We start from the raw sequence: 95,245 nt of genomic DNA, 5'->3' as shown, positions 1-95,245 counted from the left end.
CGCCGGCCGCTTCGCGGTCCTGGACACCGGGGCCCGTCGAGAAAAAACTTGGCTGGCTATCGGGGCGGCGGCCCGGGTGTGGCGCAGCGGATTCACTCCTGCGTCGGATGGTGTTGGTGGGGAGTGAGGGGTGGCCCTTCGGGCCACTTACCATCCACAGGAAGGACGCCGTTCGCTCACCGCGAAAAGCGTGTCTGAACAGGGAAAATAGATAGTCAGCAGGGCGCGCGAGGCGTAGAATCAGACCCATCACAACACACCTCTGGGAGGAGGGCAGGCGATGAGTCTCGGCCGCGACATCAACCACTGGGGAACCAACCCGGGCGACGCGATCGACGCTGCCCTGACCGCCATCGAAACCGCCCTCCAAGAACTCCTCTCGAGCGACCCCGCCTATTGGCGCACCAGTCAGAAGAAGGACCTGCTCGAACGGCTGGAGAAACTCCAAGCGATGCAGGCCGCCCTGAAACTGCGGGCCCTCGCATCTGCCGGTGACATCGCGGAGGAGACCGGGGCGAAGGATGTCTCGGGGTGGCTGCAGACCGAGTTGCTGGTCGACAAGGGGGTGGCCCGTTCCCAGATCAAACTCGCCACCAGTGTCGCCAAGTACGACCTCGTGGCTGCCGGCCTGGCCGAGGGGGTGGTGTCCCAAGACAAAGCGAGGGTGATCACCCGCGCGCTCGATGCGGTCGAGGCCGACCCCGCCGCCAGTGGTGAGCACCTGACCCTGGCGGAGAAGCTGCTGGTCGACTATGCCACCTGGATGACCGCCAACGAGCTCAAGAACGCCGGACGCCGCATCCTGGCCGAGATCGACCCCGCCCGGTTCGAAGAAGCCGAGGCCAAAGCCCTCCAGCGCGAAGAAGAACACGCCGCACGGCGCACCTTCTTCTCCGCTCGCGACAACGGTGACGGCACCATCGACCTCCACGCCAGGGTCTCCCGCGCCGTCGGCATCCGGTTGCGCACCATCTTGGACTCGTTGGCGCAGCCCCGGAAGCTGTCCGCGGAGAACAAGGGCCGCAAAGCCCCCTACGACCGGCTCCTGGGCCAGGCCTTCGCCCGCGTGATCGAGACCTACGACGTCGACCTGTTGCCGCGCCATGGCGGTCACGGCACGACGGTGTTCATCACGATGAGTGTGGAGGACCTCCGCAAGGACCTCGGCACCGCAGCGTTGGGGTTCGACGACGAGAAGATCACCGCGGCCGAGGCCCGCCGGATGGCGTGCAACGCCGACCTCGTTCCGGTCGTCCTCGGCACCGACTCCGAGATCCTCGACCTCGGCCGCACCGCCCGCCTCGCCCACCCGATCCAACACCGAGCCCTCCGGTTACGCGACAAGGGCTGCCAAGCCGAAGACTGCGACGCCCCCGCCGCCTGGACCGAAGCGCATCACCTGAAACCGTGGTCCGAAGGCGGCCAAACCAACCTCGCCAACATGGTCCTGCTGTGTCCCAGCGACCATCACCGCATCCACGACGCCGACTACACCTATGAGCGGCTCCCCGACGGGCAGATCCGGTTCACCCGGCGCACCCGAACCGGCTGACCCGGTCGGGCCGGTACCGCCGCGCCTGCATGCCTCCGAGCCCGTCACACGACCATCGCTGGGCTGTGCCTGCGCCTGTCGGGTTGTGCCGCTCAGCCGGGTGGCCTACCCGTGGCCTGTAGGTATCGCGGACGGGGCTGATCAAACTCGTGGCGCCTGCTGGTGCCGCCTGCTGGTGCCGCCTGCTGGTGCCGCGGTGTGCCCAGCACTGCCTGCCGGTGCGCGGCGTGCCGCTGCCGACTGTTGGGTCCTGCCCACGATCCTGCGCCACCTGACCGGGTCCCGTCTGCCCATGCGGGCTGGTGATCCCTGCCGGCCTGCCCTGTTGGCTGATGATCCTGTCCCCGGCCTGCGCAGACAGCCCGTTCGGGGTTGCTTGGCCAGCAGGGGTTGAGGCAGCCTCGGCTCCCGCGCCAGGGTCACCGCGGCCCGCCCACGGCCCAGCTTGTGAAGCCTTCACAAGGTGTCATCGTCTTGTAAAAGCACATGCACACGCCAGGCCGCCAGGACTCCTCGACCCACGACTCCCAGGCCCGTACAAAACCCGAAAAACTCTGCGCCAAACCCCGCCGCCGACCCGATAACCAGCCAAAATTCTCGACGGCTCCCGGTGTCCAGGACCGCGAACGGCCGGCGAAGCCGGCGGCCGCAGGCCGTCCTTGACTCCGGGAACCGGCGAGAACACCCTCCGTAACGGGTCGGCGGCCACCAGCCCAACGAGACACCCCAACCCCGAAAAGACACCCTTCTCCAACCCAGCCAACGATCCAGCCCGAAAAGCCGCCAGAAGCACCGCCAAGCGCTATCGCACACCCTCCTCGCCCGCGGCGATAGTGCATGGGCAACCCGCACCGACCGTGGCACCATCGAGACATGGCCGTACCGGACGTGCTGCGTCCCTACGTCACGTCATTGATCGCCTATGACGTGGACTTCGGGGTGCCGGGGATGCACCGGGGGATGCCGTCGACCGAGGTGACGTTCGTGCTGCCGGTCGACGATCCACTGGTGACCTCGTGGGGGAGCGGGAGCGAGCCGGTGACGGCGTGGTCGCTGGTCTCGGGGCTGCACACCCGTCCGGCGGCGATCCATCATCAGGGCTACCAGCGGGGTGTACAGCTGGGGCTGACGACCGCGGGGGTGCGGGCGCTGTTCGGGATGCCGGCGGCGGCGTGGCGTGGCGAGCTCCTGGCCCTCGACGAGGTCGCGGCACCCGGAGGCGTACGTCATCTTCCTGAGCAGCTGGCCGAGGCCGACCCGCGCACGTGGGAGCGAGTGGTGGTCGCCGGCCTGGTCGCCGCGCTGGCGCGGCACGGCGAACCCGGGCCCAGGGCGGAGGTGGGTCGTGCGCTCGCGCTGCTGACCGGGGGAGCGGGGGTGCAGGAGGTGGCCGACGACGTCGGTTACAGCCGCCGGCGGATCAGCGACCTGGTGCGCGCGGAGACCGGGGTGGCGCCGAAGCAGTTCCAGCGACTGGCCCGATTCGACCGCTCCCGCGGTCTCGTCGGCCGGATGCCGCTGGCCCGGGCGGCGACGGCCTGTGGCTACGCCGACCAGGCGCACCTGACCCGCGAGTGGCAGGAGTTCGCCGGGTGTACGCCGACGACCTGGCTGCGGGAGGAGTTCCCATTCGTTCAAGACCTGGCCGACGCTTCGGCGGTTGACTCGGGTGCATGAGCACTGAGCAGAAGTTCGACGTAGCGAAGATCAAGTACTGGCAGTCGATGGCGTTCCAGGACGCCGAGGCGATGATGACGTGGCTGAGCGCAATCGGCTTCGTCGAGCACTCCACCTACCGCGAGGGCGGCATCGTGGTCCACGCCGAGTGGCTCTGGCCGGCCGGGGGAGGGCTGATGTTCGGGCAGGTACGCGAGGACGACGCCATCAAGTCGACCGGAGGCTCCTCGGCGTACCTGATCGACGAGGACCCCGACGCCGTCTTCGACAAGGCGGTCGCCGCCGGCGCCACCGTGGACCGGCCGATGATCGACCAGGACTACGGCGGCAGGGGCGGCACCGTCCTCGATCCGGAGGGCAACTCCTGGTCCTTCGGCAGCTACCAACCCTCCTGATCGCCAGGCGATATCGCACACCCTGGTCGCCGGCCGCGATAGCGCACCACAGCCGCTGAGACGAGGAGGCTCGAGCCATACCGACCCTTTAGCCTTGGAGGCATGACACAGACCGGGGGAGCAGGGGAAGGGCTGTCGACTCTGACCGGCCCGGTCGAGATCGTCGGAGTGGGGCTGCTCGGCACCTCGGTCGCCCTCGCCTGCGCCGCCGCCGGCCTCGACGTACTGCTGAGCGACTCGGTCGCCAGCCACGTACGCACCGCGACCGGCCTCGGCGCCGGCCGCCGCCGCAAGCCCGGCGACACGCCGCAGCTGGTGGTCGTCGCCGTCCCGCCGGCGCACCTCGGTGAGGTCATCACCCGAGCTCTCGCCGACAGCCCCGACGCCGTCGTGACCGACGTCGGCAGCGTGAAGGCGTCGCCGCTGGCCTACGTGCGCGAGCACGGCCCCGCGGACGTACACCGCTACGTCGGCGGTCACCCGATGGCCGGCAGTGAGCGCTCCGGGCCGCTGGCCGCGACCGCGGCACTGTTCGAAGGCCGGCCCTGGGCGGTGACCCCGCATGCCGAGGCCGACCCCGAGGCGACCCGGCTCGTCGGCGAGCTCGCCACGCTGTGCGGCGCGGTGCCGCTCACCCTCAGCCCCGAGGACCACGACCAGGCGGTCGCCCGCACCTCGCACGTGCCGCACCTGATGGCCGCGCTGGTGGCCGGCCGCCTCGCGGTGGCACCGGAGGGCCATCTCGGCCTCAGCGGCCAAGGGGTACGCGACGTGACCCGCGTGGCCGCCGGTGACCCGGGCCTCTACGGCCAGATCGTGGCCGGCAACGCCCGCGCGGTGACCGACCTGCTGACCGAGGTGCGCGCCCAGCTCGACGAGATGATCGCGGCGGTCGGCACCGGCGACGCGGCCGCCCTGGACGTACTCCTCAAGGAGGGGCAGGCCGGCACCCGCGCCATCCCCGGCAAGCACGGCCGGCCGCAGACCGCGCAGGCGAGCGTCTACGTCACGGTGCCCGACGAGCCCGGCAACCTGGCCCGGCTCTTCGCCGATGCGGGGGAGAGCGGTGTCAACATCGAGGACGTACGCATCGACCACGACCCCGGCCGCCCGGTCGGTGTCATGGAGCTGATCGTGGCCGCCGACGCCGCCGACCGGATGCAGGCGGTTCTGGAGTCCCGGGGTTGGGTCGCTCACCGGTAGGCTCCCGCCCGTGAGCAGCAGCAATCCCACCACTGGCCCCGCACGCATCGTCATCGCCGTCGACGGCACCTCCGGCTCCGGAAAGTCGAGCACCTCGCGCGGTGTCGCAGACCGCCTGGGCATGCGCTTCCTCGACACCGGTGCGATGTACCGCGCGATGACCTGGTGGATGCTCAGCAACGACGTCGACGTGCACGACGCGGACGCGGTCGCCGCCGCGGCCGGCAAGCCGGTGATCGCCTCGGGCACCGACCCGCTCGCCCCGACGATCGCCCTCGACGGGGCCGACGTCTCGGTCGAGATCCGCAGCGACCGGGTCAACGCGGCGGTCTCCCCGGTCGCCACCGTCCCCGAGGTCCGCGCCCGCCTGATCGCGCTCCAGCAGCAGGAGATCCGCGATGCGCTCGCCGCCGGCTCCGGCATCGTGGTCGAGGGCCGTGACATCGGCACCGCGGTCTGGCCCGAGGCCGACCTGAAGCTGTACGTCACCGCCGACCCCGCCGCCCGCGCCGCGCGCCGCGCCGCGGAGGAGGGCGGCACCGACGCGGAGGCCGTTCGCGCATCGCTGGAGAACCGCGACAAGATCGACTCCACCAAGGGAGGTGCGGCGGTGCCGGAGGGCGCCACCCACCTCGACACGACGCCCTACACGCTGGAGGAGGTCATCCAGCAGGTGATCGAGCTGGCGCAGAAGGCGGGGGAGTGAGAGACCTTCCACACACGGATGGAGTCGAGCACCCCACCCGCTGGCCGCTCTATCACCTCAACGTCTACGCCCGGTGGCTCATCCGGCGCCGGTTCGACGTCCGGCTGCACGAGACCGCCAACATCCCCGTGACCGGGCCGGTCGTGTTCGCCTCCAACCACATCGGGATCATCGACGGCCCGCTGCTGGCGATCTTCACGCCGCGTCCGGTGCACGCGCTGACCAAGCTGGAGATGTTCGAACACTGGTTCCTCGGGCCGTTCCTCCGCTGGGCCGGCCAGATCCCGCTCTACCGGTTCGGCAGCGACCCGGCGGCGGTGAAGACTGCACTGCGGGTGCTGCGCGAGGGCAACGCGATGGGGATCTATCCCGAAGGCACCCGGGGCGCCGGCAACCTGGCCCACTTCAACCGCGGGGCCGCCTATCTGGCCCTGGCCTCGGGTGCTCCGGTGGTGCCGGTGACGATGCTCGGCAGCCGTGATCCGGGTGGCGGGGTTTCCTCGCTACCGCACAAAGGTGCTCGGATCGACATCGTCTATGGCGAGCCTTTCCACGTGGAGCGCGTAGGCTGGCCGCGTACCAGGGAACAAGTCGGGCATGTCTCGGGTTTGCTCCAGAAGCACATGCAGGTCCAACAGGACCATGCCTTGGCGTTGACCGGTCGCGAACTGCCCGGTCCGCTACCTACCGAGGAGAACGATGACTGACCCCGACGTGTCGTACGAAGACGTGCGAGACGAGCTCAACGAGACCGACGAGACCCCGACCGGCCCGCTGCCGGTGCTGGCGGTCGTCGGCCGCCCGAACGTCGGGAAGTCGACCCTCGTCAACCGGATCATCGGCCGCCGCGAGGCGGTCGTCCAGGACGTACCCGGCGTGACCCGTGACCGGGTCTCCTACGACGCCGACTGGAACGGCAAGGCGTTCACGCTGGTCGACACCGGCGGCTGGGACCCCGACGCCCAGGGCCTGGCCGAGCGGATCGCGGCCCAGGCCGAGATCGCGGTCTCCCTGGCCGACGCGGTCCTCTTCGTGGTCGACGCGACCGTCGGCATCACCGACGCCGACGAGGCCGTCGTACGCATCCTGCGCAAGTCCGGCAAGCCGGTCGTCCTGGCCGCCAACAAGGTCGACGACCTGCGCACCGAGGCCGAGGCGGCCGCGCTGTGGAACCTCGGGCTCGGCGAGCCGTGGCCGGTCTCCGCGCTGCACGGTCGCGGCTCGGGCGACATGCTCGATGCGATCCTCGCGGTGCTCCCCGACCCGCCGCCGCTCCCCGAGGGCACCGAGATCGGTGGCCCGCGCCGGATCGCGCTGGTCGGCAAGCCCAACGTCGGCAAGTCGAGCCTGCTCAACAAGCTGGCCAAGGAGGAGCGGGCGGTCGTCGACAACGTCGCCGGCACCACCGTCGACCCGGTCGACGAGCTGATCGAGCTCGGCGGCCGCGAGTGGCGTTTCATCGACACCGCCGGGATCCGCAAGCGGGTCAAGGAGGCCTCGGGTCACGAGTACTACGCCTCCCTGCGCACCACGACGGCCATCGACCGTGCCGAGGTGGCCGTGCTCGTCCTCGACGGCGGGGAGAAGATCTCCGAACAGGACATCCGCATCCTGCAGACCGTCCGCGAGGCCGGCCGCGCGCTGGTGATCGCGTTCAACAAGTGGGACCTCGTCGACGAGGAGCGTCGCTGGCAGCTCGACCGCGAGATCGAGCGCGATCTGGTCCAGGTGCAGTGGGCCCCGCGGATCAACGTCACCGCCCGCACCGGCTGGCACGTCGACCGCCTGGTCCCGGCGCTCGACAAGGCCCTGGAGGGCTGGGAGACGCGGATCGGCACCGGCGCGCTCAACTCCTTCCTCGGTCGCCTCGTCGCCGAGCACCCGCACCCGGTCCGGTCCGGCAAGCAGCCGAAGATCCTCTTCGGCACCCAGCCCTCGACCGCGCCGCCGACGTTCGTGCTGTTCACCAGCGGCAAGCTCGAGGCCTCCTACGAGCGCTTCATCGAGCGCCGTCTGCGCGAGGAGTTCGGCTTCGCCGGCACCCCGATCGTGCTCCAGCAGCGGGTCCGGGAGAAGCGCAAGCGCTAGACCGAGTCCGGGGTGGGCGGCTGGTGGCCGTCCACCCCGGCCTGTACCCAGCCGTTGTTGGCGGCGTGCCAGCCGAGCTGCATCCGGGTCTCCACGCCGGCCAGGTCGAGCAGCGCCCGCACCCGGCGCTGGACGGTACGCAGCGACGTACCGAGCTGTTTGGCGACGGCCTGGTCGGTGAGCCCGGCGAGCAGCAGACCGAGGACCTGCGCGTCCTCGTCGTCGACCTGGTGGGCGACGTCGCCGGTGAGCCCTGAGGTGCCCACCAGCATCGGGGTCGCCTGGTCCCAGACGTTCTCGAAGAGCGCGATCAGCGCGTCGAGCAGGGTGCTCTCCCGGACCAGCAGCGCACCGACGACGTCGCCGGAGGAGGTCAGCGGCATCAGGGCGAGCCGCCGGTCGACGATGATCAGCTTGAGCGGCACCTGGTCGGCGAAGCGGACCTCCTCGCCCGCATCGGTCGCCTCGATCGCCTCGTCGACCGTCACGTCGTGGCTCTCGAGCATGCTGCGCTCCACGACGACGCGATAGAGCACGCCGCGCGCGACGGCCTTGTTCTCGGCCGAGTTCTCCTGGCTGGAGGTCACGATCACCGGCGGGCGGACGAACGCGTCGACCCGCTCGCGGGCACCGAGCTGGACCTGCTCGAAACGGTGCCGGACGGCGTCCTCGCCGTGGATGACGTCGACCACGTCCGTGGGTCCGCGGCCGGCCGCGGCCACCCGGTAGGCCTCGTCGAGGCGGCTGAGCTCGATCTCGGCATGCCGCACCTCGTCCTGCTGGCGGGCGAGCAGTGCGCCGAGGGCGATCGCGGGCGGAGCGGCAGCGAAGCGCCGCTCGTCGCCGGTGATCCGAGCGGCCAGCCCGTACTCCTCGAGTCGGCGCAACAGCAGATGCGCCTCTCCCGGAGAGGTCCCGAAGGCGCTGAGAGCGGCCGCGAACTCGGCGGCGGTGGCAGAGGGCATGGTGATGAGCTCGCCGTAGGCGAGGGTCTCATCCGGGGTCAGACCGAGCACGTCGCCGAGCATGTCACTTCTGCGACAGGCAAGGGTCGTTCCACCGCTGACGGAGGCTCGCCATGCCGTAAAACCGCCACGCCATCGCTCTTGTCGCCTGTCGCGCCGCATTGACAAGGTCCATCTCCATGAGACCCCCAACCAGATCCGGCCGCCCGGCCGCCACCAGGGCCGTCGCGGCTGCAGCTGCCGCGACTGCCCTGGTCGCGACCATGGCCACCAGTGCGCACGCGACCCCAGGCACCAACCCCTCGCCTGAGGCCCCCCAGACCGACGCCGGCCGCACCACGGCCGGCACCGCTCCTCGTACGCCCGCTCTCGAGGACGGCCGGACCACGATCACCCTCGTGACCGGCGACGTCATCGACGTGACCGCGACCGACGACGGCGTCCTGACCCTCGGGCTCGACTCCGCCGCCGGCGCCATCGAGACCCAGCAGGTGGGCGACCACCTCTACGCGATCCCCACCGCCGCCAAGCCCTACCTGGCCGCGGGCACCCTTGACCGCCGGCTGTTCGACGTCACCGCGCTCCTCGAGATGCACTACGACGACGAGACGGTCGACGCCACTCCGCTGATCCTGGAGCAGGCCTCGACCCGCGCCAAGGCGGCGAAGCTGCCGGGGGCCGAGCGTACGCTCGACCTTCCCAGCATCGACGCCGACGCGGTCGCGGTGAGCAAGAAGAAGGCGCCCGAGTTCTGGTCGGCGGTGGCCAAGGGCGGCACGGCCACGCGCTCGGCGGGTACTGCCGGGAAGCTCGGCGGTGGTGTCGAGAAGATCTGGCTCGACGGCAAGGCCGAGACGACCCTGGACCACAGCACCGCGCAGATCGGGGCACCCGAGGCGTGGGCCGCGGGCTTCGAGGGCAAGGGCGCGACGGTCGCGGTCCTCGACACCGGCATCGACGCCACCCATCCGGACGTGGCCGACCAGATCGACGAGGCACGGTCCTTCGTCCCCGACGAGGAGGCGACCAACGACGTGCACGGTCACGGCACCCACGTCGCCTCCACCGTCCTGGGCACCGGCTCCGCCAGCGAGGGCCTCTACAAGGGCGTCGCTCCCGGCGCCGACCTGCTGGTCGGCAAGGTGCTCGACAACGGCGGCTACGGCCAGGACTCCTGGATCATCGCGGGCATGGAGTGGGGCGCGGCCAACGCCGACATCGTCTCCATGAGCCTCGGCGACTCCAGCCTCAACGACGGCACTGACCCGATGGCGCAGGCGCTCAACGCGCTGAGCGAGCAGACCGGCGCGCTGTTCGTCGTCGCGGCCGGCAACAGCTACGCCGAGGGCTCCCTCGGCAGCCCCGGCACCGCTGACGCCGCCCTCACCGTCGGCGCGGTCGACGACCAGGACGTACGCGCCGACTTCTCCAGCTACGGCCCGCGGGTCGGCGACCACGCGATCAAGCCCGACCTGACCGCGCCCGGCGTCGACATCGTCGCGGCCCGATCGCAGCAGTCCTCCGGCCAGGGCTGGTACCGGTCGATGAGCGGCACCTCGATGGCCACCCCGCACGTCGCGGGAGCCGCCGCGATCCTCAAGGGCGCCCACCCGGACCTCGCCGGTGAGCAGCTCAAGACGGCGCTGGTCTCCTCGGCCGCGGACATCGACGCACCGGCGTACGAGGTCGGCACCGGCCGTCTCGACGTGCCCGCGGCGCTCGACGGCGTCGACGGGTCCGGCGACGGGTTCCTCGGGTTCTACGGCTGGCCGCACGACGGCGACGAGCCCGCCAGCAGCACCGTGACCTACACCAACTCCACCGACGCCGAGGTGACGCTCGCCCTGAGCACCGATGTCACCGGGCCGGACGGCAAGGCGAGCGACCTCGTCTCGCTCTCCGCCGACCAGGTCGTGGTCCCGGCCGGCGGCAGCGCCGAGGTCACCATCACGGCCGACGCCGACGACGCCTCGCTCACCGGCAAGTACAGCGGTGCCGTCGTCGCCACCGATGCCTCCGGCGAGATCAGCGTGCGCACCGCGACCGCGCTGGTCAAGGAGGAGGAGCGCTACGGCCTCGACATCACCGCGCTCGACCGGTCCGGCGAGCCCGCCTCCGGCTACGTCGACTTCTACCGCTACGGCGACCAGTTCGTCAGCAGCCTGCCGATCGACCCGGCCACCGGCACGGTGGCGACCCAGCGCCTGCAGCCCGGGACGTACTCGGCCACGGCGTTCCTCGACGTCGCGGGCTCGAAGGGACCCGGCTCGACCGGTGTAGCCCTGGTCGGTGACCCGCAGGTCGTCGTCACCGACAAGGACCAGTCGCTCGTGCTCGACGCCCGCAGGGCCGACGAGCTCACCCTGAAGACACCGAAGGACAGCGACGTCGCCTACCGCCGGTTCCAGTTCTTCAACGACTCCGGCATCGGCGGTCTCTACGCGACCTTCGGCGCCACCTACGCCGTGCCGGTCGCTGTCGACTCCTTCTACGCCGAGGCCGGCGGCCCGGTCAAGAGTGCCGAGTTCGACTTCGCCGTACGCTGGCGGGCCACCGAGCCGGCTCTCGACGTGACGGCGCGGAGCTCGCGTCCGTTCGCCTTCGAGCCGACCTACCAGCTCGGCTCGGCCAGGCTCGACGGCCGCGTCTCCCTGAAGGCCGTCGCCGCAGGCAAGGGCACGAGCGCCGACTACGAGGGCCTCGACGCCAAGGGCCGTGCCGTCCTGGTGACCAGGGACGACGCCGTCACCGCCGAGGAGCGGGAGGCCGCCGCCCAGGCTGCCGGCGCCGCTCTGCTCGTGGTCGTCAACGACCGTCCGGGCCCGCTGGTCGACTACGTCACCCAGGGTGACCTGCCCGTCGTCTCGCTGCGGTCGGATCAGGGCGAGAAGCTCGTGGCCGCCGCCCGGAAGGGCACGGTGAGCCTGGAGGGCAAGGCCGTGGAGTTCCCGAGCTATCTCTACGACATCTCCAAGAGCTGGCCCGGCGAGATCCCGGCCGAGCTTGCGCTGGCCCCGACCACGCGACAGCTCGCCACGGTGGAGAGCCGCTACAACGACACCGAGCAGCGCCTCGCCGTCGACGACCGTGCCGACTGCCGCGACTACCAGTGGCCGCCGTGCCTCAGCGTCCGGGCGCTCCAGCCCACGGCGACGGACCGGACCGACTACGTCTCCACATACGACAACGTCACCTGGTACGAGAACGTCGACCACGAGAGCACCTGGGAGCAGCGCGGCGTACGTCAGGCCTACAAGCCCCGCAGCACCACCGTGCGCAACTGGTTCGCGCCGGTGACGGCGCCGCGCACGGGCGACGGCTACTGGGGCCCGCGACACAGCGGCGACTGGTTCGCGGTCAACGTCGCCCACGCCAGCGGGCCCGCCGGGATCACCGGTGGGTTCCCTTGGGGCGAGACCCCCGTCGAGGCGCGCCTCTACCGGGGCGACACGCTCATCCGAAAGAACATCGGTCAGGCGGTCCAGACGAGCGTCCCCGTGGCCGAGGGGCCGCAGACGTACCGGTTCGAGATCGACACCGACGCTGGCGACGGCAACGCCCACCGCTACTCGACCAGCACGCGTACGTCCTGGACCTTCGTCGCTGACCAGGCCGATCCGGTCCCGGACGGTGAGGCCGGTACGCCGCTGCCCTTGCTCCAGCTCGACTACGACGTGGACACGGCGCTGGACGGCACGGTGCGTGCCGGTGCCGAGGTCCCGTTCGCGGTGGTGCCCTACCCGGTGCCCGGTGCCGAACGGGCCGGCACGGTGAAGGGGGCCACGCTGGAGGTCAGCTACGACGGCGGCGCGACCTGGACCGCGGTGAAGCTGCGCAAGGACGGTGACCGCTGGGAGACGCGCCTGCGCATCCCCGCGCGCGGTGCCGACCTGGTCTCGCTCCGGGCCACCGCCCGCGACGACGCCGGCAACACGGTGACCCAGAAGGTCGTCTCGGCCTTCGGGGTCAAGCGCTAGCAGGAAAGAGTTCGGGCCCGCAGGTCACCGGTGGTGACCTGCGGGCCCGACGTACGTCTTCGGGAAGGGTTCAGGCGGCAGAGCCGTCCGCGGCCACCGAGGGGACCTTGACCTCGAGGCGCTCCAGCACACCCTCGTACAGCTTGGTCAGGGTGGCCACCTCCTCGGGGGTGAAGGCGTCGAACATGACGTGCCGGATCAGCTTCACGTGCTCGGGAGCGGCGGCCTCGATGGCCTCGAGCCCCGCCGGGGTCAGGTCGACGAAGGCGCCACGCCGGTCATCGAGGCACTCGCGACGCTCGACGAGCCCGCGCGCGGCCATCCGCATCACCTGGCGTGAGAGCCGGCTCTTCTCCCACTGGAGCTTGTCGCCGAGCTCGTACATCCGCAGCGAGCGGTCGGGGACGTCGGTCAGGTTGACCAGGACGTCGTAGTCGGCGAGGGAGAGACCGTTCTTGGCCTGGAGGTCGCGGTTCATCCGCGAGGTGAGCTGTGCGTTGACGGCGAGCCAGGCACGCCACGCGACCTGCTCGTCGTTGCTGAGCCACTTGACCTCATCCATGAGGTACACCTTACCGAGTCGTAGCTTGTGCTTTCAGCACCGGCGCCCACCAGCAGCAACTGTTGACGCAGAAACTAGACTGGGTCTGAGACGTCTTGGCATGAGGAGAGCACGATGAGCATCGACATGGACTTCATCACGAAGGACCGTGAGCGGATCAAGAAGGAGTACCTCTGCGAGGAGGGCGTCCGCCCCGCCAGCACGGCCCGCGGCATCCATCACGCCGCGCTGCTCTCCTCGGACGTACGCAGGTCGATCGACTTCTACCAGGGGCTCCTGGAGTTCCCGCTGACCGAGATCTTCGAGAACCGCGACTACGCCGGCTCCGACCACTTCTTCTTCGACGTCGGGGCGGGCAACCTGCTGGCCTTCTTCACCCTGCCCGGGCTCGACCTGGGGGAGTACGCCGAGGTGCTCGGCGGGCTGCACCACATCGCGATCTCGGTGACCACGGAGAAGTGGGACTACCTGCGCGCCAAGCTCGACGACGCCGGGATCGACTACCTGGTCGAGTCCAAGTCGTCGATCTACTTCCGGGGTCCCGACGGCGAGCGGCTCGAGCTCCTCGCCGACCCGCTGGGGGAGATGTACGGCACCAAGGTGCTCTGACACCTAGGTTCGGCCGGGAGGGGCGTCGACCCCGTCCCGGCCGCGCTCAGGGACGGTCGAACGGGTCCTCGGGCACCTCGAGTTCGAGCTGCTCGGCGTAGACCTGCTCCTCGGCCCGCCGGTCGGCCAGCCACGCGGTCAGCGCCACCACGACCAGCTGCGAGCGGGACTCCGCGGCCATCTCGTGGACCATGGCATCGAGCACGTCGACGTTCGTCGCCAGCAGGCGCAGGGGCATCGTGACGTACGGGTCCTCGAGCCGTTTCGGCTGCGGGACGGTGCGCAGGAAGGTGCCGTCGGAGACGGGCCTGGTCTTCTCGCGCAGCGCGGCCTGGTGGGCACGCAGGAGGACGGGGAGCCGGGGTCGGGTCGCCGCGACGGCGTCGAGCATGACGTCGACCAGCGAGCGCGGGACCTCCTGGCTGTAGGTCTTCCACTGCGCCGCCAGGGATGCCGGCACGGAGAGGCTGATCGCCTGCACCGGCATCCCTTGGCGCCGCCCGGCGCCCTCACGCTTCGACTTCGTGCGGTGGGCCGGGGTGCCCTTGCGTGAGATCGGGTCGAGCTTGGGGGTGGGGTCGGACGGGGCTGTGTTGGATGGGGCTGTGTTGGATGGGGAAGGGGTATCCGACACGGTGAGCTCCTGTGGTGGGTGTGATCCATGTGTCAGGAGTGATTGTGTCGGAAAGCACCGACAGTTTGCCGAGGGTGGGGGTCAGATCACCAGGCTCAGCGCCAGCACGAACACCAGGCCGGAGACCGACAGCACGGTCTCCATCAGCGACCAGGACTTGATCGTCTGGCCGACGTCGAGGCCGAAGTACTCCTTGACCAGCCAGAACCCGGCGTCGTTGACGTGGGAGAAGAAGACCGAGCCGGCGCCGACCGCGAGCACGACGAGCGAGACCTCGGCGGTGGGCATGTTGGCGACCAGGTCGACCACCAGCGACGACGCGGTGATCGTGGCGACGGTCGCGGAGCCGGTGGCGAGGCGGATGAGCACCGCCAGCACCCAGGCCAGGACGATCGCGGACACCCCGGAGCCCTGGGCCCAGTCGGCGAGCTGGGTGCCGATGCCGGTGTCGATCAGCGACTGCTTGAACCCGCCACCGGCGGCGACGATGAGCACGATGCCCGCGATCGGCGGCAGCGACATCTCGACCGTCTTGGAGATCTGGCGGCGGTCCATCCCGGACCCGCGGCCGAGCGTGAACATGGCGACGAGGACCGCGATGGTCAGCGCGACGAGCGGGTAGCCGATCACGTCGAAGATCTGCTGGACCTGGTTCTCGGGGTCGTTGATGACGATGTCGACGATCGCCTTGGCGAGCATCAGCACGAGCGGCAGCAGGACGCTGAACAGGGTGACGCCGAAGGACGGGCGGCGGATGTCGGTGGCTGTGGCAGCTCCCGGGCCGCCCACCGGGGTGGTGTCGTAGGTGTGCGGGGCGTCGACGACGACCCAGCGTCCCGCGAGCCGGCCGAACAGCGGTCCGCTGACGACGATGACCGGGATGGCGACCAGCACGCCGAGCGCGAGCGTCGTGCCGAGGTCGGCCCCGAGCGCGCCGATCGCGGCCAGCGGACCCGGGTGCGGCGGCACCAGGCCGTGCATCGCGGAGAGGCCCGCGAGGGTGGGGATACCGACGGTGATCAGCGAGACCTGGGCGCGACGGGCGACCAGGTAGATGACCGGCATCAGCAGCACCAGGCCGATCTCGAAGAACATCGGCAGGCCGATGATCGCGCCCACGAGCGCCATCGCCCACGGCAGCGTACGCACCGAGGACCTGCCCACGATCGTGTCGACGATCTGGTCGGCACCGCCGGAGTCGGCGAGGAGCTTGGCGAACATCGCGCCCAGCGCGATCAGCAGGCCGACGCTGGTGGCGGTCGCGCCGAACCCTTCGCCGAAGGAGGTGATCACGTCCATCACGTTGCGTCCCGCCAGCACACCGACCGCGATCCCGCCGAGCAGGAGCGCGAGGAAGGGGTGCAGCTTCACGTAGGTGATGAGGACGACGATCAGGGCGATCGAGGCCAGTGCGGCGGCGAGGAGTACGCCGCCGGAGGCGACCGGTGCGACCGGCTCTGGCGCGGCGAGGAGGATCATGCCGTCTCCTTGGAGATCAGGTTGGGGGTGAGGTTCGCGGTGGTGAGGTGCTCGGTGGTGAGGTACCGCTCGACGATCGCATCGATGTCCTGGCCGATGTCGATGGTCGTGCCCTGCTCGTCGGGAGCGAGGGGCTCGAGGGTCGCGAACTGCGAGCGCAGCAGCGACGGCGGCATGAAGTGGCCTGCGCGGGCGGCGAGGCGTGCCTCGACCACCTCCGGGGTGCCGCTGAGGTGGAGGAGCCGAAGGCCGCGCGCACGACGGTGGAGCAGGTCGCGGTAGCTGCGCTTGAGCGCCGAGCAGCTCAGCACGGCGCCGGTGCTCTGGTGCTCGGCCAGCCAGCCGCCGAGCGTCTCCAGCCAGGGCTGCCGGTCGTGATCGTCGAGCGGACGGCCGGCGGCCATCTTCGCGATGTTCTCCGGCGGGTGGAAGTCGTCGGCGTCGGCGAAGGGGAGCCCCAGGCGCTGGGCGATGGCCGCGCCGACGGTCGACTTGCCGGAGCCGGAGACTCCCATGACGACGAGGAGAGGGTTCTGTGTCACGCGTCACAGGGTGCATCAAAAGGCATCCGTTTGGCAAGCCGGGTCGATCTAACGGATTCTGATTGCGGTTGACCCTGAATATGCGACGATGCCGCAGTGACGACTTCCCGTGGCGATGCCGCACATCGCCTGCACCAGAGCGTCCGGGACGAGCTCGGACGCAAGATCGTCGCCGACGAGCTGCCGCCGGGGACCGTCCTCACGCTCGAGGGGATCCAGGCGACGTACGACGTCTCGCGCCCGGTCGCCCGCGAGGCCGTACGGGTTCTCCAGGCGATGGGCCTGGTCACGACCCGGCGACGTGTGGGCATCACCGTCCTCCCGCGGCAGGAGTGGAACGTCTTCGACCCGCTCGTCATCCGCTGGCGGCTCGACGGCGAAGGCCGGCGCGAGCAGCTGCTCTCGCTCTCCGAGCTGCGACGCGGGTTCGAGCCGATCGCGGCCAGGCTCGCTGCCGAGCGTGCCAAGCCTGAAGACCACGGCGAGCTCGCCCGAGCCGTGGCCGACATGGTCGTCCACGCCGCCGCCGGTGACCTGGAGGCCTACCTCGAGGCCGACACGACCTTCCATCGCGTCCTGCTCAACGCCTGCGGCAACGACATGCTCGCCGCCTTCGGAGACCTCGTCGCCGAGCTCCTCGCCGGACGTACGCATCACCACCTGATGCCCGACACGCCCAACCCGACCGCCATCGAGCTGCACGAGAAGGTCGCGCTCGCGGTGCGCCGCGGCGACCCGGCGGGAGCCGAAGAAGCCATGCGCGCCATCATCGACGAAGCCGCCGAAGCCCTCGCCTCCGCCGACGACCCGCCGGACGGGGATACCGATTGGTGAGCGCGCGACGGCGTGCGGTAATGTTCGGAGCGCTTCGAGGGGAGTCATCCACTCGCAGTTTCGGGCTGTGGCGCAGCTTGGTAGCGCACTTGACTGGGGGTCAAGGGGCCGCAGGTTCAAATCCTGTCAGCCCGACCGAAAGAACCGGCCCCGGCCAGCGGAGACGCTGAGCCGGGGCCGGTTCTTCTGTATGAGGAGGGCCTGGGCATTTCCGGGGGCGTTGCCGGATCTCGAGCAGCGATGTGCTCTCCCCGTGGTCGCCTCAGTCGTCGCGCGCGCAGCGGAACCCGACGTGCGACATACCGGTGTCCTCCGCCTGAGGTGAGCGGGCCGCTGGACGGAACCGCAGGCAGTACTCGGGGGAGCACAGGAAGGACCCACCCTTCAGCACCCGACGCGGCATCCGGGGGAAGCTCTCCTCTGCACTGGCGGTGGCCAGGAGGTTCCTTCGTTCGCCGGGATCGACCGGCGTCTGGGACGGGTCGAGGTGACCGAAGGTGTAGTAGTCGCTGGTCCACTCCCAGACGTTGCCGATCAGGTCGAACACCCCGTAGCCGTTGGCGGGGTACGACCCGACCGGCGCGGTGCCGCCGACGCCGCGGTTGTCGTAGGGAAAGTGCCCGAGCCAGGTGTTCGCCTGCGGCACGTCGCCTGGATACGGTTCCTCGCCCCACGCGAATCGTGTGCCGTCGACGCCGCCGCGTGCCGCGAACTCGAACTCGGCCTCGGTGGGCAGCCGCAGGCCGGCCCACTCGGCGTACGTCACCGCGTCCTCGTAGGCGACGTGCACGACCGGTTGCTGCATCCGATCGTCGATCGACGAGCCCGGCCCCAGGGGAGACCGCCACGAAGCCCCAGGTGTCCACCGCCACCAGCTCCGCCAGTCTCGCAGGTCGACCGGACCAGCGGTCGGGGTGAAGACCAGTGCGCCGGAGACGAGATCCGCAGGGTCGGCACCCGGGAACTCCGCCGGGTCGAGCTCTCGCTCTGCGACCGTCACGTAACCGGTGTCCTCGACGAAGTCCGCGTACTGCGCGTTCGTCACCTGATAGCGATCGACCCAGAAGGCGTCGACGGTGCGGGCGTGCACCGGCCTTTCATCGGGGTAGAACTCCTCCGACCCCATCCGGAAGGTTCCCGCGGCGATCCGCACCATCTCCCGCGCCGTCGTCACGTTCGCAGCCTATAGCCGGGTTCACCCGGAGTGGGTGAGCCGAGTGGGAAGGCGCCCGGGACAGGCTCGGCGCATGGCAGCTGATGAGTTCCAGATCCACCAGGACCGCACTCACCTCCCCGAGCCGGAGTGGAGGTTCCCGAACGCGCGGATCACGACGTACGCCGCGGACTCCGAGCCGGACTTCCCGCCGACGAAGGAGGCCCCTGAGGGCGCTCCGAACATTCTCCTGGTGCTGCTCGATGATGTCGGGTTCGGCTGGCCGAGCGTCAACGGCGGCCTGGTGCGGATGCCGACGGCCGAACGGGTCCACGCTCAGGGTCTGTTCTACAACCAGTTCCATACGACGGCGCTGTGTGCCCCGACCAGGGCTGCCATGCTCACCGGGCGTAACCACCACTCCGTGGCCGCCGGGGTGATCCAGGAGATGGCCACCGGCTACCCGGGCTACTCGGGCATCATCCCGAAGAGCTGTGCGACGGTCAGCGAGCTGTTGAAGCAGGCCGGGTACATGTGTGGCTGGTGGGGCAAGAACCACAATGTCCCCGACAACCAGACGAGCCCGGCCGGGCCGTTCGGCAACTGGCCGATCGGTCAGGGCTTCGACTACTTCTATGGCTTCATCTCCGGCGAGACAGACCAGTTCTATCCGTCGCTGATCCGCAACACCACCGCCGTCGAAGCACCGCAGCGCCCCGAGGAGGGCTACCAGCTGCAGCGGGACCTTGCGGACGACTGCATCGCGTGGCTGCGGGAGCAGAAGACGATCGCGCCGGATCGTCCGGTGCTCACCTACTTCTCGACCGGTGCCGCTCATGCCCCGCACCAACCACCGCTGGACTGGCGCGGTCGCAACGCGGGTCGCTTCGACATGGGCTGGGACGAATACCGGGTCCAGGTCCACGAGAACCAGCTCCGGATGGGCATCATCCCCGAGGGCACGCGGCTCACCGAGCGTCCGGACGAGATTCCCTCGTGGGACAGTCAGCCGGCCGAGCACCAGGCGTTGTTCAGCCGGCAGGCCGAGAACTTCGCCGACTTCCTCGAGCACACCGACTACGAGGTCGGCCGAGTCCTCGACGCGTACGAGGAGCTGGGGGAGCTCGAGAACACCATCGTGATCTACATCCTCGGCGACAACGGCTCTTCCGGGGAGGGCTCGCTCGTCGGCACCCCCAACGAGATCATGAGCCTCAACGGCCAGCAGCCCACGATGGAGGAGGCGCTGGGCTTCCTGGACACCTGGGGCATGCCCGGCACCTCGCCGCACTACGCCGCCGGCTGGGCGCACGCCGGCGACACGCCGTTCCAGTGGACCAAGCAGATCGCCTCCCACTTCGGCGGGACCCGCAACAGCATGATCGTGTCGTGGCCCGAGCGGATCGCCGCACGTGGCGAGGTCCGCTCCCAGTTCCACCACGTGATCGACGTGATGCCGACGCTCCTGGAGGTCATCGGCATCCGTGAGCCGGTCGAGGTCAACGGCGTCGCCCAGCGTCCGATCGAGGGCACGAGCTTCGCCTACACGTTCGCCGAGGCCGACGCACCGGGACGGCACGAGACGCAGTACTTCGAGATGATGGGCAACCGGGCGATGTACCACGACGGCTGGATCGCGTGCGTACGTCACGGCCGACTGCCCTGGGAGACGTCCGGGACGTTCTCCTGGGACGACGACGTCTGGGAGCTCTACAACATCCGCGACGACTTCAGCGAGGCCGTCGACCTCGCCGACCAGCACCCGAAGAAGGTCAAGGAGCTGCAGGACATGTTCCTGGCCGAGGCGGCCAGGTACAACATCCTGCCCCTCGACGACCGCTTCGCCGAGCGTCTCGACGTGACCCTGCGGCCCAGTTACTACTACGGACGCAAGAAGGTCACCCTCTACGCGGGCATGGTGCGACAGCCCGAGGGCTCCGGGCCGAAGTTCATCGGCGTGCCCATGCAGGTCACTGCCAAGATCACCGTCCCTGACGGTGGCGCCGAAGGCGTCATCTTCGCGCTCGGTGGCGACGCCGGCGGGTTCGCGCTCTTCGCCTGGGAGGGCAAGATCCGCTACCACTACAACTACTTCGGCCTGCAGCGCTACGACGCGATCTCGCCGGAGGCCCTCCCGCCCGGGGACCACACGGTCGTGTTCGACTTCGAGCCGGACGAGCCGAAGCCCGGAGTGCCGGCGTCGGTGACGCTGTTCATCGACGGCGCGCAGGTCGCCCGGACCAGGGTCGAGCGGCAGATCCCGCTGCGTACGGGCACCGAGTGCTTCGACGTCGGCTTGGACAGCCGCTCGCCGGTCTGCCCGGACTACCAGGACCGCGGGCAGTTCCCGTTCACCGGCACCATCGACTCGGTCACCTTCGACTTCGGCGACTTCGAGGAGCCCTCCGGCATGGACCGGCTCAAGCTGGCGACCAAGATGGACTGACGTCATGGCCACTGCGGGGCCGCTGAATCACCCGTCCAGGGTGATGAGAGACAGATCAGACGGCTCTAGCCTTCCAACTGATCCACGGCCGGAGGAGACGGAACCCAGGATGCGAATCTTGCGCGCACGCGTGTCCGAGCCGGCGACGTCATGACCGAGAGTCGGCAGAGCGGCAAGAGGCTCCTCGGGCGGGTCGCCGGCGCGGTGACGGAAAGGGTCGTCGACACCGTCGACCCCGATATCGTCCTGGAACACGTCGACATCAACGCGCTGCTCAGCCGGGTGGACCTCGACGCGCTCCTGGCGCGGGTCGACATGGATGCGTTGCTCGCGCGGGTCGATCTCAACGCGCTCCTCGCTGAGGTAGACCTCGACACCCTGCTGAGGAACGTGGACGTCGAGGCGCTCGTACGCCGCTCCGGCATCCCCGACATCGTTGCGGAGAGCACCTACTCGATGGCTGGATCCGCTCTCGACGTCGCCCGGCGACAGCTGGTGGGGCTCGACGTCATCGTCGACCGGATCGTGGACCGGCTGCTGCGACGGAGCGAGGATGACCGACTGGAAGGGCCGCTCAGCCTGGTCGCGGCCCGAGGAGAGTTGCCCGGCCCGGGAAAGGCAGGGCGATGACCCGCCGGGTGCGCCGCTCGGTGTCCGGACACTATGCGGGAGCGATCAGCAGGGCGGCGGCTGCTGCCATCGACGGCCTTCTCATCGCCGGCCTCTACACGCTTGGGGTCGCCGGGTTCGGCTTCCTGCTCGTGACGTTCACGTCCATGTCGCTCACCGACGACCGCTCCTCGCTCCTCGGATTCGCTGCCTTCGCGATCTGGGCCTTCTCCTATGTCTTCATCAGCCTCGCCATCACCGGCCGGACGATCGGGAAGGGGCTGGCGGGACTGCGCGTCGTACGCTCCGACGGCACCGCACCGGGGGTGCGTACCGTCTTCGTCAGGACGCTGGTGTTTCCCCTCAGCGTGATGTTCTTCGGGATCGGCCTGCTCCTGATCGTGGTGCAGCGTGAACACCGTGCTCTCCACGACTTGATCGCCAAGACCTGTGTTGTCTATGACTGGGGTGACCGGAGCGCGGAGATGCCGGGACCACTCTCGGACTTCCTCAACCGCGCCCAGTCGGACTCTCCGCAGCCCTGACGACGCCGACGGGGGCAGGGAACCGCGACCGGTCGTCCGATGCGGTCATAGCTCCAGGCTGACGAGGCGTTTCGTCGCTCGGGTCTGGGCGACGTACAGGTCTCGCGGGCCGGCGTCGCCGGCGGCTCGGATGCCTGCGGGGTCGACGATGACCACGGTGTCGAACTCCAGCCCACGAGCCTCGGGTGCGGCGACGATGGTCGTGCCGGCGCCAGGCGCATCGGCCTCCATCGCGATGGAACGCTCGGTGGTGGCGATGACGCCGATCAGCTCGTCCGGGTGCTCGGCGGCGATCTCGGTGATCAGGGTGCTCAGCGCGGAAGAGAGGCTCTCCTCGGTCACGTCGAGGATGCGCGGCTGATCTCCGTGCCGGATGGACCTGGAGAGCTGCTGGTCGGGGGCGATCTCGGCCAGCAGCGGCTCGGTGGCGAGCAGGATCTCCGTCGTCGTGCGGTAGTTGACGGACAGTCGGTGGTGAGCGAACCGGTCGTCGACGTACGGCTCCAGGGCCTCCTCCCACGACCGGAGGGTGGTCGACGGGCCCGCTTGCGCGAGATCGCCGACGACGGTCATCGATCGGCTAGGACAGCGGCGCATCAGGGCCCGCCACTCCATCTCGGAGAGCTGCTGGGCCTCGTCGACGACGATGTGTCCGTAGCTCGGCTCCGGGGCGCCGTCGACGAGGGCGCGCGCCTCGTCCAGGAGGGCCAGATCCGCGCTGCTCCACCGGTCGAGGCGGTCGGCGCCGAGGAGCGCGAGGTCGTCTGCCGCGACATCGGGAAGAACGGCGGCGAGTACGTTACGGCTGTTCAAGAGCTCGCGGACGAGGTCCTCAGCGTCGAGCCGGGGCCAGACCTGAGCGATGGCTCGATCGATGCTCGGGTCCTCGAGAAGATCCTCGCGGATGCTGTCCCAGTCGATGTCCAGGTCGTCTCCGGCCGCCTCGCTCCCGTCGGGCTGGAGCCCCGCGAACCTGTCCAGGTCGATGCCCAGGAGCGCCTCGAGCTCGTCCTCGAAGTCGGACATCTCCTTCGTGGTGCGCCGTTCCAGCTCGTTGACCAGGTCATCGACGACGTACTCGGTGAAGAGCTCGCGGGCGCGGTTGTGGCCGACGTCGTCCAGCAGGGCCTGGCGTCGAGCGGCGTCGACGACTGCCGGATCGAGCCGCACCATGTCGTGGGTGGTCTTCAGCTCCAGCGGTACGCCATGGGGCTGATGGTTGCGCACCAGGCGCGAGAGGCCGCCGGCGAGCGCCGAGCGTCCCTTGATCCGCGCGATGTGGTCCGGCTCGCCCCGTGTCGCCCCGATGCCCACCAGATCCCGCATGGTCGCCAGCTTCACGTCGTTCTCGCCGAGCGAGGGGAGCACCTCGGAGATGTAGGTGAGGAAGCGCTGGTTCGGTCCGAAGACGAGCACACCCCGGTCCGCGATCGCCGGGAACGCGTACAGCACGTACGCCGCGCGGTGCAGCGCGACGATGGTCTTGCCGGTGCCCGGGCCGCCGTCGACGACCATGACCCCGCGATGGGGAGACCGTACGATCTCGTCCTGCTCGGCCTGAAGTGTCGCCGCCGCCTCGTGCATCCGCCCGGTCCTGGCCGTGCTCAGCGCGGCGACGAGCGGGCTGTCGCCCACGACGTCGCCGGCAGTCGGCGGCGTACCGTCGAGGATCTCGTCGTTGACGTCGATGACCCGGCGCCCGTCGAGGCGCAGGTGTCGACGCCTGCGCACACCCATCGGGGCGGCCATCGTCGCGGCGTAGAACGGTCGCGCGGCCTCGGCCCGCCAGTCGATGAGCAGCGGTTCACCGGCCGCCGAGCGCAGTCCGATCCGGCCGATGTGCAGGGGCTCTCCGCCGGCGGAACGATCGATCCGCCCGAAGCACAGCGCGTGCTCCGCCGCACGCAGCTGCCGGACGCTCTCGGTCAGCTGGGCGACCTCGAGATCCCGGGCATATCGCTCGGCAGGCCCGTCGACGGGCGTCGCGATCGCCCGCTCCTGCGCTGCGCGCCTGATCCTCACCTCAGCCTCGAGAAGCGTGTGCATCGCGTCGACCGACCGCTGCTCCTCGCCGACCTGACCGACCCTGCCGAACTGTTCACCCACGTGCCCCCACCTTCCGTTGCCGGACGTCAACTATGGGTGGCAGTCCGGGTAAAGACAACGTTGATCTTTCGCCCGATCCGTGGCCTCTGACCCGGGTTCAGTAACCGGTTCCTCGCTTGACCTGCTCCCGCTCGGAGGGATGGGTGCCGCCCTTCTCGTCCAGGGTGGCGCAGGCGTCGGCGAGGTCGCGGGTGAGGCGCTCGACCTGCTCGCGGCTCATCGTCTCCTTGACCAGCGCGCGCATGATCTTCACGTTCTCCGCGTTGGGCGGCAGCGTGTACGCCGGCACCATCCACCCGCGCTCGGCGGAGAGCTGCCAGGCGATGTCGGACTCGTCGTAGGTCGTGCGGTCGCCGGCCAGTCGGAACGCCACGAGCGGGAGCTGTTCGAGGTCGTCGCCGATCACCTCGAACCGGCCGCTGTCGCGCAGGTTCTTCGCCAGGGCCTGGGCGTTCTGCTGCATCTGCTTCATCACGTACGTGTAGCCGTCGCGGCCCAGCCGGACGAAGTTGTAGTACTGCGCCAGCACCATCGCCGCACCGGTCGAGAAGTTCAGGGTGAAGGTCGCGTCGGTCTTGCCGAGGTAGTTCTCGTAGAACACCAGCTCCTCGGCGAGGTCGGCCTTCTCCCGGAACACCAGCCAGCCGATGCCGGGGTAGACCAGGCCGTACTTGTGGCCGGAGACGTTGATCGAGCGGACCTGCTCGAGGCGGAAGTCCCAGGAGGAGTCGGGGTAGAGGAACGGCCACACGAAGCCACCGCTGGCCGCGTCCACGTGCAGCGGGATGTCCAGACCCTTGTCCTTCTTGACGTCGAGCAGCAGCTGGTTGATCCCGACGATGTCGTCCATGTGGCCCGTGAACGTCGTGCCCAGCACACCGACGACCCCGATGGTGTTCTCGTCGAGATGTGGCGCCACGACCTCCGGGCCGATGGTGAACCGGTTCTCCTCGAGCGGGACGATCCGCGGCTCGACGTCGAAGTAGCGGCAGAACTTCTCCCACACGACGTGGACGTCGCCGCCGAACACCAGGTTGGGCCGGTCCACGGAGGCGTTCGCGGCCTCCCGGCGCTGCTTCCACTTCCACTTCAGGGACAGGGCGCCGAGCATGATCGCCTCCGACGAGCCCTGCGTGCGACAGCCGGTCGTCTCGCCGGGGGCGTGGTAGAGGTCTGCGAGCATCCGTACGCAGCGCTGCTCGATCTCGGCGGAGATCGGGTACTCCGCGTGGTCGATGAAGTTGCGGTGCAGGTTCTCGGCGATGATCCGCTGCGCCTCCGGCTCCATCCACGTGGTCACGAACGTCGCGAGGTTGCGTTGTGGGTCACCTTCCATGACCAGGTCCTCGCCGATCAGGCGCATCGCGTCGAGCGGGCGCATCCCGCTCTCGGGGAAGGCGGTCGAAGGGGCCGCCTCGGTCAGGAACCTGTTGCCGTAGAGCCTTTCGGCATCGGCCGCGCTGAGTCGTGTCATGGCTGAACCACCGTTCTTGTCGTCGTGGGTGTGTCGAATGCCTGGATGACGCCGCCGACCGCGAAGCACACCGCTCCGGCGAACGTCCCCCAGTTCACGAGCCCGGAATCGATCGCGCTCGAGGTCGCCGGGCGGACGAAGGCAGCGAGGCCGGCGAGGAAGAAGAGGACCGACCCGAGCTGATTGACCGCGACCACCCACCAGCCGACCAGATGGGTCAGCACTCGTACGTGCCCCGCGCCCACCTCGAGCATCGCCAGGTGACCGGAGACCAGGAAGCAGACGCACCCGGTGATGTCGGGGAGCCAGATCCATCCGTCGGACTGACGCGGAGTCAGTCCCGCGGCGAAGGCCGCCACCAGGCTGACGGCGAAGAACAGCGTTCCCGCGAACAGCACGAACGCGCTCAGCCAGCCGCGCCGGTGCAGCCGGGAGCCCCAGCCGTGCGTCCGCTCATCGGTGTCGGTGTGGTCGGCGTGGTCGGCGAGGAGGATCGAGACGTAGCCGCCCAGTGTGAAGAAGCAGCCTCCGACCAGGTAGGTGACGTTGACGGTGCGCACCGGGGCCGCGCCGAGCTGAGCCAGAGCCGCCCCCAGCGCGAACAACGAGCCACCGAGAACGAAGGCGACGGCGGCGACGAGGTTGAGCCGGGTCGACGGACGCGTCGGTGCGCGGTCCGTGGGCGCGGACGGCTGTCGGTTCACTGCCATGCCATCGCACCCCTCCTGTCCCTAGGCACCCTCATCCTCGGCGAGCCGGGTCGGGGTGCCCTCATCCGCTTCGGACGAGATCCACCGCATCGGCCGGCGGGAGACGCTGGTGGCTCAGACGACGCCGTGCTCGAAGGCGAAGGCCGTGGCGGCGGTGCGCGAGCGGACGTCGAGCTTGGTGAAGATGTTGGAGAGATGACGGGCGACGGTCTTCTCGCTGAGGACCAGATCGGCGGCGATCTGGGCGTTGCTGCGGCCGGAGGCGACCAGGCGGAGGACCTCGGCCTCCCGGGCGGTGAGACCGCCGGGCAGGGAGGGAGCCAGGAGGCGGTCGGCCTCGTCGGCGGCCGGGCGGGCGCCGATCTGGCGGAAGAGCGTACGTGCGGCCTCGAGCTCGCGACGGGACGACTCGGTGTCGCCCACGCCCGCCAGGGCGCGCCCGGTCAGCAGCCGGGCGCAGCCGCGCTCGTACGCGGCCTCGGCCCGGGCCCACAGCTGCTGGGCCTTGCGCAGGTAGGGGAGGGCACCGGCGGCGTCGCCGGTGGCCAGCTCGACCGCGCCGTGCGCGTGCGCGGCGGCGGCCTCGAGCCAGACGCAGCCGACGTGTCCGGCAAGCTGGTCGAGGTCGGCCGCGACGTCGCGGGCCCGGTCGACCTCGCCGGCGGCGAGCAGCACCTCGGTGGCCGCAGGCAGGAGCCGGCACCGCTGCACGGGGCCCTCCGTCTCCGCCAGCAGCCGGTCGACCGCGGCCAGCGCCGCCCCGCCCTGTCCGCGCGCCGACCAGAGCAGCGCGAGGCCGGGCTGCGGGTCGAACCCGCGGTCGGCCGCGCGCTCGTAGGCGGCGTCGGCCTCGGCGTACTCGCCGCGCAGCCGGAGCACCTCGCCCGCCTCGTACGCCGCCAGCCCGGCCGCGTCCGGTGCGTGCACCTCCTGGTAGCGGCGGGTCGCGTGCTCGAACTCCTCCAGAGCCTGCTGCCACTCGCCGTGCAGCCGCAGCAGCTGGCCACGGTGGACCGCGCACTGGCCGGTGAAGGCCAACAGCCCCGGCTGGGCCGAGCACCAGCGTTCGAGGGCAGCGGTCCACTCCGCCACCCGGCCGAAGTCGCTGATCTCCTGGCAGCCCTCGATCGCGGTGCAGTAGACGTGCCCGGCCACGACGGGGGAGAGCTCGCCCGCGATCACCCGGACCATCGCCTCCTCGAGCAGGGCGAGTCCCTCGGCGATCCGGCCGGAATAGAGCGCCATCCGCCCCTGGGCGCTGAGCCCCAGCGCGGTGAGGTCGGGTTCGCCGTGGCGCCGGCCGCGATCGGTCACCGCGTCGGCACGGTCGCCGGCCGTGGCGAGGTCGCCTGCCTCCAGCGCGCGGAACAGCCGCAGGAAGTCGACCCAGCCGAGCTCGACGCCGTCCTCGACGTCGGCGACCAGGCTCTCGGCCCGCGCTGTCCAGCCGCGGGCCAGCGCGCCCTCGCCGTGGACGTAGGCGGTCATCGTGATCCGGAACGCGCAGCGGACCGAGCGACCGAGGTCAGGGGCCTCCTGGCTCCGGCGGAAGGCGCGTTGCAGAGCGGCGACGGTCTCGTCGTGGTGGCCGGTCAGCTCGGCGGCGACGGCGAAGTCCTCGAGCTCCTCGGCCGAGAGGGTCTCCGGGTCGGCGACCGACCAGGCGGCGTACGCCGCGGCCCAGTCGCCGCGCGCGAAGTCGGACCGAGCGTGGGTCAGCTGGACGTCGGCCACGGCAGGCACCTCCACCGCCGAGCGTACTCGGATCAGGCGGCCAGCGAGTGGTGTGCGGACCGCCGCATCCGGGTGGTGACCCGGTCGGCGACGAGCGCGGCGTCACGGCCGGCGCCCGCCAGGAGCATGGAGCTGAAGGCGTACTGGAAGCTGAGGCCGCAGAAGAACAGCCCGTCGGCCTCCGGCACCACGCCGCGCATCTCCCGCGGCCAGCCGTCCTCGTCGAGCACCGGCAGGTGGATCCAGCCGAACGCCTGCCGGAAGCCGGTGGCCCACACGACGTTGGCGACCTCACGCGGCACGCCGTCGACCACAGGCAGGCCGTCGCGGACCTCCTCGACACGGGAGGTGACCCGCTCGACGCCACGCTCGGCCAGGTCCGAGCGCTTCACCCGCAGCATCGGCCCGCCGTGGCGCCGGATCTCGGGCATCTCCTTGCGGCCGATCGGCGTACGCCGGGTGAGGACGTGGCGCCACGCGAAGAGCAGCACCGGGAAGATCACGTGCATCACCGGCGACTCCAGGCGCGGCGGGATCTGGCCGCAGTCACGGCCGGCCAGGATCGTGGGTCTCGACTCGGCGACCTCGAAGGCGATGTCGCAGCCGGAGTGGCTGGCGCCCACGACGAGCACCGCGCCCTCACGCAGCTGCCCGGGGCGGCGGTACTCGCTGGAGTGGAGCTGCAGGATCGACGGTGACAGCTGGGCGGAGATCGCCGGGACGTTCGGCGTACGGCCGAAGGTGCCGGTCGCGACCACGACGTTGTCGCAGGTCCAGGTGCCCCGGTCCGTCGTCACGCGGAAGCCGTCACCGTCCCGCTCGAGGCCGGTGACCCGGGTCCCGAGCCGCACGGGCAGCTCGAACGTGCGGGCGTACGTCTCGAGGTAGTCGCCGACGTCGTCCTTGCCGGGGAACGACCATCGCTTCGCCGGGAACGAGAGCCCCGGCAGGGCGTCGTACTTGGCCGGTGAGTAGAGCCGGAGCGTGTCCCACTGGCGCCGCCAGTTGTCGCCGATCCGCGCGTTGGCGTCGAGGATGAGGAACGGGCGGCCTCGACGTCGCAGGTGATAACCGGTCGCCAGGCCCGCCTGGCCGGCGCCGATGATGATCGTCTCGATGTGTGTGGTGTCCATGCCCACGACGCTAGGTCCGCACCTCGCCGCTCCGCGTCGGGCGTACGGCGCATCCGGCTACGACGGGCGATGGGTCGATCTACCCACGTCACAGCACCAGCAGGAGCCCGAGCGCGGCCAGCAGGTCCCAGACCCAGCACATGCGGACGTACCAGGGTGGGATGCCGCGGAGCCCGAGGACGTGGCGGTCGTGATGGTGCAGCAGGTCCCAGATGCCGTGCAGCGCCCAGCCGAGCGCGAGCCACCGGCCGGAGACGGCGACCGCGAGCGTGATGCTCACGACCGCGGCTGCGAGGAACGCCCACTCCGTCAGTCGTTCGGTGCGGGTGCCCCACAGGAGCGAGAACGTCGGGTAGACGCCGTAGAGGCCCGCCACCGAGAGGCACCCGAGGACGAGTCCGACCTGCGGCTGGCCGGCGACGACCACGGTGATCACGGCGCCACCCACACCGGCGTACGTCGCGGCGCGGAGGGACATCAGGTTCTGGAACCTCGAGTCGGGTCGGGTGAGGTCGGCCGACGGGTTCATGGGAACAGGTTAGGGCCATCGATCCCGGTGCCCGGGCCGATCCCGGGGCCGCTGGCGGAGTTTCCCCCGGAAGGGGTGAGGACGCCTGCCGGGCGGGTGGCGAGGTTGGCACAATGTGGGAACTCGCCGGCCAGCTGGCCCCGGAGATGGTCGGCCTGTCGGTCACCCCGGCCGCCGTCATCGCCTGCCTGCTCCTCCTCGGGTCCCCGCACCCGTTCCGCAACGTCGCCGCGCTGGCGGCGCCGTTCCTGGTCGTCTACGGGTTGCTGTCGGCCAGCGCGGTCGTGGTGGCACGGGCCGCCGACACCGCCAGTGAGGACCCCTCGGCGATCCGCGGCTGGCTGAGCGTCGTCGTCGGCGTCGTCTTCCTGACCTTGGGCGCCGTGTCGTGGCTCCGGCCGCCGGCGAGCCGTCCCGCAGCGCGGGCGACCCACCGGGCGGCGGAGCCCGGCTGGGTCGTGCGGCTGCGTGATCCCTCCGTCGGCCTGGTGCTCGTCGCCGGTCTGCTGCTGGCGGTGGTGAACCCCAACGTGGCCATCCTGTTCTCCGGGCTGGGCATCGTCATGACGGCCGACGTGGGTCTCGGTGCGCAGGTGGGCGGTGTCGTGCTGCTGCTGGCCGCGAGCATGGTCGACTTCGTCGTCCCGATGCTCGTGTTCGTCCTCGCCGGGGAGCGTGGCCGCGGATGGCTCCGGTCGGCGACCAGCTGGCTCCTCGCCCACAGCCGCGTCATCGGGATCGTCGTGCTCCTCGCCTTCGGCGTGCTGTTCGTCGCGCGCGGGCTCGCCCAGATCACAGGGTGAGCAGACCGGCACGAAGCAACCTCACGGCCACTCGTTCGATGATATTTTTGGCGTCCAGCGAAGTCCTACTGAAGGGCAGTTGCATGTCGGTTCAGTTCGAAGTGCGCATCGATGGAATGACCTGTCACCGCTGTGTCGAGACCGTGACGAGCGCTCTCGGCGGCCTGGACGGCGTCGAGGGCGTCGAGGTCGACCTGAACCCGGGAGCCGTCTCGAGCGCCCGCGTCACCGCCGAGGGACCTGTCGAACCGAGGGTCGTCAGATCCACGCTCGCCAAGGCCGGATTCACGATCGCCCGCGAACCCTGACCGGTAGCGGAGTCGTCTGTGCTCGGCTCCCGTCAGCACTTTCCGGCCCTCACCGCCGAACCTGATCTCGTCTACCTGGACGCTGCGTCCGGCACTCCCTGCCCCGAGCCGGTCATCGCCCAGCTCACCGCCGAGCTGCGCGGACCGGCCGCCAACCCCGGCAGGGGAGGACATCCGTGGGCGCGGGACGCGCTGCGCCGCTTCGAGGAGGCCCGCACCACCGTCGCCGCGTTCCTCGGCGCCTCGTTCCCCGACGAGGTCGCCTTCACCCGCGGCGCCACCGGCGCGATGGCCTTCCTCGCCGACCGCTGGGGTCCCGCGGCGCTCGCGAACGGAGGGGACATCCTCTACTGCCCCGGCGACCACCTCTCGACGGTGCGGCCCTGGCTGCGGCTCGCCGAACGGATGCGGCACCAGGGCGTCCGGGCGGTGGCGTACCGCCGCGACCGGCTGGGTCGCATCGACCCCGACGACTTCGCCCGAGCAGCGAGCGACCGCACCAAGATCGTCGTCGCCACCGGCGTCCACAACCTCCACGGCACCCGGACCGACCTCGACGCGCTGGCGATCCCGCCGGGCGCCTCGGTCTGCCTCGACTGCTCCCAGAGCGCCGGCCGTCTGCCCCTGCACCTGGCCGGGTCCAGAGCCGATCTCGCCGTCGTCTCGGGCCACAAGATGTTCGGGCCTCCCGGCACCGGCACGGTCTACGTACGCCGGGATCAGCATCACCGGATCGCGGTCGACCGGGCGGCCGTGCGCAGCGGGCCGGCGCGACACGTGTCCCCGCTCACCGACGCCGCCGAGGAGGGCAGCCTCGACGGTGCCGGAGCTGCCGGCCTCGCGAGCGCGACGGCATTCCTCGACACGATCGGCCTCGACCGCGTCGGCGGACACCTCGCCACCCTCGCCGCCCGGTTCGCCGACGGCGCGTCCCGGATCGGCGGTGTCACCCTCCTCGGGCCACCGGTCGATGCGGGAGCGCCGCACAGCGGGATCAGCGCCTTCGCCCTCGACGGCCAGGCGGGCGCGGACGTGGCCTTCGCGCTCGAACGCCGCGGCGTCTACGTACGCGCGGGCGACCACTGTCTGGACGGTCCGCGAGAGGACGCGGTCCGGGTGAGCTTCCACCTGTACAACGACGAGAACGACGTCGACCGACTCCTGCAGGGCGTCGCCGCCGCTGCCGAAAGGGACTGACACGTGCAGAATGAAGGAATCAGGTACGACCGCGCCGCCGCCGCCCGCATCCTGGCCGAGGTGGCCGGTGCCGACTTCCTGACCGGCCCGGCACCGGTCACCGCGCCGGTGTCGGTGGACTACCGCATCGAGGAGCTCAGCCCGGAGCCCGGGGGACCGCTCACCACCGGACAGCGGCGCTACCTGGAGTCCTTCATGCGGCCGTGCCGGCCCGATCAGGTCGTCACCGCCACGCATCGCATCACCTGGCGCGACTCCCGCGGGATCGCGAACAGTGGCCACATCGGACCGGGCCCGCTCGGCCCGGTGCTGCCGATCGCGGCCCGGGAGGCCGTGATCGCCGTCGGTGACGCGCTCGCGGGCGCCGAGCCCGTCCTCGCGCGTGCGGACGCGCTCGGCGACGACGAGCTCGACATCCTCGCCGACACCACCACCGACCAGGAGCCCGCCGAGATCTTCCGCGTCGGCGCCGAGGCCGCCGGCCGTGCGCTCGTCCAGCACGGCATGCTCGCCGGACAGGTCGGCATCGAGGACCCGGTCGAGTTCGCCGAGGCGATGCACGCCTCGGGGCTCTACGGCACGGTGGCCTCGACCTGGTTCTGGGAGCTGCAGGCCTCCACCTACCGCAGGGGCATGATCCCGGTGAGCCTGGAAGGGGCCGGTGGCCGGCTGCGCTACACCGCCGACACCGTCGCGCTGCTCGCCGAGATGAAGCGCCGCACTATCGCCGATGCCCACGAGGTGATGGACCGGGCCCGCCAGGAGGGCCTCGGGGTGCGCGCCGCCATCCAACGCCACCACGTCGAGCTCGACGAGATCTCGCGGCAGTACGCCCTGCTGCCGACGGAGGAGCGGCCGGTCTGTCTCGGGCAGCGGGCGCACCAGGTCGAGGGGCAGCGCGTCCAGCCGCTCGCCGCCGTCGCCGAGGCGCTCACCGGCGCGTTCCGGTCCGCGGTCGGGTCGGTGCGGATCGCCGAGATCCCCGACTCCGCCGTGCGGGACGTACGGTTCGCCGCGGGAGAGCAGGAGTTCGGGGTCCCGGACATGACCTGCCGGCACTGCCGGGTGACGATCACGGCGGTCTTCGACGCCCAGGCCGCCGAGCTGATCGAGGTGGACCTGCACGGGAAGCGGGTGCGGGCCAGGTTCATCGACGCCGGGCAGCGCGACCGGGTCTTCGCCGACCTGCGCGACTGCGGCTACACGGTGGCCGAGGGGTGAGTCAACGCTTCCCGCTCCCGGCCGCCCGGCACCCGATCGCCGCCCGCTTCCTCGCCGACGCCGCCGCGGTGCACGAGGCGCTCGACCGGTTCGGGTCGCCGCTGCACGTGGTCTTTCCCCAGGTCATGGCAGAGAACACCGCTGCGCTCGCCGGCGTGCTGCGGCGCCACGGTGTGCCGTACGACATCTTCTACGCGCACAAGGTGAACGCCTCGGCCGCGCTCCTGTCCGGCGCAGCCGCCGCCGGGCTCGGTGCGGACGTGGCCTCCGCGACCGAGCTCGACCGGGCCCTGGCGGCGGGGTTCGCGCCGGACCGGATCGAGGCGACCGGCCCGAAGTCGCGGGCGTTCATCGAGCGGATCGCCGCGCTCGGGGTCACCGCCAACGCCGACGACCTGTGGGAGCTCGACCGGCTCGCCGCTGCCGCGCCGGCCGGCAGCGCCGTCCCGGTCCTGCTGCGGCTCTCCGGCTTCGCCTCGCCGGTGGTGCCGCCCTCCCGGTTCGGCATCGACCTCGGCGACGCGGATGCCGCCCTCGAGACCGTACGCCGCGCCCCCGGGCTCGAGCTGCGCGGTGTCGCCTTCCATCTCGACACCGCCGACCCGGCCGCCCGGGTGGACGCGCTGACCGAGTCGATGGCGGTCGTGTCCGCTGCGTACCGCAAGGGCCTGCGACCCTCGGTGATCGACATCGGCGGCGGGTTCCGGCAGCGCTTCATCGAGGAACCAGAGCCGTTCCAGCGGTTTGCGCAGGCGCTCGCCACCGCGCCCCCGGGAGAGCTGGTGTGGCCCGGTCACGACGTCGGACTCCGGCACGCTGGCGCGGCCGCGCACAAGTACGGCAACCACCGCCCCGCGACCGACGTCCTGGAGCGGTTCCTGGCCGCCGAGATCGAGCGGCGTCCGGTCGCCGAGGTCCTGCGCGAGTGCATGCTCACGCTGTGGATCGAACCCGGCAAGGCCTTGGTCGACCACGCCGGTCTGACCCTGGCCGAGGTGCTCTACCGCAAGCGCGCCGCCGGGCGCGACCTGGTCGTCCTCGACCTCTCCCGCAACCAGATCACCCCCGCGGACCAGGAGGTGCTGCTGGACCCGGTCCTCGTCGACGGACACGGCGATCCGCCGGCCGAGGGCGTGTTCCTCGCCGGGCGGCTGTGTCTGGAGTCGGACCTGGTGAGCCGCCGGAAGGTGTTCCTCGAGTCCGAGCCGAGCAGCGGCGACGTCCTCGCGTTCGTGAACACCGCCGCCTATCAGATGGACCTCTCGGCCTCCGCTGCCGCCGGGCACCCGCCGCCGCCGAAGGTCGCCGCGGTCCTGGACGGCGAGCGGTTCACCTTCGTCGCCGACGACACCCACGGGAGCTGACCATGCGTTACGACAGCGTGCTCGACATGATCGGTAACACCCCGCTGCTCCGGCTCGACCCGGCAGCGCACGGCGTCCCCGACGCGGAGATCCTCCTCAAGCTGGAGTCGGCCAACCCCTTCGGCTCGGTCAAGGACCGGGTCGCCTGGGCGCTGCTGCGCGACCACATCGGCGAGATCGCCGCGGAGCAGCGGGTCGTCCTGGAGGCATCGAGCGGCAACACCGCGAAGGCGCTCCAGATCATCGCCTCGATGCACGGGGTCGGGTTCCGTGCCTTCACCAACCGGGTCCGGGTGCGCGAGGTCCGCGAGATGCTGTCGCTGCTGGGTGCCGAGGTGACCGAGATGCCCGGCCTCTCCGAGTGCCCGGACCCGACCGCGCCCAACGACGTGTTCGGGGTGATCGGCGATCTCATGGCGAGTGAGCCCGGCCGCTACCACCACACCTCGCAGTACACCAACGAGGACAACCTGCGCGCCCACTACGAGGAGACCGGCCGCGAGATCTACCGCGATGTGGGTCCGGTCGACCTGCTCGTGGGCGGTCTCGGCACCACCGGGTCCACCCGAGGGGCCGCGACGTACCTGCGCGAGCGGAACCCGGAGACCGCCGTGGTCGGCGTCGTCGCGGCGGAGGGCGACTTCATCCCCGGCATCCGCTCGGCGGCGGAGATGTGGGAGGTCGGCCTGTTCGAACCCGGCTTCTACGACGCGATCGCCGCGGTCGACTCGGCCGACGCCATCTCCGCGAGCCTCGAGCTCGCGAGGCGGCACGGCGTGCTCGCCGGGCCCACCACCGGGGCTGCCTATGCCGCCGCCCGGGAACGGCTCCTGGCCGGCCCCGGGGGCCCGGTCACTGCGGTCATCATCGCGTGCGACCGCATGGAGCCGTACCTCTCCTACTACCGCCACCGCCGTCCCGACCTGTTCGGCGCGGCCGCTCCCGCTCCTGCGGCGGCGGCGCCGTCGGCGGCTCCTGAGGACCTCGATACGTGGACGGCCGCCGGCGAGCACGTGGTCGTGGTGGACGTACGCACCGCGCTGGCCTTCCAGGCGGGCCACATCCCTGGGGCGATCAACCTCCGCGACGACCTGCTGGAGCAGGTCATGGAGGCGGGGATGCCGTTCTCGGAAGCGTCCCGGGTGGTGTTCGTCTGCCCGACGGGGGACCGCTCGGCGCGATTCGCCGCTCGGGCCGCGGCGACGGGTCGTCGGGCCTACAACCTCGAGGGCGGCGTCCTCGGCTGGCGGGACAGCGGCCGGCCGCTCGCGGGCGTCTGACTCTCAGAAGTACGCCGCCGGGGCATCACGTGGGAAGGAGGGCGAGCATCGTGCCCATCCCGGCGGCCATCAGCCCGTGGCCGAGGGCGGGCAGACGGTGCTCGCGCACCGCCGTCGCCCGCAGGAGCCACCAGAGCACCCCGGCGAGACAGACGGCGACGAACACCGAGTTGACCGCGATCGCCCAGGCCGGGGTGTGCCCGGCGGCCGCAGGGGTGACCGCTGCCGCGCCGCCATGGCCCGCGTGCTCGTGGCCGCTCGGGGTGCGCATGCCGGCCATGAGCAACGGCATCGCGGCGAGCATCCAGATCATCGCGGCGTTGAGGGCGAGATGTCCGGCCAGGTCGGCGCGGTGGGCCCTGCCGCTCGCGCGTCTCAGACCGGGCAGCAGCGCCAGCGCCAGGACTGCGAAGAGCACGACCTGAGCCCAGACGGCGACACCCCAGAGGATCACCCAGATCATCGCGATCATCGCGGCGCTCATCGCCGCATGGTTGACGTGCAGGACGGCGTACGCATCCAGCAGCGGCCGTCCCGGAGGGCGGATTCGGTCGGGGCCGACGACGAGAGTCCAGACGCCCAGGGTTCCGGTGATCACGAATGCGCCGGTCAGAAGGAGGTCCCACGGCGGTCCGACCATACGATCAAACGTAGTGCCTCAGCGGGTCGAAGGTGGCCGGACTTTCGAGATGGGGCGGCCCGCGTCGGCGGCGATGTCGACCGAGCTACCTCGGTGAACATCCACGCCCCGGGTGATGCCTCGGTCAGGCGTCGAGGTCCTGCGCGACGAGCGCGGCGATGGTGTCGACGGCGGCCTGGTCGGGGCCGGTGACCTCGACCTTGTCGCCGTTGGCGGCGCCGAGCGTCATGATCAGCAGCGACGAGGCCGCGTCGACCGGCTCGCCGCCGGGGACGGCGAGGGTGATCTCGGCGCCGAGCTCGTCGACCTTCTCGGAGATGATCGCGGCGGGGCGGGCGTGCAGGCCGACGGCGGAGCCGACGGTGACGGTCTGGGTGGGCATGGCGTTCCTTCGGTTGATGGGTGTGCTGGTGCGGGATGCGCCGGCCGGCTTCAGCCGGCGGCGGGGGCCGGGACGGGAGCGCGGCCGACGGACTTGAGCGCGATCACCATGCCGGCACCGACGATCACGCCGGCGGCCAGTGCGATCAGGTAGCCGACCACGTTGGTGACCGCGAAGAGGACGAAGATGCCGCCGTGCGGTGCGCGGACGCCGACCTCGAAGAGCTGGGACAGGCCGCCGGTGACCGCGCTGCCGACCATGATCGCGGGGATTACGCGCATCGGGTCGCCTGCGGCGAAGGGGATGGCTCCCTCGGTGATGAACGAGGCGCCGAGCAGCCAGCCGGCCTTGCCGTTCTCGTGCTCCGCGGGAGTGAACAGCTGAGGACGTACGACGGTGGCCAGCGCCAGCGCGATCGGCGGGACCATCCCGGCGAGCATGACGGCGGCCATGATCCGCAGCTCGGGGGAGTCGGCGGCGAGCGAGGCGGCACCGACGCCGGTGGCGGCGAAGCTGTAGGCGACCTTGTTGAGCGGGCCGCCCATGTCGAAGGCCATCATCAGGCCGAGCACCGCGCCGAGGGCGACCGCGCTGGTGCCGTCCAGGGCGGCGAGGCCGTCGGTGAGCTGCTCCATCAGCCAGTTGATCGGCTTGCCGAGCACGATGATCATGATCAGACCGGCCAGGATCGAGGTCACCAGCGGGATCACCAGCACGGGCATCAGGCCGCGCGCCCAGCTGGGCACGCGCCACCCGCTGACCCAGTGGGCGATCACGCCGGCGAGCACACCGCCCGCGATCGCGCCGAGGAACCCGGTCGCCGGCGCCGCGACGCCGTCGGCGTTGACCACACCGAACAGGTTGGCGGCCAGCGCACCCATGATGAAGCCCGGCGCGATGCCGGGGCGGTCGGCGATGGCGTACGCGATGTAGCCCGCCAGCGCCGGGATGAACAGCATGAACGCGGTCTTGCCGATGACGAAGAACAGTGCGCCCAGGTAGACGGCGAGACCGCTGTCGAAGAGGGCGTGGTCGAGGCCGAGGGCCTGGGCGTCGGGGAGGTTCGTGATCGTGTTGTCGACCATGACCGTGCCGTAGACGTCGGTGATGTCGTAGCCGCCGAGCAGGAAGCTCAGCGCGATCAGCAGGCCGCCGGCGGCGACGAACGGGATCATGTAGGAGACGCCGGTCATCAGGATCCGGCGGGTACGCGCGCCCCAGCTCTCCGAGGCGGCCGAGGTGGACTCGGTCGAGTCGCTCCGGCCGGACTCCACGCGGGCTGCGTTCGGGTCCTCGGCGGCGGTCAGCGCCTCGGCGATCATCGCGTCGGCGTCGTCGATCGGACGCTTCACGCCGGAGGAGACCAGGGGCTTGCCGGCGAACCGGGCCCGATCACGCACGCCGACGTCGACGGCGAAGATGGCCGCATCGGCGTTCGCGATGGTCTCGGCGGGCAACGGCGTCGCGCCGGCCGAGCCCTGTGTCTCGACCGCGATCTCCACCCCGGCCCGCCTGGCCGCGGCCTGGAGCGCCTCGGCCGCCATGTAGGTGTGCGCGATGCCGGTGGGGCAGGCGGTCACCGCGACGAGCGAGCGCGTCTGCGCCGGCGTCGGCTCCGGAGCGGCCGCCGGAGCCGGAGCCGGGCTCTGGGCTGCGGCCGGCTGGTCGCCGACCGCGTCGAGGATGGTCCGGGCGGCCTCCTCGGCCGAGTCGGTCTCCCGCAGGGTCTGGCCGAACTCGGGACGGGCCAGAGCACGGGCCAGCTTGGTCAGGATGGTCAGGTGGGTGGCGTCGCCGCCCGCGGGTGCCCCGATCAGGAAGGCGAGGTCGGCCGGGCCGTCCTTGCCGCCGAAGTCGACCGGTGGCGAGAGCCGGGCGAAGGCCACCACAGGCTCGTCGACCCCGGACGTACGGCAGTGGGGGATCGCCAGGCCCCCGGGGAGACCGGTGGCGGAGACCTCCTCGCGGGCCAGCGCATCGGCGACGAGCGCGTCCAGGTCGGTGGCGCGGCCGGAGTCGGCCACCCGCTGGGCCAGGGCACGGATGACATCGTGCTTGTCGGTGCCGAGATCGGCGTCGAGAGCGACGAGCTCGGGGGCGATGAGTGCGGACATCAGAGTCCTCCGGTGATGGGGTCGAGGTCGCGAACCGGGACGAGGTCGGCGCGGACCTGGGGTGGGGTGGGGAGGGTGGTGCCGGGGAGGCCGGCGGCTGCACTGCCGTACGCGACGGCGAGCCCGAGACGTTCAGGGGCGGAGAGTCCGCGCAGGTCGGCGAGGAGATAGCCGAACAGGGAGCTGTCCCCGGCGCCGACCGTGCTGACGACGTCGGTGGGCGGCGGGGTGGCGTGCCAGGTGCCTTCCTCGGTCACCAGGACGGCACCGTCTCCGCCGAGGGTCGCGAGCACGGCGGAGACCCCGCGCTCGACCAGTGTCCGCGCCGCCGCCGCGGCGGCGGCCGGGTCGTCGAGCCGGTCGTCGAGCGGGCCGGCGCCGGTGATGGAGGCCAGCTCCTCGGCGTTGGGTTTGAGCAGGTCGGGTGCGCCGCCCGGGAGGCCGGCGGCGAGCGCCTCCAGGGGCGCCTCGCTGGTGTCGACCGCGATCCGGGCACCGGTGGAGCGGAGCGCGCTCACCACCTCGGCGTACCAGCCGGCCGGGGCGCCGGGCGGCAGCGATCCCGCGAGGACGACCCAGGTGGCCCGCTCGGCCTCCTGGACGAGCCGCGCCGCCAGGGCGTCCAGCAGCGCGGGGGTGGCGGTGGCGCCGGGGCCGTTGAGCTTGGTGGTGGTGCCGTCGGGCTCGGTGACGGTGGTGTTGATCCGCGGACGGCCCGCCGGGCCGACGGTGACGACGTCGAGCCCCGAGGCCCGCAGCTCGGTCACCAGCGGGTCGAGGTCGGGGCAGGGGAGGACCGCTCGGGTCGGCACCCCCGCGGCGTACGCGGCGCCGGAGATGTTCACGCCCTTGCCGCCGGGCTGCGAGCTGGTGCCCTCGGCGCGCAGCACCTCGCCGCGGCGCAGCGGGCTGGTGAGCATCACGGTGTGGTCGATGCTCGGGTTGGCGGTCAGGGTCACGATCATGCGATCACGACCTCCAGGCCGCTCTCGCGGAGCTCGTCGGCGACGTCGTCGTCGATGTCGCTGTCGGTGACGAGCACGTCGACGTTGCCCAGCGCGGCGAAGCGGAGCGTGGTCTCGACGCCGATCTTGCTGGAGTCGGTCAGGCACACGACCCGGCGCGCGGCGTTGACCAGCGCTCGCTTGGTCGCGGCCTCCTCGTGGTCGGGGGTGGAGAGGCCGTGGGCCAGCGACAGCCCGTTGGTGGCCACGAAGGTGACGTCGACCCGCAGCCGGCTCAGCGCGTCGACGGTCTCGGCACCGACCGCGGCCTGGGTGGCCGGGCGGACGCGACCGGGCAGCAGGTGGAGCTCGATCTGGGCGCTGCCGGCGAGCATCGCGGCCACCGGGACGGCGTGCGTGACGACCGTGAGCTGGTGGTCGCGCGGTAGCGCGTGGGCGAACCTGCTGGTCGTCGTGCCGGCGTCGATCGCGATGGTGCCGCCGGCGGCGGGCAGGAGGGCCAGGGCGGCCTGGGCGATGCGGTCCTTCTGTGCGGTGAAGGTCTGCTCCCGCTCGCCGAGCGCGGACTCGAGCACGGCCATGGCCTCCACCGGCACGGCCCCGCCGTGCACCCGGCGGACCAGGCCACGACGCTCCAAGGTGGAGAGGTCGCGGCGCACGGTCTCGGTGGTGACCTCGAACCGCTCGGCGATGTCGGCCACGGATATCCGCCCGCGCTCGGCGACGAGACGGGCCGTCGCGATCTGTCGCTCCTCGGCGTACATCCGGGCCTCCTTCAAAGATCGGTGTGGTTTCGAGTGGGTTTCGGACTTGTGAATGCCCACATATGTTGTTTTATGCCCGAATGTGTTGACTCGTCAAGGGGTTGGGGCAGATATTTGTGGTCATGGTCACGTCTCACTCATCTGTTCTCTCCGGCACCCCGGTGGTGCCCGGGATCGTGCTGGCGCCCGTCCACGTGGTGCGTACCGAGGTCGACCCGCTCGCGCTCGAGGCCCTCGAACGCCGCGGCTTCGACCAGCCCGAGGACGCCCTCGCGGCCTACGAGGCAGCCGCAACCGCCGTCGCCGACGGCTACGCGCGCCGCGCCGAGACCGCGTCGGGAGCGGCCGCCTCCGTGCTGAGCGCGAGCGCCGGCCTCGCGCGTGACAAAGGCCTGCGGGTCGCGGTGGAGAAGCACCTGCGCTCCGGAGAAGGCCTGGTCGCCTCCGTCGGGGCGGCGGTGGAGCAGTTCGCGACGCTGTTCAGCGGGATGGGCGGCCTGATGGCCGAGCGGGTCACCGACCTGCGCGACATCGAGCGCCGCGTCCTGGCCCACCTCGCCGGCGAGCCCGAGCCCGGTGTGGACGTGCCCGAAGGGACGAGCGTACTGGTCGCCGCCGACCTGGCGCCCTCCGACACCGCCGCCCTCGACCCGGCCCGGGTGGTCGCTCTCGTCACCGAGCGGGGCGGCCCGACCAGCCACACCGCGATCATCGCCCGCCAGCTCGGCATCCCGTGCCTGGTCGGCGTAGCCGGCGCGACCGCCATCGCGCCGGGGACCCCCGTGCTCGTCGACGGCCAGGCGGGGATCGTCGACCTGGAGCCGGGCCCGGACGCCGCCGCCCGCGCCGAGGCCGACCGCGCCCGACGCCAGGCGGTCGCCTCCTGGACCGGGCCGGGCCGCACCGCAGACGGCCACCCCGTGGCGCTGCTCGCCAACGTTGCCGACGGCTCCTCGGCCCGGGACGCGGCGGCCGGCCAGGTCGAGGGTGTCGGGCTCTTCCGCACCGAGCTCTGTTTCCTCGACCGGCGCGAGGAGCCCACCGTGGCCGAGCAGGCCGACGTCTACACGGAGGTGCTCGCGCCCTTCGCCGGCCGCGGCCATGTCGTCGTACGCACCTTGGACGCCGGTTCCGACAAGCCGATCGCCTTCGCGACCCATGAGGGCGAGGAGAACCCGGCCCTGGGCGTACGCGGCCTGCGGCTCGCCGCGGACAACCCCGGGCTGCTGGAGCGCCAGCTCGACGCCATCGCGATCGCCGCCGAGCGCACCGGTGCCGACACCTGGGTGATGGCGCCGATGGTCGCCACCGTCCAGGAGGCTGCCGACTTCGCCGCCCTGGTCCGCGACCGCGGCCTCACGCCCGGCGTCATGGTCGAGGTGCCGGCGGCCGCGCTGATGGCCCACCGGATGCTGGAGGTCGTCGACTTCCTCTCCATCGGCACCAATGACCTGACCCAGTACGCCATGGCCGCCGACCGCCTCGCCACCGACCTCGCCCACCTCACCGATCCCTGGCAGTCCGCGGTGCTGCAGCTCATCGCCATCACCGCCGAGGCGGGGCGTACGGCCGGCAAGCCCGTCGGTATCTGCGGCGAGGCCGCCGCCGACCCGCTGCTCGCCCCGGTGCTCGTGGGGCTGGGCATCACCTCGCTGTCGATGGCCCCTGCGGCCGTCCCTGCCGTCGGCGCCCGGCTCGGATCCGTGACCGCCGCGCTGTGCGACGAAGCCGCCGAGGCCGCGCTCGGCGCGCTGTCACCCGCGCAGGGCCGCGAGGCCGTCGCGACGCTCCTGGGCTGATCGGGCTCCGTGCACACTGGGCCCATGCCCGCGCGCTACGTGTTCGCCGAGACCTGGGAGCTCCCGTCACCACCCGAGGAGGTGCGCGACGTACTCGTCGACGTCGAGCACTATCCGCGGTGGTGGCCGCAGGTGCGCGCGGTGGCGAAGCTCAGCGACGACGACGCGCTGCTGGTGTGCCGCTCCGCGCTGCCCTACGACCTGGAGATCGTGCTGCACGCCGTGAGCCGTGATCTGCCCGCACTCGAGGTCGGCCTCGACGGCGACCTGGACGGATTCGCCCGGTGGACCCTGACACCCACCCCGAGCGGAAGCCGGATGGTGTTCGAGCAGGAGGTCGTCGTACGCGGCCTGCTCGGCCTGGCCTCGCTCCCGCTGCGACCGGTCCTGACCTGGAACCACCGGCAGATGATGCTCGGCTGCCGTCAGGGGCTGAGCATGCGGGTCAGCTGACCGCGACCTGTTCCGCGCGTCGGCGGATGTGACGCCCGAGGAGGACCAGCGCGCCGACCTCCAGGCAGATCGTGATCAGTCCGATGGTCGCGCTGGTGAGCGAGGTGGGCATCATGAACGCGGTGTGAGAGACGAGGATGCCGCCGGCGAGCCAGAGCCGGTGCCGGTCGTCCCAGTCGGCGGCGCCGCGCCAGCGTACGACCAGCCAGCCGGCCGCGATCGCGGTCGCCGCGCCGGCGAAGAGCCGGAACCCGGGAGCCATCGCGTCCCCGAAGAGGAGGACCGGGCCGAGACCGAGCGGCAGCAGCGTCGTCAGGAAAGCCGTGGTCAGGTAACCCGACACCAGACCGACCACCAGGGGGCGAGGCGCCGAGCGGTCCGGGTCGGTCCGGTCGCTGCCGTGGCGCCGGGGGAGGACCCGGAGGCCAACCCAGGCGAGCACCCCGATGAGCATCCCGTACGCAGCAGCCCATCCCCACGGCAGGTGGTAACCGGGGTCCTCCGTGCCGGCGATGACGACCCGGAGGCCGATCACGCCGAGGACCGCGAGAGTTCCGGTGACCACGAGCCCGCCGGCACGCAGATAGGCGCGTCCCCGGAGGCGTGGGAAGAGCATGTCGGTGATCATCACGGGCAGGAGGACGCTGAGCACGACGTGGACGCCGAGCTGTGACTCCCAGTAGGTCCAGTTGACGCCGAGGGTGCGCAGACCCCAGTCGGCGGCGCCGTACATGTCCGGGCTGGTCAGGGCCTGGAGACCCAGTCCGTCCTCGGCCAGCTCGTAGGCGAGGCCCAGCACCACCAGGCTGGGCCAACCGCCCCCGACGCGGATCGTCGCCTCCCGGATGAGGAGGACGCCGGCGCCGTACATCACCAGCAGGAGCGGCAGCAGGATCCAGACCGCTGGGACGGCGACCGCGGTGAAGGTCAGCTCGGCGCACAGCGTCGTCATCAGGACGAGCGTCCAGGCGGCCCGCAAGCGGCCGCGTACCGGCGCGGCGGTGGCCATGGCGGCGGAGGAGACGCTCATCGGGCGTCCCTTCCCGTCGTCATCGGCCGGTCGTGGGCCGGGGCGGCGTGGTCGGCGAGGGTGACCGTGTCGGCGACCTTCTCCAGGCCGCGGCCGACCAGCCGCCTGGGTAGGAACCGCATCGCGCGGATCGAGAGGTTGCGCAGCCACATCTGGGCGGGTGTGTCCGGCATCAGACCGCCGTCGCCCGAGGTGCGGGCGAAGTCTTGGGCACGGTCTACGAACCCGCGCATCCCCGTCTCGTAGGCGGGCAGTGCGATCCGGTGGTCACCGTCGGCCTTGGCCAGCTCACCGGCGAGCACGTAGGCACCGACCAGCGCGAGGCTGGTGCCGATGCCCGACATGGGTGAGGCGCAATAGGCGGCATCGCCCACCAGCGCGATCCGACCGTTTGACCAGGACTCCATCTGCACCTGCTCGACCCGGTCGAAATAGAAGTCCGGGCTGTTCCAGATCTGCGGCAGGAGACGAGGCACGGCCCACCCCGCCTCCTGGAACGTACGCACCACCATCTGCTTCTGGGCCTCGACGTCGCGCCGGTCGTAGGAGAACCCGCGACCCCGGAAGAAGAAGGCTGCCAGGGCACGGTCGGTGCCTGGCAGCGGCCGCATCCCGGCGGTGCGGCCGGGGCGGCCGCCGCGGCCCGGCATCGTGTACATCAGCTGCCAGTCGTTCTCCATCGCGGAGCTGACCGAGTAGAGGCACAGGTAGGAGTCGAGGTCGTGGACGTAGCGCTCCTCGGGCCCGAAGGTCATCCGACGCACGTCGGAGTGGACGCCGTCGGCGCCGACCACGAGGTCGAAGCGTCGGGTCCGTCCCTTCTCGAACGCGACGGTGACGCCGTCCACGTCCTGGGTGATCTCTGCGATCGCGTCGCCGAAGACGAACTCGACGCCGTCCTCGGTCGCCTCGTAGAGGATGCGGGCCAGGTCGGTGCGCAGCAGTGCCCACTCCGCGGCGGGTCCACCCGAGGGGCCGAAGACGTCGGGGTCGAAGCTGGCCCGGCGGCGACCGCGCTCATCGACGAAGGCCATCCCTCGGGCGGCAAGCAGAGCTTCACGGACCTGAGGTACGAGGCCGAGCTGCTCGATGACCTCGCGGGCGGTGCCGCGGATGTCGATCGCGTGACCACCCGTCCGTGGTCCGGGCGAGCGCTCCACGACCGTCGGTGTGAACCCGTAGCGACACAGCAGGTGGGCCAGGGTCGTCCCGGCGATCCCACCACCTGTCACGAGAACGTCGCGGTTCCTCATTCGTGCTCCTTCGTCTCAGCTGAATACGTCGTGTGCGTACACCGTATTCATCTGTAAAGTAGTGTCAGCAAGGGAAAACCACACGAAGTGCACTAGTTGGTGTTCGAAAGTGAACTAGCAGATTGTCCCGGACCCCTCTCTCCCGACCAGATCGGACGGCTGATGCCGACTTCGGAACCACGTGACCCGCCCTACCGTGTCATCGCCGCGGAGATCGGCTCCCGGATCGCCGCCGGCGAGCTCCGCGCCGGTGACCGGGTCCCGTCGATCCGGGCGATCGCTCGGCAGTGGGGCGTGGCGGTGGCGACCGCGACGAAGGTGATCGCCGCCCTGCGCGAGGCGGGGCTCGTGGAGACGACCGTGGGCTCGGGCACCGTGGTCAGCTCGCGGCCGGCGCGTCCACCCGGTCGACAGCCCGGGTCGGCGGAGCACGAGGTGCTGGGCACCCGCATCCTTCGTGCCGCTGTCGACATGGCCGATGGCGACGGCCTGCGGGCGTTGTCGATGCGCCGCCTGGCGAGCAGCCTGGACCTCGCACCGATGTCCCTCTACCGCTACGTCACGGGCAAGGACGACCTGCTGGGCCAGATGGCCGACCTCGTCTTCGGTGACCTCGCCCTGCCCGCGGACGGCCCCGAGGGCTGGCGTGCCAAGCTCGAGCTGGTCGCGCGCGAGCACTGGCAGCTGTGCCGGCGCCATCAGTGGCTGCCGCAGGTCGTCTCGTTCACCCGGCCCACCCTCGTCCCGAACATGATGGACCACACCGAGTGGACGATGCGGGCGCTGGACGAGCTCGAGCTCCCGATGGACGTACGTCTCCAGGAGGCGCTCACGCTGCACGGGCTGGTGGTCACCGTCGCCCTGTCCAGCGCTCGTGAGGCCGCGGCCGAGCGGAGGACCGGTCTGAGTCTGAGCCGCTGGTCGGAGAACCAACGAGCCCGGCGTCGCGAGGTGCTCACGAGCGACCGGTTCCCGCTGCTGGCGATGGTGTCAGAGGATGCAGCGCCGGACCTGGAGGCGTTGTTCGAGTACGGGCTGGCGCGTCACCTGGACGGGTTGGCGGTGATGACGACGGCCTGACCGGCGTCAGCGCAGGGCGGAGCCCTTCTGGTAGTCGGCCCAGGAGAGGTTCCAGTCGCCGAAGCCGTTGTCCCACTCCATCTTCCGGTCGGTGCCGGTGGTCTCGACGATGTCGCCGATGCGGGCCAGGCCATAGAGCCAGGCGGCGTTGTCGGTGGAGATGCCGGTGCAGCCGTGGGAGACGTTGGCGTAGCCCTGGGAGCCGGTCGACCACGGCGCGGCGTGGATGAACTCGCCGGAGTTGGTCAGGCGCATGGCGTACTCGACGTCGTCGAGGGAGTAGTAGTCGCTCGAGCCCTGGTCGGAGATGCCGATCGTCTCCGAGCGCATCTCCTTGACCCGGTGCTTCTCGGAGATGACCTTGATGCCCGAGCGGGTGGTGAAGCCGGGCTTGCCGGTGGTCGCCGGGATGATACGCAGCACCTTGCCGTTGCTGATGACCTTCATCCGGTGGGTGCGGGCGTTGACCCGGAAGACGTGCGCGTCGCCGACCTTGTAGGTGGCGCTGCGGCTGTGCTGGCCGTAGACGTCCCCGCCGGCGGAGGCGCCGTTGATGTCGAGGTCGACCTTGATGGTGGTGCCGGGCTTCCAGTAGTGCTGCGGCCGGTAGCGGGCCTCGGTGTCGGAGACCCAGTACCAGGAGCCGGTCTGGGCCGGGGTCGAGGTGACGTGCATGCGCTTCTCGAAGGAGGCGTGGTCCTTGACCGGGACGTCGAAGTAGACCGCGACCGGCATCCCGACACCGACCACGGACTTGTCGACCGGGACGATGGTGGCGAAGGTCTGCTGGGCCAGCGAGAGCGAGCGGGTGGTGAAGCTGCTGGTGACCTTGCCGGTCTCACCGGTGGCGGTGACCGTGTAGCGCAGCGCCGGATCGAGGAGATCGTTGGCGGTCCAGGTCCTCTTGTCCTCCGACAGCGAGCCGGGGACCGTGCGTCCGTCGGGCCTGGCGACCTTCACACCGGTGAACTCGCCCGAGGTCGCGGTGACCGTGACGGTGCTGTCGACGGCGACGTCCTTGGCTCCGTCGGCCGGGGAGATCGTGGCGGTGAGCGGCTTGGCCGACGGTGAGGCGCTCGGCTCGCCCTTGGCGGCCGAGTCCGGGGACCCGGGGACCTCGGCGCAGCCGGAGAGCACGAACAGGGCCACCGAGGCCACCACGAGAGTAAGAGGACGAACCCGCATGGGATAACTATGCGGTAAGCGACAACCGAATTATCGGCGTGTCTGCGCGTGTACTGAAGGTTGTGGTGTTGTCGGTGCTGCCACGTACGGTATCTGCCGATGAGTGACACTCGCGTCGAGGCGGCGTACGCCGGGGCTCTGGCCGCCTTCAAGAACCCGATGCTCGACCTCCTGCACGGCCGGTTCGCGCCGTTCGTGGTGGCGGTGCTCTCGGTGACGTTCACCTCCGAGCGCGCCGCGGTCCCGGTGGTGGACGCACAGGCCGAGATCGGCGACATGCTGGACCGGCTCCGGGCCACCGGCCACGCCGAGGGCGAGGGCGGCGAGGCGATTCTCCCGGTCGGGACGGCGCGCGAGCTGTGCCGCCAGTGGGTGCGCGCCGGGTGGCTGCTGCGCCAGATCGAGGGCGAGGACGAGGTCTACCGGCTCTCCGCGCACGCGGTCGGAGCCCTGGAGATCGCCGGCCGCGCGAGCGGGTCGAGGGCACGGGTCTCGGAATCGCGCGTGCGGACGCTGCTGGAGGCGGTCGAACGGCTCGCCCTGGACGCCGATCCGGACGTGCTGACCCGGGTGGCGCGGCTGACCGAGGAGATCGCCGAGCGGCGCGCCGAGATCGCCCGCTTGGACCGCACCGGCGTGGTCGACACCGTCGATGACGACACCCTGCTCGAGCAGGCCGAGAACATCCTCCACCTGACCCGCGAGCTCCCGGCCGACTTCGCGCGCGTGGTCGAGTCGATCCGGGCGATGCAGCGCGACGTGGTGACCGACCTGCGCCAGGACGTTCGCCCGGCCGGTGAGGTGCTGCGTGAGTACCTGCAGCGCGGCAAGGACGTGATGGCCTCCACGCCGGAGGGCAAGGCGTTCGCCGGCGCGCTGCGGATGGTCGGCGACCCGCGCCGCCTCGACGACCTGGCCACCAACCTGCGCACCGTGCTGCGGCACCGGTTCACGAAGGCGATGGGGCCGACCGAACGCGCCGAGCTGGCCGCCGTCGGGCGCCGGATCGAGACCGGTGTCGCCGAGGTGCTGGCCGCCCAGCAGACCGCCTCCCATGTGATCACCACCCAGGTGCGTACGCACGACCCGGCCCGCGACCGGCAGGTCGACGACCTGCTGCGCGACGTGATGGTCGGCTTCCAGGCCTGGATGCCGTCCTCGCGGCCCGCCGAGGCGATCGAGCCGCTGCGCCGGCTGCCCCTCGCCGACCTGGGCCACCTGCGCCAGTCGGTCAGCGAGCTGCGCCCGCCCGAGCCGCCGGCGCCGCTGGCCGACTGGGGCGACGTGGAGAGTGCCGTCGAGGACACCAAGGCCTGGGGCGGCCCGGGCTACCGGGCGATCGAGGCCCACCTGGACACCTGTGTGGCGGCCGCCGAGGGGCCGGTCGACCTGGCCGAGGTCTTCGCGGCCGCGCCGGCGGAGATCCGGCGCCCGGTCGACCTGCTCGGGCTGCTTGAGATCGCCCACCGGCGCGGGATGACCGAGACGGGGGAGATCGCCACCATCGAGGCGGTCCGGGCCGACGGGGTGCGGCGCAGGTTCGCCTTCGGCGGGGTGCGGCTCAACTCAGTGACGGCGGGATCGGGCGAAGGGGACGAGGATGAGTGACACCGTGACGGACGTGGCCTACGGCAGTGAGCCGGAGGGCTTCATCGAGCCGGTCTCGATGGAGGACGACCCGACCGAGCTCTTCATCGGCGACCGCGGCGTCCTCGACGCCGAGGTACGCCGGGTGCTGGTCCAGCTCCTGCGCCGCCGGTTCATCACGGCCGAGCGCAGCCCGCGGCAGTGGCGTACGTTGCTCGACCACCAGGCGGTGATCGAGTCGCGGCTCCACGACCTGTTCGTGCGGCTCGTCGTCGACCACGAGCGCGGGATCGCCTACAAGCGGCAGGTGCGCTCGGAGGAGCTGGACGTGCCCGTGCTCCTCAAGGACGACGCCTACTCGCGGGCCGAGACCCTCGTGCTGGTCCATCTCCGCACCGTCTTCCAGCGCGAGCGCGGCGCGGGCGAGAGCTCTGCGCGCGTGGATGCCGATGAGCTGGAGCAGACCGTGCTCACCTACTTCGACGTCGCCAGCGGCGACGCCGCCGCGCGCCGCGAGATCCGCCGGGCGGTCGAGCGGCTCGCCCGCGAGGGGCTGATCGAGGAGGAGTCCGAGGACCGCTTCCGGATCACTCCGCTCGTCGAGATCGTGCTGAGCGTCGAGAAGCTCGCCGAGCTCAAGACGTGGCTGAAGGAGCAGGAGACCGCGCAGTGAACATGATCGACAGCCTCTTCGGCCTCATCCCCGCCCGCTCGACCGGTCGACAGTGGGTGGCGAGCGAGCTGCAGCTGGTCAACTGGGGCGGCTACGACGGCGCCCACCGGGTGCGCTTCTCGCCGACCGCGACGCTGCTCACCGGCGGGTCCGGTTCGGGCAAGTCGACGCTGATGGACGCCTACATCGCGCTGATCATGCCCCACACGACGCCCTTCAACGGCGCCTCCAACGGCGGCGTCGTCGGGCGGCCACGGGGTCAGGACCAGCGCAACATCCTCTCCTACGCGCGCGGCAAGATCGACGAGGCGAAGACCGCCGAGGGCACCAAGATCCGGGTGCTGCGCGGCGACGGCCGCGACACCTGGTCGGCGATCGCGATGACCTGGGAGGACCAGACCGGAGCCCGCTTCACCGCGGTCCGAGCCTGGTACGTTCCGGCCTCCGCCAAGAACCTCGACGACGTGACCAAGCTCCGTGCCGTGGCCGAGGCAGGCTTCGACGTACGCGACCTGGAGCCGGTCGCGGCGCACCGGTTCACGCGCGCCGCGGTCGCCGAGGTCGGGCTGACCCCGATCGACACCGACCGCGACTTCACCGCGCGGATCCACTCCGCCCTCGGGATCGGTGCGGCCGGCGACGGGGAGAAGGCCGTCAACCTGCTGGGACGGATCCAGGCCGGACAGCAGATCACCACGGTCGACGACCTCTACAAGAAGATGGTGCTCGAGGAGCCCGAGACGCTCGCCACCGCCGACGGCGTGGTCGCCCACTTCGACGAGCTCTCCGCGACCCGCGACCGGATGGTCACCGCGCAGCAGCAGGTGCGGGCGCTGGCGCCGATCCGCGAGCACCGCGCGGCGATCGAGGAGGCCGCTGCCCGGCTGGAGGTGATCGACGGGATCGGCGCCTTCGGCGACGAGACCACCCCCGCCGGGCTCTGGCGCGCCGGCAAGCGGGTCGACCTGCTCAGCGAGCTGGAGGCCGAGCTCAGCTCCCGAAAGAGCGCCGCGGAGAAGGCGGTGGCCGAGAAGCAGGCGCTCATCGACGCCGCCGAGTCCGAGCGCGACGGCCTCGCGGTCACCGTCGCGGCCTCCGGGGGCCGCCGCCTCGAGGAGGCCACCCGCGAGATCAGGTCGGCCGAGACCCGGGTGGAGAACGTACGCCGGGCCCGCGGGGCGCTCGACAAGGAGCTCGCGATCCTCGGGGCCGTGGCCGCGACCCCCGACGAGTTCGAGGCCCTCCAGGCGGCCGCGCAGGCGGCGCTCGTCGACGACGATGCCCGCACCACCGCCCTCAACACCTACGCCGCGGCGCGCTCGGCCGAGGCCGAGGCGACCACGCTGGTCGGCCGGCTCGAGGACGAGCTGGCCGACGCCGAGAAGACGAAGAACAACATCCCTGAGCCGCTCCGTGCGGCCCGGGCGGTGCTGGCCGAGGCGGCCGGGCTGAGCCCGGCCGAGATGCCCTTCGTCGGCGAGCTGGTCGAGGTACGCACCGAGCACGAGGCCTGGCGCGAGGCGTTCAACCTGGCACTGGGCGGGTTCGCCACCACGATGCTCGTCGACGCCGCTCACGTCGGCGCCTTCCGGGCGGCGATCGAGTCGGTGCGGCAGCGCACACGGATCCGCTACGAGGCCGTCCACACCGGCCTGCAGGACAACACCCTCCTCGACGAGGGCACCCTTCCCGGACGCCTGGACTACCGCCGCGGCGTCTTCACCGGCTGGCTCAAGAAGCGGCTGGCGGAGCGGCACGGCTACGTCTGCGTGCAGACTCCCGCGCTGCTCGGGCAGCACCGGATGGCGCTGACCGTCACCGGACAGGTCTCGCAGGGCACGCGCGGCGCCCACGGTGGTCACGGAGCCGGCAACGTGCTCGGGTTCACCAACACCCGTCGCGTCGCCGAGCTCACCGAGCTCCTCGAGACGGCGCGCACGGACGCGGCGGCGGCGTCGGCGGCGGTCGGCGAGGCCGAGCGGGCCATCAAGGACCTCGACCTGCGGCGTACGTCCTTCAAGGCGGTCACCGCGCTCACCTGGGACCAGGTCGACCTCGCCACGGCCGAGGCCGAACGCGAGCGGTGGGCCTCGGTGATCGAGGAGGTCACCGCCGACAACCCCGAGATCGCCACGCTGCAGGAGCGGCTCAAGAGCGCTCGCGCCAAGGTCGACTCGCTGCGCGAAGGGATCGGCGCCGCCAAGAGCGCGTTCCAGGAGCTCGACGTGCGCTGGAGCGACGTCGTCGAGCAGGTCGACCGGGCCAAGGACGCGCTGGAGGACGCCGCGGCCTCCGGCACCGAGGTGGCGCCGGCCCAGGCCGACTACCTCGAGCAGCTCTTCAAGGCTGCCGGCGGCGAAGGGGCCGGCCGGCGTGAGGACGCGCTCGCCGAGCTCGATGCGGTCTTCGCCCGCGCGGGGGAGAGCCTCGACGCCGACCGCATCGGTGCCCAGGAGACGATCGGCGCGGCCCGCATCCAGCTGCGCCAGACCTTCGAGGCCTTCCTCGAACGCTGGCCCAACCCCAACCTCCACACCGACCCCGACGCCTCCTATGCCGACTTCGACCGTCTCCTCGACGAGCTGCAGACCAGCGGCCTGCACGAGCTCGAGGTCGAGTGGCGCGACTCCCTGCTCAACCTGTCCGGCAACGACCTGACCAACCTCGACTCGACCCTGTCGCGGTCGGTGCGCGAGATCCGTGACCGAATCGACCCGATCAACCAGATCCTCGCCGAGCTGCCGTTCAACGACGACGGCCACCGGCTCCGGATCGACACCCAGGAGGGCCAGTCGGCGGTCCGTGGACGCTTCCGCAAGGAGCTCCGCGCGGTGCGCGATCTGATCGAGAAGGCCTCGTCCAACGACACCCGGGAGCAGGCCTACACCCGGATGTCCCGGCTCATCGACCGCATGCGCCGCTCGGCGCCGGACTTCGCCGACCTGATCGACGTACGCAACCACGTCCGCGTCAGCGCGGAGAAGGTCACCGCCGACACCGGCGAGCACGTCGCCCTCTACGACCACATCGGCGAGAAGTCCGGGGGCGAGTCGCAGGAGCTCGTCGCCTTCATCGTCGGCGCCGCCCTGCGCTACCAGCTCGGCGACGCCGGCGCCGAGCGCCCACGCTACGCACCGGTCTTCCTCGACGAGGCGCTGATCAAGGCCGACGCCCGCTTCACCGGCCGCGCCATCGGCGCCTGGCGAGGCCTCGGCTTCCAGCTCATCATCGGCGCCCCCAACGACAAGCACAGCGCCATCGAGCCGCACGTGGATGTGCAGTACACGGTGCTCAAGGACGCCGAGGGCCACTCGTTCCCGAAGCTCGAGGTGGGCCTCGACGAGGTCCCGGCCTCGTGACGGCTAGGGCTGCATCGACAGGAACAGGAACGCGGCGAGCAGGACCAGGTGGACGAAGCCCTGCAGGGCGTAGACGCGGCCCTGGACGACGGTGAGGCCGGTGACGAAGACGGTGATGACCAGCAGCACGATCTGGGTCGGCTCGAGACCGAGGACGAGCGGGCCGCTGAGCCAGATCATCGCGACGGCGATGGTGGGGATGGTGAGACCGATCGAGGCCATCGCGGAGCCGTAGGCCAGGTTGAGGCTGGTCTGCACCCGGTCGCGGGAGGCGTTGCGGACCGCGGCGATGGACTCGGGGGCGAGGACGAGGAGGGCGATCACGACGCCCACGACGGCGTAGGGGAAGCCGAGCGTCTTCACGGTGCTCTCGATCGTGGGGGAGAGGACCTTCGCCAGGCCGACCACGGAGATCAGCGAGACGAGGAGCAGAGCCAGGCTGAGGCCGGCCTCGCCGGTCGAGGGCGGGTCGGCGTGACTGTCCTCGTCGAGATCGAGCAGCCCGGTCATCCGGCCGTGCTCGTCGCTGGTGACGGGGAGGAAGAAGTCGCGGTGGCGGACGGTCTGGGTGAAGAGGAAGGCGACATAGAGCGCCAGCGAGGCGATGGCGGCGAAGGCCAGCTGGGAGGGTGAGTACTGCGGGCCGTGGGCCGAAGTCGTGAACCTCGGCAGCACCAGGGTGAGGCCGGCCAGGGCGATGACGGTGGCGACCGCCGAGCCGGTGCCGGCGGCGTTGAAGCTGACCAGCCCGTGCTTGAGCGCCCCGACCATGAGCGAGAGCCCGACGATGCCGTTGAGGGTGATCATCACCGCGGCGAAGACGGTGTCGCGCGCGTAGGTGCTGGTGTTGTCGCCCCCGCTGGTCATCAGCATCACGATCAGACCGACCTCGATGACGGTCACTGCGACCGCGAGGATCAGCGACCCGAACGGCTCGCCGACCTTGTGGGCGACGACCTCGGCGTGGTGGACAGCGCTGAGCACCGCCCCGATCAGCACCGCCGCGACCACGGCGAGGATCGTCCAGTGGTCGTGGCGCAGCCAGGCGAAGACCAACACCACCACGGCGAGGATCGGCACGACCACTGACCACTGCATACGGCCCCGGACCGCTGGTGCGCTCATGGGGCGACCCTATCCCGGCACCGGGCCGCCGACCTGATGCCCGACACGCGCTCGTAACCTGAGGGGCGTGCTCTCCGCCTACACTCCTCCGGCCGAGTTCAAGACCCGTCCCGACCTGCTGGGGAGGTTCGGCATGGTCGGCTCGACCCACTGGCTGGCCAGCGGCGCCGCTCAAGCGGTGCTCGAGCGTGGCGGCAACGCCTTCGACGCGGCGGTCGCGGGTGGGTTCGTGCTGCACGTGGTCGAACCCCACCTCAACGGACCGGGCGGCGACCTGGTCGGGATCTTCGCGCCGGCCGACGGTGCCCCGACGGTGCTGATGGGCCAGGGACCGGCGCCCGCAGCGGCGTCCGTGGAGCACATGCGGGCCGAGGGGCTCGAGCTGGTCCCCGGCTCGGGCGCGCTGGCGGCCGCGGTGCCGGGCGCGGTCGAGGCCTGGCTGATGCTGCTGCGCGACCACGGCACCTGGGAGCTCGGCGAGGTGCTCGCGTACGCCATCGACTACGCCCGCAACGGCCACCCGATCCTGGGCCGTGCGGTCTCCACGATCGCTGCCGTGGCCGACCTGTTCCGCGACCACTGGCCCACCTCGGCCGCCCACTGGCTCGTCGACGGCGAGCTGCCGGAGCCGGACACGATGGTCCGCAACGAGGCCTATGCCGCCGTCCTCGACCGCCTCGTCGCAGCGGGCGACGGTGCCGCCACCCGTGAGGAGCGGATCGACGCCGCGCGTGCCGCGTGGGGGAGCGGGTTCGTCGCGGAGGCGATCGAACGGTTCGTACGCACCCCGCACCGGCACTCCTCCGGAACCGACCATTCCGGTGTGATCACGGCGGCTGACATGGCCGCGTTCTCGGCTGCGTACGAGGAGCCGGTGACGACCGAGTTCCGGGGTCACACGATCGCGAAGGCCGGGCCGTGGACGCAGGGGCCGGTGCTGTTGCAGACGCTCAACCTGCTCGAGCCGCTCGACGACGCGCTGCTCGACCCGAGCAACCCCGAGGGGGCACACACCATTCTGGAGGCGACCAAGCTCGCCTTCGCCGACCGCGACGCCCACTACGGCGACGGCGCCGATCCGGCGGTGATCGAGACCCTCGTCTCGAAGGAGTACGCAGCCGCCCGCCGCCCCCTGATCGCCGAGGTCGCCTCGGACGAGGTGAGGCCCGGGCTGGGCGCGAGGGCCTTCCCGCCGCTGCGCGAGACCTACGACCCGGCTGCGGCCGCGTCCGGGGTGGGGGAGCCGACGGTGTCGCGTGAGGGCGAGACCCGCGGCGACACCTGCCACATCGACGTCGCCGACCGCTGGGGCAACATGATCGCGGTCACCCCCTCGGGCGGCTGGCTCCAGTCCTCGCCCACGATCCCCGAGCTCGGTTTCTGCCTCGGCACCCGGTTGCAGATGACCTGGCTGGAGCCCGGCCTGCCCTCCACCCTGATCCCTGGCCGCCGACCGCGCACGACCCTCACCCCGACCCTGGTCCTGCGCGAGGGGCGCGCCGTGACCGCGCTCGGCTCGCCGGGCGGCGACCAGCAGGACCAGTGGCAGCTGCTCTACCTGCTGCGTACGCTCGTCGGTGGCTACTCGCCCCAGGAGGCCATCGACGCTCCGGCGCTCCACTCGACATCGTTTCCTGGTTCCTTCTGGCCGCGCACCTGGGTCCCCGCGGGCGCGGTGCTCGAGGATCGTCTCGGGGGTTCTGTTGTCGAGGATCTGCGGCGTCGGGGGCACGTTGTCGAGCTGAGTGGTGACTGGTCTCTGGGGCGGCTCTCTGCGGTTACTCGTGATCCTGTGACCGGGACGCTTTCTGGTGCTGCTAATGCTCGGGGGGCGCAGGGTTATGCCGTCGGGCGATAGCCTTCGTTTGTCGAGCCGCTTGCTCCCCGCTGGTCGAGCTGCTCGCTCCCGCTTGCTCCCGCTGGTCGAGCCGCCGGAGCCGCTAGGCGAAGGCGTGTCGAGACCAACACGGTCGCCTCTGGGATACCTCGCTTTAGTGACTGTGTTTTCGTTTCGGGGCTCGCCGCCGACCCTTGCTTTGAGTGTTTCTCGATCGCGCGCCGCGTCAAGGACGGGCTGCGCCCGCCGGCTTCGCCGGTGGCCTACGGCCATCCTGGACTCGGCACCCGATCGAGAAAGATTTCGCCTGTATCGGGGCAGCGGCGAGGGGTGTGGTGCGGGTTCACGTGTCTTGTTCGCTGACTGCGTAACATGGGGCTGAACAGCCTAAATGAGTCGCTTGATGATGCTCAATCGCATATAATAAGGCGCATGAACGAGACCGTCGATCACCTCCTCTACGGGCCGCCTTCGGGTGCTTCCGAGGGTGAACTGGTCGACTGGATCAGCCGTCTCGAAGTCATCAAGTGCACTGCCGAGGCCGTCCAGGCAGAAGCAGCGGTACGTCTCGAGGAAGCGGTCCGGGCGCGCCAGTTAGAGGCTGGGGTGCCTGCCCGGAAGCTGGGCGAGGGGGTGGCCTCGCAGGTCGCTTTGGCGCGCCGGGTCTCCCCGGAGAAGGGTGCCAAGCTGCTCGGGCTGGCGAAGATCCTGATCGCTGAGATGCCGCACACCTTCACGCTGATGAAAGCCGGGCTGTTCTCGCAGTGGCAGGCCACCATCCTCCCCCGGGAGACCGCCTGCCTGTCTCTGGAGGACCGCCGCGCCATTGACGAGCAGCTCTGTGCCACCGGGCCGGACGGCGAGGTACCGACGGTGGTCTCGATGGGGCTGCGGCAGCTCGAGAACGCCGCCAAGAAACTCGCGATCACCCTCGACCAGGAATCCGTCGTCGCCCGCGCCGCGAACGCGACCAAGGACCGCCGCGTCAGCCTGCGCCCGGCACCGGACACGATGACCTGGCTCGGTGCCCTGCTCCCGGTCAAGGACGGGGTCGCTGTGTTCGCGGCGCTGGATCACGCCGCGAAGAGTGCTGCGGCTGCCGGTGATGAGCGGACGCGTGGTCAGGTCATGGCCGACACCCTCGTCGACCGGGTCACCGGACGCGAGACCGGTGCGAAGCCTCGGATCGAGGTCAAGATCGTGATGAGCGCCGAAGCACTCGCCAACGCTAACGCCGCCGACCAGCCTGCACTCGTGGAGGGCTACGGCCCCGTCCCCGCCGGATGGGCCCGCGAAGCGCTGGCCGATGCCGAGGTCTTCGTCCGCCGGTTGTTCACCGACCCCGCCGGGCAGCTCGTGGCGATGGAGTCCCGCTCCAGGAAGGCACCCGACGGGCTGGCCGAGTTCATCGCCACCCGCGATGGCGGGATCTGCCGCACCAACGGCTGTGACGCTCCGATCCGCAACATCGACCACGTCCGACGCCACACCGACGGCGGTGAAACCAGCGCCGCGAACCTGCAAGGGCTGTGCGTGCGGTGCAACCAGGCCAAGGAGGCCCTCGGCTGGTGGGCCAGACCCGGACCCGACGGCAGCATCATCACCACCACACCCAGCGGCCACACCTACCTCAGCCCACCACCCGACACCTGGCCACAGGATCCACCGCCCGAGACTCGGGCACCAGACGCAGTGCCGCTGTCATCAGCCGAGCTCCTGCTGCGCCACGTCGTGCTCGACCACGTCTTGGCGGCCTGAGGCCGCGACCGGGGGAAAGTTTCTTCGGATCGGTGCTTGACCCTGACGCTACGTCAGGCCTGCACGCTTCTTCCACAGCCCCAAACACGGGGCCTCGAAACACCAACCGGAAGAAGGAGCACCACCATGAACAACATCCTCACCCGCCTCATCGGGGACAAGAAGGACTGGAAGCGGATGGAAGCCCGCGCCGCCGAGCTTCCCGCCGACTACCGCACCGTGTATGGCGAGATGAAGAACTACCTGTGGCGCTTCACGGCCGGTGATGGCATGGACATCGTCGCCATCTTGCGCGAGGTCCTCGACCTGTTCGAGACCGAGGCCGCCGCCGGCCGCGGCGTCTTGGAGGTCACCGGGACCGACCTGGCCGCCTTCTGCGACGCCCGGCTGCCCGAGCAGCACGACGCCTACCGCAACAAGCTCCGCGCCAACCTCAACCAGGTCGCCCAGAAGCTGGCGTGAGGTCGCTGCGAAAACGTAAGAGCCCCGCTGGCGTCTCGGGTCACCAGCGGGGCAAGAACAATGTTGCCGCATCACCTAAGGGGTTGTCACCCCCTTTCGGCAAAATCTGCAGAATTTTGCATTGCACGATTGTGGGGCGCCCGAGACGGCCTGAAAAGGCTCCTTCAGATGACCGTCCCGACGTCGTTGGCGACGATGTTGTCCATCGCACGCTCGGCGACGGCGGCGATGGTCATCGACGGGTTGCACGCGCCGGTGGTGCCGGGGATGAGGGCGCCGTCGAGGACGTAGAGGCCGTCCTGGCCCTGGACTCGGCCGTCGAGATCGCAGACGGTGCCCATGTTGGCGCCGCCGAGCGGGTGCCAGGTGCTGTTGACGATGGTGTTGGTGTCGATCAGGGCCCCGAGGCCGCCGCTGATCCGAGAGACCCGCTCGTGGATGGCGCGATAGCTTGCCGAGTCGCCGCCGAAGGGGAAGCGCAGGCTCACCGAGTCGGTGAGCGAGCTGTAGCGGAAGCTGCCACGGTCGGCGCTGACGCCGAAGCCGACGAGCATCGTGGCGCCCAGGTCGAGGCCCAGGGGGAGTGGCGGCAGCGACGCTTGGATCACGGTGTTGGCCGTGGCCGGGTCGGCCCAGTCCTGGCTCTGGTAGACGACGGGCCCACCCTGCGTACCGGTGAGGTTCTCGTCGAAGGGGCGCCACATGTAGATCCGGTCGCCGTTGGTGCCCCAGCCCTGGCCGAGCTGATCGGGAAGGTCGGGGATGGTGTCGGTCGCCGCCGCGCGGACGAGGAGCTTGCTGGTGTTGAGGGAGCCGGCCGCCATCACCAGCGCCCGGGTGGTCAGGATCTTCTGCTCGACCACGTCGCCGGCGTCATCGGTACGGTCGACGTGCACCTCCCAACGACCGTCGGCGGCACGGGCCACCGAGGTCACGTTGTGGCGGGTGGCGACGTGCACGCGCCCCGTCGCCTCCGCCTGCGAGATGTAGGTGACGTCGACCGAGTGCTTGCCGCCGTTGTTGACGCCGAGCGCGCAGTCGCCGTTGGTGTAGGACGGCGCCATCTCGCCGCGCAGCTCTGCGAGCGCATAGGACCAGTCGATCGGCATCGGGATCTTCCGCAGGTCGTAGCCGGCGGCCTCCACGCGCTCGCCGAACGTACGCGAGACCCGGTAGTTGTCCGAGGCGATCAGCTCGTCGGGCGCGGTCGCCGCCCCGAGCATCTTGGCCACGCGCGGGTAGTGGACCCGGTCCATGAGCTCGTAGTCGAGCTCGTTCGGGAACCAGGTGTTGAAGACCTCCGCGGAGGGCTGCAGCGTCATGCCCTGATAGACCAGGGAGCCGCCGCCGACACCGGCCGCGCACATGGCCAGCATGTTCTGGCCGAGCACGGGCTCGAGCAGGCCGACGTACGGCCCGAAGTTCAGGGGAGTGCCGAGCAGCTTCTGCAGCGGCTTGAGTGCCTCGGGCGCGGTGGTGTGGAACAGCACCCGCTTGTCGAGCGAGCGCACCGTCGGAAAAGTCTGCGCGTCCGGACCGGTCGGCCAACGACGGCCACGCTCGAGCACCGTGACCGGAACGCCGGCCTCGGCCAGTCGCAGCGCGGCGACGCCGCCCCCGAAACCGGACCCGACGACCACCGCCCGGTGCTCCTCCCGCACCAGCCGTACGCGGCGCGGCGAGGTGGCTGCGGCCGGGCCGGCCAGCAGCCCGGACGCAGCTGCGCCGGCAGCGGCAGCGCCGGTCAGAAACGTACGTCTGGAGGCAGACGTGGACAACGAGGACATGGTCAAGGGGACTCCCTCGGCTCGCGAATCGTCGGTTACTGCCGCGTAAGAGTTGACGAACGACCGAGATGTGTCAAGGTTCACAACCCCGTTCTGGACAACTGTGTCCGGAACGCGACACGTCCACCGATGCCCTGTACAGCAACACAGAAGGCGCAACCACAGGGATGTAGGCTGACCGCACTTCCAACAGCTAAGGACGATCTGAACCCCGATGGACGGACCGCAACCCGGCCAGTATCCATGCCCGCTGAGTGATTCGAGGCCGTACCAGTCGAGGTCGGTGAGATGACCGAGATCCTGTTCATCCTCCTGGCGCTGCTGCTGGTCGCCGCGTGCGGCGTGTTCGTCGCCGCCGAGTTCTCCCTGGTCACGGTCGACCACTCCCAGGTGGAGATGGCCGCCGAGCAGGGCGACAAGGGCGCCCAAGGCGTACTTCGCGCGATGAAGGAGCTCTCCAGCAACCTCTCCGGCGCGCAGGTCGGCATCACCGTGACCAACCTCGGCATCGGCTGGTTGTCCGAGCCGGCGATCGCCGAGCTGATCGACGCACCGCTGCTCTCCACCGGGCTGCCCGAGGGGGTGGTGGAGGCGATCGCGGTGGCCATCGCGCTGACCCTGTCCACGATCGTGACGATGCTCTTCGGCGAGCTCGTCCCCAAGAACCTCGCACTGGCGCTGCCGCTGGAGACCGCGCGCGTCACCCAGGGCCCGATGCGGGCCTTCACCCGGCTCATGCGCGGCCCCATCAAGATCCTCAACGGCACCGCCAACGCGATCGTGCGCCGCCTGGGCATGGAGCCGCAGGAAGAGCTGCGCTCGGCGCGCAGCTCGGCCGAGCTCTCCTCGCTGATCCAGCGCAGCGCCCACGAGGGCACCCTCGACGCCGACACCGCCGAGCTGATGGAGCGCTCGGTCGAGTTCGGCACCCGCACGGCGGGGGAGATCATGACCCCGCGCGTACGCGTCCACAGCCTCGACCACAACGACCGCGCCGAGGCGCTGATCGAGCTCACCCGGCGCACCGGCAACTCCCGCTTCCCGGTGCTCGACGACGACGAGGCCGTGGTCGGCACCGTGCACGTCAAGGCGGCCGTGGCTCTGCCGGTGCACGAGCGGCCCACGGCCAAGGTCAAGCACCTGATGGTGCCGCCGGTGGTCGTCCCCGACTCGCTGCGCCTGGACCCGCTGATGGCGCTGCTGCGCGCGGAGGGGTTCCAGCTGGCCGTGGTGCTCGACGAGTACGGCGACCAGGCCGGCATCGTCACCCTCGAGGACGTGATCGAGGAGATCGTCGGCGATATCGCAGACGAGCACGACCCGCTCAGCGCCCGTGCCCGGCTGCGCCGTGACGGCGGCTGGTCGCTCTCGGGCCTGTTGCGCCCCGACGAGGTCGAGGACATCACCGGCGTCGCCCTGCCCGAGGGGGAGGACTACGACACCGTCGCCGGTCTGATGCTGAGCCTGCTGGGCCGCATCCCCGAGCCGGGCGCGAGCGCCGAGCTGACGGTGCCCGGCACCCCGCCGCCCGACTCCGACGACGACGACGTCTACGCAAGGTATGTGAAGCTGACCGTGGAGCTCATGGACGGGCGCAGGATCGACCGGATCTCGATGCAGGTGATCGGCTGATGAGCACCACCATGGGACTCGTGCTCGGCCTGGTGCTGCTGCTCGCCAACGCCTTCTTCGTCGGCTCGGAGTTCGCCCTGGTCTCGGCCCGGCGCAGCCAGATCGAGCCGGCCGCCCAGGCCGGCTCGCAGATGGCCAGGATCACCCTGCGGGCGATGGAGAACATCAGCCTGATGATGGCCGGTGCCCAGCTGGGCATCACGGTCTGCTCGGTGCTGCTGCTGGCGATCACCGAGCCGGCGCTCGCCCACCTGCTCGAGCCCGGCTTCGACCTGATCGGGCTGCCCGAGGCCTTCCACCACCCGGTCGCGTTCGTGATCGCCATGCTCGTGGTCACCTACCTGCACGTGGTGGTCGGCGAGATGGTGCCGAAGAACATCGCCCTGGCCGGCCCCGACAAGGCCGCCCTGGTCCTCGGCCCGGCCATCTACGCGGTCGTCTACGTGCTGCGACCGATCATCGTCGCCTTCAACTACGTCGCCAACGTCTGCATCCGGGCCCTCGGCATCGAGCCCAAGGACGAGGTGAGCTCCGCGTTCACCCGCGCGGAGGTGGCGGCCATGGTCGAGGAGTCCCGCGGCGAGGGACTCCTGGAGGAGGACGAGTACGGTCGCCTGGCCGGTGCGCTCGGGTTCACCGAGAAGACGGTCGCCAAGGTCACCATCCCGATCTCCGACTGGACGATCGTGCCGCGCGGAGCCTCGGGCGCCGACATCGAGACGGTGTGCGCCTCGACCGGCTACAGCCGGTTCCCGGTCGCCGGGGAGAACGGCGACCTGGTCGGCTACCTGCACATCAAGGACATCCTCGAGCCCGATGACGTACGCCGCCGCCAGCCCGTCCAGAACAAGTGGATCCGCCCGTTCGCGACCGTCACCCCCGACGACGCGCTCCACGAGACGCTCGAGACCCTGCAGCGCCGTGGCGCCCACCTGGCCCGGGTCGTCCGCGAGGACGGCAGCACCATCGGGCTGGCGACGCTGGAGGATGTCATCGAGGAGCTGGTCGGCGAGATCCGCGACGCCGCCCACGCCGACGACTCCACGCCCACCGACTAGGGTTGGTCCGTGCCGCCTCCGGTGACAGGGGCGGTGTCCTGAGCTTGTCGAAATGGAGCCCGTAGATGCCCGACCGTCGATCCGGTGATCCCCGCCTGCAGCATGGCCGGGACACGCGGCAGCGACCCCGGGGATCGGCCGACCGCAACCAGCCCGTGCTCGGCAAGCTGCTCAGCATCCTGCGGCTCGTCTACGCGCCGGTGATGCTCTGGGCCGTGATGATCGCCGAGGACGACACGATCGCGCTGTCCGCGTTCGGGCTCGCGGTGGTCACCGACCTGCTCGACAGCTGGCTGAACCGCAAGCAGCTCGGCCGCCGGCGCTCGGGCGAGCTGCTCGACGTGGTGGCCAACACCGTCTTTGTGCTGGCCGCGACGCTCGCGCTCTGGCAGATCGATGTCATCCCGTGGCCGATCGCGCTGCTGGTGCCGCTTCGGCTCGTCGGCCTGCTGGCCATGATCCCGGCGCTGCGCAGCCGTGGGGTGCGTACGCTCCCGGTCCATCTCCTCGGCAAGGTGGCCGCCTTCTGCCTGCTGGCCTCCTTCCCGCTGCTCTATCTCAGCCACGACATCCCCGAGACGCTCGACCTCGGCCTGGAGCCGAGCCTGCCGATCCAGCTGGCGCAGGCCTTCGGCTGGGCCTTCGCGCTGTGGGGCATCCTGCTGCTGTGGTGGAGCCTGGTCCTCTACGCCCAGGAGGTGCGTCGCCTGATGGCCACCACGCCGCCGTTGGAGAAGGGCGGTGCGGCCCGTGCCTGACCAGATCCCCGGCTCCGAGGACCTGCGCGCCTACGTCACCAAGCCGCTGCTGGACCGCATCACCGACCAGTCGATCGACTCCGACTACATGGCCGCCGCCGCGCGTCGCGAGCCCGCGACGGAGGAGCCGCCCCGGCGTCGCCGGCCGGGCGTGTGGGCGATGGTGGTCGTGGGACTCTTCGCGCTGCTGGCCACCACCGCCGCGGTGCAGACCTCCCGCAACGAGGACATCCGCCAGACCAGCAGGCAGGTCCTGGTCGACCGCATCGAGCAGCGCCAGGACCGGATCGCCGACCTGCACCAGCAGATCTCCGAGCTGCGCGCGGACAACCAGAGCCGCGAGTCGGCCCTCAACGCCCTCGGCTCGCGGGCCGAGTCGGCGTCCTCGTCGGCTGCGGCGACCGCGGAGGAGACCGGGTTCGCGCCGGTGACCGGCCCGGGGATCAGGATCACGATCGACAACGCGGCCGACGGCAGCGAGGGCGGCACCGTGCGCGACTACGACCTCGCCGTGATCATCAACGGGCTGTGGCAGGCGGGTGCGACCGCCGTCGCCGTCGACGGCCAGCGGGTCACCCCACGCAGCGGCGTGATCACCTCCGGCGCGACCCTGCGGATGAACGACGTCTCGCTCTCGCCGCCCTATGAGGTCTCGGCCATCGGCGACACGCGTACGCTGGCCGCACGTTTCGCCGAGACGGTCTCGGGCGCGATGATCCACACCACGACGCAGGACTACGGGATGCCCTACGACGTCGAGAACATCGACCGGCTCACCCTTCCCGCGGCGCCGCCTGATCTGCTGGAGTTGACCCACCTCGGGGCCAAGTCCGAGGACAAGGGCTCCCAGGGCTCAGCGAAGCCCAACGACAACACCGACGAAGACAAGCAAGAGAACAGCGAAGGGGACCGCGAAGAATGATCGCCGTCATCGGCCTAGTGATCGGCATCGTGCTGGGACTGTTCTTCCAGCCCGAGGTGCCTGTCGGTCTGGCGCCTTACCTGCCGATCGCCGTCGTCGCCGCGCTGGACGCCGTCTTCGGTGCGCTGCGCGCGTTCATGGACGGCATCTTCGACGACAAGGTCTTCGTCGTCTCGTTCATCAGCAACGTCGTCATCGCCGCGGGCATCGTCTACCTCGGCGACCGCCTCGGCGTCGGCGGCCAGCTCTCCACCGGCGTCATCGTCGTCCTCGGCATCCGCATCTTCACCAACGTCGCAGCCATCCGGAGGCACATCTTCCATGCCTGACCGGAAGAGGAGGCCGCCGGTGAAGCGGACCGCGGCCAAGCGGACCCCCGCGAAGAAGGCAGCGGCGAAGCCCGCCGCGCCCGCGGAGGAGACCGTCACCGAGGACGTCGCCACGCCCGATGCCTCGGACGAAGGTACGCCGCCGGCCGAGCAGGCGCCGGCGAAGTCCGCGGAGGCTGCGGAGACGGCGCAGACGGCCGAGGCCGAGACCGAGGAGGCGTCCGAGACGGTTGCGCCCGCCGAGGCCGAGACCGACGACGCGCCGTCCGAGGAGGCGGCCGTCGAGGAGCCTGAGGCACCGGCGGCAGAGGACGCTTCGGAGAGTGAGCCCGAGGGGTCTGACGACACCGAGGTCACCGACGACGAGCCGGTCGAGCCCGCCGATACCACCGACGACGTCGAGGATGTGGCCGCGGCGGAGGAGCCTGCCGACGCGCCAGATTCCGACACCGTCGAGCCTGTCGAACCCGTCGACTTCGTCGAGCCTGCCGAGCCGCTCGAGGCCGCCGAGGCGGAGGAGCCGGCGGCCGAGGTGGACGACAAGGCCGATGAACCCGACGAGGTCGCTGCCGCCGAGGAGCCGCCGAAGACCCCGGAGCCGGTCACGTCGGAGGCAGCCGACGAGCCCGAGGAGGAGCCGGCCCCGCTGGTCGGTCGCGCGCGCCTCTTCGACGCGCTCACCCACTTCCGGCGCGGCCAGGTGGCCGTGGCGGTCCTGCTCTGCGTGCTCGGCTATGGCGCCGTGGTGCAGGTGCAGACGAACACCGAGGACTCGACGTACGCCGGTCTGCGCGAGCAGGAGCTGATCGACATCCTCTCCGGCCTGGCCGGCACCACGCAGAAGGCCCAGGAGCAGATCGAGGAGCTCGAGGCGACGCGCGACGAGCTCGAGGACCAGACGCTCCAGCAGCAGACCGCGCTCCAGCGTGCCGAGGAGCAGGTCGACACGCTGCGGGTGATCGCCGGGACCGTGCCGGTCAGCGGTCCGGGGATCACGATCGAGATCGACCCCGGCGCCGACCCGCTGCGGCTGACCGCGCTCCTCGACCTGATCGAGGAGCTGCGCACCAGCGGTGCCGAGGCGATGGAGATCGAGGGGGCCGACGGCGAGGCCGTACGCCTCGTCGCATCGTCCTCGATCGAGGTCGGCCAGCCCGGGTCGGGGCTCAACGTGGGCGGCGAGATGATCAGCCCGCCCTACCGTCTCCAGGTGATCGGCCCGCCCGACACGCTGGCCGGCGCGATCGACTTCTACCAGGGCCCGCAGGACCAGCTCGAGGAGCAGGGCGCGGAGGTCACGGTGGAGTCGGAGGAGAAGATCGACATCGAGTCGATTCACACCGTGTCCCGCTGAAGGTTTCGTCGGTGCGGCGCAGTAGGGTTTCGACAACCGGCTCGCGGGACGATCTTCCGCGGCCAGACCAGTACGCCTGAAGAGGAGACGGCCGTGTACCCCGAGGACCTGAAGTACACCAGCGAGCACGAGTGGCTGCGCAACCCTGGCGAGACCGAGGGCTCTGTACGGATCGGGATCACCGACTACGCCCAGGATGCCCTCGGCGACATCGTCTACGTGTCGATGCCCGCCGTCGGCGACACGATCAAGTCGGGCGAGAGCTGCGGCGAGCTCGAGTCGACCAAGTCGGTCAGCGACATCTACGCGCCGATCTCCGGCGAGGTCGTCGCGGTCAACGGATCGCTCGACGCCACGCCCGAGCTGGTCAACGACGACCCCTACGGCGGTGGCTGGCTCTTCGAGGTCACACCCTCGGATCCTGCCGAGCTGGAGAGCCTCCTCGACGCCGCGGCGTACGAGGCATCGCTCGACGCCTGAGAATCCGTGTAGCCGAACCGAACACCTGGGCCGACCTGATAGGTTGCGGATACCATCCCTCAACGTTCACTTGAGGGTAGGTGCCTGGCCCTCGATGAACCTGGAGCTCAAAAATGTCCGTGTGCCCCGCTTGCGGCAGCCAGAACCCCGACGAAGCGCGGTTCTGCTCGCAGTGTGGCGTAAGCCTGACCGGGACCGACCAGACCTCGACGATTCAGCTCGGGGCTGACGCCGACACCTCCGACCGGGTGCTCAGCCCGATCGAGGCGGCCACCGTCGAGGCCCTGCCGCGGGGCAACGGCATGCTCGTCGTGCAGCGCGGTCCCGGTGCCGGAAGCCGCTTCCTCCTCGACCAGGACACCGTGGTGGCGGGCCGCCACCCGGACAGCGACATCTTCCTCGACGACGTGACCGTCTCGCGTCGCCACGCGGAGTTCGCGCGCACCGGTGACACTTTCGAGGTCTCCGACGTCGGCAGCCTCAACGGCACCTACGTCAACCGTGACCGGATCGAGAAGGTCGTTCTCAAGGACGGCGACGAGGTCCAGGTCGGGAAGTTCCGGCTCGTCTTCTACGCCGGGCACGAAGGGGCGTAGCCGATGGCCGCCGCCGCGATGCCTGACCCTCAACGGCCGGCTAGCGACTCGGGGGAGCGGCTCAACATCGGGCAGGTCCTGGACCAGCTGCGTCCGGACTTTCCCACGGTCACCATCCCGAAGATCCGGTTTCTCGAGGACAAGGGACTGATCAAGCCGGAGCGTACGCCCGCGGGCTACCGCAAGTTCTCCCGCCGTGATGTCGAGCGGCTGCGCTATGTCCTGAGGATGCAGCGAGACCACTACCTGCCGCTCAAGGTCATCGGCGAGCACCTCGACGCGATCGACCGCGGCCTGGAGCCGCCGGCGATCGAGCCGACCGTCCCCACCGTCCCGACGGTGGCCCTGACGCCCAGTGGCGCGCCGGGGGCGGAGTCGTTCCGGCGTACGGACAGCATGCGGATCTCGCGGCGCGAGCTCCTCAAGGTGGCCGAGGTCGACGACGCGCTGCTCACCGAGCTGGAGAAGATGGGGCTGGTGGTGCCGCTGCGCAGCGGTCACTACGACACCGACGCGCTCGCGATCGCGCGCACGGCCAAGGAGCTGTCCGAGTTCGGCATCGAGCCCCGTCACCTGCGCGGCATGAAGGCTGCGGCCGACCGCGAGGTCGGTCTCATCGAGCAGATCGTGGCGCCGCTGAGGCGCCCGGGGAACGCCGGAGCGCAGGGCCGGGCCGAGGAGATCGGCAGCGAGATCGCCTCGCTGGCGGTCCGTCTGCACGCCACCTTGGTGAAGTCGGGGCTGCGCGACCGCTGACTCGGTTCGTGTCGCCGGTCAACCGGGCTGCTGTCGCGACCCTGAGGCGGGTAGGGTGGATGACATGCGCGAGGTCGATGTGCTCGGAGTCCGAGTGGAGATGCCCTCCAACCAGCCGATCGTGCTGTTGCGCGAGGTGGCGGGTGAGCGATATCTGCCCATCTGGATCGGTGCGGTGGAGGCGACCGCGATCGCCTTCGCCCAGCAGGGCGTGGTGCCGCCCAGGCCGCTGACCCACGACCTGCTCAAGGACGTGCTGGAGGCGACCGGCAACGAGCTGACCGAGGTGCAGATCACCTCGGTCACCGACCGTGTCTTCTACGCCAACCTGGTCTTCGCCTCGGGCGTCGAGGTCAGCGCGCGACCGTCGGACTCGATCGCGCTGGCGCTGCGCACGGGCACCAAGATCGTGGTCTCCGACGAGGTCCTCGACGAGGCGGGGCTCGCTGTCCCGGCCGAGCAGGAGGACGAGATCGAGAAGTTCCGCGAGTTCCTCGACGAGATCACGCCCGAGGACTTCGAGTCCCACTGAGGCTGGGCGGGACGGGGCGCGATCACTCGCTCAGCGCGAGCATCGCCTTCTCGTCGACCGTGTCGGTCTGCGCCTGGTAGACGATCACGCGCTGACCGCCGGTGCGGGCCAGTTGCATGACCTCGTAGGTGAGGGTCATCCGGCCCACCCGCGGATGCTCGAAGGTCTTGGTGCCGCCACTGCGCTCGCACACGTCGTAGAGCTCCCAGATCGCGGCGAACTCCGGCGACTTGAGCAGCAGCTCGCCGACCAGCGCCGCCAGCCGCGGTGAGTCGACGTCGGCGCCACCGACGGCGCGCAGGTGGGCGACCGAGCTGGTCACCGTCTGGTGCCACGGGTCGAGCAGGTGGCGACCCACCGGGTCGAGGAACAGGTAGCGCGTCAGGTTCCGGTGCTCCCGGGGCCCGTCCCACAGGCCCGGGTAGAGCCGCCGGGCCGGGAGGTTGGCGGCCAGGACGTCGTTGTGCCTGCTGAACACGAACGCCGGCAGCGGGCCCAGCTGCTCGAGCATGACGAGCACCGAGGGACGTACGGTCGTGTCGGTCGTGGCCTGGGGCACGCTGACGCGTCCCGAGGCGACCTCGGCCAGCTCGTGCAGGCGCTGGTGGGCATCGCCGGTCAGCCGCAGCGTGCGGGCCAGGGAGTCCAGGACCGCCGTCGACGGGTTGGTCTCGCGTCCTCGCTCCAGCCGGGTGTAGTAGTCGACCGAGACACCCGCGAGAGCGGCCAGCTCCTCGCGCCGCAGCCCAGGCGTACGCCGCACGCCGGTGCCGGCGGGCAGGCCCGCCTCTTCGGGGGTGACCCGCGCCCGGCGGGCGCGCAGGTAGCGCCCGAGCTCGGTCGAAGCCATGTCGCTCATTCCACCAGTGTGCCGCAGGCACGGCCCGGGTGAGGGGCCGTGCCACACCCACCCCTGGTGACACCCCGGCATCGCGCGGTCTGCCGCCGAGCGCGAGGCGAGGCAAGACTCCTCGGCACAGCGATCCGGAGGAGGAGCACCATGACTGCAGTTGCCCACGAGGTGTCGAGCGGAGGCCCGGCGACCGCGCCGGCGGGAAGCGTTCGAGCGCTGCTCGCCGCGCTCCTGGGCTTCACCGTGATCACGGTGGACGTGTCCGCGGTGAACATCGCGCTGCCCTATCTGCACCGGGATCTGGGTGGAGGGATGGCCGGGCTGCAGTGGGTCGTCGACGCGTACACGTTGATGTTCGCGGCCCTGATGCTCTCGGCCGGCGCGGTGACCGACCGGGTCGGCCCGGTGCGGGCCTACGCCCTGGGTGTCGTGCTGTTCACCCTCGCCTCCGTGGCCTGCGCCGCCGCTCCGGCGATGCCGGCGCTCATCGCGGCGCGGGTGCTCCAAGGCGCTGCCGCGGCGCTGGTCATGCCGGCGTCGCTGGCGCTGGTGCGGGTGGCGTACGACGCCGCGCGGGCCCGGGCACAGGCCATCGCCGTATGGACGATCGGGGGATCGGCGGCGATGGCGCTGGGTCCGGTGGCCGGCGGCCTGCTGAGCGAGTACGCCGGGTGGCGCTGGGTGTTCCTGGTCAACGTGCCGGTCGGAGTCCTCGTCGTGACCCTGCTGGCCGGCCTGCGGATCCGGCCGGTGCGGCGCCGGGCACCGCTCGACCTGCCGGGCCAGGCGCTCGCGGTGGTCGCGCTGTCCGCCCTGACGTACGCCGTCATCGAGGCCGGCCACAGCGGCTGGCGCCCGGGCGCCGTGCTCGCGGCGGTGGTCGCGTTCTCGGCGGTCGTCGCCTTCGTCGTGGTGGAGCGCCGCTCCGCGGCGCCGGTGCTGCCTCTCGCCCTGGTGGCTCGGGGCCGGGTGGCGGTCGCGCTGGTCTCCGGGTTCGGCATCAACTTCGGGTTCTACGGCGGGATCTTCCTGCTCGGGCTCTACTACCAGCAGGTGCGGGGCTGGAGCGGTGCCGCGGCGGGGCTGATGTTCGTCATCCCGGCGGCCTTGACCACCTGCGCCAACGTGCTCGCCCCACGCCTGGCGTACGTCATCGGCCGGCGCCCACTCATCGTCGGCGGCCAGCTGATTCTGGCCGTGGGGATGCTCGCCCTGCTCCCGCTCACGACGACCACGCCCGTCTGGGCGGTCCTCGTCCTGCTGGTCCCGCTCGCCACCGGCGGCGCGCTGGCGATCACCCTTGTCACCGCGGACCTGATCGACGCCGTCGAGCCCGCCCGGGTCGGTGTCGCCACCGGCGCGCTGAGCACGTTCCGGCAGACGGGCGGCGCGATCGCGGTCGCCGTCTTCGGGGGCCTGGGGGCCGGTGCGACCGGGATCCTCACCCTCTCCGGGATGCGGGCCTGCCTCCTCGTGGGAGCTGTCGTCCTGGTGCTGACCGCACTGGTCGCGACCGCCAGGCGTCGAAGGTCTCAGGCTATACTTGAGGGTTAGCCCCAACGACACGCCGGAGGGGTTCTTTGACCAGGGCCCTTGCGACGCTTACCTTGTAGTTGTCTCTGTTGTAACTCCAACGATGTGGTCCCCCCGCCGCAGCCGTTCATTCCCCGAGTGGAGTTACGCACAACGGAGTAGACGATGGAGGACATCGTGTTCGACCACGAGCAGAAGCCCGGCCACGGCGCCGACGACGCGCAACGCGCGGCGGAGCAGGCTGACGAGCAGGGCCTTCTCTTCACCGACGATGTCTCGCCCCTGCCGAGCGACACCGGCTACCGCGGCCCGACGGCCTGCAACGCTGCTGGGATCAGCTACCGCCAGCTCGACTACTGGGCCCGCACCGGTCTGGTCGAGCCGAGCGTGCGCGGCGCCACCGGTTCCGGCACGCAGCGGCTCTACTCCTTCCGCGACATCCTGATCCTCAAGGTCATCAAGCGTCTCCTCGACGCCGGCATCTCGCTGCAGCAGATCCGCGCTGCCGTGCAGCACCTGCGTGAGCGGGGCACCGACGACCTGACCCGCGTCACCCTGATGAGCGACGGCGCCTCGGTCTACGAGTGCACCAGCAACGACGAGGTCATCGACCTGCTCCAGGGCGGGCAGGGCGTCTTCGGCATCGCCATCGGCGGCGTCTGGCGCGAGATCGAGGGCACGCTCTCCGAGCTCCCCAGCGAGCGTACGACCGAGGACGGCGAGCAGGTCGCCTCGATGTCCGACGAGCTCTCCGCTCGCCGCGCCGCGCGCAACGCCGGGTGATCAGGACTCAGTCGACACCGGACCCCGAGGCCCCGCAGACGCGGGACCTCGGGGTCCGGTCGTTTATGCTGGTGGTGCTGACCATCCCGCACGGGAGAGCTCCTCTTCGAAGGGGCGCCGAAGGGGCAATTCCTCCCCGGAAACTCTCAGGCACCCACGACTGTGCGGACCAGGCAACTCTGAAGCGGCGCCGATGCTGTGACAGAGGGGGAGGGCGTACGAGTTGTCTTAGATGCCCTCAGGAGCCACTGTGTCCGACACACCCACTCTGTCCGAGCTCGACGCCGCCTCGCCGTTCGTGGAGCGCCATGTCGGGCTCTCGGCAGCCGACGAGGCGACCATGCTCTCGCGGCTCGGGTACGACTCGGTAGCAGCGATGATGGACGCCGCCGTCCCGGCCGGGATCCGCTCGGTCGAGTCGCTGGACCTGCCGGCCGCGCTGAGCGAGGCGCAGGTCGCCTCGCTCGCCCGGGAGATCGCTGCCTCCAACAAGCCCGGCGAGGCGATGATCGGGCTCGGCTACCACGCCACCGTGACGCCGCCGGTGATCCGTCGCAACGTGCTCGAGGACCCGAGCTGGTACACCGCCTACACGCCCTACCAGCCCGAGATCTCCCAGGGCCGCCTCGAGGCGCTCATCAACTTCCAGACCATGGTCGGCGACCTGACCGGTCTGCCCGTGGCCAACTCCTCGCTCCTGGACGAGGGCACCGCGGCCGCTGAGGCGCTGGCCCTGGTGCACCGCGCCAACCGCAAGGGATCCGGCCCGTTCGTCATCGACGCCGACGCGCTCCCGCAGTCGATCGAGGTCGTCAAGGTGCGCGCCGAGGCGATGGGCCTCGAGGTCGTCGTGGCCGACCTCTCGCAGGGCCTGCCCGAGGGTGACGCGATCGGCGTGCTGGTGCAGTACCCCGGCGCCTCCGGCCGGGTGCCCGACTTCAAGCCGGTCATCGACGCCGCCCACGAGCGCGGCGCCCTCGCCGTCGTGGCCGCCGACCTGCTCGCCCTCACCGTCCTGGAGGCGCCCGGCACCCTCGGCGCCGACGTCGTCGTCGGTTCGAGCCAGCGCTTCGGCATCCCGCTCTTCTACGGCGGCCCGCACGCCGGCTACATGGCCGTCCACGCGGGGATCGAGCGGCACCTGCCCGGTCGTCTCGTCGGCGTCTCCGTCGATGCCGAGGGCCGACCTGCGTACCGACTCGCGCTCCAGACCCGTGAGCAGCACATCCGCCGCGAGAAGGCGACCTCCAACATCTGCACCGCCCAGGTGCTGCTGGCCGTCGGCGCTTCGATGTACGCCGTCTACCAAGGCCCCGACGGGCTGAAGACGATCGCGACCCGCACTCACCGCTACGCCGCCGTGCTGGCCGCCGCGCTCCGGTCGGCCGGCCTTCCCCTGGTCTCGGAGACCTTCTTCGACACGCTCGGTGTCACCGTGCCCGGCCGGGCGGCCGATGTCGTCGCCGCGGCGCGCCGGTTCGGCGTACATCTGCGTCACGTGGACGCCGACACCGTCGGCATCTCCACCTCGGAGGCGACCACCCGCTCGACGCTGTCGGCCGTGCTCAACGCCTTCGGCGTCTCGGGGGTGGACCTCGATGAGATCGACCGCACCACGGCCAGCGCGCTGCCCGACGGTCTCATCCGCACCACCGACTACCTCACCCACGAGGTCTTCAACGCGCACCACAGCGAGACCCAGATGCTGCGCTACCTGCACAAGCTGGCGGGGCGCGACTACGCGCTCGACAAGGGCATGATCCCGCTCGGCTCGTGCACCATGAAGCTCAACGCAACCACCGAGATGGAGCCGATCTCGCTGCCCGGCTTCGCCGACCTTCACCCGTTCGTGCCCGTCGAGGACGCCGCCGGCTACGCGCGTCTCGTCGGGGAGCTGGAGGGGTGGCTGGCCGAGGTCACCGGCTACGACGAGGTCTCCATCCAGCCGAACGCCGGCTCGCAGGGTGAGTTCGCCGGCCTGATGGCGATCCGTGGCTACCTGGACGCGCAGGGCCAGGGGCACCGCAACATCTGCCTGATGCCGTCCTCCGCGCACGGCACCAACGCCGCCTCGGCCGTGATGGCCGGGATGAAGGTCGAGGTCGTGAAGTCGTCCGAGGACGGCACCGTCGACCTCGACGACCTGCGGGCGAAGCTCGACGCCCACGGCGAGAACGTCGCCGCGATCATGGTGACCTACCCCTCGACCCACGGGGTCTACGAGGAGGGCATCACCGAGGTCTGCTCGCTGGTGCACGAGGCCGGCGGCCAGGTCTACATCGACGGCGCCAACTTCAACGCCCTCCTGGGCTACGCCAAGCCCGGCGAGTTCGGCGGCGACGTCTCCCACCTCAACCTGCACAAGACCTTCTGCATCCCGCACGGCGGTGGCGGTCCGGGCGTCGGTCCGGTCGCGGTCCGCTCCCACCTGGCGCCCTACCTGCCCTCGCACTCCCTGCACCCCGACGCCTCGAAGCGCTCGGGCATCGGTGCGATCTCGGCCGCTCCCTACGGCTCGGCGGGCATCCTGCCGATCTCGTGGGCCTACGTCCGGCTCATGGGCGCCGAGGGTCTGACCCGGGCGACCACGGCCGCGGTGCTCTCGGCCAACTACGTCGCGGCCCGCCTGAACGAGCACTTCCCGGTGCTCTACCGCGGCGAGACCGGGCTGGTCGCGCACGAGTGCATCCTCGACCTGCGGCCGATGACCAAGGAGACCGGTGTCACCGTCGACGACGTCGCCAAGCGGCTCATCGACTACGGCTTCCACGCGCCGACGATGTCCTTCCCGGTCGCCGGCACGCTCATGGTCGAGCCGACCGAGTCCGAGGACCTCGGCGAGCTGGACCGGTTCATCGACGCGATGATCGCGATCAAGCGCGAGATCGACCGGGTCGCCTCGGGGGAGTGGACCGCCGAGACCTCGGTCCTGCGCGGCGCCCCGCACACCTCCCGGGCCCTCGTCGGAGACTGGGACCGCGCCTACACCCGCGAGGAGGCCGTCTTCCCGCAGGGCATCGACCCCGACAAGTACTGGCCGCCGGTCGCCCGCATCGACAACACCTACGGCGACCGCAACCTGGTCTGCTCCTGCCCGCCGGTCGAGTCCTTCGCCGAGTAGGCGCCGAGGCGTCACGTACGTCGGCCGAGCCGTCATTCAGGTGACGGCTCGGCCGACCGGGCTGACGCCTCGGCAGGTCAGCTGAGGGTCATGGTGGGCTCGCCGCCGGCGTTGAGGCCGGTGCCGTGGGTGCAGGTGCCCGACCTCGGCGCGCCGGCGTTGTAGGCCTGGCGCAGGCAGTTGCGCAGGGCGAGCTGGCCCCAGTAGTTGGGGTGCAGGCTCTCCTGGATGTAGTAGTTGCCGCTCGCGGTGGAGACGGTGCGGATCTGGTTGACCCACTCGGTCCTGTCCACGGCGCCGGCGGCTCGCCAGCTCGAGAGCCCCTTCTCCTCGAGCAGGCCCACGGAGCTCTCGCACAGACGACGCCCGGCGAACGCGCCGGTGACGTCGAGCGTCTTGATGTTGGTCAGGCCGGAGTCGGCCGCCGCACCCGAGATCGCGTTGTTGATCGTCGGCAGGATCGTGTTGTACGCGTAGTCGGCGTCGGCGTTCCAGAAGCCGCAGCCGCCGGTGTTCTGACGGGTGTAGCCGGACTCGCTGTAGCGGTAGACCGACGAGGTCGCCAGCGGCGAGGGGACGTTCTGGACGATCAGGGTCCAGGCGGTGTCGGCGTAGCCCGCGTTGCGCATGGCGGTGCGTACGTTCCCGAAGGCGGTGGCGATCCGCGCGCGAACCGCGGCGACGTTGCCGGCCGCCATGGCGCTGGTGACGACCGAGTCGTCCTTGCAGTAGTCCTTGAGCCAGGAGGGCGAGGTCAGGAAGTCCTGGACGCACTGGGTGACGATGGCGGCGAAGTTGAAGTCGTTGCCGCCGATGCCGATCATCACCGCCTTGACGTTGTGGCTCGCCGCGAAGTTCTGCAGCATCAGAGCCTGGCCCTGGTTGGCGCCGCTGGAGTAGAAGTCGATGCCCGGCTTGAAGTAGCCCTCGCTGGTCGTGGTCGTGGCGACCTTCGCGCCCGAGCAGGCCAGGTTGAGGCTGCTCACGCCACCGCCGAGGTGTGCCTCGGCCGCCGTGCTGCGGTGGCACCGGTTGATCGTCTCGGCGGTGTGGGTGGCGTTGTCGAAGTACGCCGCGCTGCCGCCCGCGTCGATGAGCGACTCGCCGGAGTTGCTGTTGCCCGCCCAGCGGCCGGCTTCGCCCGAGACGTAGCTGTCGCCCACGGTGACCAGCCAGGGCGTGCCGCTGCCGGGGCCGTCGGCGTGCGCGGGTGAGGCCATCAACGTTGTCACCGACAGCAGGGACGCGGGGAGGAGAAGGGTTGCGGCGACCTTGGCGACGCGGGTGGTGAGACGGGGCACGGAAACCTCCGGTTGGTCTGGGACGGGCTTCCGCGGTGCGGAGCCGCCCCAGGCTAGTGACGTACGTCACTCCCGGGGAATGGCTGGAAAGTAATACCTGTCGAGGCGAAGGTTAATTCTTCGGCGAGGCCGGCGAACGACGCGAGGGCTTCCGGCCTCAGGTGCCGAGCACCTGAAGAGTCGAGCCTTCGCGTCCCTTGGCCACCGCCAGCTGGGTGGGGATGCGCTCGCGCATCTCGGTGACGTGGCTGACCACGCCGATGATGCGACCGCCCTCGCGCAGGGTGTCGAGGACGTCGAGCACATCGTCGAGGGTGTCGGCGTCCAGGGAACCGAAGCCCTCGTCGACGAAGAGGGTATCGAGCATCTGGCCGCCGGCCTCGTTCATGATCACGTCGGCCAGGCCCAACGCCAGTGCGAGGGAGACCACGAAGGTCTCCCCGCCCGACAGGGTCGCCGGGTCGCGCGACTCGCCGGACCAGTCGTCGCGGACCATCAGCGCCAGGCCGCCGCGGCGGTCGCCGGCACCCTTGGCCGCGGAGTGCTCCAGGGCGTAGCGCTGGTCGCTCATCTTCGCCAGCCGCTCGTTGGCGGCGGCGACGACCTGGGTGAGGCGGTAGGCCACGACGTAGGCGGACAGGCTCATCTGGAGCTGGTTGTCGCTGCTCTTCCCCTCGGCGAAGGAGGCGATCCGGGCGGCGATCTCGAGGTCGTCGCGCACCGGCGCCCAGGCCGAGAGCGCGGCGGTCAGGTCGCGTTGCAGGGAGTCGAGGCGGGCGGCTCGGTTGGCGGCGGTGTCGGCTGCCGAGCGAGCGGCATCGGCGGCGTCGGCGGCCTTGCGGTGGGCGGTGGAGAGCGCCGCCAGGTCCGGCTCGTCGGTGGCCAGGGTCTCGGCGGCGCCGGGGGAGTCGAGGGTCGCCCTTGCGGCCGCCAGGCTGTCGGCGTACGCCTTGATCTGGCTGTTCAGCGCGGCGACCTGCTCCGGCGGGAGCGCGGCGGCGAGGGCGCTCTCGGGGGTGTCGAAGCCGGCCCGGACCGCGGTGGCCGCGAGGGTGCGCTCGGCGCCCGCGAGCGCCTCGGCGGCCCGCTCGGCCGCCTCCAGACGTTCGAGGACGGTGGTCGCCGACCGGTGCTCACGGTCGAGGGTGGCGAGCAGGGCATCGAGATCCGGGTGGTCGCCACGGATGTCGCTCAGCTGCTCCTCGAGCCGCTCGCGCTCCTCGGTGAGGTGACGGAGCGTGGTCTCGAGCTCCGCCGCGCGCGTCTCCAGCTCGGCCCGGAGCGTGGCCGAGCGGGCCCGGGTCTCCTCGGCGGCGGTGAGCTCGGCGCGCAGGCCGGGCTCGCGCGCGGCGACGCGCTCCAGACCCGCCAGGCGCTCGGCCAGCGACGCGGCGGGCTCGTCGGTCTCCCCGACGGTCTCCTGGGCGAGTTGGAGGCGGGTGGTGAGGTCGCGCACGTGCTGGTCGCGGGCGTGCTCCTCGGCGCTGGCGTTGTCGTAGGCCGCCTGGGCGGCCTTCTCAGCCGCGGCGTCGGGAGCCCCCTCGGCGGGAGAGGCCTTGTGCGGGTGCTCGTGGGACCCGCACACCGGGCAGTCCGCGCCGACCGCGAGCGCACCGGCGAGCTCGGCGGCGATGCCGTCCAGCCGGGCCTGGCGTACGTCGAGATAGCGGGTGCGCGCCTCCATGGCGGCCGTCCTGGCCGACTCGTGCCGGACGCGGGCATCGACGAGCTCCCGGGTCAGCCGGTCGACCTCGGTGACGGCGGCGACCTGGGCGCGCAGCACCGGGATCGCGGCAGCGGCCTCGGTGGCGGCGGCCAGATCCGCGGTGAGTGCCTCGGCCCGCTGCGGCAGCTCCTCGGCGAGCCGGGCCTGCTCTCGGGTCTGGGTGAGGATCCTGTCGCGCTGCGTGCCGGTCGCCGCCAGCTCGCGGGTGACCTCGCTCAGACGGCGCTGGACCGGCACCAGGGCGCGGGCCTGGGCGAGGCGGGCCGAGATCCGGTCCACGGCCGCCTTGGCATCGGGCAGGCTCAGGTCGCGCGGGGCGAGGGAGGTCGCCCTGGCGTGCTCACGCCTCGCCTGGTCGGTGAGCTCGCTGACCCCGGCCACGGCCTCGGCCCGCTGGGCAGCCTCGACGCGGCGTACGCGCTCCTCCTGCTCCTCGGCCGCGGCGACGAGACGGCTCTCGGCCGCAGCGGCCGCCCGCAGGCCGCGCTGCTTCTCGGCCATCGCGCGAGCGGCGTCGAGGGCGGCAAGGGTCTCCGACTCCGCGGCGAGGGCCTCCATCGCGGCGCCGGAGGTGACGGCCTGCGACTCGGTGGCCTCCTCGGCCAGGGTGCGCGCCCAGGTGGCGATCGCGCCGTCGCCGGCGGGGAGGCCGAGGTCGTGGACGTCCCAGTCGTCGGGGAGCGTGACGGCCGCGGTCTCGCTGATCCGGCTGACCACCTCGGCGACGCCGGCGTTGAGCTCCTCGGAGCGTCGCCGCAGCTCGACGCGGCGCTCGCGCAGCCAGCGCTCGACATCGGCGAACCGCTCGGTGCGGAAGAGCCGCTCGAGCAGCCGCTTGCGCTCCTCGGCGCTGGAGCGGAGGAACGCCTGGAAGCGGCCCTGGGGGAGCATCGCGACCTGCACGAACTGGGTGAGGGTCATCCCGAGGAGGTCCGAGACCAGGTGACCGGCCTCGTCGAGGCGAGTGGTGAGGGTGCGCCACTCCTCGCCGACCTGTTCCATGAGCACGACGGAGGCCTGCTGGGTCGTGGTGCCGGCGCCACGCCGCTTGGGCCGCTCCCACGACGGGGAGCGGGTGATCCGGAAGCGCCGCTGGGCGAGCGTCGCCTCCAGGACGACCCGCGTCGCGACCTCGGCCGGGGCCCGGTCGCTGCGCAGCCGCTTCGCAACCGAGCGGTCACCGGGGACATCGCCGTAGAGCGCGAAGCAGACCGCGTCCAGGACGCTCGTCTTCCCTGCTCCGGTGGCACCGGAGAGCAGGAAGAGACCCGCCTCGGAGAGCTGGTCGAAGTCGACGCTCACCGTGCCCGTGAACGGGCCGAACGCGGCGATCTCCAGGTGGTGCAGGCGCATCAGAAGAGCACCTCGAGCCACTCCTCTTCCTCGGCCTCGCCGGAGCGCGAGTCGAGCGAGTCGACCTCGGGATCCTCGCAGCAGGCGTCCACGGCGCTCTGCAGCAGCGCCAGCTCGGCCTTGGCCGCAGGCTCGCCGCGGAGCTCGCTCACGAACTCGGTGACCAGGTCGATGTCGCGCCGCGGCCGGGACGGGTCGGGCTGCGACAGGGCACCCAGGACCGGCGCGGTCGACTCGAAGCCGAGCACGAGGGTGTGCGGGAAGCGTCGCCGCAGCCGCTCCATGGCCTGGGCCGGACGGATCCGGTCGGTCAGGGTGACCTGCAGCCACGACTGCTCGTGGACCTCGTGGCGCGGGTCGCTCAGGAGCTCCTCGAGGGTGCCTCGCAGCCGGGCCAGCTGCCGCGGGACCGGGGCCTCCACGAACTCGCTGGCGACGAGACCGGACTCGTCGAGATCGATGAGCCAGGACCCCTTGAGATGGTTGGCCTCGGAGAAGGAGTAGGCCAGCGGCGAGCCGCTGTAGCGCACCGTCTCGGTGATCGTGTGGCGCCCGTGGAGATGGCCGAGGGCTGCGTAGGAGATGTCCTCGAAGAGGCTGGCAGGCACCATCGAGACGCCCCCGACGGAGATGTCGCGCTCGGAGTCGGAGGGCTCGGCACCGGTGACGAAGGCGTGGGCCATCACCACGCTGCGGCCGCCCCGCCGGGAGAGGTCGGCACGGACCCGTCGCATCGACTCGCCGAGCGCCGCCTGATGGGAGCGCGACTCCAGGCCCCAGGAGGCCCGGGCGGCATCGGGATCGAGATAGGGGAGCCCGTAGAAGGCCACCTCGCCGTGCTCGTCGGGGAGCATCACCGGGCGGCCCACACCGGCCAGGTCGGTGCGGATGAAGATGCCGGCGGCGTCGATCAGCTCCGAGCCGAAGCCCAGACGCTGAGCGGAGTCGTGGTTGCCGCTCGTGATGACGACCTTCGCCCGCGAGGCCGCCAGCCGCGCGAGCGCCTCCGAGGCCAGCCGCACCGCGTCGACCTGCGGAAGCGCACGGTCGTAGACGTCGCCGGACACGCACACCACGTCGACCTCCGCCTGCTCCACCACCGAGAGGAGATGGTCGACGTACGCCGCCTGGTGCCCGAGCATGCCCTCCCGGTGGAAGGACCGGCCCAGATGCCAGTCGGAGGTGTGCAGGATCCGCATGAACCGAAAACTATCGGTGAGCACGGACAGTCTTGACGCCGACTCACCGCCGAGGCCTGGCTACACCGGGTAGGTCACCTTGATCGCCAGGTGTCGCTGCAGGTTGTCGGCAGCATCGGAGACCCGGCGGCGTACGCCCGGGTCCAGATCCAGCTCGACGACCGCCCGCGCTGCAGCGAGGGTCTCCTCGGTCACCGAGCCGCTCGGGAAGAACGCCTCGGCCGCCTCGGCCAGGCTCCAGCCCGAGCGCTTCTCGGCGGTGGCGGGGAGCTCGGTGAAGTAACGCTCCACGTAGCCTGCGGTGAGCTCGGCCGGACCGGTCCAGAACGCCCGTCCGGCAGCCAGGATGTCGTAGTTGGGCAGGTCGGTCTCGCCGGTGAACACCGACCAGCCGTACGCCTTCGCCTCGGCGTCGGGAATGCTGACCAGGGCGCCGTTGAGGTGGATGCGGGCCTCGTTGGCCGGCTCCGCGTCGTACGCCGCCTGCAGCTCCTCGCGGGTCGCGAACCCGTTCTCGGCGAGCTTGGCCAGGATGCGCCAGCGCAGGTCGAGATCAGTCTCGATGCCGGCCGGGGGAGCGGCGAGCCATTCCCGCAGCAGCGACTCCGAGCTCGCCGAGCGGATCGCCGTGCGGTAGGCCGAGAGCTGCAGCTCCGAGCCGGGAGCGACCTCGTCGAGCTTGCGCAGCGCCGCCTCGTGGAGCCGCTCGCGAGCACCCGCCGGGGCCAGCGGCACCACCGACCCGAAGAGCCAGGGCATGGTGCGCCTCGGGGAGTCCTCGAGGTCCTCGACCGGCAGCGACGCCTCGGCGATGTCGATGACGTCGGCCGGGTCGACCGCGGCGTTGAACCAGGCGCTGCGCAGGTTGTTCCACACGCCCGCGCGCAGGCCGTCGTCGGTGATCTCCGGGAGCGCCGCCTTGAGCGCCTGCACCGTCTCCCAGTCAGGGATCACCGAGGCCCAGGTGTCGTCGTAGGGGTCGAGCACGACCGCGTTGGCGGCGACCTCGAACGGTGTCCGGTCCCCGGTGACCGTGATCTCCGACGTGGTCCACTGCGTGCCGTTGAGGATCGCGGCGCGGAAGGTGTGGGAGCGGTCGGCGGGGTGCAGCGACGGCGCGGTGCGGTTGACGACCATCTTGGCCGGGTCCCACGAGAGCGTGTCGGGGCCGGCGGTGAGCAGCCACTGGGAGGTGAAGGTGTCGAGGTCGAACTCGACACCCGCGTCGTCGGCGGCACGGGCCCAGGACGCGAACAGGTCGTGCATCGTCGCGTTGCCGAACCGGTGCCGGGTGAAGTGGTCGATCGCGCCCGCGAAGAAGACGTCGTCACCCAGGGACGCGGCCAGCTGGCGCAGGATCGCGGAGCCCTTGGAGTAGGAGATCCCGTCGAAGTTCTGCAGCGCCGAGACGGCGTCCTCGGCGCCGTTGCCGGCGACCGAGTGCGTCGAGCCGCGCTGGTCGGCGGTCAGCCCCCACTGGCGCCGGGCGTAGGACATGTCGGCCCAGGCGTCGTCGTACTCCGTCACCTCGGCGGTCACCCGGTTGCCCATGTACTCGGCGAACGACTCGTTGAGCCACAGGTCGTCCCACCACTGCGGCGTGACCAGGTCGCCGAACCACTGGTGAGCCATCTCGTGGGCGACCGTGGTGGCGCGCTGGATCCGCATGCCCCGGGTCACCCGCGAGGTGAAGACGAGCGGGTCCCGGAAGGTCACGCAGCCCGGGTTCTCCATCGCGCCCGCGTTGAACTCCGGCACGAACGCCTGGTGGTAGTTGCCGAACGGGTAGCGGATGCCGAAGAGCCGGTGGAACTCGTCGAAGCACTGCTTGGTGAGCGTGAAGAGCTCCTCGGCATCCTTGTCGAGGTCGGCGGCGATGCTCTGCCGCGAGCTCAGCGACAGCGGGATCCCGTCGTGCTCGTCATGGATCATGTGCCAGGGACCGGCGACGAGCGTGACGAAGTACGTCGAGAGCGGCTGGCTCCGCTCGAACTCCCACTCGCCCGGCGAGGTCTGGGTGCCGGGCGCGTTGCCGATCACCGTCCAGTCGAGCGGCGCGGTCACGTGGAAGGTGTAGGGCGCCTTCAGGTCCGGCTGATCGAAGCAGGCGAAGATCGTCGGGGCGGCGTCCATGAAGCACATCCCGTAGACGTAGGCCCTCCCGTCGGCCGGGTCGACGCTGCGGTGCAGCCCCTCGCCGTCGTTGCGGAACGGCATCGTGGCCTCCACGACGAGCTCGTTGGCGCCCTCCTGCGTGGTGATCGGGAGACGTCCCTTGGCGAGCGTGGCCGGGTCGATCGGGCTGCCGTTGAGGCTGATCCGCGCGACCGAGACCGGTTTGAGGTCGACGAACGTCGGCCCGCCCTTCGAGGTGAACCGGATCGTCGTCACCGAGTCGAAGGTCTCCTCGCTGGAGGCCAGGTCGAGACGTACGTCGTAGTCCTCGATCTTCAGCAGACCGGCACGGGCGATGGCCTCGTCACGGCGCAGGGGCAGGCTCTGGGTGCTCACGTCGCACAGGCTAACGGGCAGATGGCACTCTTACCCCATGACTTCCTCTGCGGCAGACCTGCGCTCGGTATCTCTGGAGAAGATCGGCGAGCACCGCTTCCGTGCGACCAACGAGCGCGGCGGCTCCGTGGTGATCGGCCACGGCGACGACCCCGACTTCACCCCGGTCGAGCTGCTCCTCGCGGCGCTGGCCGGCTGCAGCGCCCTGGACGTCGACTTCATCACCGCGAAGCGGTCCCCGATGGAGACCTTCGAGGCCCTCGCCGCGGCCACCAAGATCCGCGACGAGCACGGCAACCGCCTCGTCGACCTCTCGGTCACCTTCGACATCACCTTCCCCGAGGGTGAGGCCGGCGACGCCGCCCGCACGGTCCTCCCGGACGCGATCAAGAAGTCCGAGACCCGGCTGTGCACCGTCGGCCGCACCATCGCCGTCGGCAGCCCGGTCACCTACGGCGAGGGCGCCCTGTCGTAGCCCCCTGCCCCCGCGCCGAGGCGTCAGGGGAGCAGGAGGGCGGAGTCGCCGAACTCGTGCCACAGATAGCCGTCGGCGACCGCGGCGTCGTAGGCGGCCTGGGTGAGCCGGGGGCCGGCGACGGCCTCGACGAGCAGCAGATGGCTGGCCTGCGGGTCGTGCCAGCCGGTGATGAGCCCGTTGACGACGTACGGCGGGTTGGCGGGCGTGATGACCCGGTCGGTCCACCCGCTGGCGGCCCTGACCGCGCCCGTCGCCGGGACGACCGCCGACTCGACCGCGCGGGTGACGGTGGTGCCGGCCGCGACGACGCGGCCGCCGGCGTACCTGGTCTGCTCCACCAGCCTGGCCGTGGTCTCGGAGACCTCGAACCACTCCGCGCCGGGGGCCTCGCCGGCCTCCTGGGAGGAGACGCCGGTGTGCAGGGTGACGGGCGCGATCTGGATGCCGCGGGTGACCAGCTCGGTGACCAGCGGATGGGTGAACGGGCGCGCCGCCGAGGGCATCTCGGCGCTGCCGGGGCGGTGGCCGAAGACGGTCTGGTAGGCCGAGAGCGGGTAGCGCCGGTCGAGATAGCCGTACGCGATCGGGCGGCCGGCTCGCTCGAGCTCGGCGCTCACATCGCCGGTGACACGAGCGCGCCAGAGCCGGTTCCCCTCCCCGGTGGGGGAGGAGGCCCGGCCGTCGGGGTAGGGCTCCCGCAGGGTGACCCGGAGGCCCGCGGTCACGATCACGTCGCCCTCCTCGGCGTCGAGCACCGACCGAGCGGCGTCCGGAGCCGAGCGGATCTCCACGACCCAGCCGGTGTCGAGACGCTGCGCCAGGTGGAGCACGACCCGGCCACGTCCGATGTGGTCGGCGTCGAGCTGACGCGCCTCGGTCACCGAGTCGTTGACGACGACCAGGTCGCCGGGCGAGAGGTGGTCGGCAAGGTTGCGGAACCTCGCATGTCGTACGCCTCCCGGGGACGCCACGAGCAGGCGCACGCCGTCGCGTTCGAGGCCGCGCCACTCCGCGGGCGCGGGCGCGGTGGTGTCCTCGGGGAAGGGGAAGGTGGTCGTCGGTCGTTCGGCGAGCATCGTCATCGGGTTGCTCCAAGCTGTGCGAGATCGGTGGCGCGGTAGCGCCCGGTCGGCTGCGTGCTCGCGAGCAGTGCGAGCAGGTGCGGAACGACCGATTCCGGAGGCGGGCGGTCGGAGACGTCCTCACCGGGGAAGGCGGCCTGGTGCATCGCGGTGCGCATGTCACCGGGGTCGACGGCGTACGCGCGGATGCCGTTCTCCTCACCGAGGGTGAGGACCAGATGGTCGAGCGCGGCCTTGCTGGCGGCGTACGTTCCCCAGGTCGGGTAGTGCTCGACCGCCGCGTCGCTGGAGATGCCCACGAGGGTGCCGCGCGAGGCGATCAGGTAGGGGAGGAGTCGTTGGGTGAGCGTGAGCGGGGCGAGCAGGTTCGTCTCGAGCACACGGGTGAAGAGGCTCTCGGGCACCTCGGCCAGCGGAAGCATCGGACCGAGCTCGCTGGCGTTGTGCACGAGCAGGTCGAGGCGCCCGTGACGGGCGACGGCGGCGGCGATCGCGTCCTGATGGTCCGGATCGCGTACGTCGCCGGCCAGGCTCGTCGCAAGCGAGCTGTCCGGCAGGGCGGTGTGGAGCCGGTCGGCGTCGCGGGCGTCGGTGACGACGCTCCAACCCCGCTCGAGGAGGGAGGTCGCCAGGGCGAGCCCCAGCCCCGCGGAGCCACCGGTGATGACGGCTACGTCGTTGTCTGATCTGGTCATGCCCCCTAGGATTCAACCTAAAGTGAACTTGAGATCAAGGGCCGTGACAGAAAAGAGTGAGATGAACACCCACGACCTGCTCACGATGGGCGAGGTGACCCGTCGCAGCGGCTACGCGGCCTCCGCGGTCCGCTACTACGAGAGCCAGGGCCTGATCCAGGCCGAGCGATCGGCCGGGGGACAACGTACGTTCGAGCGCAGCGTCCTGCGCCGCCTCGCCTTCATCCGGGCGGCCGCCAACGTCGGGCTCTCCCTGGACGAGATCAAGGCCGAGCTCGACTGCCTGCCGGGGGACCGGACGCCCACCAAGGCCGACTGGGCCCGGATGTCGAAGCACTGGCGCCGCCGCCTCGAGGAGCAGATCCACGCCCTCGAGCGTCTCCGCGACAACCTCGACTCCTGCATCGGCTGCGGCTGCCTCTCCCTGCAGCGCTGCCGTATCTCCAACCCCGATGACGCCGCTGCCGCCCAGAGCTCCGGCGCCGTCTATCTCCCCAAGGTCCTGCGCCGCGACCCGCCCCGCCGACGCGTCTGACCCAGCCGAAGCGTCAGCTGGGTCAGACGAGGCGTGACGCCTCGGCAGGGTTGGTCAGCCGACGGTGATCGTCTCGAAGTTGACCGGAGTCTTCGGGGCGCCGGTGCCGTCGGGGCCGGGCTCGCCCACGCCGGCCTCGCCGACCTTCTGGAGGGTCTTGATGGCGGCCTCGTCGAGGGTGCCGAAGACGGTGTAGGCGGGCGGGAGCTGGGTGTCGCCGAAAACCATGAAGAACTGGCTGCCGCCGGAGTTGGGCTGGCCGGTGTTGGCCATCGCGAGGGTGCCGGCGGGGAAGGTGTCGGTGTCCTTGAACTCGTCGGGGATGGTGTAGCCCGGCCCGCCGGTGCCCTGGCCGGTCGGGTCACCGCACTGCAGCAGCTCGAAGCCCGGGTTGGCGCCGAGGCGGTGGCAGCTGGTGCCGTCGTAGTAGTCCTGCGAGGCCAGCGAGAGGAACGAGTTGACCGTGCAGGGCGCCTTGTCGGCGTCGAGGGTGATCGCGAGCGGGCCCACGGAGGTGTTGATGGTCGCGGCGACCTTGCCGGTGTACTGCGCGGTCTTCTCCGGCTGGTCCACCTCCTTGGAGGCACCCATCGGGTCCTCGGTGTAGTCGCAGCTCGTCGTGCCGGGCTTCACGATCGACTTCCAGTCGCTGGACTCGCTCGACTTCGGGCCCTTGCTCTCCTCGGCCTCGCCGGATCCGGACCCGTCGTCGGAACCACAGGCGGAGAGCGTCAGGAGCAGGGCAGCGGCGGCTACGGCCGGGAGCGCACGAGAAGGCATGGCCAGATGCTAAGGGAGCGGTCCCAACGAGTCCGCGACGGACCCCGCGGGGCGATGCCGGCAACATCCGCAGCACGCACCGAAGCCGCGCACTATCGCACACCCTCGTTGCCGGGCGCGATACTGCACCAGCCCCACCGCACCCCAGAACGCAACGACAGGGGAGGGCTCGGCTAGCCTCCAGCCGTGCCACTGCTCTCCCTGCGTTTCGAGCTCGACGACCTGACCCGGCCCGAGGTGGTCCGGCTCCTGGAGGACCACCTCGAGGACATGTACGCGGTGACGCCGGCCGAGTCGGTGCACGCGCTCGACCTCGAGGCGCTGAAGGTGCCCGAGATCGCGTTCTGGTCGGCCTGGGAGGAGACCGAACTCGTCGGCTGCGGCGCGCTGAAGTCGCTCGGTGAGGGCGACTACGAGCTCAAGTCGATGCGCACCACGGCCGCCGCCCGTGGCCGCGGCATCGCGACCGCACTGCTCCGCCACCTCGTCGAGCAGGCCAGGTCACAGGGTGGTCGCCGGGTGCTCCTGGAGACCGGGACCGAGGCCTTCTACGAGCCCGCCCGGCGCCTCTACGCGGGCAACGGGTTCACCGAGCGCCCGCCCTTCGGCAGCTACGTGCTCGACCCCAACTCGGTCTTCTTCGAGCTCTCGCTGTAGTCGTCGACCGGCGCAGCGCCCCGTCGGAACAGCAGGTCGTCGAGGGCGAGCTTGGTGCGGCGTACGACGATCAGGTAGACCGCGATGGCGAGCCAGCCCAGGTCGCGCAGGGTGTCGGCGAGGTAGGCCGGGTCGGCCGAGGCGCCGCCGCCGCCGAAGCAGCCGCAGTCGATGTTGAGCCCGCGCGCCCACGCCGAGGTGATCCCGACGAGGAACGAGCACAGACCGAGCGCCGTCGCCACCGCCGCGGTCCGGGTGAACAGCCCGAGGATGAGCAGCACGCCGAGCACGATCTCGGCGATCGGCATCGCGATGGCGTACGCAGGGGCCAGCTGCCACGGCAGCAGCTGGTAGCCGCGCACGGCCTGCTCGGTGATCGCCGGCTCGGGCAGCTTGGCGAGCCCGGCAGCGAGGAAGACGAAGCCGAGGTAGAGGCGGCCGGCGAGGCCGATCCAGCCCAACAGGTCAGCACGGGTCCTCATGAGAGCACCACCCACGACGTTCGCAGCACCCCGGCGACGACGAACGCAGCCACGACCGCATAGCCGGCCCACAGCAGCGGCGCCGGGGAGACCTCGTCCCGGATCTCACGCCTCACGAACCACACCCCGAGCGCCAGCACGGCCACGGAGACCGCGACCAGCCCGACGACGTACCACACCTCGTTCACCTCGCCAGAGTGCCACAGCCGAGGCCGACAACCACCGCCCGGACGCCCGCCCTCAGCGCATCTTCAGGCTGCAGGCGGCCTTCTCAGGAAACCAGCGGCGTGCGGGAGGATCACAGGTCGGTGAAGTCGGCGTAGAGACAGGCGTGGTCGGAGGCCGCGTGCTGCGCCGCGGTCAATGTCGGGAACAGGTCCCACGGGTCCTTGGTGCGCGGCCCGTGCCACACGCCCTTGCGGAAGACGCCGCCACCGGTCTGCTTGGCGCGCAGCGCGGGGGAGAGGAGCAGATAGTCGATCTTGTCGTCCTCGTTGCCGGAACCATACGTTCCGCGGCGGTGGTTCCAGTCCCAGTTGGCGTGCTCGCTGGCATCGACGAGACCGGAGACCGACAGCAGCGGTGACAGCGACTCGCTGCCAGGGGAGTCGTTGAGGTCGCCCGCGACACAGACGTGCTCGATCCCCTCCTCGAGCAGCCCCCGGTAGATCTCCGCGACCCGTTTCGCCTGTCGGCCGCGCCGCTTGGCGCCCTGCGGGTCGCCCTTCTCGGAGTAGCCCTTGGACTTGAAGTGGTTGGCGAGCACCACGATCCGCGCGCCGCCGGGAGCCTCGAGGTGATACTCGCAGCAGTCGCGGGAGAAGACCACGCCCTCCTCGTCGCGGTCGAAGATGTGGGTGCGGATCTGCACCAGGCGATAGCCGTCGCCGACCATCACCCCGACGTCGATGCCGCGCTCGTCGTTGCCCTCCACGACCATCACCTGCTCGTACGCCTCGGCGCCGACCTCCGGCAGCAGCGTCTGGGAGAACATGTGCAGCCCCGGGCGGTCGTCGGCCTCGACGACCACCGCGACCTCTGCTCGCAGCTCGGCGAAGACGCGCGCGGTGTTCTCGGTGGCGACCTCGTCGACGGCGGTGGTCTTGAGCTCGACGAACCCGACCCAGTCGTTGCGGCCCTTCGCCACCAGCTGCACCGGCCCCGAGCGCGGGCGTTTGAGCAGCGCGCCGCGCATCTTCCGCAGCCGCGCGAACTCACCCTCGTCGCTCTTGAGCAGGCCGAGCTTCTCGAGGTTGTCCAGGATCTCCTGCTCGTCGCCCGCGTAGCTGGGCTGGGCGAGCAGGGTGGAGACGCGGGCATGTGCGGTCAGGACCGCTCGCCGCGTCTTGGCATCGACCGATTCGGTGTCCATCGCCTTCGGCCGGGCGAAGAGGTTCTCCACGTTGAACGATGCGAGACGCATGTCTCCAGGCTAGGACACCTTGCCGGTCAGCGGGTCGCGATCGGTGAGGCAGTAGACCTGCCCGTACGGCGCCCGCATCACCGTCCACCACTCGAAGACCCCGACGGTCTCGGCGCCGAGCGCCTCGTGGCGGCGGGTCTCCCCGGCACGGTGGGCGACCGCGACGTCAGGGTGTGCCCGGACCTCGCCGTCCTCGTCCTCGAGCCGCTGCAGGAGGATCCGGAGCCCGCCGTGCGGATCGGGGTCGGCGAGGCGTACGAACTCGGGGGTCGCGGCCGGCTCCGGAGCACGCCCGGTGACCGCGGCCCAGAAGGCGACCTCCTCGTCCCAGCGGGAGCGAGGGATGTCGATGCACACCTGGTCCAGGACCCGCTCGGGCTCCGAGCGTGCGAAGCGCGGCGGAGACCCCTCGCCGAGGGTGTGGCAGAAGAGCATGCCGCCGGGGGAGCGCATCACCGCCACCCCGTCGTACGTCCACGCCGGACGTGCCCCGTGGGACGTCGAACGCTCGACGGCGGCCTCGCGATCGGCCGCGTCCAGGTCGACATGGACCCGCGGCCCGCCGTCGTCGAGAGCCTGCAGCTTGAGCCAGGCATCGCCGGTCTGCGGCACCAACGTGACGAACTGCCCCCGCTCGCCCCTCGGGCGCGAGAGCGCCCATCCGGTCGCCGCCGACCAGAAGCCGACAGCCTCCTCCCAGCGTTCACGCGGGACGTCCAGGAAGAGATGGAACCAGGCGGGTGCGCCGGCGGTGCTCATGGTCGCGACCCTACGCGGGTGGCAGGACGGACGGGGCCGAAAACGACGTACGCCGGGGCGCGCCGCGGCTGCGGCACACCCCGGCGTGGCACGGGATCAGCCCTGCTGGGAGATCCCGAACTGGACGTTGCCGGAGGCATCCATCCCGGCGTCGAGGACCTTGTCGTCGAGCTCGGCGGCGGCACCCTGGTCCAGGAAGACCCGTGCGCCCTCCTGCTCGATGACCTGGTCCTCCGCCTCGGCGGTCGGGACGAGAGCGGCGCTCAATGCGCCGTCCGGTTCTGCGTTGGAGGCGAGCCGGAGGCCGGCGCCCTGGGACTGCTCGGAGATCGAGCGGACGATCGTGGTGGCGTTCTCGGTCAGCTGAAGCATGTCGAGATCTTCCGTGGTTGGGTTCGGAGTACCCGCTCCACCATTCCTCACCATCCGGCCTCATTCAAGCCCGGCATGCCGCGCTCAGTCGTCCCAGCCCTCCGGACGGAGCTTCTTGGGGAGCTTCGAGACGACCGTGGCGTACGACTCGTCGACCGCCTCCAGGATCTCCTCGTCGGGGATCTCGCCGCCCCAGGACAGGTCGTTCCACCCCGAGCGACCGATGTAGCCGGTGACGGTCACATCGGCGGGATAGCGCAGCAGCCACTCATCGGCGACCTCTCGGGACGGGCCGCACTTCAGCCCCACCTTCGCGGCTCCGAGGAACGCGAAGATCTTGCCGCGCTCGCCCGGCCCGACCTTGATCACCGGGTGCTCGTGGTCCCACGGGTTGTCCGGCCACGCACCCGGTTTGGTGAGGCAGTAGGCCTGCAGCGACGTCACGTCCATGGCGACCATGCTGCCACCGCTGGAGGGCGCCCGGGACCCCGATTTCCGTCGGGTCAATCGCTGCACAGCGGGCCTAGAATGATCGCGAGGACAGTCGTTCTTCCTTTGGCATGGGGCTGAGGAGGTGAATTCAAATGTCGTCTGAAAACCTGTCCATTCAGGAACATCCCGATATCGCGGCACTCCGAGACCGGTTCGATCTGACCGGCTCCTCCGCCACCGCACAGGTGGTCGACGGTGTCACGATGATGGCCGGTCTCTATCTGGCCATATCGCCGTGGGTCGTGGGCTTCAACACCACGGCATCACCACTGATGGTCAGCAACCTGATCGTCGGTCTCACGGTCGCTCTGCTGGCGCTCTGTTTTGCGTCGGCGTTCGGCCGCACGCACGGTCTGGCCTGGACCGTCCCGCTCATGGGTGCCTGGGCGATCGTCTCGCCGTGGCTCATGAACGGCGTCGACACGACCGGCGGAATGATCACGTCCAACGTGATCACCGGAGCGGTCATCCTGTTGTGCGGACTCGGCGCGTCCGGGTTCGGCACGTTGTTCAACCCGCGTAGGTAAGGCCCGCGGGACCCGTCACCGACCGGCCGAGCGAGGAGCGCTCGGCCGGCCCTCCGCCGGCCGGATCAGCCGATGTCCGCGCCGTAGACCTTCGTGACCGCGATCGTGATGAGCACGCGGCGGTCCGTGACCATCACCTCGCGGTACTCGTCCCAGTCGGGGTGCTCGCCGGCCCCGCGCCGGTAGTAGTCGACGAGCGCGTCGACCTCCGGGCTGTCGGGGGAGGCGCCCGGCCCGGTCAGCGTGACCGTGCCCTCGGCGGTCGCCCAGGACCGGCCTCCGGGACCGTCGACCTCGATCGCCGCCCGCGGGTCGCGGCGGAGGTTCTTGGTCTTCACCAGCCCCTCGCGGGTCGAGATCAGGATCTCGCCGCGCTCGCGGTCGTAGAACTGCCACACGGGCGAGAGCTGCGGCAGGCCGTCGGCCTTGATCGTGGCCAGGATCCCGTGGCGGGTCGTAGCGAGCAGCTCGTGTGCATCGAACGTCATGGTGAAGCGCCTCCTCGTCGGGCATCGCCCGGGTGGTCGTTGCCTTCTAGAAGGCAACCGGACACGACTTACTTCCCGTGCTCCTAATTCAGAGGTGCGCCGCGCGCAGGTCGGCTAGGTTGCCGAGAACCCGCACCGAAGGAGACCCCACATGCGTGCATTGATCGGCCGGATCCTGGTGGCGATGGGGCTGGTATCCCTGCTCCTCGCCACACCCGCCAGCCCTGCGGCAGCCGCCGAGGACGACATCCTCGACCGCCTGCTCGCCATCGACGGCGTCAGCCTGATCCAGGAGAAGCCCGTCTCGGGCTACCGCTACTTCGTCCTGACCTTCACCCAGCCGGTCGACCACCGCCGACCCGACGGTGACACGTTCGAGCAGCGGTTCACCGTGCTGCACAAGGACACCGCCCGCCCCACGGTGTTCCAGACCAGCGGCTACAACGTCTCGACCAACCCCGGCCGAAGCGAGCCGACCCGGATCGTGGACGGCAACCAGGTCTCGATGGAATACCGGTTCTTCACCCCCTCGCGCCCTGACCCGGCGGACTGGGACGACCTCGACATCTGGCAGGCCGCCAGCGACCAGCACGCCATCTTCACGGCGCTGAAGCCGATCTACTCCGCCAGCTGGCTCGCCACCGGCGGCTCCAAGGGTGGCATGACCGCCACCTACTTCGAGCGGTTCTACCCCCGTGACATGGACGGCGTCGTCGCCTACGTCGCACCGAACGACGTGGTCAACCGCGAGGACTCCGCCTACGACGACTTCTTCGCCACCGTCGGCACCGAGGACTGCCGCGACCGGCTCAACGGCGTCCAGCGCGAGGCGCTCGTCCGCCGCGAGGCGCTGAAGGCGAAGTACGCCGACCTGGCAGCCGCCGAGGGCTACACCTTCGAGACCGTGGGCAGCCTCGACGCTGCGTACGAGATGGTGGTGCTCGACTACGTCTGGGCCTTCTGGCAGTACGCGGGCACCGCTCAGTGCTCGAACATCCCCGCCGACGCCGCGACCGCCGCCGACCAGGCGATCTGGGACTCGATCGACTACTACTCGGGCTTCGGCTTCTACACCGATCAGGGCCTGAGCCCCTACACGCCCTACTACTACCAGGCCGGCACCGAGCTCGGTGCGCCGACGATCGGCTTCCCGCACATCGAGGACGAGCTGATCCGCTACGGCTACCAGCCGCCGCGCAGCTTCGTCCCGCGCGACATCGACATGCGGTTCGACCCCTCCGCGATGCGTGATGTCGACTCATGGGTGCGCAAGCACGCCCACCAGATGCTCTTCGTCTACGGCGAGGCCGACCCGTGGGGCGCCGAGCGCTTCCGCCCGGGTGCGAAGGCCACCGACTCCTACGTCTTCACCGCGCCGGGGATGAACCACGGTGCCAACGTGGCCGGCCTGGTTGCCGACGAGCGGGAGCTCGCCACCGCGCGGATCCTGGAGTGGGCCGGCGTCGCGACCGCCGCGGTCGAGGCCGACGCCGCCAAGGCGAAGCCGCTGGCTGCGTACGACGCCAAGCTGGACAAGCGCGACCTCAGGCGCGAGCCGACCCTGCGCTGACCAGGTTCGCTGACTGACGCCGCTGTGCCGTGGATCGCGATCCATGGCACAGCGGCGTCGGCGTTCGGCGCCTCGTCACTAGAGTGAGGCCACATGCGCGACGAGGCCATGCGGATCCCCGCCTTCGTCCGCTACTGGACCGCCTCCACGACAGGGGCGTTCGGCACCGCCGTCTCGACGGTCGCGATCCAGGTCCTCGTCGTCCAGGTGCTGGTCGCTACGCCCGCAGAGGTGGGCGTCGTCAATGCCGCCAGAGTCCTGCCGTACGCCTTCCTGGGAGTCTTCGCCGGCGTCCTGGTCGACCGGGTGCGGCGTAAGCCGCTGCTGGTCTGGTCGAACGCGGCGCAGGCGGTGGCGCTGCTCGCCATCCCGGGGCTGTGGCTGGTCGACGCGCTCTCGCTCTCGGCGGTGACCGTGGTGCTCTTCGTCGTCGGCGCGCTGTCGGTCCTCGAGATCGCCGCTCGACAGTCCTTCCTTCCGCGCCTGGTCCCGAGGACAACACTGCTCTCGGCCAACGCCCGCATCGACCAGGGCGACACCGTTGCGATGACCTCCGGACCGGCGCTGGGCGGTGGGATGGTCGCCGTGATCGGGGCGCCGTTCACCGTTCTCGCCGATGCGCTCACCTGTGCGGTCGGGGCGGTGTTGAACGCGCGTCTGCGGGTGGACGAGCCGTCGCTGCCGCGCAGGCCGAGCACACCAGCCGACGTGGTGGGTGACATCGCCGACGGCATCCGTTTCGTCTACCGCCATCGGACCGTCGCCCCGCACGCGATCTCCACCCACATCTGGTTCGTGGGCAATGCCGTGGCGGTAACGGCCTTCGCTCCGTTCGCGCTTCGCGAGATGGGGCTCGGCGCGGTGGCGTACGGCGTCGTGCTCGCGTTCACCGGCGTCGGTGGCCTGCTGGGGGCACTCGTCGCGGTGAGTGCCGGTCGCCGTCTCGGAGCGGGCTACGCGATGCTGCTCGGCGTCGTGGTCGCGCCGGTGGCCTGGGGCTTCACTGCGTTGGCACCACCCACGGTGTTCGGCGTCGTCCTGCTCGGTGCCGCTCAGGTGATCGCGGGCTTCGGGATGGGGATCGAGAACGCCAACTCGCTGGGATATCGGCAGTCCGTGACCCCGGACGGCATGCAGGGCCGGATGAACGCGACCATCCGGTCCGCCAACCGCACCTGCGCCGTGATCGGCGCCCTGGCGGGCGGGCTGATCGCCCAGGCCCTAGGGCTCCGCCCGGCGCTGTGGGTGGCGGTCGTCCTGTTCGTCGTGGCCGCCATCGTCGTCTTCGGAACCCCGCTGCGCACCGCCCGCCACGATTCGGATCTCGACTGAGGGCTTGTCTTCGAGCGCACTCGAAGCCATAGCGTCTGAGGTATGGATCTTGGACTCCACTACTTCACGTTCACCCACCCCGAGTGGGAGACCACGCTCGCCGACAAGCTGACCGAGACGGCCCGGATCGCAGACGAGGGTGGCGTCGACCTGCTCACCGTCATGGACCACTGGTTCCAGATGGAGCAGGCCGGCGGCCCCTTCGAACCGATGCTCGAGGGCTACACCACGCTGGGCTACCTGGCCGGGATCACCGACAACGTACGCCTCAGCCTGCTCGTCACCGGGGTGACCTACCGCCACCCGGGTCTGCTCGCCAAGATCGTCACCACCCTCGACCGGCTCTCCGGCGGCCGTGCGCTGCTGGGTATCGGTGCCGCGTGGTACGAGCGCGAGCACCGGGGCCTGGGTGTGCCCTACCCGCCGACCGCCGAGCGGTTCGAGCGCCTGGAGGAGACCCTCGAGATCTGCCGCCAGATGTGGTCGGACAACGACGGCGCCTACGAGGGCAAGCACTACCAGCTCGCCGAGACGATCTCGCTGCCGCAGCCGGTCGACGGCACGGTCCCGGTCCTGATCGGCGGGGGAGGCGAGAAGAAGACCCTCCGCCTGGTCGCCAAGTACGGCCAGGGCACCAACCTCTTCGGCGCCCCCGGCGCGGAGGCGGTCGAGACCGTCCGGCACAAGC

85 protein-coding genes, 1 tRNA gene and 1 riboswitch (1 of these 87 cut by a window edge) are annotated in these 95,245 nt (G+C 70.8%); of the genes, 49 read left to right on the top strand and 37 right to left on the bottom strand.

Features of this window, described 5'->3' with window-relative positions:
* The first annotated feature begins 280 nt into the window (after positions 1–280).
* From ACZ6WN_RS15970 to der, 7 genes are all read left to right on the top strand, one after another.
* The gene (locus ACZ6WN_RS15970) at positions 281–1,552 is read left to right on the top strand and encodes an HNH endonuclease signature motif containing protein (protein ID WP_465865837.1); all 1,272 of its coding nucleotides are present in this window, start codon (positions 281–283) and stop codon (positions 1,550–1,552) included.
* Between the two features lie 873 nt (positions 1,553–2,425).
* The gene (locus tag ACZ6WN_RS15965; protein WP_465865836.1) at positions 2,426–3,229 is read left to right on the top strand and encodes a helix-turn-helix domain-containing protein; all 804 of its coding nucleotides are present in this window, start codon (positions 2,426–2,428) and stop codon (positions 3,227–3,229) included.
* Positions 3,226–3,624 (top strand): VOC family protein, encoded by a 399-nt coding sequence (locus ACZ6WN_RS15960; RefSeq protein WP_465865834.1) that lies wholly within the window; start codon positions 3,226–3,228, stop codon positions 3,622–3,624. The genes ACZ6WN_RS15965 and ACZ6WN_RS15960 overlap by 4 nt, the downstream gene beginning before the upstream one ends.
* Positions 3,625–3,726: 102 nt before the next feature.
* Complete coding sequence (locus ACZ6WN_RS15955) at positions 3,727–4,827, top strand: prephenate dehydrogenase (protein WP_465865833.1); 1,101 nt, start codon at positions 3,727–3,729, stop codon at positions 4,825–4,827.
* Positions 4,828–4,837: 10 nt separating this feature from the next.
* The gene (gene cmk / locus ACZ6WN_RS15950; protein ID WP_465865832.1) at positions 4,838–5,533 is read left to right on the top strand and encodes a (d)CMP kinase; all 696 of its coding nucleotides are present in this window, start codon (positions 4,838–4,840) and stop codon (positions 5,531–5,533) included.
* Entirely contained in the window at positions 5,530–6,240 is a 711-nt protein-coding gene (locus tag ACZ6WN_RS15945) for a lysophospholipid acyltransferase family protein (RefSeq protein WP_465865831.1), read from the top strand. Before cmk ends, ACZ6WN_RS15945 begins: the two co-directional genes overlap by 4 nt.
* Positions 6,233–7,621: a ribosome biogenesis GTPase Der gene (gene der / locus ACZ6WN_RS15940; protein WP_465865829.1), complete on the top strand. Its 1,389-nt coding sequence runs from the start codon at positions 6,233–6,235 to the stop codon at positions 7,619–7,621. The genes ACZ6WN_RS15945 and der overlap by 8 nt, the downstream gene beginning before the upstream one ends.
* Here the strand turns inward: der and ACZ6WN_RS15935 are convergent.
* Positions 7,618–8,649 carry a hypothetical protein gene (locus ACZ6WN_RS15935; protein WP_465865827.1) on the bottom strand — a complete coding sequence of 344 codons (1,032 nt, stop codon included), beginning with the start codon at positions 8,647–8,649 and terminating at the stop codon, positions 7,618–7,620. The two genes, der and ACZ6WN_RS15935, sit on opposite strands and share 4 nt — an antisense overlap.
* 116 nt (positions 8,650–8,765) lie before the next feature.
* Here ACZ6WN_RS15935 and ACZ6WN_RS15930 point away from each other — a divergent pair, with 116 nt between their 5' ends.
* Positions 8,766–12,563 (top strand): S8 family serine peptidase, encoded by a 3,798-nt coding sequence (locus ACZ6WN_RS15930; protein WP_465865826.1) that lies wholly within the window; start codon positions 8,766–8,768, stop codon positions 12,561–12,563.
* Positions 12,564–12,633: 70 nt separating this feature from the next.
* Here ACZ6WN_RS15930 and ACZ6WN_RS15925 read toward each other — a convergent pair whose 3' ends face one another.
* Positions 12,634–13,125, bottom strand: coding sequence for a MarR family winged helix-turn-helix transcriptional regulator (locus ACZ6WN_RS15925; RefSeq protein WP_465865824.1), 492 nt, complete (start codon positions 13,123–13,125; stop codon positions 12,634–12,636).
* A gap of 114 nt (positions 13,126–13,239) precedes the next feature.
* Here ACZ6WN_RS15925 and ACZ6WN_RS15920 point away from each other — a divergent pair, with 114 nt between their 5' ends.
* Positions 13,240–13,734: a VOC family protein gene (locus ACZ6WN_RS15920; RefSeq protein WP_465865823.1), complete on the top strand. Its 495-nt coding sequence runs from the start codon at positions 13,240–13,242 to the stop codon at positions 13,732–13,734.
* Between the two features lie 46 nt (positions 13,735–13,780).
* On the opposite strand, the gene ACZ6WN_RS15915 is transcribed toward ACZ6WN_RS15920, so the two are convergent.
* The 3 genes from ACZ6WN_RS15915 to ACZ6WN_RS15905 all read right to left on the bottom strand — a co-directional run bounded on the left by ACZ6WN_RS15915 (position 13,781) and on the right by ACZ6WN_RS15905 (position 16,389).
* The gene (locus ACZ6WN_RS15915; RefSeq protein ID WP_465865822.1) at positions 13,781–14,215 is read right to left on the bottom strand and encodes a hypothetical protein; all 435 of its coding nucleotides are present in this window, start codon (positions 14,213–14,215) and stop codon (positions 13,781–13,783) included.
* A gap of 234 nt (positions 14,216–14,449) precedes the next feature.
* Positions 14,450–15,847 carry a GntP family permease gene (locus tag ACZ6WN_RS15910; RefSeq protein ID WP_465865820.1) on the bottom strand — a complete coding sequence of 466 codons (1,398 nt, stop codon included), beginning with the start codon at positions 15,845–15,847 and terminating at the stop codon, positions 14,450–14,452.
* Positions 15,844–16,389, bottom strand: a complete 546-nt coding sequence (locus tag ACZ6WN_RS15905; protein ID WP_465865818.1) for a gluconokinase — start codon at positions 16,387–16,389, stop codon at positions 15,844–15,846. The genes ACZ6WN_RS15910 and ACZ6WN_RS15905 overlap by 4 nt, the downstream gene beginning before the upstream one ends.
* A gap of 96 nt (positions 16,390–16,485) precedes the next feature.
* Here ACZ6WN_RS15905 and ACZ6WN_RS15900 point away from each other — a divergent pair, with 96 nt between their 5' ends.
* Both ACZ6WN_RS15900 and ACZ6WN_RS15895 read left to right on the top strand, forming a co-directional pair.
* Positions 16,486–17,223, top strand: coding sequence for a FadR/GntR family transcriptional regulator (locus ACZ6WN_RS15900; protein ID WP_465865817.1), 738 nt, complete (start codon positions 16,486–16,488; stop codon positions 17,221–17,223).
* A gap of 61 nt (positions 17,224–17,284) precedes the next feature.
* A tRNA-Pro gene (locus ACZ6WN_RS15895) sits at positions 17,285–17,358 on the top strand.
* Between the two features lie 127 nt (positions 17,359–17,485).
* On the opposite strand, the gene ACZ6WN_RS15890 is transcribed toward ACZ6WN_RS15895, so the two are convergent.
* Positions 17,486–18,397 carry a formylglycine-generating enzyme family protein gene (locus ACZ6WN_RS15890; RefSeq protein ID WP_465865815.1) on the bottom strand — a complete coding sequence of 304 codons (912 nt, stop codon included), beginning with the start codon at positions 18,395–18,397 and terminating at the stop codon, positions 17,486–17,488.
* Between the two features lie 73 nt (positions 18,398–18,470).
* Here ACZ6WN_RS15890 and ACZ6WN_RS15885 point away from each other — a divergent pair, with 73 nt between their 5' ends.
* From ACZ6WN_RS15885 to ACZ6WN_RS15875, 3 genes are all read left to right on the top strand, one after another.
* Entirely contained in the window at positions 18,471–20,822 is a 2,352-nt protein-coding gene (locus ACZ6WN_RS15885) for an arylsulfatase (RefSeq protein ID WP_465865814.1), read from the top strand.
* Between the two features lie 150 nt (positions 20,823–20,972).
* Positions 20,973–21,452 carry a hypothetical protein gene (locus ACZ6WN_RS15880; RefSeq protein ID WP_465865812.1) on the top strand — a complete coding sequence of 160 codons (480 nt, stop codon included), beginning with the start codon at positions 20,973–20,975 and terminating at the stop codon, positions 21,450–21,452.
* Entirely contained in the window at positions 21,449–21,976 is a 528-nt protein-coding gene (locus ACZ6WN_RS15875) for an RDD family protein (RefSeq protein ID WP_465865811.1), read from the top strand. Before ACZ6WN_RS15880 ends, ACZ6WN_RS15875 begins: the two co-directional genes overlap by 4 nt.
* A gap of 45 nt (positions 21,977–22,021) precedes the next feature.
* Here the strand turns inward: ACZ6WN_RS15875 and ACZ6WN_RS15870 are convergent, their stop codons facing one another.
* From ACZ6WN_RS15870 to ACZ6WN_RS15845, 6 genes are all read right to left on the bottom strand, one after another.
* Positions 22,022–24,082 (bottom strand): HelD family protein, encoded by a 2,061-nt coding sequence (locus tag ACZ6WN_RS15870; protein WP_465865809.1) that lies wholly within the window; start codon positions 24,080–24,082, stop codon positions 22,022–22,024.
* Positions 24,083–24,179: 97 nt separating this feature from the next.
* Positions 24,180–25,556, bottom strand: a complete 1,377-nt coding sequence (locus ACZ6WN_RS15865) for a glutamate decarboxylase (protein ID WP_465865808.1) — start codon at positions 25,554–25,556, stop codon at positions 24,180–24,182.
* Positions 25,553–26,266, bottom strand: a complete 714-nt coding sequence (locus ACZ6WN_RS15860) for a hypothetical protein (protein WP_465865806.1) — start codon at positions 26,264–26,266, stop codon at positions 25,553–25,555. The genes ACZ6WN_RS15865 and ACZ6WN_RS15860 overlap by 4 nt, the downstream gene beginning before the upstream one ends.
* Positions 26,267–26,380: 114 nt before the next feature.
* Entirely contained in the window at positions 26,381–28,000 is a 1,620-nt protein-coding gene (locus ACZ6WN_RS15855; protein ID WP_465865804.1) for a LuxR C-terminal-related transcriptional regulator, read from the bottom strand.
* Positions 28,001–28,032: 32 nt separating this feature from the next.
* A complete protein-coding gene (locus ACZ6WN_RS15850; RefSeq protein WP_465865803.1) occupies positions 28,033–29,133 on the bottom strand; it encodes a flavin-containing monooxygenase in 1,101 nt (366 codons plus the stop codon).
* Between the two features lie 88 nt (positions 29,134–29,221).
* Entirely contained in the window at positions 29,222–29,662 is a 441-nt protein-coding gene (locus ACZ6WN_RS15845) for a hypothetical protein (RefSeq protein ID WP_465865802.1), read from the bottom strand.
* A gap of 113 nt (positions 29,663–29,775) precedes the next feature.
* Here ACZ6WN_RS15845 and ACZ6WN_RS15840 point away from each other — a divergent pair, with 113 nt between their 5' ends.
* The 6 genes from ACZ6WN_RS15840 to ACZ6WN_RS15815 are packed head-to-tail and all read left to right on the top strand — an operon-like array spanning position 29,776 to position 35,835.
* On the top strand, positions 29,776–30,465 hold the full coding sequence (locus ACZ6WN_RS15840; RefSeq protein ID WP_465865800.1) for a GAP family protein: 690 nt from the start codon (positions 29,776–29,778) through the stop codon (positions 30,463–30,465).
* Positions 30,348–30,773, top strand: a complete 426-nt coding sequence (locus ACZ6WN_RS15835) for a heavy-metal-associated domain-containing protein (protein WP_465865798.1) — start codon at positions 30,348–30,350, stop codon at positions 30,771–30,773. Before ACZ6WN_RS15840 ends, ACZ6WN_RS15835 begins: the two co-directional genes overlap by 118 nt.
* Before the next feature lie 18 nt (positions 30,774–30,791).
* Positions 30,792–31,970, top strand: a complete 1,179-nt coding sequence (locus ACZ6WN_RS15830; protein ID WP_465865796.1) for an aminotransferase class V-fold PLP-dependent enzyme — start codon at positions 30,792–30,794, stop codon at positions 31,968–31,970.
* A 3-nt stretch (positions 31,971–31,973) separates the two neighbouring features.
* On the top strand, positions 31,974–33,191 hold the full coding sequence (locus ACZ6WN_RS15825) for a hypothetical protein (RefSeq protein WP_465865795.1): 1,218 nt from the start codon (positions 31,974–31,976) through the stop codon (positions 33,189–33,191).
* On the top strand, positions 33,188–34,555 hold the full coding sequence (locus ACZ6WN_RS15820; RefSeq protein WP_465865794.1) for an alanine racemase: 1,368 nt from the start codon (positions 33,188–33,190) through the stop codon (positions 34,553–34,555). Before ACZ6WN_RS15825 ends, ACZ6WN_RS15820 begins: the two co-directional genes overlap by 4 nt.
* Before the next feature lie 2 nt (positions 34,556–34,557).
* Entirely contained in the window at positions 34,558–35,835 is a 1,278-nt protein-coding gene (locus tag ACZ6WN_RS15815) for a pyridoxal-phosphate dependent enzyme (RefSeq protein WP_465865792.1), read from the top strand.
* A gap of 25 nt (positions 35,836–35,860) precedes the next feature.
* Here the strand turns inward: ACZ6WN_RS15815 and ACZ6WN_RS15810 are convergent, their stop codons facing one another.
* The 5 genes from ACZ6WN_RS15810 to ACZ6WN_RS15790 all read right to left on the bottom strand — a co-directional run bounded on the left by ACZ6WN_RS15810 (position 35,861) and on the right by ACZ6WN_RS15790 (position 40,700).
* A complete protein-coding gene (locus tag ACZ6WN_RS15810) occupies positions 35,861–36,475 on the bottom strand; it encodes a DUF5134 domain-containing protein (protein ID WP_465865790.1) in 615 nt (204 codons plus the stop codon).
* 124 nt (positions 36,476–36,599) lie between these two features.
* Positions 36,600–36,857, bottom strand: coding sequence for an HPr family phosphocarrier protein (locus tag ACZ6WN_RS15805; RefSeq protein WP_160023680.1), 258 nt, complete (start codon positions 36,855–36,857; stop codon positions 36,600–36,602).
* 50 nt (positions 36,858–36,907) lie between these two features.
* A complete protein-coding gene (locus tag ACZ6WN_RS15800) occupies positions 36,908–38,974 on the bottom strand; it encodes a PTS fructose transporter subunit IIABC (protein WP_465865860.1) in 2,067 nt (688 codons plus the stop codon).
* Positions 38,971–39,936: a 1-phosphofructokinase family hexose kinase gene (locus tag ACZ6WN_RS15795; protein WP_465865788.1), complete on the bottom strand. Its 966-nt coding sequence runs from the start codon at positions 39,934–39,936 to the stop codon at positions 38,971–38,973. The genes ACZ6WN_RS15800 and ACZ6WN_RS15795 overlap by 4 nt, the downstream gene beginning before the upstream one ends.
* On the bottom strand, positions 39,933–40,700 hold the full coding sequence (locus ACZ6WN_RS15790; RefSeq protein WP_465865786.1) for a DeoR/GlpR family DNA-binding transcription regulator: 768 nt from the start codon (positions 40,698–40,700) through the stop codon (positions 39,933–39,935). The genes ACZ6WN_RS15795 and ACZ6WN_RS15790 overlap by 4 nt, the downstream gene beginning before the upstream one ends.
* Positions 40,701–40,822: 122 nt before the next feature.
* Between ACZ6WN_RS15790 and ptsP the strand changes: the two genes are divergently transcribed.
* Both ptsP and ACZ6WN_RS15780 read left to right on the top strand, forming a co-directional pair.
* A complete protein-coding gene (ptsP, locus tag ACZ6WN_RS15785) occupies positions 40,823–42,499 on the top strand; it encodes a phosphoenolpyruvate--protein phosphotransferase (RefSeq protein ID WP_465865785.1) in 1,677 nt (558 codons plus the stop codon).
* Positions 42,500–42,523: 24 nt separating this feature from the next.
* On the top strand, positions 42,524–42,952 hold the full coding sequence (locus tag ACZ6WN_RS15780) for an SRPBCC family protein (protein WP_465865784.1): 429 nt from the start codon (positions 42,524–42,526) through the stop codon (positions 42,950–42,952).
* Here the strand turns inward: ACZ6WN_RS15780 and ACZ6WN_RS15775 are convergent.
* Both ACZ6WN_RS15775 and ACZ6WN_RS15770 read right to left on the bottom strand, forming a co-directional pair.
* On the bottom strand, positions 42,945–43,982 hold the full coding sequence (locus ACZ6WN_RS15775; protein WP_465865783.1) for a hypothetical protein: 1,038 nt from the start codon (positions 43,980–43,982) through the stop codon (positions 42,945–42,947). The two genes, ACZ6WN_RS15780 and ACZ6WN_RS15775, sit on opposite strands and share 8 nt — an antisense overlap.
* A complete protein-coding gene (locus ACZ6WN_RS15770; protein ID WP_465865782.1) occupies positions 43,979–45,235 on the bottom strand; it encodes an FAD-dependent monooxygenase in 1,257 nt (418 codons plus the stop codon). The genes ACZ6WN_RS15775 and ACZ6WN_RS15770 overlap by 4 nt, the downstream gene beginning before the upstream one ends.
* A 162-nt stretch (positions 45,236–45,397) precedes the next feature.
* On the opposite strand from ACZ6WN_RS15770, the gene ACZ6WN_RS15765 reads away from it, so the two are divergent.
* Positions 45,398–46,315 carry a TetR/AcrR family transcriptional regulator C-terminal domain-containing protein gene (locus ACZ6WN_RS15765; RefSeq protein WP_465865781.1) on the top strand — a complete coding sequence of 306 codons (918 nt, stop codon included), beginning with the start codon at positions 45,398–45,400 and terminating at the stop codon, positions 46,313–46,315.
* A gap of 6 nt (positions 46,316–46,321) precedes the next feature.
* Here the strand turns inward: ACZ6WN_RS15765 and ACZ6WN_RS15760 are convergent, their stop codons facing one another.
* A complete protein-coding gene (locus tag ACZ6WN_RS15760) occupies positions 46,322–47,500 on the bottom strand; it encodes a L,D-transpeptidase (RefSeq protein WP_465865780.1) in 1,179 nt (392 codons plus the stop codon).
* 99 nt (positions 47,501–47,599) lie between these two features.
* Between ACZ6WN_RS15760 and ACZ6WN_RS15755 the strand changes: the two genes are divergently transcribed.
* From ACZ6WN_RS15755 to ACZ6WN_RS15745, 3 genes are read left to right on the top strand one after another with little or no spacing between them, the layout of a single operon-like run.
* Positions 47,600–49,108 carry a DUF3375 domain-containing protein gene (locus ACZ6WN_RS15755; RefSeq protein WP_465865778.1) on the top strand — a complete coding sequence of 503 codons (1,509 nt, stop codon included), beginning with the start codon at positions 47,600–47,602 and terminating at the stop codon, positions 49,106–49,108.
* A complete protein-coding gene (locus tag ACZ6WN_RS15750; RefSeq protein WP_465865776.1) occupies positions 49,101–49,760 on the top strand; it encodes a DUF4194 domain-containing protein in 660 nt (219 codons plus the stop codon). The genes ACZ6WN_RS15755 and ACZ6WN_RS15750 overlap by 8 nt, the downstream gene beginning before the upstream one ends.
* 2 nt (positions 49,761–49,762) lie before the next feature.
* Positions 49,763–53,119 carry an ATP-binding protein gene (locus ACZ6WN_RS15745; RefSeq protein WP_465865858.1) on the top strand — a complete coding sequence of 1,119 codons (3,357 nt, stop codon included), beginning with the start codon at positions 49,763–49,765 and terminating at the stop codon, positions 53,117–53,119.
* A gap of 3 nt (positions 53,120–53,122) precedes the next feature.
* Here ACZ6WN_RS15745 and ACZ6WN_RS15740 read toward each other — a convergent pair whose 3' ends face one another.
* A complete protein-coding gene (locus ACZ6WN_RS15740) occupies positions 53,123–54,244 on the bottom strand; it encodes a calcium:cation antiporter (protein WP_465865775.1) in 1,122 nt (373 codons plus the stop codon).
* Between the two features lie 67 nt (positions 54,245–54,311).
* On the opposite strand from ACZ6WN_RS15740, the gene ACZ6WN_RS15735 reads away from it, so the two are divergent.
* The 3 genes from ACZ6WN_RS15735 to ACZ6WN_RS15725 all read left to right on the top strand — a co-directional run bounded on the left by ACZ6WN_RS15735 (position 54,312) and on the right by ACZ6WN_RS15725 (position 58,301).
* Positions 54,312–56,102 (top strand): gamma-glutamyltransferase family protein, encoded by a 1,791-nt coding sequence (locus tag ACZ6WN_RS15735; protein ID WP_465865774.1) that lies wholly within the window; start codon positions 54,312–54,314, stop codon positions 56,100–56,102.
* 411 nt (positions 56,103–56,513) lie between these two features.
* A complete protein-coding gene (locus ACZ6WN_RS15730) occupies positions 56,514–57,839 on the top strand; it encodes an HNH endonuclease (RefSeq protein ID WP_465865773.1) in 1,326 nt (441 codons plus the stop codon).
* A gap of 126 nt (positions 57,840–57,965) precedes the next feature.
* The gene (locus tag ACZ6WN_RS15725) at positions 57,966–58,301 is read left to right on the top strand and encodes a DUF1048 domain-containing protein (protein ID WP_465865772.1); all 336 of its coding nucleotides are present in this window, start codon (positions 57,966–57,968) and stop codon (positions 58,299–58,301) included.
* A 164-nt stretch (positions 58,302–58,465) separates the two neighbouring features.
* Here ACZ6WN_RS15725 and ACZ6WN_RS15720 read toward each other — a convergent pair whose 3' ends face one another.
* Positions 58,466–60,079: a GMC oxidoreductase gene (locus tag ACZ6WN_RS15720; RefSeq protein WP_465865771.1), complete on the bottom strand. Its 1,614-nt coding sequence runs from the start codon at positions 60,077–60,079 to the stop codon at positions 58,466–58,468.
* Between the two features lie 297 nt (positions 60,080–60,376).
* Between ACZ6WN_RS15720 and ACZ6WN_RS15715 the strand changes: the two genes are divergently transcribed.
* The 10 genes from ACZ6WN_RS15715 to ACZ6WN_RS15670 all read left to right on the top strand — a co-directional run bounded on the left by ACZ6WN_RS15715 (position 60,377) and on the right by ACZ6WN_RS15670 (position 68,505).
* Positions 60,377–61,720, top strand: coding sequence for a hemolysin family protein (locus tag ACZ6WN_RS15715; RefSeq protein WP_465865769.1), 1,344 nt, complete (start codon positions 60,377–60,379; stop codon positions 61,718–61,720).
* Positions 61,720–62,778: a hemolysin family protein gene (locus ACZ6WN_RS15710; RefSeq protein ID WP_465865768.1), complete on the top strand. Its 1,059-nt coding sequence runs from the start codon at positions 61,720–61,722 to the stop codon at positions 62,776–62,778. The genes ACZ6WN_RS15715 and ACZ6WN_RS15710 overlap by 1 nt, the downstream gene beginning before the upstream one ends.
* Positions 62,779–62,843: 65 nt before the next feature.
* The gene (locus tag ACZ6WN_RS15705) at positions 62,844–63,536 is read left to right on the top strand and encodes a CDP-alcohol phosphatidyltransferase family protein (protein WP_465865766.1); all 693 of its coding nucleotides are present in this window, start codon (positions 62,844–62,846) and stop codon (positions 63,534–63,536) included.
* Entirely contained in the window at positions 63,529–64,458 is a 930-nt protein-coding gene (locus ACZ6WN_RS15700; RefSeq protein WP_465865765.1) for a DUF881 domain-containing protein, read from the top strand. Before ACZ6WN_RS15705 ends, ACZ6WN_RS15700 begins: the two co-directional genes overlap by 8 nt.
* A complete protein-coding gene (locus tag ACZ6WN_RS15695) occupies positions 64,455–64,787 on the top strand; it encodes a small basic family protein (protein WP_008359542.1) in 333 nt (110 codons plus the stop codon). The genes ACZ6WN_RS15700 and ACZ6WN_RS15695 overlap by 4 nt, the downstream gene beginning before the upstream one ends.
* Positions 64,788–64,806: 19 nt before the next feature.
* Positions 64,807–66,141, top strand: a complete 1,335-nt coding sequence (locus ACZ6WN_RS15690; protein ID WP_465865764.1) for a DUF881 domain-containing protein — start codon at positions 64,807–64,809, stop codon at positions 66,139–66,141.
* Positions 66,142–66,234: 93 nt separating this feature from the next.
* Complete coding sequence (gene gcvH, locus ACZ6WN_RS15685; protein ID WP_465865763.1) at positions 66,235–66,621, top strand: glycine cleavage system protein GcvH; 387 nt, start codon at positions 66,235–66,237, stop codon at positions 66,619–66,621.
* A gap of 113 nt (positions 66,622–66,734) precedes the next feature.
* Positions 66,735–67,217, top strand: coding sequence for an FHA domain-containing protein (locus ACZ6WN_RS15680; RefSeq protein WP_091042036.1), 483 nt, complete (start codon positions 66,735–66,737; stop codon positions 67,215–67,217).
* 3 nt (positions 67,218–67,220) lie between these two features.
* Positions 67,221–67,973 carry a transcriptional regulator FtsR gene (gene ftsR, locus ACZ6WN_RS15675; RefSeq protein WP_465865762.1) on the top strand — a complete coding sequence of 251 codons (753 nt, stop codon included), beginning with the start codon at positions 67,221–67,223 and terminating at the stop codon, positions 67,971–67,973.
* A gap of 64 nt (positions 67,974–68,037) precedes the next feature.
* Positions 68,038–68,505 carry a bifunctional nuclease family protein gene (locus ACZ6WN_RS15670; protein WP_091042032.1) on the top strand — a complete coding sequence of 156 codons (468 nt, stop codon included), beginning with the start codon at positions 68,038–68,040 and terminating at the stop codon, positions 68,503–68,505.
* A gap of 22 nt (positions 68,506–68,527) precedes the next feature.
* Here the strand turns inward: ACZ6WN_RS15670 and ACZ6WN_RS15665 are convergent, their stop codons facing one another.
* Positions 68,528–69,364, bottom strand: coding sequence for a helix-turn-helix transcriptional regulator (locus tag ACZ6WN_RS15665; RefSeq protein WP_465865761.1), 837 nt, complete (start codon positions 69,362–69,364; stop codon positions 68,528–68,530).
* Positions 69,365–69,505: 141 nt separating this feature from the next.
* On the opposite strand from ACZ6WN_RS15665, the gene ACZ6WN_RS15660 reads away from it, so the two are divergent.
* From ACZ6WN_RS15660 to gcvP, 3 genes are all read left to right on the top strand, one after another.
* Complete coding sequence (locus ACZ6WN_RS15660; protein WP_465865760.1) at positions 69,506–70,912, top strand: MFS transporter; 1,407 nt, start codon at positions 69,506–69,508, stop codon at positions 70,910–70,912.
* Between the two features lie 144 nt (positions 70,913–71,056).
* On the top strand, positions 71,057–71,674 hold the full coding sequence (locus tag ACZ6WN_RS15655; RefSeq protein WP_465865759.1) for a MerR family transcriptional regulator: 618 nt from the start codon (positions 71,057–71,059) through the stop codon (positions 71,672–71,674).
* Positions 71,675–71,755: 81 nt separating this feature from the next.
* Positions 71,756–71,847: riboswitch (glycine riboswitch) on the top strand.
* A gap of 59 nt (positions 71,848–71,906) precedes the next feature.
* Positions 71,907–74,795 (top strand): aminomethyl-transferring glycine dehydrogenase, encoded by a 2,889-nt coding sequence (gcvP, locus tag ACZ6WN_RS15650; protein WP_465865757.1) that lies wholly within the window; start codon positions 71,907–71,909, stop codon positions 74,793–74,795.
* Between the two features lie 77 nt (positions 74,796–74,872).
* Here gcvP and ACZ6WN_RS15645 read toward each other — a convergent pair whose 3' ends face one another.
* The 4 genes from ACZ6WN_RS15645 to pepN form a co-directional block, all read right to left on the bottom strand.
* Positions 74,873–76,096 (bottom strand): SGNH/GDSL hydrolase family protein, encoded by a 1,224-nt coding sequence (locus tag ACZ6WN_RS15645; RefSeq protein WP_465865756.1) that lies wholly within the window; start codon positions 76,094–76,096, stop codon positions 74,873–74,875.
* 157 nt (positions 76,097–76,253) lie between these two features.
* Positions 76,254–79,175, bottom strand: a complete 2,922-nt coding sequence (locus tag ACZ6WN_RS15640; RefSeq protein WP_465865755.1) for an AAA family ATPase — start codon at positions 79,173–79,175, stop codon at positions 76,254–76,256.
* The gene (locus ACZ6WN_RS15635) at positions 79,175–80,374 is read right to left on the bottom strand and encodes an exonuclease SbcCD subunit D (protein WP_465865753.1); all 1,200 of its coding nucleotides are present in this window, start codon (positions 80,372–80,374) and stop codon (positions 79,175–79,177) included. Before ACZ6WN_RS15635 ends, ACZ6WN_RS15640 begins: the two co-directional genes overlap by 1 nt.
* Before the next feature lie 60 nt (positions 80,375–80,434).
* Positions 80,435–82,885 (bottom strand): aminopeptidase N, encoded by a 2,451-nt coding sequence (gene pepN, locus ACZ6WN_RS15630; RefSeq protein ID WP_465865752.1) that lies wholly within the window; start codon positions 82,883–82,885, stop codon positions 80,435–80,437.
* A gap of 37 nt (positions 82,886–82,922) precedes the next feature.
* On the opposite strand from pepN, the gene ACZ6WN_RS15625 reads away from it, so the two are divergent.
* Positions 82,923–83,360, top strand: coding sequence for an OsmC family protein (locus tag ACZ6WN_RS15625; RefSeq protein ID WP_357339810.1), 438 nt, complete (start codon positions 82,923–82,925; stop codon positions 83,358–83,360).
* Positions 83,361–83,383: 23 nt separating this feature from the next.
* Here the strand turns inward: ACZ6WN_RS15625 and ACZ6WN_RS15620 are convergent, their stop codons facing one another.
* Both ACZ6WN_RS15620 and ACZ6WN_RS15615 read right to left on the bottom strand, forming a co-directional pair.
* Positions 83,384–84,445: an S-adenosylmethionine:tRNA ribosyltransferase-isomerase gene (locus ACZ6WN_RS15620; protein ID WP_465865751.1), complete on the bottom strand. Its 1,062-nt coding sequence runs from the start codon at positions 84,443–84,445 to the stop codon at positions 83,384–83,386.
* Entirely contained in the window at positions 84,442–85,140 is a 699-nt protein-coding gene (locus tag ACZ6WN_RS15615) for an SDR family NAD(P)-dependent oxidoreductase (protein ID WP_465865750.1), read from the bottom strand. The genes ACZ6WN_RS15620 and ACZ6WN_RS15615 overlap by 4 nt, the downstream gene beginning before the upstream one ends.
* A gap of 61 nt (positions 85,141–85,201) precedes the next feature.
* Here ACZ6WN_RS15615 and soxR point away from each other — a divergent pair, with 61 nt between their 5' ends.
* On the top strand, positions 85,202–85,675 hold the full coding sequence (gene soxR / locus ACZ6WN_RS15610; RefSeq protein ID WP_465865749.1) for a redox-sensitive transcriptional activator SoxR: 474 nt from the start codon (positions 85,202–85,204) through the stop codon (positions 85,673–85,675).
* A 54-nt stretch (positions 85,676–85,729) separates the two neighbouring features.
* Here the strand turns inward: soxR and ACZ6WN_RS15605 are convergent, their stop codons facing one another.
* A complete protein-coding gene (locus ACZ6WN_RS15605) occupies positions 85,730–86,455 on the bottom strand; it encodes a peptidylprolyl isomerase (protein WP_465865748.1) in 726 nt (241 codons plus the stop codon).
* 186 nt (positions 86,456–86,641) lie between these two features.
* Here ACZ6WN_RS15605 and ACZ6WN_RS15600 point away from each other — a divergent pair, with 186 nt between their 5' ends.
* Complete coding sequence (locus ACZ6WN_RS15600) at positions 86,642–87,112, top strand: GNAT family N-acetyltransferase (RefSeq protein WP_465865747.1); 471 nt, start codon at positions 86,642–86,644, stop codon at positions 87,110–87,112.
* On the opposite strand, the gene ACZ6WN_RS15595 is transcribed toward ACZ6WN_RS15600, so the two are convergent.
* The 6 genes from ACZ6WN_RS15595 to ACZ6WN_RS15570 form a co-directional block, all read right to left on the bottom strand.
* On the bottom strand, positions 87,067–87,594 hold the full coding sequence (locus ACZ6WN_RS15595; RefSeq protein WP_357339821.1) for a MauE/DoxX family redox-associated membrane protein: 528 nt from the start codon (positions 87,592–87,594) through the stop codon (positions 87,067–87,069). The two genes, ACZ6WN_RS15600 and ACZ6WN_RS15595, sit on opposite strands and share 46 nt — an antisense overlap.
* The gene (locus ACZ6WN_RS15590) at positions 87,591–87,782 is read right to left on the bottom strand and encodes a hypothetical protein (RefSeq protein ID WP_465865746.1); all 192 of its coding nucleotides are present in this window, start codon (positions 87,780–87,782) and stop codon (positions 87,591–87,593) included. Before ACZ6WN_RS15590 ends, ACZ6WN_RS15595 begins: the two co-directional genes overlap by 4 nt.
* 110 nt (positions 87,783–87,892) lie before the next feature.
* Positions 87,893–89,017 carry an endonuclease/exonuclease/phosphatase family protein gene (locus ACZ6WN_RS15585; RefSeq protein WP_465865745.1) on the bottom strand — a complete coding sequence of 375 codons (1,125 nt, stop codon included), beginning with the start codon at positions 89,015–89,017 and terminating at the stop codon, positions 87,893–87,895.
* A gap of 9 nt (positions 89,018–89,026) precedes the next feature.
* On the bottom strand, positions 89,027–89,776 hold the full coding sequence (locus tag ACZ6WN_RS15580) for a VOC family protein (protein WP_465865744.1): 750 nt from the start codon (positions 89,774–89,776) through the stop codon (positions 89,027–89,029).
* 96 nt (positions 89,777–89,872) lie between these two features.
* On the bottom strand, positions 89,873–90,148 hold the full coding sequence (locus tag ACZ6WN_RS15575) for a Fe-S cluster assembly protein HesB (RefSeq protein WP_357339827.1): 276 nt from the start codon (positions 90,146–90,148) through the stop codon (positions 89,873–89,875).
* 84 nt (positions 90,149–90,232) lie between these two features.
* The gene (locus ACZ6WN_RS15570; protein ID WP_465865743.1) at positions 90,233–90,598 is read right to left on the bottom strand and encodes an MmcQ/YjbR family DNA-binding protein; all 366 of its coding nucleotides are present in this window, start codon (positions 90,596–90,598) and stop codon (positions 90,233–90,235) included.
* A 134-nt stretch (positions 90,599–90,732) separates the two neighbouring features.
* On the opposite strand from ACZ6WN_RS15570, the gene ACZ6WN_RS15565 reads away from it, so the two are divergent.
* A complete protein-coding gene (locus tag ACZ6WN_RS15565) occupies positions 90,733–91,167 on the top strand; it encodes an SPW repeat protein (RefSeq protein ID WP_465865742.1) in 435 nt (144 codons plus the stop codon).
* 65 nt (positions 91,168–91,232) lie between these two features.
* Here ACZ6WN_RS15565 and ACZ6WN_RS15560 read toward each other — a convergent pair whose 3' ends face one another.
* A complete protein-coding gene (locus tag ACZ6WN_RS15560) occupies positions 91,233–91,655 on the bottom strand; it encodes a PPOX class F420-dependent oxidoreductase (RefSeq protein ID WP_465865741.1) in 423 nt (140 codons plus the stop codon).
* 151 nt (positions 91,656–91,806) lie between these two features.
* Here ACZ6WN_RS15560 and ACZ6WN_RS15555 point away from each other — a divergent pair, with 151 nt between their 5' ends.
* The 3 genes from ACZ6WN_RS15555 to ACZ6WN_RS15545 all read left to right on the top strand — a co-directional run.
* On the top strand, positions 91,807–93,225 hold the full coding sequence (locus tag ACZ6WN_RS15555; RefSeq protein ID WP_465865740.1) for an aminopeptidase: 1,419 nt from the start codon (positions 91,807–91,809) through the stop codon (positions 93,223–93,225).
* Between the two features lie 93 nt (positions 93,226–93,318).
* Positions 93,319–94,557, top strand: a complete 1,239-nt coding sequence (locus ACZ6WN_RS15550) for an MFS transporter (RefSeq protein ID WP_465865739.1) — start codon at positions 93,319–93,321, stop codon at positions 94,555–94,557.
* A 42-nt stretch (positions 94,558–94,599) separates the two neighbouring features.
* Positions 94,600–95,245, top strand: partial view of an LLM class F420-dependent oxidoreductase gene (locus ACZ6WN_RS15545; RefSeq protein ID WP_465865738.1) — the 5' portion only. It continues 233 nt past the right edge of the window; the window shows 646 of its 879 coding nt (coding positions 1–646); its start codon is at positions 94,600–94,602; the stop codon falls past the right edge of the window.

The organism is Nocardioides sp. NPDC054178, assembly GCF_055585005.1.
Note: the sequence above shows the minus strand (reverse complement) of the source record. Positions and strands in the feature narration are given on the sequence as shown.

What these genes read in the sequence shown, in the direction of transcription:
- ACZ6WN_RS15970 (WP_465865837.1), top strand. Translation starts at nt 281, where the DNA reads ATGAGTCTCGGCCGCGACATCAACCACTGGGGAACCAACCCGGGCGAC.
- ACZ6WN_RS15965 (WP_465865836.1), top strand. Translation starts at nt 2,426, where the DNA reads ATGGCCGTACCGGACGTGCTGCGTCCCTACGTCACGTCATTGATCGCC.
- ACZ6WN_RS15960 (WP_465865834.1), top strand. Translation starts at nt 3,226, where the DNA reads ATGAGCACTGAGCAGAAGTTCGACGTAGCGAAGATCAAGTACTGGCAG.
- ACZ6WN_RS15955 (WP_465865833.1), top strand. Translation starts at nt 3,727, where the DNA reads ATGACACAGACCGGGGGAGCAGGGGAAGGGCTGTCGACTCTGACCGGC.
- der (WP_465865829.1), top strand. Translation starts at nt 6,233, where the DNA reads ATGACTGACCCCGACGTGTCGTACGAAGACGTGCGAGACGAGCTCAAC.
- ACZ6WN_RS15935 (WP_465865827.1), bottom strand. Translation starts at nt 8,649, where the DNA reads ATGCTCGGCGACGTGCTCGGTCTGACCCCGGATGAGACCCTCGCCTAC.
- ACZ6WN_RS15930 (WP_465865826.1), top strand. Translation starts at nt 8,766, where the DNA reads ATGAGACCCCCAACCAGATCCGGCCGCCCGGCCGCCACCAGGGCCGTC.
- ACZ6WN_RS15925 (WP_465865824.1), bottom strand. Translation starts at nt 13,125, where the DNA reads ATGGATGAGGTCAAGTGGCTCAGCAACGACGAGCAGGTCGCGTGGCGT.
- ACZ6WN_RS15920 (WP_465865823.1), top strand. Translation starts at nt 13,240, where the DNA reads ATGAGCATCGACATGGACTTCATCACGAAGGACCGTGAGCGGATCAAG.
- ACZ6WN_RS15910 (WP_465865820.1), bottom strand. Translation starts at nt 15,847, where the DNA reads ATGATCCTCCTCGCCGCGCCAGAGCCGGTCGCACCGGTCGCCTCCGGC.
- ACZ6WN_RS15885 (WP_465865814.1), top strand. Translation starts at nt 18,471, where the DNA reads ATGGCAGCTGATGAGTTCCAGATCCACCAGGACCGCACTCACCTCCCC.
- ACZ6WN_RS15880 (WP_465865812.1), top strand. Translation starts at nt 20,973, where the DNA reads ATGACCGAGAGTCGGCAGAGCGGCAAGAGGCTCCTCGGGCGGGTCGCC.
- ACZ6WN_RS15875 (WP_465865811.1), top strand. Translation starts at nt 21,449, where the DNA reads ATGACCCGCCGGGTGCGCCGCTCGGTGTCCGGACACTATGCGGGAGCG.
- ACZ6WN_RS15865 (WP_465865808.1), bottom strand. Translation starts at nt 25,556, where the DNA reads ATGACACGACTCAGCGCGGCCGATGCCGAAAGGCTCTACGGCAACAGG.
- ACZ6WN_RS15860 (WP_465865806.1), bottom strand. Translation starts at nt 26,266, where the DNA reads ATGGCAGTGAACCGACAGCCGTCCGCGCCCACGGACCGCGCACCGACG.
- ACZ6WN_RS15850 (WP_465865803.1), bottom strand. Translation starts at nt 29,133, where the DNA reads ATGGACACCACACACATCGAGACGATCATCATCGGCGCCGGCCAGGCG.
- ACZ6WN_RS15845 (WP_465865802.1), bottom strand. Translation starts at nt 29,662, where the DNA reads ATGAACCCGTCGGCCGACCTCACCCGACCCGACTCGAGGTTCCAGAAC.
- ACZ6WN_RS15840 (WP_465865800.1), top strand. Translation starts at nt 29,776, where the DNA reads ATGTGGGAACTCGCCGGCCAGCTGGCCCCGGAGATGGTCGGCCTGTCG.
- ACZ6WN_RS15835 (WP_465865798.1), top strand. Translation starts at nt 30,348, where the DNA reads ATGGCTCCGGTCGGCGACCAGCTGGCTCCTCGCCCACAGCCGCGTCAT.
- ACZ6WN_RS15815 (WP_465865792.1), top strand. Translation starts at nt 34,558, where the DNA reads ATGCGTTACGACAGCGTGCTCGACATGATCGGTAACACCCCGCTGCTC.
- ACZ6WN_RS15810 (WP_465865790.1), bottom strand. Translation starts at nt 36,475, where the DNA reads ATGGTCGGACCGCCGTGGGACCTCCTTCTGACCGGCGCATTCGTGATC.
- ACZ6WN_RS15805 (WP_160023680.1), bottom strand. Translation starts at nt 36,857, where the DNA reads ATGCCCACCCAGACCGTCACCGTCGGCTCCGCCGTCGGCCTGCACGCC.
- ACZ6WN_RS15795 (WP_465865788.1), bottom strand. Translation starts at nt 39,936, where the DNA reads ATGATCGTGACCCTGACCGCCAACCCGAGCATCGACCACACCGTGATG.
- ACZ6WN_RS15790 (WP_465865786.1), bottom strand. Translation starts at nt 40,700, where the DNA reads ATGTACGCCGAGGAGCGACAGATCGCGACGGCCCGTCTCGTCGCCGAG.
- ptsP (WP_465865785.1), top strand. Translation starts at nt 40,823, where the DNA reads ATGGTCACGTCTCACTCATCTGTTCTCTCCGGCACCCCGGTGGTGCCC.
- ACZ6WN_RS15780 (WP_465865784.1), top strand. Translation starts at nt 42,524, where the DNA reads ATGCCCGCGCGCTACGTGTTCGCCGAGACCTGGGAGCTCCCGTCACCA.
- ACZ6WN_RS15775 (WP_465865783.1), bottom strand. Translation starts at nt 43,982, where the DNA reads ATGAGCGTCTCCTCCGCCGCCATGGCCACCGCCGCGCCGGTACGCGGC.
- ACZ6WN_RS15770 (WP_465865782.1), bottom strand. Translation starts at nt 45,235, where the DNA reads ATGAGGAACCGCGACGTTCTCGTGACAGGTGGTGGGATCGCCGGGACG.
- ACZ6WN_RS15765 (WP_465865781.1), top strand. Translation starts at nt 45,398, where the DNA reads ATGCCGACTTCGGAACCACGTGACCCGCCCTACCGTGTCATCGCCGCG.
- ACZ6WN_RS15760 (WP_465865780.1), bottom strand. Translation starts at nt 47,500, where the DNA reads ATGCGGGTTCGTCCTCTTACTCTCGTGGTGGCCTCGGTGGCCCTGTTC.
- ACZ6WN_RS15755 (WP_465865778.1), top strand. Translation starts at nt 47,600, where the DNA reads ATGAGTGACACTCGCGTCGAGGCGGCGTACGCCGGGGCTCTGGCCGCC.
- ACZ6WN_RS15750 (WP_465865776.1), top strand. Translation starts at nt 49,101, where the DNA reads ATGAGTGACACCGTGACGGACGTGGCCTACGGCAGTGAGCCGGAGGGC.
- ACZ6WN_RS15745 (WP_465865858.1), top strand. Translation starts at nt 49,763, where the DNA reads ATGATCGACAGCCTCTTCGGCCTCATCCCCGCCCGCTCGACCGGTCGA.
- ACZ6WN_RS15740 (WP_465865775.1), bottom strand. Translation starts at nt 54,244, where the DNA reads ATGAGCGCACCAGCGGTCCGGGGCCGTATGCAGTGGTCAGTGGTCGTG.
- ACZ6WN_RS15730 (WP_465865773.1), top strand. Translation starts at nt 56,514, where the DNA reads ATGAACGAGACCGTCGATCACCTCCTCTACGGGCCGCCTTCGGGTGCT.
- ACZ6WN_RS15725 (WP_465865772.1), top strand. Translation starts at nt 57,966, where the DNA reads ATGAACAACATCCTCACCCGCCTCATCGGGGACAAGAAGGACTGGAAG.
- ACZ6WN_RS15715 (WP_465865769.1), top strand. Translation starts at nt 60,377, where the DNA reads ATGACCGAGATCCTGTTCATCCTCCTGGCGCTGCTGCTGGTCGCCGCG.
- ACZ6WN_RS15710 (WP_465865768.1), top strand. Translation starts at nt 61,720, where the DNA reads ATGAGCACCACCATGGGACTCGTGCTCGGCCTGGTGCTGCTGCTCGCC.
- ACZ6WN_RS15705 (WP_465865766.1), top strand. Translation starts at nt 62,844, where the DNA reads ATGCCCGACCGTCGATCCGGTGATCCCCGCCTGCAGCATGGCCGGGAC.
- ACZ6WN_RS15695 (WP_008359542.1), top strand. Translation starts at nt 64,455, where the DNA reads ATGATCGCCGTCATCGGCCTAGTGATCGGCATCGTGCTGGGACTGTTC.
- ACZ6WN_RS15680 (WP_091042036.1), top strand. Translation starts at nt 66,735, where the DNA reads ATGTCCGTGTGCCCCGCTTGCGGCAGCCAGAACCCCGACGAAGCGCGG.
- ftsR (WP_465865762.1), top strand. Translation starts at nt 67,221, where the DNA reads ATGGCCGCCGCCGCGATGCCTGACCCTCAACGGCCGGCTAGCGACTCG.
- ACZ6WN_RS15670 (WP_091042032.1), top strand. Translation starts at nt 68,038, where the DNA reads ATGCGCGAGGTCGATGTGCTCGGAGTCCGAGTGGAGATGCCCTCCAAC.
- ACZ6WN_RS15665 (WP_465865761.1), bottom strand. Translation starts at nt 69,364, where the DNA reads ATGAGCGACATGGCTTCGACCGAGCTCGGGCGCTACCTGCGCGCCCGC.
- ACZ6WN_RS15660 (WP_465865760.1), top strand. Translation starts at nt 69,506, where the DNA reads ATGACTGCAGTTGCCCACGAGGTGTCGAGCGGAGGCCCGGCGACCGCG.
- ACZ6WN_RS15655 (WP_465865759.1), top strand. Translation starts at nt 71,057, where the DNA reads ATGGAGGACATCGTGTTCGACCACGAGCAGAAGCCCGGCCACGGCGCC.
- gcvP (WP_465865757.1), top strand. Translation starts at nt 71,907, where the DNA reads ATGCCCTCAGGAGCCACTGTGTCCGACACACCCACTCTGTCCGAGCTC.
- ACZ6WN_RS15640 (WP_465865755.1), bottom strand. Translation starts at nt 79,175, where the DNA reads ATGCGCCTGCACCACCTGGAGATCGCCGCGTTCGGCCCGTTCACGGGC.
- ACZ6WN_RS15635 (WP_465865753.1), bottom strand. Translation starts at nt 80,374, where the DNA reads ATGCGGATCCTGCACACCTCCGACTGGCATCTGGGCCGGTCCTTCCAC.
- ACZ6WN_RS15625 (WP_357339810.1), top strand. Translation starts at nt 82,923, where the DNA reads ATGACTTCCTCTGCGGCAGACCTGCGCTCGGTATCTCTGGAGAAGATC.
- ACZ6WN_RS15620 (WP_465865751.1), bottom strand. Translation starts at nt 84,445, where the DNA reads ATGACGATGCTCGCCGAACGACCGACGACCACCTTCCCCTTCCCCGAG.
- ACZ6WN_RS15615 (WP_465865750.1), bottom strand. Translation starts at nt 85,140, where the DNA reads ATGACCAGATCAGACAACGACGTAGCCGTCATCACCGGTGGCTCCGCG.
- soxR (WP_465865749.1), top strand. Translation starts at nt 85,202, where the DNA reads ATGAACACCCACGACCTGCTCACGATGGGCGAGGTGACCCGTCGCAGC.
- ACZ6WN_RS15605 (WP_465865748.1), bottom strand. Translation starts at nt 86,455, where the DNA reads ATGCCTTCTCGTGCGCTCCCGGCCGTAGCCGCCGCTGCCCTGCTCCTG.
- ACZ6WN_RS15595 (WP_357339821.1), bottom strand. Translation starts at nt 87,594, where the DNA reads ATGAGGACCCGTGCTGACCTGTTGGGCTGGATCGGCCTCGCCGGCCGC.
- ACZ6WN_RS15585 (WP_465865745.1), bottom strand. Translation starts at nt 89,017, where the DNA reads ATGCGTCTCGCATCGTTCAACGTGGAGAACCTCTTCGCCCGGCCGAAG.
- ACZ6WN_RS15580 (WP_465865744.1), bottom strand. Translation starts at nt 89,776, where the DNA reads ATGAGCACCGCCGGCGCACCCGCCTGGTTCCATCTCTTCCTGGACGTC.
- ACZ6WN_RS15575 (WP_357339827.1), bottom strand. Translation starts at nt 90,148, where the DNA reads ATGCTTCAGCTGACCGAGAACGCCACCACGATCGTCCGCTCGATCTCC.
- ACZ6WN_RS15570 (WP_465865743.1), bottom strand. Translation starts at nt 90,598, where the DNA reads ATGGACGTGACGTCGCTGCAGGCCTACTGCCTCACCAAACCGGGTGCG.
- ACZ6WN_RS15565 (WP_465865742.1), top strand. Translation starts at nt 90,733, where the DNA reads ATGTCGTCTGAAAACCTGTCCATTCAGGAACATCCCGATATCGCGGCA.
- ACZ6WN_RS15560 (WP_465865741.1), bottom strand. Translation starts at nt 91,655, where the DNA reads ATGACGTTCGATGCACACGAGCTGCTCGCTACGACCCGCCACGGGATC.
- ACZ6WN_RS15555 (WP_465865740.1), top strand. Translation starts at nt 91,807, where the DNA reads ATGCGTGCATTGATCGGCCGGATCCTGGTGGCGATGGGGCTGGTATCC.
- ACZ6WN_RS15550 (WP_465865739.1), top strand. Translation starts at nt 93,319, where the DNA reads ATGCGCGACGAGGCCATGCGGATCCCCGCCTTCGTCCGCTACTGGACC.